Genomic DNA, 112,526 nt, shown 5'->3' on the forward strand with positions numbered 1-112,526 from the left:
ACTAGTGATATTGGCTATGAGGCGAGAACATTGGCAGATACGTGGAGAAAGGGGAGGGGGATGTTCCTCCCTTCTGCCTCTACCTGATTCGAGGACTACGCTAACCCCCACCGCCCGCGCTTCGCGCTCCTCCCGTCCCCAAGGGGGCGGGCAGTTCATGGCGATTTCACCTTGAAAGCCGTGTCAGGGTGATGAGGTCATCTCAAAAAGTTCTATGAACTTTCCGACGTTTCTATCCTCTGTTCTATATCCTGGACATGGGGGTGAAACGGCTTTCCATCGGGTATCGCCTCTCGGGGGAGGGTTCGGGAGGAGGTGTCCCCCTCCCGGCAAAGGGGTTTTGGAACAACCTCAATGAGCCGTCACAAGTCGCACCTGTAGTGCTCCCACTTCTATCCATCGGGTCGTCGCGCCCCGATTTCGCAAAAAAAGAATTAAATAAACCGGGGCTTCCGTGAGAGAAGCTTCGGCGTATAGAGCTGCCGGAAGGGCTTTCCGGCGGTCTCCAGCTTCACCGCCTGGATGAGTTCGCTCTCGGTCATCGACTCCTTGTAGGGTTTCTTCTTCGCCGAAAGTCTCCGGATGGTGACCATGAGCCGGCCGGTCTCGGCCTCCTGGTCGCCGATCACCGCGACGTAGGGCACCCAGTCCATCCCGGCCTCGCGGACCTTCTTGTTCACGCTCTCGTCCCGGTCGTCGACATCCGCCCGGATGCCGGTCGCGTTCAGGCGGGCGCCGATCTCTTCCGCGAAACAGACGTGCCGCTCCGCCACCGGCACCAGCCTGACCTGGGTCGGGGCGAGCCAGGTCGGGAACGAGGGGACCTCCTGGGTCGCGGTGTTCTCGAGCATCGCGCAGATCACCCGCTCGATCGAGCCCGTCGGCGAGCAGTGGAGGATCGGCGGGTGAACCTCCGTCCCGTCAGGGGCGTAGTATTTGATGTCGAACCGGTCGGCGCTCTCCACATCGATCTGGACGGTCGGGTTCTCGATCGGCCTGCCCTGCGCATCGATCGCTGCGAGATCGGCTTTAGCGATCCAGTAGTGAGTCCGCTCCGAGAGGACCTCGACCAGCATCGGGACGCCCGACTTCGCGACGATCCCCTTCACCCAGAGTTCGTACTGCTCAAAGAAGTCCCGGGTGCACCGGAATATCCCGACGAGCGGTGTCTCGAGATCCTCGCCGCTCTTCCAGCCTATCGCAAGCTGCTCCTCGAACGCCGTGAGCGCGCCGTCCACGTCCCGGCAGAGGGTGTGCATATCGGGCATCGTGAAGGCGCGGAGGCGCTTTAATCCGATAACCTCGCCCTTCTGCTCGTGGCGGAACGAGTAGGTCGAGAGTTCGTAGAGTTTCATCGGGAGGGTGTTCGGGGATATGTGCATATCGTGCATGATCGAGAACATCCCGAAACACGCCGCAAACCGGAGCATCATGTCGCGGTTGCCGCTCTTGAACCGGTACTGCCGTTCCCCGAACTTGGCGGCGTGCTCCGAGATTGCCCGGTCGCCGAGGTCGTACATCACCGGGGTCTCGACCGGCATCCCGCCGTACTCGAGCACCTGGGAGAGGACGTAGTCGGAGAGGAGGTCCCGGATCAGTTTCCCCCGGGGCATCCAGCGGTGATGCCCGACGTCGGAGCGCGGCTCATACTCCACGAGTTCCTTCGCGCGCATCAGATCGACGTGCGCCGGCTCGCCCCCTTCCGGCCCTGGATATCCGAGTTCTTTGCGGATCAGCGAGGCAAAAGGAGTGTTCTCCTTAGCGTAATCGGCCGCGTCTTTGCGGTCCCCCTCAGGGGTGACGACGAAGAACTCGTGCTCGATCTCCTTCTTCGGTGCGGCCGCTCCTTCGCCGGGCACAATCGTCCGGGAGAGTTCCGAGAGCGGGTGGCCCTTGCAGGAGAGCGAGAAGGCCTTGTACCAGCCGAACGGCGCCCGCTTCACGACAACGTCGTCTATACCGGCGAGAGTTTCCTGGATGCCCTTAAGAACGCTCACCGCCGCATCCGGCGATGCAAGGTCGGAGGAGAGGTGGGCATAGGGGTAGATCATGATATTGGTAGTGCCGAGCTGCCGGGCGGTAGTGATGATCTCGTCCGCCGCCTGCCTGACGGCATCCTCGATGTTCTCCTCGTCGACAGACTCAACCGCGCAGAAGACGGCAAGCGCCTCGTCGAGTGCGTCCTTTGGGACCGCGTCCTCTTCGGCGACCTTCGTCTTCTTCCGGGCCTCGTATTCGATATGATCAGAGTGGATCAGAAGAAGTCGCATTGGTATCCCCAGTTGAATCGTTCAATATCTGTTTTCCTGCTATATAGTGCATGACGCTCGGCGGGCGGGGGGCACGTCCCCCGGGCCGCCGCTCTTGCCGGATTCCCGGCATCACTCCTGTGCGCGGCGCGCGTTCTCGTGGTAGCGGGAGAGGGTCGCCTGCCGCTGGTCCATGTATTTCGCGTCCTGCTTCATGTTGTACGGGCGCGCAGCGCGATCAGTCCGGTAGAAGACCAGTTGCCCGATCGGCATCCCCGCGTAGACCTTGACCGGCCGGGAGTTCACGTTGCACATCTCGAGCGTTATCGTCCCCCGGAACCCCGCGTCGATCCAGCCCCCTGTCTGGTGGAGCTCGACCCCGAGGCGCGCGATGCTGCTCTTCCCCTCGATGCTCGCCACGACGTCGTCGGGGAGCTCGATCGACTCGAGCGTCTCGGCGAGGAGGAACCGGCCCGGTGTAAGGACGATCGAGTCGGCCACCGTCTCCTCGGTCTCTCTGCAGACGGTCTCTCTGTCGTAGGGGTCGATCACGGTCTCTCCCGGGACGTACCAGACAAAGTGCGAACCGAGCCTGATATCCAGGGAATTTGGCTGGATCAGGGAAGGTTCGAAGGGGTCTACCCGGATATGCCCGCGCCTGATCCGATCCTCTATCTGCCAGTCGACAAGAATCATTCTAGTAGATCTCTCCCGCAACCTATTCTTTGTTTTCGAGATGCCACTCCGTCCGGCGCATCAACCCGTGAAGGGTGCTCGCCTCGCGGATGGTCAGTTTCGTCCGGCCGAGTATGCGGCGGATGAGCGTCATCGTATTCTCCTGCTTGAAGTCCGGGTGGTCGATCCGGTCGAGGAAGGCGCTGATGTGCCGGTAGAGCGAATCCATCTCGACCTGCCCCGCGAGCGGGTAGGTCCCGCGCGGCAGGTTCGCAAGCTCGTAGCAGAGGATGCCCACCGCGTGGGAGAGGTTGAGGATGGGATAGATCTCCGAGGTCGGGATGGTGCAGATGAGGTTCGCCCGCTTCAGTTCGGTGTTCGCGAGCCCCCAGTTCTCCCGCCCGAAGAGGATCGCGACCGTCCCGTCGATATCGCCGACGATCTCCCTGACCTCCGCCGGCGCGTAGTAAGGCATCCGCATCGGGGTGCAGACCGATTTGCTCACCTCGCCGGTCGTCGCGACGACGAAGTCGAACTCCCGGTAGACCTCCTCGACCGTCATCCGCCGGGCGCCGTCGAGAACGTCGCGGGCGTGGGAGGCGCGCATGGTCGCGTCGTCGCCGAGCGTGCAGGGGTTGACGAGAACCAGCCGGGTGAACCCGAAGTTCTTCATCACCCGGGCGGTAAACCCGACGTTTCCCTCGTAGAGGGGTTCGACCAGGACGATCGAGATCTCAGGCATGCCTCATTGTACCGCCCGGACCGTCGCCCGGAGTACGTCGATCCCTTCCTCGTAGACCGCGTTCCCCACGACGATCGTGTCGGCATAGCGGCCCATCTCCGTCGCCTGCTCGGCCGAACGGATCCCGCCGCCGTAGTAGAGGACGGCGTGCTCGATCGCCTCGGACGCCGCCTGCACGATTGCGGGATCCCCGTAGGTTCCGCTGTACTCGATGTAGACGATGGGGAACCGGAAGTAGCGGTCCGCGACCTGTGCGAACGCGGCTACGTCCTCCCCCGAGAGGCTGCAGTCCGCCCCCGTCACCCGACCGACGGCCGAGTTCGGGTTGAGGACGATGTAGGCCTCGGGCACCACCATCTCCCAGTCGATACTGCTCGCCTGGCGCAGCCAGGCGTAGTGCTTCCCGACGACCCAGCGGACGTCGTTCGTGTTCAACACGCTCGGCACGAAGAGGTGGTCGATCCCGTTATCAAAGATGGCGCAGTCGGGGCTCGCCGGTTCCACCACCAGCGGCAGCCCGTAGGAGGAGACCAGATCCAGGAGTTCATGAAGATTCTCCCGCGTCACGTTCAGCGTGCCCGAGAGCATCAGGGCGTCGGTTCCGCTCGTCGCGATCTCCTCGACGGCTCCCTCAGGGAGGCGTTTATCAGGGTCAAGTTTCGTTACGTGTGCCCAGGTCTTCCAGTTCGCGTGCATGGTGTCACTTCAGGTGGCCGATGTAGTCGCGGAGTCTGGCCTTCGGGATGCCGGTGATGGTAGCGATCTCATCGGGATTGGCATCACGGAGCGTAGCGGCGTCATAGATGCCTGCAAGGTAGAGCCTGTCCACGGTCGCCTCGCCGAGCCCGGGGATCTCAAGGAGTTCTTTGCGCCCGCGCTCGAAGACTGCCTTTGAGATCTTCTGGGGGGCAGGGCGACCGAGGTGCCTGCAGACCAGATCCACATGTTTATGTACGGTTTCCGGGTTAATGCCGGTTTTGCTTGCAAGGTAGGGGATGGGGAGGTAGCAGAGGTCGTCGGGACTCGAGACGCCGCCTGCCTGGTACTTCTTCAGGCTGACCGCGGGAACCCCGGCCTCCCGGAGGGCGCGCTCGTTGCAGAGCCCGCGGGCCGCGTCCAGGAGTTCGGTTCCGGTGGTCTCCGGTATCCCGGCCTTCTTGATCGCCGCAACGTCGGCGAGCGAGAGCGCGTGGATATCGCCGATCCCCTGTTCGAGGAGGTTCTTGATGATCTTCGCGTGGCTCCGGCCCTTCCTCGGGGGCACGATCTTGCGGACGAACTTCCTGAGTTCCGAACGGCGGCGGAGAACCTCGAGCGCATCTTCTGCCTCTCTCGCGAGTTGTGCTGCCTCTTTCGTCTCGGTGTCGACGGTTTTCGCGAGTTCTTCAGGCTGCATGCCCGCGATCTCGGAGACCGTGTAGATGTGATGCGCGTGCAGGCGGTGCATGAGGTCGTCGGTCATCGAGGGCATCATCCGGAGCGCCTCGACGTTCGAGGCGATATGGCTGCAGAGCGGGCAGCCGATGTCCCACGGGCGGGAGCCTTTCCGGATCAGGCGGACGTGGGAGAGGTTGTGCTCTCCGCAGGTCGCTTCGACCCGGATTGCCTTGCCCCAGGTGCTGCCGGGCAGGCTGATGTTGAACCTGCACTCGGGGTAGCCGGTGCAGCCGATGAACTGGGAGACGCCGATGTGCCGGATCCGGAGATCGTGGCCGCAGGCCGGGCAGGGGCCGACGGTATGCTCCTCGGCGGTCTGCTCCATGATCTCGGTGCCGATCTCCGACTTATGCGCCTCGAGTTTGTCGAAGACCCGATGAAGCATCTCGCGGGACTCGGTGACGACGTCGTCGCGGGAGCGCCGGCTCTGCTTGATGAGCTGCATGTGCTCCTCGAGCGTCCGGGTCATCTCCGGCTCCGTGATCGTCTCGGCGTGGTTGTCGAGCGCGTCGATGACCGCCCGGCCGACGAGGGTCGGGCGAAGCGGGTTGCCTTCCACGTAGCGGCGGGAGACGAGTTTGCCGATCACCTCGTGCCGGGTACTCTTCGTGCCGAGGCCGAGTTCCTCCATCACCTGGATGAGCCGGCTCTGGGAGTAGCGCGCCGGCGGCTGCGTCTCCTTCTCCTCGAGGCTCACCTCCCTGATCGGCAGCCTCTCACCCGGGGCGAGCACCGGGAGGATGTTCTCCTTCGCCTCCGAGTAGGGGTAGACCCGGCGCCACCCGGCGTAGAGGAGCCTGCCGCCCGTGGCCTTGTAGGACTCGCCGGACGCGTCGAAGGTGCATCGCGTGGTCGTCCAGTTCGCGTCGGGGGAGAGGGTCGCGAGGAACCTCCGCACGACGAGTTCGTAGACCTTCCACCGGTCCTGCCCGAGAGCCTCCCGGGTCGCGGAGCCCGTCGGGTGGATCGGCGGGTGGTCGGTGCTCTCCTTCTTGCCCCGGGTCGGGACGGGCCGCCGGTTCTGCTGCACCCAGGCGACGTCCTTATCAAAGATTCCTCCTTTGAGGGTGTTGAGGATCGCGTCCAGGTTCAGCGATTTCGGGTAGACCGTGTTGTCGGTCCTCGGGTAGGAGATGTACCCGTTCATGTAGAGGTCTTCGGCGATCCGCATCGCGTTCGCCGCCGAAAGGCCCAGGCGGCTCGCCGCGACGATGAACGTCGTGGTGTCGAACGGCGTCGGTGCCCGGTCGACTTTCTGCCCCTCTTTCACGTCCGTGACGATGAGCGGCTCCTTCGTCCCCGCCTCCGCGGCGAGGGCCGTATCGTGGTCGGTGAACCGCCCGGCGGTGTGCCGCGCCTCGATCGCTACACCGTCCTTCTCGGTTTCGAGTGAGAGCATCCAGTAGGTCTGGGGGACGAAACTCTCGATCTCGCGCTCCCGGTCAACGATCATGGCGAGTGTCGGGCTCTGGACGCGGCCGACGGAGAGGATATTCGTGCCGCCCCGGCGTGCCGCGAGGCTGATGAACCGGGTCAGCGACGCCCCCCACATAAGGTCGACCGCCTGGCGGGCCTCGCCGGCAGCCGCGAGGTCGAAGTCGAGGTCGGTCAGGTTCTCGAACGCGGAGCGGATCTCCGCCGGGGTTATCGCGGAGAACCGGGCCCGGTTGATCCTGACGCCGGGGTTCACCGCACGGACGAGTTCGTAGGCCTCCTTCCCGATCAGTTCTCCTTCCGTATCGTAATCGGTCGCAATGGTGACGAGGTCCGCCTTCTTCGAGAGTTTCTGGATGAGGTTTACGATCTTCTTCTCGGTCGGCTTCTTGACGATACCCGCGTCGATGAGGCTTCGCGGTGTATGGGTCTCGCTTCGCCAGTTCGTGTAGCCCGGCTCGAAATCCACCTCCACCACGTGCCCTTTGAGGCCGACCACCGTCTTTGTGTCGAAGGAGTAGGTGGATACGCTTCCGTCCTTCGTCGCTCTCACCTTCTCGCTGCCGGCGAGGATCTGCGCGATCCGGTTTGCCGAGATGTTCTTCTCTGCGATGATCAGATGCACTGCGGATTACACCCCGCCTGTATCAATGTACCCGGATACGATGCGGCCGAGTTCCCGCGGGTCTGCCCGTCCGCGGGTCTCTTTCATCACCTGCCCCACGAGGAAGTTCAGGGCTCCCTTCTTGCCGGCCCGGTAGTCCTCCACGGCCTGGGGGTTCGCGGCGACCACTTTCTCAACGACCTGCGTGAACTCGTCTCCCGCGGCCCTGGCGAGCCCCTCGCGCTCCACGATTGCGGCGGGAGGCTCGCAGGGCTTGCCGGCGGCGCAGGCATCGAGCATCTCCCGCAGAACCTTGACGCCGGCCGCATCGGTGATCGTCTCCGACCGCAGAAGCGCGAGGAGTTCCGCGATGCGTTCGGCCGGGACGGCGGCGATGCTCATCTCGCGGTAGTTGAGTTCTCCAAGGAGCGTGTCGGCCACCCATGTGGCGGCGAGGGCGGGGTCGACGTGAGCGACCTCCTCGTAGAAGTCGGCGAGCTTCGGGTCGCCGGTCAGCGTCCGGGCATGGTTGAGCGATATGCCGTACTGCGCCGTGAACCGGTTCTTCCGGGCGACAGGCAGTTCAGGAAGGTCGATTGCCGCGACCCAGTCTGCGACCCGGAGCGGCGGGAGATCCGGGTCGGGGAAGTAGCGGTAGTCGTGCGCCTCCTCCTTGCTGCGGGCGGAGGTGGTGATCCCGCGCCCTTCCATGAAGTGCCGGGTCTCTCGCGCCACTTTCTGGCCGCGCCGGAGCAGGTTCTTCTGCCGGGTCATCTCGAAGGTGAGGGCTTTCTCGACGCCCTTGTAGGAGGAGATGTTCTTGACCTCGACCCGTTCGGAGCCCTCAATCGATATGTTTGCATCCACGCGGAGGCCGCCCTCCCGCTCGCCGTCGAAGACGCCGAGATACTCGAGGATCGTCCGGAGTTTGTTGAGGAACCGGCGCGCCTCCTGTGGTGAGCGCATGTCCGGTTCGGTGACGATCTCAAGGAGGGGGATACCCGATCGGTTGTAGTCGACGAGCGAGTACTTCGACCCGCCCGCGACGTGGATGAGCCTTCCGGGGTCTTCTTCGAGGTGCGCCCGGGTGATCCGGACGATCTTCTCGTGTCCCTCGTCGTCCTCGATCTCGATCGTCCCCTCTACCGCGAGCGGTTTATCGCTCTGGGTGATCTGGTAGGCCTTTGCAAGATCGGGGTAGAAGTAGTTCTTCCGGGCGAACTCCGACTCTTCCGGGACCTTCATATCGAGGGCTTTTGCCACCTTCAGGCCGTACTCGACCGCTCTTCGGTTCAGGCGCGGGAGCGCGCCGGGAAGGCCGAGACAGACCGGACAGCAGTGGGTGTTCGGCTCGTCGTCGCGGTAGTCGGTCGAGCACCCGCAGAAGAGTTTTGTCGCGGTCGAGAGCTGGACGTGGATCTCGAGCCCGACGATCGTCTTCATGCCCTCACCTCCTGCTCGTAGGCAAACGCGACATCGACGACGCGCTCGTCCTCGAACTGTCTTCCCATGATCTGGAGGCCCACGGGGAGTCCGTCCACCCTGCCGCACGGGACGGATATCGCCGGGATCCCGGCGAGGTTCGCAGGCGCCGTGAGGATGTCCGAGAGGTACATCGAGATCGGGTCGGTCTTCTCGCCGAGACGGAAGGCGACCGTCGGCATCGTCGGACCGGCGATGATGTCTACCTCGCGGAGCGCCCGCTCGAAGTCCTCCCGGATCTTCCGGCGGGCTACCTGCGCCTTCGCGTAGTACCGGCCGGCGTAACCGGCCGAGAGGGCGAAGGTCCCGAGCATGATCCGGCGCCGGACCTCGGCGCCGAACAACTCCAGCCGCAGGTCCTGGTAGGCTTCGTGCCAGGATTTCCTGGTATCGACCGCCGGGCCGTAGCGGACGCCGTCGAACCTCGCGAGGTTTGAGGAGGCTTCGCTCGTGCAGATGACGTAGTAGGCCGCGAGCGCGTGCCGCATTCCGGGGATGCTCACCGGGACGGTCTCGGCCCCGAGCCCTTCGAGGACTCCGATGGCGTCGCGGACCCTCTCTCCAACACGGGGGTCGACGCCTTCGCCGAAGTACTCCTCCGGTATCCCGACCCGGAGCCCTTTGACCTCGGCTACAGGCCGGTGGTCGTACGGGCGGTCGAGCATCGTCGAGTCGCGGGGGTCGTAGTGCGCGATCACCGACATCAGCCTTGAGGCGTCCTCGACCGTCCGCGCCATCGACCCGACCTGTTCGAGGGAGTTTGCGTAGGCGATGAGACCGTAGCGGGAGACGCGGCCGTAGGTAGGTTTGAGCCCCACGATCCCGCAGAACGCCGCGGGGCAGCGGATCGAGCCGCCGGTATCGGTGCCGAGCGCCATCGGGACGAGGCCCGCGGCGACGGCGGCGGCGCTCCCGCCGGACGAACCGCCGGGCACCCGCTCCGGGTCTGCCGGGTTTCTGGTGGGGCCGAACGCGCTCGTCTCGGTGGTGGAGCCCATCCCGAACTCATCCATGTTGGTCTTGCCGACGATCGCGGCTCCTGCCTGCCGGAGGAGTTCCACGACGTGGGCGTCGTACGGCGGGACGTAGCCCTCGAGGATCTTCGATCCGCAGGTGGTCCGTATCCCCGCCGTGGAGATGTTGTCCTTGACCGCGACGGCGGTGCCGGCGAGCGTCCCGTCAGAGAACGGCGCCTGGCGGCAGGTGGTGATGAAGGCGTTGTACCGGTCGTCCGGCGAGAAGTCGAGGGTTCCCGCCACTCACATCACCCTCGGTGCCTTGATAAATCCGTTCTCGGTCGACCCCGCGTTCGCGAGTGCCTCTTCCTGCGAGAGGCCTGGCCGGGGCTCATCTTCCCGGAAGACGTTGGTGATCCCGACGACCGGGGCGCTCTCGCCCTCGACGGTGTCGAGGACCTCGAAGTACTCGATAATCGCGTTGAACTGTTTGGTGAACTCCGGCACCTCGTCTCTCGATATGCCGATATCCGCAAGTTCTGCTATATGCTCAATATCGCTCTCAGTAATCATGTTCCGCCCTACTGATCTCCGTTAAGTACCCTTGTACCGACTTTTTATAACCATTGTCACGTGTGAGCCGTTGCATCGCTCTCCAGATCCCGCTCCCGTATTGCATCGCTTTCTTCTCTGCCCGGGCGATTTCGGCGGGAATGTGCCGCTCCGCGATCTCGCGCAGGGGGTGTTTTCTCACCCCGCCGCGCACCTTCTCCCCGGCCGGGATCGCTCGAGCGGCGCGCACCACCCTGACGTCGAGGTAGGGCATCGAGAAGTATGCCCCGTGAAGCGCCGCCACCGCCTGGTCCCGCGTTCTCTGGCGTCCATGGTCCGCGAGGTCCCGTTCGAGTTCCGCTACGAGGTCGGGGGAGGAGAGGTAGCGGGCGTAACCGCCGAAGAGCTCGTCCGCCCCCTGCCCGGCAAGGATCCGGGTATGGCCGCGCTCTTCCGCCCACGCGGCGACGAAGGAGAGGGTCGTCGCGATCGAAGCCTCGAGGGGGTTCGTCGGGTCGGGGATGACCCGGACGACCCGGGCGAGCGCCTCCGCGACCTCGTCCTCTGTCGGCGTGACGATCTCGAGGTCGAGCCCCATCGTCCGGGCGGCTGCGGCGGCCCGCCTGACGTCGTGCGACCCTTCGAGTCCCACGGCCACGCAGGGGAGGCGGGCGAGGTGGGCGATGAGGGCTGAATCCACGCCGCCGGAGAACGCAACGACGCCCTCGTCGCTCCGGAGACTGACCGCGGTGACGATCGCCTCCTCAAGCGTGCAGGGCGCCGGGTCGGGGGCTACCCGGGCAACCTCCCGCCCGTCGCAGCATATGGTTCCCGGCGGAACCGGGCCGGGCATGATCCCGAAGGTGTCGCGTGCGGTGCAGTCGCCGCAGGTGAGCAGGAACTCGCCGCCGCACCGGGTGAGGGTCTCCGGTCCCTCCGAGAGCATCCGCTCTACGTCGGTCGGCATAAGCCGCACCCCGTCGTGTTCGATCCAGCCCGTCAGGTTCATGGTCGGCATATTCCGTAATCCGGCAGTTGTCGCCGTGAGGCTCACGCGGTACGCGATCGCCTCAAAAAACGGATCCGTGTCAGTGTTTGCACTGTTGAACTATAAATGTGCGTACATTGGTCGGAGCGAAATGCGGGCGGTTTGGGGGGTTTCAGCCTGAATATCACCCCCGGGCGGATACGGCGACCCTGACCAGGCGCAGCGTCACCTCGGGCACGTGGCCTTGCCGCCTCGCTACGTGCTATCTATTGGGGTGGCAATACATTTGGTGTTATTTACTGTAGATATAATCACATATAGTTATATTTTTATTGTTGTTCGTATTATTCCCTCGTAGTCAGCCGTGGAGAGACTCGCCCGGCTGAAGAGGCGATGATGCATGTTGCATGGGAGAGGGAGCAATGAGAACACTGTCTCGCCGGTTATCGGCGTGATGCTGATGCTGGTCGTGACGTCAGGATCACGTTGCGGTATCGCTACGGGGAAGAGGCCGGTGCGTTCTGCGCCGGCCGCAGACCTTGAACCAGAAAACAATGGGGGCTGCGCATCCTTCCCGGTTGAAATCCGGGATTCCTGCGCGACGATATTATGAAGAATGCTATTAAGTTGCTATCCGGCATCCTGCTGGTATGCCTGCTCTGTGTCCCGGCAATGGCGGCATTGCCGGACGCGGACCGTATGGACGAACTGGGACAGCGCGCGGCACTGACCGCGATGGATCAGTTGAAATTCAGTAAAGGCGACCCGAACGTCCTCGTGTTGACCAACGCCGGTCGCGCCGTCGTGGACGGCCAGACGACCGAGCGAGCGATATCGGGGATCACGAAGGTGAGCGGCCTGCAGAACGGGGACAACACGCTCTGGCAGGTGAACCGGGCCGACTGGAAACCGCTCTGGTTCTACTTCTATAACAAAAAGTCCGGAAAGGCCGTCTACCTGGAACCGGATGTAGCCAGTTACACCAAAAGTCCGGCCGAACTGAAGGCGACGCCCATCCGCAAGACATTCTCGAAGGTCGTTGTCGTCACCGGCGACCTGGATAAGATGCTCGCCGACACCGGGGTAGGAAATGAAACCATGAAAAACCTGGGCGGGGACGCCTTCTCCCTGATCTCGATCGCCAACGCATGGGCGCACGGGGCGCCGTATGATCTCATGTCATGCGTCATGCTCCACAACCACTTCTGTCCCGGTGTATCCAGCGGATATCTGCTCGCAAAGTACGTCGAGCAGGAGATGCCGATCACCAACGATACTTCCTATGTGGTCATCTCCTGTCCCATGTGGTGCAAAGACGACGTATTCCCGATCCTCTGGGACCTTACCCCCGGAAAAGGCGGTCACTACATCTTCCCGCTCTCCGGGGAAGACGAGAAAGAACTGACGGAGGCGTACGGCACCCGCCCGGCAGGAATCTTCGTCCGCTGGGATAGTAAACAGAAGACCGGTCATGCGCTTGCCCTTGGCTTCCAGTTTGATTCGACGGCCTGGACCGGTCCTTCGTGGGGAGAGAAGCCCACACGGACCGTCGAGATGGTTGAGAATATCGGGAACCCCGGGGACTACGTCACGGTGATGGAGGAGTTCGAGGTGAACGAGCAGATGCTTGCCGACCTGAAGAATCCGGCCAACAATCCTTATGAGGTGGTCGGGATGCTGGGCGCGACCTGCGCATAGCCTCCCTCTTTTGTGAACAATGCGCCGGGCAGGGGTTCAGCCCCTGCTCGGGTTTAGATCTCCGAATGAGGCCTGGAAGTTGAAGATTTCGGCGGGTACATGTAGCGCGCCCTTAGAGCGGCCGTGGCATGCCCTTCAGGCCCTTTGTTACAAAAATATATCAGATATATTATTTTATGTTACTATTCAAAAGATATATGTTACCTGCCGTTCTATCCCCAACCGGCGGGCGGTGGCAAAACCTCCTGTTCGGCCCGGGCCGCGGAAGGGCCATGGCCACCTCACCGGGCTCCCGGAGCTCATCGTCGCCGCCTGCCGAACTGCCCTGCACGGCCGGCGGGGCAGAGGTGACTGAACATGAAGAGATGTATTCAATCCGAGAAAGGCGAGATCCTCCTCGACACCGACCGCGACGCCTGGCTCTACCTCGCGCCGCGGGGCGGTGACGCAGGCGGGGCATTCGGGCGCGGAAGGGATCTCTACCTGCACGAAGAGGAGGGGCTGCCGGACATCTACTACATCCATACCTGGTCGATGGAGCCCGGTGAAGACGAGCAGCTTCAGCCCATCTCCATCGTCTCCGCCGAGGAGTTTCTGGAGTCGCGGGGGCTCGTGCTTGCCGCATACCCGGAGCAGAGGGGGAGTTGGATACTGCGGTCGTACGGCTACGGCATCGCGGAAGAGTTCTGAACATGCCGGCGGGGGCACTACCCGATCGCCGACCTTTCGGGCTCCTGCGGGAGATCGCGGCGGCCGAACGGGATGCGATGGTGCATCCCGCCTGAATCGCCGCCAGCCTCTTTCTCCGGCGGGTGCCGTGCTCTGCTCTGATCCGACTCCTGTTTCGTTATTCTATTTTGGGCAAGGGGTCGGCCGGTATCGGCTGTTCGTGTTGGATATGCCTGCGAAACACCGATACGTATCTTAGTTTCATTCTCTTTATTTGCAGAACGCGAATAGATAGATAGACCGGTGAAAACCTCCATGCACGAATCAGCACTCGTCCGGTTCAGAAGCGAGATCCGGCACTTCTATATTGTTACTGTCGCGAACATCATCTTTGCCGCAGTTGTGATGGCGTTCGGCATCAGCGTGATCGTCGGAGAGGCGGTCTCGATGTACGAGACCTTCTCTACCGCGCTGTACGTACTCTATTCCCCGGTCGTCCTGTTTATCGCACTTGTTGCCGCCCTTACGGGCATTCGCTGGCTTCTCACCAGCGTCCGGGTCTTCGAAGGGGTCGAGGCGATCAAGGACGACCTGAACGGGATGGGAGGCGAGGTCCCGGACGAGGCTCTCACCCGTCTCATCGTAAGGATGCTCTCCCACTACCGCGATAACCGCGCAACCATCCGTACCATGATCCTGGTCTGCACGCTCGGCGGCGTCTGCTCGTTTCTCCTCGGGGTTGCCGTCAGCCTGGAGCACCTCTCTATCTCAGCGGACGGTATCTCCTTCACCATCAACAACTACCTGGTCATCCCGTTCATGCTCCTCACGCTCGGGGTCGCCCTCGTCAGCCTTGCCTCCTCGTACTACTTCTCCCGGTTCGCAAACGTCTGGGACGAGCGGCTCGACGAGATCGAGGAGTCCGAGGCCCTCCTGAAAGAAACGCTGGAGATGGATCGGCGATGAGCGGGCGCAGGACGGCGTTCGAGATCTACTGGGAGATCCTGGTCTTCTGCAGAACGCCGCAGTCGTTTACCGGCATCATCAACCGGTGCGACCTGAACTCGAAGACCGGGCAGGAGTATCTCCGGTTCCTCGTGGAAAAAGGGTATATCGTTGAAGTGGCCGAGGGGGATAAGACCCGGTACCTCGCCACCGAGAGGGCCGGGGAGTACACCGCGCTCTTCAGTTCGCTCTACCGCAAACTCTTCGATGCCCCTCCCCGGTTCAAACTATGAGGGCCGCCCGGGATCCCTTCACCGGCAGAGCGGCGTGAGTTTCTCGATCAGCCGCTCCACCTGCCGGACGGCCGTCCCGATGTAGGCGTCGGGGTCGAGGAGCGCATCGAGTTCCTCGCGGGTGACGAACGCCGTGACCTCCGGCCGCTCGCCGAGCACCTCGGCGAGGTCGCGGTCCTCGGCGAGGGCCTGCATGCTCGCCGTCCGCATCACCTCGTGGGCCTCCTGCCGGTTCATGCCCCGCCTCGTGAGGTCGATCATCACCGACTCGGCGAGATTCACGCCCCGGAGCATCATCAGGTTCTTCCGGATGTTTGCCTTGTTGAACTCGAGCCCTTCCATCACGCCGATCATCACGTTCAGGATGTGGTCGGCGAGCACCGACGCCTCGGGGAAGAGCACCCGCTCGGGGGAGGAGTTCGTCAGGTCGCGCTCGTCCCAGAGGACGTTGTTCTGCAGGGCGGGTTCGACCGCGGAGCGGACGATCCGCGCAAGGCCGCAGACCTGCTCGCTCTTGATCGGGTTTCTCTTGTGGGGCATCGTGCTCGAACCCACCTGCTTCTTCCCGAACGCCTCCGCGAGCTCCCCGATCTCGGAACGCTGCATCAGCCGGAGTTCAAGGCCGATCTTATCGAGCGTCGTCGCGATGTTTGCGAGGAGCATGAAGTACTCCGCGTAGCGGTCCCGTGCGATGATCTGGTTAGAGACGTCCACGGCCTGGATCCCGAGGAACTCCATCATCGTCTCCTGTATCTCGATACCGGCATCTCCGAGGGCCGCCTGGGTGCCTACGGCGCCGGTGAGCTGCCCAACGACGACCCGCGGGCGCATCTGGCGGAGCCGCTCGATGTGGCGGGAGACCTCGCTCGCCCAGATCGCGAACCGGAGGCCGTAGGTCGTCGGGACGCCGATCTGCCCGTGGGTGCGGCCGGCGCAGACCAGAGTCTTCGTCTCGGCGCTCCGGGCGAGAAGCACGCAGAGGAGTCTCCCGAGTTTCTCCTCGATGAGTGCGAGGCTATCCCGGACCTGCAGGGCGGTCGCCGTATCCAGGATGTCGTTCGAGGTCGCGCCGTAGTGGATCCACCGCCCGGCGTCGCCGCAGACCTCGGTGACGGCCTTGACGATCGCCATCATATCGTGGTTGATCTCGGCCTCGATCTCCTTCGCCCGCTCGAGGCGGGCCTCGGGTGCGGAGGCTGCGATCATCTCCGCATCCTCGCGGGGGATCATCCCGTGCGCCGCCTCGGCACGGGCCAGCGCCACTTCGGCCGTGACGATCGCCCGGAAGCGGTTCTCCTCACTCCAGACGGCACGCATCTCCGGGGTGCCGTACCGGTAGTCGATGGGATGGATTGCCATAATGGAGAAGTGTTGGTATTCTCGCTACAAAAAGGGGGTTGCCGCCCCTCTCCCCGCGGCGCGGGGCCCGGCGTCATATCCACTCTTTCTTCCTGAAGTAGAGGAGCATCGCGACCGCGACACCCAGCATGAGGATGAGGACAAGAGGATATCCAAGCGGCGAGTCTTCGAGCGGTATGTTCCTGAGATTCATCCCGTAAAACCCGGTGATGAAACTCAGGGGGATGAAGATGCTCGCGACGATGGTGAGGATCGTCGTGATCTCGGCGAGTCTGTTGTTCTGGTTCGAGGTATGGAGGTCCATCACGCCGGAGAGCGTATCCCGGGTATACTCCGCAACCTCTGCTGCCTGGATGCACCGTTCGTATATATCCCGGAAATACGGGATCGTCTCCTTCCGAACAAGGCTCAACTCCCGGCTCGCGAGCGACCCGAGAACCTCGCGTGCCGGCACGGCCGCTCTCCGGATGGTCAGGAGATCCTCTTTGAGTTCGTAGATCTGCTTTAAGGCAAGCGGGTCCGCGGAAGCCAGAACCCTGCCCTGGAGGTCTTCCACCCGGTCGTCGACCGCGTCGAGGATGGCGAGGTAGGCGCTCACGATGGCGTCGAGGAGCGTGTACGCGAGGAAATCCGGTCCCGCTCCCCGGATGACGCTCAGCTCGTTCCTGAGCCGTTCCCTGACCTGTTCGAAGACCCGGAATGGCTGCTCCCGGAACGTTATGACGTAGTTCTCCCCGAAGATCAGGCTGACCTGCTCGCTTGCAACCCTGCCGCCTATCTCCGAGAGCATCCTCGCGATGACGGCGACGTAGCTCCCGAACTCCTCCACCTTCGGCCGCTGGTCCGGGGCCGTGATATCTCCCATCGTGAGGGGGTGGATCCCCGCCTGTCTGCCGAGGATCACGAGTTCGTCGCGCTCCGGCACCCCGACGACGTCGATCCAGGTGACCGTCTCCCGGCCGATCCACGACCAGGCCTCGGTGAGTTCGATGCACTCGTGCTCCTCGATGCGGTCCTGCGTGTAGTCGATCACCCGGATCGAGAGTATCCCACAGGTTTTTTCCGGCTGCATCACCACCTCCGGCCTGCCCGCTCCCCGGGGAAGAGGCGGGTACACCTCGCCGGTCCCGGGGAATCGCCCGGCGAGCCGCCCGGCAGGAGTCGTGGACACCATCCCGGGGAAGGGGCATTCATCCCAAGGTATAAAACATCACTGCCGGGCCGATCATGCGTCTTTTACCGGCCCGCCGCCGTAGGAGATGGATCTACTCGGTCGCGACGGCGGTTCCCGCGCCGACGATCCCGTAGGCGACCAGGATGCAGTTGGCGTCGATCCGGACTCGAAGGGGAATGACGCCGATAACGACGACCATTAAGGTGGATGCCGTTCTCCGAAACGAGTAGCGTTCCCGCTCGCCCCTGCTGTCGCCGGCGCCCACGGGCTTCGACGCAACGGGAGATACTGGTATCCGGCTATGAGCGGGGGTGCCGGCCGAGGTTCAGATCCACCCTTTCTTCCTGAAGTAGAGGAGCATCGCGGCCGCGACGGCCGCCATGGAGGCGAGGGCGGCCGGATAGCCCCAGGGATGGCTGATCTCCGGCATGTAGGCGAAGTTCATGCCGTAGACCCCGGCGATGAAGGTGAGCGGGATGAAGATGGTGGCGATGACGGTGAGGACCTTCATGATCTCGTTCATCCGGCTGCTCTGGCTCGAGAGATAGACGTCGAGCGTCCCGGATACCATATCCCGGTAGGTCTCCACCGTCTCGGCGACCTCTATGGTGTGGTCGTAGACGTCCCGGAAGTAGACGAGCGTCGCTTCATCGATCAGGGGCGATTCGCCCCGTTCGAGTTGTGCAACCGCTTCGCGGAGCGGCCATACCGAGCGCCGGAGCGCGATTAAGGAGCGTTTTAACGCATATATCACCTGCAGCGTCCCGCGGTCGGGGTCCGCCACCACCTCCTCCTCGACAATCTCGATACGCTCCCCGAGTTCCTCGATCCTGGCAAAGTAGCCGTCGACGATCGCGTCCAGAAGAGCGTGGAAGAGGTAGTCCGGCCCGACGCTTCGGAGCCGGCCGGCTCCCGCACGCAGGCGCTCCCGGATACGCTCGAAGACGTCGCCCGGCTGCTCCTGGAAGGATACGACGTAACCCCTCCCGAGCACCAGGCTGACCTGCTCGCTCTTGGACTCGCCGTCGCCGGGAGCGAGCATCCGGACCGCGACGTAGAGGTAATCGCCGTAATCCTCGATCTTCGGCCGCTGGCGGGCGTTTGCGATGTCCTCCAGGGTCAGGGGGTGAATCCCGACGGCATCCCCGACCGCCTGGATCACCCCGGCATCGTGGACGCCGTCGACGTCGATCCAGGTGACTCCCTGGGGGAGGATGGCGATCTGGATCTCCCCCGGCAGGGTGTACGTTCGCTCATCGAAGCGGACCTCATCGTAGTCGATGACCGTGGCGGTGACCGGTCGTGAGCGGGAAACGTCCGTCTCGGTAATGCTTCCGCTCGATCCCCGGCTCTGGTCGTCGCGCGGGCTCATGGAAGGTAGGATTAATTCCGGTTCAGATGAATCTGCCGAAAAAGAGTGGGTTTGTGTTTCACCTTTTTGCTGCCGCCAGCTCATCCTCTCTCTTCGCCTTCGCGGCGGCGCGGCCGATCAGGATCACCACGATCACCGCGATGATCGTCACGACGATGGCATACACTAACATGGCAACGAGCGTGCTCTGTTCCCCGAATATGAGGGCAAAAAGTTCCTGAATGGCGCCGTTCCATGCGAGAGCGGCGACCAGACCAAATGCGGCCGTGACGAGGGCCGCTATCTTGTCGATGACCTCTGTTTTGAAAGACATATGGTTCCTCAGTCGGGAGGTGTACGGTAAATGATATAATACTTTCGCCGTGCGGGATTCTCCGGCCTCCGTCAGGCTTTTGAGTCTCCCTTAGGGGCTCTTATGGGAAACAGGGCCGGATATGCGCGCCGCGAAACGTTCCCGGCAGGGTCGCCGTAGATCCGGCATCACCCTCTCCCCGGCCTTCCTCGCCTTCACTTTCGCCCCGGGCACCCAAACTACATTGACGTACGACGTCGAACTGTATGCAATGGATAGCCTCGACGACTGGTTCCCGTACCGGGAGTACCGGCCTCATCAGCGGGAGATGCTTGAATTGGCCGCATCCATCGCCCGCGACGGCGGCATCGCCATGATCGATGCGCCGACCGGGAGCGGCAAGTCGAGCGTGGCCTCCGCGCTCCTCGCGGAGAGCCGGGGCCGGAAAGTGCTCGTCGCCGTCCGGACCATCAGCCAGCTTGCGACGTTCATGCGCGAGCTCGAGCTCATCCGGAAGAAGCGCGGCAATCTCAAGTTCGCCTACCTCATCGGCAAGTCCAGCATGTGCCCGCTCGGCGGCGAAGGTGACATCTACCGGCGGTGCGAGGGCGTCAAGTCCTTCTCGACGGCCCTGATGCGGGAGCGGGCGCAGAAGGGGTCGCTTGTCCCGGCGAACGATCGCCAGATCAAACAGCAGATCCGGAAGATGGACCCGGAACACCCGCTCATCTGCCCCTACTTCATCCACGGCAAATCCTTCGTGGAGCCCGAGGACGGGGGATTGAAGATGATCCCGTCGGCGGCCCTGCGCGTCAGGGCCGAGCGGGTGAGCACCGAACTGATCTGGCCCGACCAACTCGCCGGGTTCTGCGGCGACATCTGCCCTTACGATACGATGATGCACGCCGCCCGGGACGCCGACGTGGTGCTCGTGAACTTCTACCACCTCTTCGACGATATCATCCGGGAACAGATCTACCAGTCGCTCGGGATCGAGGGGCACGACGCCATGCTGCTCATCGACGAGGCCCATAACTGCGGCGACGTCGTCCAGAGCATCGAGAGCGTGACGATCGAGGAGCGCGATATCGTGCAGGCCGGCCATGAACTCTCCGGACGCCGCCGGTCGCCGCAGGCGGACGCCATCGTCCAGATCCTGCCGCAGATCACCCGGTTCATGGAGGCGCTCAAAGGTTCGCACGAGGTCGAGGACTGGTTCGACCCCGCGATCTTCCAGCGAATGATCCTCTCCGGGACGCTCTACCGGAACGTGGAGGAGATCGTGGACGACCTCCTCAAGATCAGCGAGGGGATCCGCGAGAAGAACATGCAGGCGGGCGAGTTCCGGGAGAGCGCGATCGAGCGGCTGACCGAGTTCTTCTACCGGATCTTCCGATCCGCCGCCGACCCGGCCTACCTCACGGTCTACCGCAAAGAGGAGGACGGGGCGGTGGCGCTCGAGGTCCGAAACATCGACCCGAGCACCAAACTCCAGGAGATCGCCCGGGCGCACGCCTGCTGCGTCCTGATCTCGGGGACGCTCTCGCCGATCGAGAGTTACCGCCGCTACTACTTCGGCGACCTTCCCGTCACGACGATCTCGCTCCCGAACTCCTTCCCCCCGGAGAACCGCCGCATCTTTTGCGCAACCGACATCACCACCGCCTACTCGATGCGCCGGGACAGAGAGAACCTCGCACGGACCGAGGACTACATCACGACGTTTGCCCGCCTCCCCGGGAACCTCGCGATCTATTTCCCCTCCTACGACCTCCTGAACACCTTCGCGGATCGCTGCGCTCCCCGGATCAGAAAGAAGCAGATCTACATCGAGTCCAAGGATACCGCGGCCTCGGCCGCGATGCTCCGGGAGTTCATGGCCCTCCCCGGAACCGGCCGCTCGGGCATCCTCTTTGCGGTCTGCGGCGGCAAGTGGAGCGAGGGCCTGGACTACCGCGGCGAGATGCTCTCGGGTGCGCTCGTCATCGGCCTCCCGCTCGCGCCGTTCAACCGCGTCAGGAGGATGGTCATCGACTACTTCCGGATGAAGTTCGGCGAGGAGGGGGAGTTCATCAGTTACACTCTCCCGGCGGTCAACCGCGCCCTGCAGGCGCTCGGCCGGGTGCTCCGGACGCCCGAGGACAGGGGTATGCTCGTCCTCGGCGAGAAAAGGTTCCTGGAACGCCGGGTTCATGCGGGGCTGCCGCCGTGGATGCAGGAGGAGATGACGACATGCACCGTCGAAGCGTTCCGAAAGGAGGCCGAGAGATGGCGATCCTGAACGGGTCGTGCCGGCTGGACCTCTGGTACGTCCACGTCGCATGGCAGGACGATCTCGTCTACCGGGTGCGGTTCGCGCGTGAAGGCATTGCAGGATCGGTGCCGGAAGAGATCCTGCGCTACTGTGCCGGGCGACCGGCGGACCTCTCCTCGCTCAGGAGCATCGCGACCGAGGGTGAAACGACGTTTGCGAAGATCTACCGTGCCGTCCGGGCAATCCCCTGCGGGGAGACCGTCACCTACGGCGAGGTCGCCCGGATGGTCGGGACCGCGCCCCGGGCGGTCGGGGCGGCGATGGCGCGGAACCCGACCCCGATCGTGGTGCCCTGCCACCGGGTCGTCGCGAAAGCCGGCATAGGCGGATTTTCCCCCGATCTCGCCATCAAAGAGACCCTGCTTGCCCTGGAACGCAGGGGAGATGTCTGCACCCTGGAAAAGAGAGGAGTTAACAGGTAACTCCGTCATAATATAGTGAAATGAAGATCGTGGTCCTGGGTGCCGGGGCGGTCGGGCTGACCGTTGCCGCAAAGTTGTCCCGCGTCGCGGACGTTCATGCCGTAGCGAGGACGCGGCACGCGGATGCAGTGCAGGAGCGGGGCTTTCTGATGACCGGCATATGGGGAGAGGGCGCATACCGGTTCAGCTGCTCCGAGGAACTCCCCGACGCATGGCGGGATGCCGACTACTACATCGTCGCCGCAAAGTCCACCGACACGGAGGCGATCTGCCGTCAGTTCGCCGACGCCATCGGGGGACACGAGGTGGTGAGCCTCCAGAACGGCATCGGAAACGAGGAGATCATCGCGCGGTTCACCGACCGGGTCATCGGGGCCATGATCATCACCGGGTTCGAGTGGCGAGGCGATGCCTCAGTCCACGTCTCCGTGGAGGCGGCGCCCATGAAACTCGGGCGGTTCCCGTCCGGTACGGACGCCGCGGTCGAAGACCTCGCCGCCCTCATCCGGGAAGCCGGTATCCGGGCGGAGGTGACCGCCGGCATCAGGACGGATGTCTGGAGCAAGACCCTCTACAACTGCGCGCTAAACCCGCTCGGCGCCCTCATGAACGTCCCTTACGGCGCGCTCGTCGATCCGCACGCATGGGCGGTCGTCACCGCGATTGTGGAGGAGGCTTACCGGGTGGCGGAAGCAGAAGGTGTCTCCCTCCCCTGGGAGACGGCGGAGGCGTACCTCGAGTATCTCCGGACGGCGCAGCTCCCCGCGACGGCCGCCCACCACTCGTCGATGCTCCAGGATATCGCCGGCGGGAGGAAGACCGAGATCGACTTCATGAACGGTGCGGTGGCGGCACTCGCCGAAAGGCACGGCATCGGGGCGCCTTACAACACCTGCATCGCCGAACTGATCCGCTTCCGGGAGCGGCTCTGACGGCCGGGAGAGAGGAGCATGCGATCTGCGATAGTCCTTGTCGGCGGAGCGGCACGCCGTGCCGGGGGACGGGAGAAGTACTTCTTCACGTTCCGGGGCAAGACCTTCATCGACCGCCTTATCGACGCCCTGGAGGAGGCGGTCGACGAGATCGTGGTCGTTGCGCGGGATCCCGGGCAGTGCGAGCGGTTCGGCCATATCGGGAATATCAGGTGCATAGCGGACGTCCGGCAAGGTCTCGGCCCCATCGGCGGCCTGCACGCGGGGGCGCTCGCGGTGCACGGCGAGTACGTCTTCGTTGCCGCCTGCGACATGCCCTGCATCAATCCGGGAGTGGTTCGGCTGCTATTCGACACCGCAGTCGGCTGCGATGCCGCCATCCCCAGCTGGAACGCCGATATGCTCGAACCGCTCCACGCGGTCTACCGGAGGAGCGCACTGCTCGATTACCTGGAGGAGCACGAGTCGCTCTCGCTCCGGGCGATGATCTGGAGTCTCGATACCCGCTACGTGCCTGTAGAAAAGATTCGCGAGATCGATCCCAACCTGCTGACGTTTACGAATATCAACAATCTTGAAGACCTGGAGTCGATCGATCCCGCGGCAGGACGCGACACCGACGACCTGCGTGGCCCTTGCTGAACGTCGTCACGCCGATCTTCGCACGGAACCCCGACCCGTAACCGGACGGGAGACCGCCCGGCTTGCCGTATCTCTGCGAGCATTCCCCGTTCAAGAACCTCCTTTTCTCGTGCCCGAGCGGTGAGTTCCCGAATCCGGCTCAGTACTTTGCTAACATGGTTGGAGCAGTCCACCCGGAGGATCAACCATCGAGGCTTCTCAAACTCCATTCTTGATGGAACGTCGCGGCTCGAAACTTGATGGCTTCTCATGCTCGCTACACTCGCACTTCGCACCTAACGGTGCTCAAGCACCTGTCCTACGGGCAGTCGCACTTCGCGGCTTCGCGCTCTTCGCGTGAGATTTCGGTACTGCTCCCGCCGTCACCTCACGCGAAGGCGCGAAGAACGCGAAGTCCGGTGTCGGGTGCCGAAATTAGTGAAGTACTGAGACTCTCCCGGTTCCTCAAAAAGTTCTACCGGCCCTCCCGAAACCGTGGCAACCTCCGGCCGTCCCTGATCGGGGTCGTTCAGGACCCGCCGAACCGTCCCGGGAGCCGGAGGCGGTACATCGCCCGAAAGAATTATATACTATCTCCGAGAAGTCAGGCCGTGATGTCATCGGGGGAAGTGACTTCATCCAGTTCTACCGCCAGGGTTCCGGCCGGTTCCGGAATAATGCGTTCCGGGCGTGCGATCCGGGGAAATCGAGCCGGACGTATAGCGACACCGCTCCTTCTCTTCTGCTGTCTTGTTGCAGCCCTGTGCGGGGTTGTCTCCGCCGACGAAGGGGAGTATGTTCCCGTCTGGAGCCTGGGGGCAAGCGGCCCGGTCAGTTCCGTGGCGGTCACGCACGACGGTTCCACGATCGTTGCCTCTGCGGGTTCGATGGTATACCTTCTCGACCGGCAGGGCAACGTCCTCTGGCAGAACTCCGCCGGCTCCCGTGTGAACGGCGTTGGGATATCGCCCGAAGGATCGTGGATCGGCGTTGCTGCGGACAAACTTTACCTCTACAACCGGGACGGAGACCTGCTCTGGACGGTGAAGACCTCTTTTGTCTACCGGAGCGTGGATCTCTCGTCGAACGGGATGTATGTCGCCGCCGGCTGCGACAACGGCGCGGTCTACATCTTTGATCGGAACAAGAAGCAGCTCTGGGACTACGATATGGGAACCGACAGTTACGGTCTCGCGATATCGGAGAACGGCCGCAGGATCGCGATCGGCTGCGATAACCAGGGGGTCTACCTCCTCAACAGCAGGGAAGGAGAGTCCTGGAGTTACGGAACCGGCAGACTGGTGAGGGGGATTGACCTCACCCCCGACGGGCGGTTCGTGGCGGCCGGGTCGGTCGACCGGTGCCTCTATCTCTCCACGGGGGAGGGCGAACACCTCTGGAAATACCCCGTGGGCGATGCCGTTTCCTCGACGGCCCTGACGAACGAGGCTGACAGGATCTTCGCTGCAGCCGGCAAGACGATCCACGTCATCGACCGCACGGGAGCCGAGGTCCAGAAGATCGGCCTTGGCGGCCGCGCGGAGTCCGTCGCGGTGACCCCCGAAGGTTCGTTCCTCGTCGTCGGGGGCGGCGAGGGCGATCGCTCAATCCGTCTCTTCGCAAACGATCCGGACCTGGTCGAGGCCTGGAATCCGCCGGAGGCCGTTATCAACGAGACCGAACAGCCGGAAGAGGGGACGGCCGGCGTGACCGTCTCCCCGGCACCCGGGAACACCAGCACGGATACGGGGGCGGAAGTGGGCGCCGCGGCCCGGGAAGAAGTCCCGATAACGTCAAGGGTATCCGGGTGGGTGGAGAACATCATCTCCCTCCTCTTTAAACCCCAGGAAGACTTCCTGGCCTGACCCACTCTTTTCGGGCAGGATGGGCGGACTAGATCCGGCGCCTGCTTCCGCTCGCGTCGCGCGCGTAATGCCCGAACTCGCTATCGAGCAGGGTGTCGCCGGAGAAGACGGGACCGTCCCTGCAGACCCGCAGGCCGTGCGGGTCGGTGCAGCACGAACCGCAGAGGCCGACGCCGCACTTCATGTAGCGGTGGAGGGAGAAGAGTCCCCGCTCGGCACACCCTTCCCGGTCGAGGACGGCGAGCACCGCCGCCATCATCACCTCGGGACCGCAGACGCAGATGCGGTCGAAGTCGGCGAGATCCACCCTTGAGATGAGCTCCGTCACGAACCCGTGGTGGCCGGCGGTGCCGTCGTCGGTCGCGACCATCATCAGCGTCACCGCATCGCGTATACGGTCGGCGAAGAGGAGTTCGGAGGCCGTCCTGGCGCCGAGGAGGAAGGTGTCGACCAGCCCGGCCGTGACAAGCGGCAGGAGCGGAGAGGCCCCGACGCCGCCGCCGACGGCAAGCGTTCTTCCGGAGACGGCAAAACCGTTTCCGTAAGGGCCCCTGACACCGATTCGGTCGCCCTCGTGCATCGCAAAGAGAGCGGCGGTCGCGTCGCCGACCTTCTGGACGGTGATCGAGGATGGGGAGGAGAGGGCCATCGGCACCTCGTCCACGCCCGGCACCCAGACCATCACGAACTGACCCGGCCGCGCTGCAATCTCGCGGTCGAAGACGAACGTCCTGATTGACGGCGTCTCCTCGACGATCTCCGTTATCGTGACCCCGGCGGGCATCTGCTCATGCATGGGCGCACCCCACGATCTCGCCCGCATCGATGCCGTCAGGGCTATAGAGGTCGTCTGCAATCGCGGCAAAGATACCGACGTCGTCGATGACCGCGCTCCCGATCTCGACGGCGCTCGCACCCGCCATCATCATCTCGACGACGTTGTCGGCGGTGGAGACCCCGCCGCACCCGACGATCGGGATGGAGCACGCCTCGTAGAGGTCGTAGACACACCGGACCGCGACGGGGAAGATGGCTTTCCCCGAGAGCCCGCCGAACCGGTTCCCGAGCACCGGCCGGCGGAGCGCCGTCGATATCCGCATCGCTTTCACGGTGTTGACCGCGACGATCGCGTCCGCCCCGCCGCGCTCCGCCGCCGCTCCGATCTCGGCGATATCGGCGACGTTCGGGGTGAGTTTCACCCAGGTCGGAACCCCGAGGGAGGCTACCGCCCGGGTACACTCCTCCACGAGAGCCGGGTCGCTCCCGATGGCCGCCCCGTAGCCCTCTGCGTGGGGGCAGGAGAGGTTCAGTTCGAGCCCGGAGGCCGTCCCGGCGAACCACCCGGCGACCGTCCGGAACTCCTCCGGCGTCCCGCCGAAGATGCTCACGATCACCGGATCGCCCGTGAGAGCGGTCAGCTCGTCCACAAACGCGGCCGAGGGGTTCGGCAGGCCCATGGCGTTGATGATGCCGCCGTCGACCACGACCAGACAGGGGCCGGGATGCCCTTCTTTCGGGCTCGGGCCGATGGATTTCGTGACCACACCGCCCGCTCCGTTCGCGAGGATACGTGCGAGCGACGCCCCGGTGGTACCGAGGATGCCGGCCGCGAGCAGCAGGTGGTTCCTCAACCGGATGCCGCCGACCTCGATGGGGCCTGGATAAAGCGCAACCATTGAAAAAAGGTGGGAGCGGGGTATTATTATACTCTCGCGCCAAGTGTACTGACAGGAAAGTATGTGCTCCGCTCTCCGGAGCCCGGGTACCGGCACGGGAAGCGGTAAGGAGGCTTTTTCCCCGCCGGATTGTTATTTTCCGTGCAGTCCGGGGCTTCTTTGCGCGCATACCTTATACCATTACTCTGATTAGGACCGATACTATGACCTCGCTTGCAATCTTGGGCGTCGGAAAGGTGGGGGGCGAGACGGCGTTCCTCTCCGCCGCGCTCGGTCTCGTAGACGAGATCGTCGTCTACGACGTATACGAGCCCCTCCTCCGGGCGCAGGTGCTCGACCTGCAGCACACGGGTATCGACGTTGCGATCTCCACCGAAACGGCGGCGATACGGGATGCCGATATATTCGTCTTTGCGGCAGGCACCCCGAGGACACCGGATATCAAGACCCGGGCAGACCTCCTCGACGCCAATATACCGGTGGCGAAGCGGTGCAGCGAGTTCCTGCAGGGATTCCCCGGAATCGTCATCTCCGTCACGAACCCGATGGACGCGAACAACTACGGCCTCTGGAAGATGATGGGCATCGACCGGCACCGGTGCATCGGTTTCGGCGGCCAGCTCGACAGCGCCCGGTTTGCCCGCTACCTCGATGAAGCGGGGAAACCGGGACCCGCATGGGTGCTCGGCGAGCATGGTGAGCACCAGGTGCCGCTCTTCTCGAAGACCGGGGCTGATCTCGGTATCGAGGAGCGGGAAGCAATCCTCTCCCGGATGCGTGGGGCGAGCATGGAGGTGATCCGCGGCAAAGGGGGGACGGTCTTCGGGCCCGCGTACCACGTCACCATGCTGATCCGGGCGATCCTCGACGACCGGCGCGAGGTGCTCCCCTGCTCGTGCGTGCTCGACGGCGAATACGGTCTTTCCGGCTGCTCCCTCGGCGTTCCCGCCCGGATAGGCCGCGAGGGCATCCTCGGCATCGAGGAGTGGGATCTCGATACCTGGGAGTCCGCAAGGATGGCGGAGGCGGGGGCGTTTGTCAGGGACCTCTGCAGGAGATTCGATGGCTGACCGGGTGCTTGAGTCCGGCATGAGCGTTGCGACCGTCCTCGACGACTTCGGGAAGATGCGTGTCGGTATTCATCAGGTGGAGTACAGCGTCGGTGCCGATACCCCGGTCGTTCACATCTTCGGACGGGACGCATCCGGGAAGGCCACCCAGGTCCGGGTGACCGGTTTTCGGCCTTACTTCTACGTGCCTGCCGATCAGGTGGACGGCAGATCCCTCCCCCGGGAGATCGTCGACGTTGACCCGAATACAGACTACCGCTCTATCCAGGACGTTCCCCTCCGGCGGCTCTACACCCGGCGTCCCGGCGACGTCCGTGCCGTCCGCGATGACTTTAAGCAGCACTATGAGGCTGATATCCCGTTTACCACCCGTTTCATGATAGACCGCGGCCTTACCGGCGGTGTCGAACTGCCGGCCGATGCTGTTGCATTACCCGATGGTGCCTTTGAGGTCGAGTACTCCGACCTCGCGCCGGCCGAGATCAAGGCTCCCGCCCGGACGTGCATCATGGATATCGAGTGCGTGGACGAGGAGGGGTTCCCCGAGCCCGAGCGCGACCCGATCATCTGCGTCACCTGCTGGGACTCGTTCGACGGCGACTACCTGACCCTCCTCTGGCAGCCCGGCGCGGCGGCGGGCGACGTGCCCGACCTCTCTGTCAACGAGCGGCACCGGGTCGTCCGGTACCCGGACGAGGCCTCGATGCTCCGCGGGCTCGTCGCCTACACGAGGGAGCGCGACCCGGATATCCTCTCGGGCTGGAACTTCGTGGAGTTCGATATCCCCTACATCGTGAAGCGGATGGCAGCGCTTGGTCTCCCGGCCGAGGATCTTGCCCGTATCCCCGGGCAGACCGAGCGAAACGCCGTCCGTGGGCGTTCGATCTTCGATCTCCTCGGTGCCTACCGGAAGATGCACCAGGCGCAGAAGGAGTCTTATCGGCTCGACGCGGTCGCCGAAGAGGAACTCGGGGTGACGAAGGTCCGCTACACCGGGACGATCACCGAGCTCTGGCGGTCGGACCCGAAGCGGCTCGTGGAGTACAACTGCCGCGACGTCGAACTCTGCGTCGGGATCGATCAAAAGAACAACATCATCGAGTTCTACCGGGAGATCGCCAGGTACGTCGGGTGCCCGCTCGACCGGACGCTGAACTCCTCGAACGTCATCGACATCTACGTCCTGCGGAAGGCATCGGGAAGGTTTGTCCTCCCCTCCAAGGGCCTCGCCGCCGGGGACGAGTTCGAGGGGGCGACCGTCTTTGAGCCCGCGACGGGCCTCCGGGAGAACGTGGTGGTCCTCGACTTAAAGTCCCTCTATCCGATGGCGATGATGACGATCAACGCCTCGCCCGAGACGAAGAACCCGGACGGCGAACTGCGGGCGCCGAACGGCGTCCGGTTCTCCCGGGAACCGGACGGGTTGACGCGGAGCATCATCGCCGAACTCCTCGAGGAACGGGACGAGCGAAAGCGCCTCCGAAACCTTTACCCCTTCGGGTCGCCGGAGTACGTCCTCTACGACCTCCAGCAGAACGTCCTGAAGGTGATCATGAACTCCTACTACGGGGTCTCGGGCTACACCCGGTTCAGGCTCTACGACCGCGAGATCGGGTCGGCCGTCACGTCGGTCGGCCGGGCGATCATCAGGCACACCCGGGACATCATCACCGGTCTCGGCTACACCGTCCTCTATGGCGATACCGACTCCTGTATGGTGCAGGTTCCGCCGGGGAACCTCGAAGAGACGATCGCCCGTGCGAGGGCAATCGAGGCGAAGCTGAACGCGAGTTACGGCGGCTTCGCGAAGACCGAGCTGAACGCCGATACGCACTACTTCTCCATCAAGTTCGAGAAGGTCTACCGCCGCTTCTTCCAGGCAGGCAAGAAGAAGCGCTACGCCGGGCACCTGGTCTGGAAGGAGGGCAAGGACGTCGACGAGGTGGACGTCGTCGGCTTTGAGATCCGGCGGAGCGACTCCCCGCAGATCACGCGGGGGGTGCAACGTGCCGTCATCGAGATGATCCTTCGCGGGGACGCGTTCAGCGACGTGCAAGCCTACCTGCGCGACGTTATCAGGAAGTACCGCCGGGGGGAGTACTCCCTCGACGAGGCCGGTATCCCCGGCGGTATCGGGAAGAACCTCGACAGTTACGAGAACGACGACGCCCACATCCGGGGCGCCAAGTACTCGAACGAGCATCTCGGAACCGACTTCAAGCGGGGCAGCAAGCCCAAACGGGTCTACATCAAGAACGTGACGGAGAAGTACCCGCGCACAGACGTGGTCTGTTTCGAGTACGCCGACCAGGTGCCGCCGGAGTTCGTCGTCGACTGGGAGACGATGCTCGAGAAGACGCTCAAAGGCCCCATCTCACGGATCATCGAGCCGCTCGGGTGGGACTGGCACGACGTCGATCCCTCGCGGACGACGCTCTTTGATTTCGGGATGTGACCTTCCCCGAACCGGCGATAGCGCGGCCCAGTCGGCCGGGGTTCTGCACCCCCGGTTCGTGCCGGCTCTCTCTACGCACGGAAAACGGCGTGAACACCCCGGTCCCGTGGCCCGGAGTTACCCTGCTTCTTCCCCCCTTTATACAAGTTCGAACTCCCTGGTGAGGTTGCGCCCATACCATATCCGGTACTTCCCGGGAGTAAGGGGGTCGTCGTGAATCCGAATCTCATATGGGTGTACAGGACTTCCGCTCGCCTCTGCAGTATCCCACCAGTCTGTAGTGTTCCATCGCACCCGTTCCTCCGTCCAGCTGTATTTGAGATCTCCGGTTGCTCTTTCCTGAGCTGAGGTTCGATAGAGCGTCCAGTTTTGTCCTGGATTGAGGTAGCACCTTGCACATGGAGTACACCCGGCATCGCCGATGATCTCCCATGTGCCTATATTGTTCCCCGGCGTGCCCTCGGATGCGTTCGTGACCCACTTATCGATCCGCCACGGGGACGGGTTGCTGAATTCCATCTGCTCATCGCCGCAGTTGACGATGCCGAACTCCACCACGTCCCCGATCCGGTAGACGTTCCTGTCCGTGAAGACGTAGACGCCGTCCACCGGCTCCCCCGGGCAGACCCCGGGCGGTCCGCAGAAGTCCTCGGGTACGGTGCAGGTCTCGCAGGGTTCCGGTGTCGGTTCCGGGGTGGCATTTACGGCGGTATCGGCCGGTCCCAGACACCCGGTGGTCGCGAGGACGGCGATGAGAACCACAACCCGGATGCACGGTCCGGCGTACATGGTTGAAAATCAATGTTCCGCTATATACCTTTTCTGTGACATCCGTCTACACATCGGAGGTATCAGATCGACTCTTTCCCTGAAAACAGCCGTTACGAGACGGGAAGCGGAGCCGCGCGAATGATTGAAGAACCCGCCTGGCAGATGAGATCCCGATTCCCGGGCGGATCGTGGGCAAACACACTCACCCATGCGTATGAGCGTCATCTACCCCGCCTCGGGGTGCCGGGGCTCGCCGGAGCTGGACTGACCGCGAATGGGTGTTAAAATCCCAAAAATGCAACGCTCCCCCCTCCTGAGTAGAGGAACTGCCCAAACGTCGTTGTAAAATTGTAGTGAAGGGCCGCTTTACGCGAGACCCCTTCTCGCGCGCTCCTCTTCAAGGAACGCGCTTCTCTCGATGTTCTTCGCCCAGGCGATGCGGCCGCCGACGATCTGCCAGTTGCCCATCTCCAGGACGTCGACCCCCTCGGGAACATCCGGGACGGCCGCCCCGCCGGGCACGACGAGGACAGCCCTGTCTGCTTTTCCGGCGCTTGCGGCAGCCTCGAGTGCCTGGACGGTGCCTGCCGGGACACTGGGGGTCATCTTCACGTTCACGAGCACCCGCTCCGTCCTGCCGGCGACCCGGCGGGAGAGCAGACCCTCAGGCTGCGCACTGCCGGCCGGAGACCATGCGAACTGCCACCCGTCCTGGGGAGAGAACCGCCGGGCGAGGGCTTTCTGGACATCAAGATACGTAGAATCCTTTATGCCACCCATATCAATATCCTCTGCTTTACTCTATGGTCACGTTCGAATATAAGCATTATAGTTCTTCCTTCCCCTCATGTATTCGATGGCGGTGCCGGCGGTTTCCCTTCTCCGGGACCGGTACGGGGCCGGGAACATACGTCTATCCGGGCGGCGTACCTGGAAAACACGGAGGAACACTTTTATCCTACCACCGGTATTATGCAGCGGGGTTTGTTAGCATGGCAGAGGCAACGCAGAGAGAGGCCGGGGTTGTGGAAGCGTACGAGAATCTGGCCCGCCAGGTGCTGGATCGGCCGGAGAGCATTCCAAGTGCCATCCATTACCTCCTCCTGAAACTGGCGGAGACGCACCCGGGAGCGGTCTACTGGATCATCCGCAAGTTCTACCAGGAGTATCTCCGGCTCTACGTCTCCGATACCGGCTACATCGGGATCGCAGATCGGTATGAACCCGATCTGATGTACCCGGGCGACATCGTCCTCTACGTGGTGCCCGAGAGCCCGCAGCCGGACGACATCGTCCAGATCTCCTTCACCGACAAAGACGAGGTGAGCGTCTACGTCATCCACGCCCGGGTCGTCAGGTGCAACGACGACCGGTCGATACAGGTGGCGGACACCAGCACCGGAGAGGAGTACCGGGTCGTCGACTGGAACATCCTCGGTAAACTGGTCAAAGTCATCCCGTTCGGCTCCGGAGAGTGGCAGGAGCTCTTCACGGCGTCCGGCGTCCCGAAGGAGTGGGTGGCCACGTCGATCGAGGAGAACATTCGATCCGTCCAGGATTCGGAAGTCCCCGGGAAGGACGAGGCGCTCGCCGAGCTCAAGCGCCGCCTCGGGGATCTGGTGTAGCAGGAACGGTTCCAGGACGCGCTTTCTCCGGATTGCGGGCTTATCGGCCTTAATCTCGGCCGTGAGCACCACCGATCCGGTATCACCTTCCCTTTCGCGCGAAGATTTTTGAGGGGAGCACTCTATTCCTGGTGTATGAAGCATCTGGCAGTGCTGATTATCGGCCTGCTGCTCATCCCGTCCGGAGTTCAGGCGCTCACCTTCCTCGGCGGGGATCAGCAGGTGATCGATACCCCCATCCCCGACGACGTGGTCGCCTCGGGCGGATCCGTGACCGTCAACGCCCCCGTAGACAGCCTGACGGTCGCCGGGGGTATGGTGACGGTGGATGCGCCGGTCGCCGGCGACGTCATCGCCGCGGGAGGAACCCTGGTCATCAACGGCGATGTCGGCGGAAAGGTGCTTGCCGCCGGGGGCGATATCGAACTGAACGGGAACGCGACGAACGCCCTCATAACCGGAGGCACGGTCAGGATCGGGGAGAATGCCGTCATAGAGCGCGACGCGTTCATCTCGGCGGGAGAGGTCACCAACGCAGGATCGGTTCTCCGCAACCTGACGGTATCGGGCGAGACGTTCAACAATCCCGGCACGGCCGGGAACGTGACGTTCGAAGAGTCGCCGGAGCCCGGAATGCTGCCCGACCTCTTCTCGGTGTTCTTTGCCGTCGGGTTCCTTATCCTCGGGCTTCTCCTCATCCGGGGGTTCCCCGACCTCTTTGCGGCGGTGGTCGGGCAGGTCGAGAAGAGCCCGGTTCTCCTGACGGTTCTCGGGTTCGTCGCGATCGTCGTATCGGCGATCATCCTCGTCATCATCGCGATCACGATCGTCGGCCTCCCCATCGCGCTCGTCGCAGGAATGCTCTTCATCATCGCCCTGATGCTCTCGTCGCTCTTTGTTGCATACGCCCTCGGGGACGTCATCGCCTCCCGGGCAGGATGGAGCCCGGGGCGTTCGTGGATCTTTGTCCTCGGGTTCGTGATCCTGCAGATCCTCATCTTCATCCCGCTGCTCGGGGCGATCGTTCAGATTATCGCGGTCAGTCTCGGTTACGGCGGGCTGCTCTACGCGCTCAGGGGCGCCTGTCCGTTCCGTGCCGGTGGTGGCGGGGCGTAGTCTCTTTTTCGGCGGGGTTGCGGGGGCGCTCCCTTGCGCCCCGGCAGGGGATGTGTGGCCGTTAGCGACAAAGTTCTTGGTCTGTGGAAAGAACACGCATTCTCCTTCTCTAGGTTAGGAGCATCTCAATTGTGTGAATAACTAGAACAGTGAAAAGACGAGAGCAAAGCCCCATGCAGTGGACCGTGGGAATATCGCCATGGGGGAGGGGCTGACGGGGAGGGGGCGTGCCCCCTCCCCCGTCTCTACCTTGTACACGGACACCTGTGACTCCACCTCGCCCGGCCTCCGGCCTCCCCCCGCCGCCCCTCAGGGGCGGGGCAGTGCGTGGCGATAAGCGATGTTCCGATAGGAATGGAGTTCGAGCACCGCTGGGTGCGCAGTCCCTCGAAACCCGTACATGGGAGTTGTAACTGACCATGCGGCTCTCCCCCCTGAACAGGATTGCAAGACCCTTTTACCAAAACTCCGGCAGAAGCCTCTTCAGTGGATCTACGCTATCTCCGTCCCCTCTCCCCCCGGACGCCCGACCGGCTCGATCCGCGTCCCCGGCAGGACGACCAGATTATAGGCGTCATGGTCGCGGTTGAACCGGACGAGAACCCCGTAGAGCCGGACGATATCGCCGTAGGGGAGACCTTCGAGCGCGTCGCGGTTCGCGCCGCGGAGGGTTGCCGGGACGACGGCGTAGGTGGGGTCTGCCGGCGTCCCGTCGCAGACCTTGTAGACCTTCGTCCGGTTATCGCCGAGATTCCCGGACATCAGCGCGGTGACGACGTTGATCTTTTTGTCGCGATGCCGGCGGAGGTGGGAGAGGCGGGCGAACTTCGCTCCCGGCGGGACGCGGTAAGCGTGCTGCTTTTTTGCATCTTTCCGCAGGAGCGCTGACGAATATTTGATATCGACGTTGATGAACCGGTAGCCGTCTTTCCGCGCTGCAAGGCGCTCCATCAGCCGGGTCGGCCGGATATCGCCCTTCTGCTCGAACGTCCAGCACCGGACGGGATTGCAGGCGGTTCCCCGGATGAACGAGCAGGGGCTGTAGATCGCAAGGCCGCGCTCAGCGATCGCCCGCACGGTCTGCCGCATGGCGGTGGAGTTGGCGAGGTCGGCCGGCTCCACGACGACGATCGTCCCGTCGGGCGCGAGCCGGTCGGCGAGACCGGCGACGAGGTCGGCGCGCCGGTCGATATCGAGATGGCGGAATTCGTTCAGGACGTTCGAGAAGACCATGAGGTCAATCCGGTCGGGCAGGTCCGCGGCCTCGAGCGCCCCGATGTCGGCACGGATGGGTTTTTCCACCCGCACGGCGTTGCCTCGCGCCGCGGCGGCGGCCGGGACGAGGGCGTTGTAGGCCTCGAAGTGCTCCTCCGATTGCTCGACGGCATAGACCTCTGCGGAGCCGCTCCCGAGCCGCCCGAGGAGATCGATGACGGCGAGCGGCACCACTCCCGGCCCGGTGCCGAGATCGAGGATGCGCATATGAGGTTTTGCGAGCCCCTGATTGATGATCTGCCAGAGGATGTGCTCGAACTGCACCAGATAGACCGGCGCGTGGTAGGCCAGGTAGCCGAGAACCTGGTAGGCCTTCCGGTAACTCACCCGTTTCTCTTTCCAGTACCGGCTCTTCTGGGCAAGGATGGCGTTACGCATCCGGTCGAGCACGACCGGGTCGTCCCACGCTTTCCCGGTCTTCTTCTCGATGTAGGACTCGACCAGACGCTGGATGTAGTCCGGTATCGCCGGCTCCTCAAAGAACGCAAGTTGCCACTCGCGTCCGGCATCGTCGACCGCTAACGGCCTTTCAACGCTACCCCGCTCGCTCATGGCATACCAGCTCGGCAGGATGGGTTATACAGGTTGCGGGCGCCAATTGGTGCTCCAAGCCTTCCAGATTTTTTACACATTCCATACCGTTATTTCGCGATCTTCGCGTGAGACCCACTCCCGGTCTCAAAATCCTTGGCTCACGCGAAGCCGCGAAGGGGCATGCGAAATACCGGGGTGCAGTTGTCCGATTGTGGTGGGGATGAGCGGGGTTCCTCCGCCCCCCTCACCGTTCAGGGCGTGCCGGCGCCCTTCTCCCGCCCGAGCCGGAAGGCCGCGGTGTTGACCTCGACGGTTTTTGGCGGCACGCACCGCCGCACCGCCTCCTCGAGGGTCGCGGGCCGGAGCGGGATATCGCCCGACGCCGCGCCGAGCATCACGATGTTCTGCGAGAGGATGCTTCCCGCCTCCTCTGCGAGGGCCGCGGCGTCGATGCAGGTGACGTCGAGGTCGGCGAGCGCGGCGAGGATGCTCTCCTCGTCGGGGACGTCGATGCCCTGCTGGTAGACCGACGTCGGGACGACCAGGTTCCGGTTCACGACAAGCCTCCCACCTGCCGGGAGGTAATGCCGGTAGCGGAGCGCTTCGAGGAGGTCGAAGGCGACGAGGAGATCGGCCGTCCCCGGCACGATCAGGGAGCCGTGCTTCCCGTCGATGCGGATGTGGCTCTCCACCGACCCGCCGCGCTGCGCCATCCCGTGGGTCTCGGCACTCCGGACGGTCCGGTTCTCGATGATGCAGGCCTCGCCGAGGACGTTCGAGGCGAGAACGGTTCCCTGGCCGCCGATACCGACTATCAGGACGTCGAACGAGGTTTTCATCGCCGTCCCTCCATGATGATCGCGCCCGACGGACAGATATCGGCGCAGACGCCGCAACCGGCGCAGAGTTCGGTTATCGTAGCGTTCTTATCGACGAACGCGATCGCCGGGCAGCCGAACGACCGGCAGGCGCCGCAGCCCGTGCACCGCCCGGGGTCGACCGTGTAGGGTTTGCGCTTGATCCCGCTCCGCCGTGCGGTGATGACGCAGGGCTGCTTTGCGATGACGACCCGGACACCCTTGCGCTCCTTTGCCCTGCGGAGGGTGTCGAGGAGCACCGGAAGGTCGTAGGGGTCGACCGTCTCGACCCAGGAGACCCCGCACGACCGGCAGATTGCGTCGAGCGATATCGGGGTGCTCTCCTCGCCCGTGGCCGTCATGCCGGTGTTGGGGTTCGGCTGGTGGCCGGTCATGGCGGTGATCCGGTTGTCCAGGATGACGACGACCATATCGGCGCCGTTGTAGACGGCGTTTAAGAGTCCCGGTATTCCCGTGTGCAGGAACGTCGAGTCGCCGATGGTCGAGACCACGGGGCGCTCCTCCCCTGACCGGGCGATCCCGCTCCCGACGGTGATCGAGGCGCCCATGCAGATGGTGGTGTCCACCGCGCCGAGCTGGAGCCCGAGGGTGTAGCACCCGATGTCGCTCGGGAAGATGCCGTCGCGGAAGACCTTCCGCATCGCGTAGAACGTCGGCCGGTGCATGCACCCGGCGCAGAGGATCGGCGGACGGGGCGGGACTCCCGGGACCGGGGCGGCCGCCGGGAAGGTCGTCGTGGAGGTTATGCCCGCCTTCTCCAGGGCGGCGGCGACGATCGCCGGGGTGAACTCCCCTTCATACGGGACCGTGCCGTCGATCTTGCCGAAGACCTCGGTCTTCGTCGCCACCTGCCGGACAACCTCCTCGACGACCGGATCGAGTTCTTCGACGACGAGAATCTTCTCGTGCCGGTCGACGAAGTCCCGGAGCCACTCCTCGTCGATCGGGTAGGCGCCGACGATCGCGAGCGAGACGTCGTCGCCGAGCACTTCCCGGACGTAGGCGGCCGAGACGCCGCTCGCGACGACGGCGGTCCTGCCCCGGACGGTGTGGCGGTTGTAGCCGAGTTCGACCAGCCGCCGTTTGAGGTCCGGCTGTTTTTCGTTCAGTTTCTTGTGCAGCACCCGGGTATGCGCGGGGATGACCACGTACTGCTTCGGGTCGCGCCGGAACTCGGCGGCCCGGTGCTCGGTGCCGATCTCACCGAGATCGACGTCGCCCTTCGAGTGGCAGATCCGGGTGGTGGGGCGGAAGATCACCGGCAGACCGAACTCCTCGGAGAGGGCGAAGGCGTCTCGCATCATGTCGTGCGCCTCCTGGACCGATGCCGGGTCGAGGCAGGGGAGCCGGGAGAAGTGCGCGTAGCGCCGGGTATCCTGCTCGTTCTGCGAGCTGTGTGCGAAGGGGTCGTCGGCGGTGAGGATGACGAACCCGCCGGTCACCCCGGTGTATGCGCTCGTCATCAGGGGATCGGCCGCCACGTTCAGCCCGACATGCTTCATGGTGCAGAGCGCGCGGACCCCGCACCAGGCGGCGGCGAGCGCGTTCTCGAAGGCGACCTTCTCGTTCGTGGACCACTCCACGGTGAAGGGCCGCTCCTTCTGCACCCGGAGGACGTCGATCACTTCGGAGGACGGCGTTCCGGGATAGCCGCTGGCAAAATCGATGTTTGCCTCCAGGCACGCGTGAGCGATGCCCTCGTTTCCGAGTAGGTACCGTATTGCCATTGTTCCACTCAACTGTACTTCTATTGTTGGGTTTCAACATAGCGCTTTGGATGCCTGTCCGGAACAATCCGGTGCCGAAATGCCGGGTATTGCGGGGCAGTCGCGACGGGCCGTAACCGTTGCATACCATCGTTCTCCGGGGGATGAAGGTGTTCTCTCCCGGAGTTTGATCACGGACGCCTCTTCCTCAGGATATGCGCATTGCCCGCGGCAGGGGCGGCGATGATCGCAACGCCTCTGCTCGCCCCGATGCAGCCATGCGCGACGGCTTTCGTCCCGGGAGGGCACTCACTCCTGGACTGTTGCCCCTGTCGGTTCTTCAGCGATGTCACACTCAGGCGATTCCAGGGCAGGGTCCTTGCACAACCTTTAAATTGAAGATTATACAACATTTATAGGCACTACTACAAGTGCGTCGGGCCCGTAGCATAGCCGGTGGTGCACCCGGCTGATAACCGGGAGGTCGTGCGTTCGAATCGCACCGGGCCCATCGTTTCTCATTCTAGCTTGTTTTCAGGAGTTGTTCGAACAGGTGGTGCACCCGGCTGATAACCGGGTGGTCGTGCGCTCAAATCTCACGGCCTCGCTGTCCTCTGTACTGTATATCTACTTGGTCTCCTATTCAAAATTCATGCTGTATCCGAGGTTCTCCGGCAATATTCTCTCGTTTAAAATCGCGGGAAACGGGAGGCGATGCACGAGCGCACCCGTTCAGCTCGAAGCCTGTAGCCGCCGGTAGACGATGTGCTCGAGCAGTAAGACCGTGACGATACCCACAACGAAACCATTCGTGATCAGCGGGCGGATCATTGCCGGAAATCCTGCGGCGACCTCCGGGGGCAGGAAGGCCACCAGCGTCCCGAGAAGGAGAGGGATGCCGACGATCAGCCCCCCGTCGAACGTCCCGACCGCCCCGCTCTCCTGCCCGAGCATCAGCCCCGCCGCGATCTGGGCGGCCATGACGTAAGTGAGGACGACGCCGATGACGGGTGCCGGGATGCTCTCCAGGTAGCCGATGGCAAGCGGCGATGCGGCCACGAGCCCGAGCCCGACTGCGGCCGGGACGAGGGCGAACCGTGACGCGCACCCGGTGGCGGCGATGATGCCCGGGGAGAGCGAGAAGTTCACCGGGCCGATAACTCCGGTAACGCCCGCGAGGACGTTCCCGAGGCCGGTGACGGCCACCCCGCGGTTCACCCGCTCGCCCATTCCGTCGGCTTTGAGCAAACTGCCCACCGACTGGATCGACCCGAGGTCGTTCGTGGCGAGCGCGAGGTAGCAGATCAGGAACGCTGCGAGCATCCCGGCGTCGGGCACGGCGAGCGGCGCGAGCAGGTTTTCAGGCAGTGCGACGAGGGCGGTATCTGCGGGAGGAGGAGCAACTGCCCCGAAGAGAGCGATGTAGAGCGGGGTGCCGAGGAGGATCGCCCAGAGCGGCAGGGTTGACTTCCATACCCCTTTGAGAAATCCGTGTGCGGCGAAGAGGGCGAGCGCAAACGCGACGGCAAAGAGGAAGGTCTGCGTCGCCGGAACCGTGCCGCCGCCGTCCGTGATGAGATCGAGGATGGTGGGTGCGAGGGTGAACGCGATGAGCATGAGGACGACCGCGATCACCCGGGGCGTGAAGAGCCTCTGGAGGTGTCCGATGAGGCCGGTCGCCGCAAGTCCGGTGAGGAGGAGCCCGCCGATCACCAGCGACGCGTTGATGGCCGGAAACCCTGCATCGAGGCTTGCAAGGATGCCGACCAGGAGCACCGTCGCCGGGCCGAGCACCAGGGGGAGCCTGTGCCCGAGATACACCTGCGTGAGCAGCACCAGGGCAACGAGGAGGAAGAGTCTCTGGAGGTACGGGACGGCCGATCCCCCGGCTTCGAGACCGGCAACCACCCTGCCGGTGATGAGGACGAGGGGAACGCTCACTGCGAGCCACTGCAGGCCGAAGATGAGGAGCGATGCCGGCCGCGGCCGGTCGTCGATGCCGTAAGAGAACTCCATTGTAGTGGCTCCCGGCGAAACGACCGGCCCGGGGTAGAGCACGGGGCGTTCCTGCCTATAATGATGATAATCTCCTCTCCGCCTCTATAATTGTTCCCATTTCGGTGAGAGAAGGTCTGGGCCGGATGGAGGATATGGGCGCGGTTCATCCGGGTGTTTGGCGGTACCTCTTTGCAGCCCTTGCCCCTGCTTCTACCCTGTAAAACTCTCCCGTAGTCACCACCAATTCAGTATATCTGTTGTAACCCCACCCCACCCGGCCTTCGGCCTCCTCACTCACACCTGCGGTGCTTTAACTCCTGCCGTTCCGGCAGTCGTTCCCCGCCCACGAGGGGCGGGGGCAGTCATGGCGATACCCCCATGAAAGCCGTACCAGGGGAGGTGAGTCATACATTCCCCCTCTCCGGAGCATATCCCCGGGCAGTGGACCGTGAGGGCATCGCACTTGGGGGGGCCGACGGGGAGGGGGAGCATCCCCCCCTCCCCTGTCTCTGTCGCGTAAGAGGGATGCCTGTCACTCTCCCTCCTACCCTACAGGATAAGGCTCCGGCGCCATCTCATGGTCGTTTCCGCACAAACCGATGGTTTGATGCCCCGTGGCCGGGAATTGATCGGTATGCTTTCACCCGGTCATGCGGCTGGATCCCGTATTCGTCCCGGCATCGAGCGGAGGGGGCGGGCGTGAACGCCGTCGAGGTCCGGGGCCTCTCGCGGTCGTTCGACGACCGCGATATCCTCCGCGACGTCTCGTTCACCGTCGGGCACGGCGAGATCTTCGGCTACCTCGGCCCGAACGGCGCCGGAAAGACCACGACAATCCGGATCCTGCTCGGCCTGCTCGCCCCCGGCGCGGGGAATGTCCGGGTTCTCGGCCGCGACCTCGCCGCCGACGACGATGCGCGGGCACGAGTCGGGGTGCTCTTCGAGAACAACGGTCTTTCCGATCGGATGAGCGCCGCGGACAACCTGGCCTACTACGCCGGACTCTACGGCGTCGAAGACCCTGCGGCGAGGATCGACGAACTCCTCGCGCTCGTCGGTCTCGCCGACCGGCGGGACGATCCGGTCGGGACGTTCTCGACCGGCATGAAGCGAAAGCTCGGGATCGCCCGGGCGATCCTCCACCGTCCCGAGGTCGTCTTCCTCGACGAACCCTCCTCCGGTCTCGACCCCGGCGCGCAGAGGATGGTCCGCGACCTCATCGTCGAACTCTCCCGCCGGGAGGAGATGACCGTCTTCCTGAACTCCCACCACCTCGACGAGGTCCAGCGCATCTGCTCCACGGTCGCGATCCTCGCCGAGGGCAGGATCCGCGCCTTCGACTCGGTGGAGAACCTCACCGCGGCATCCGGTCGCCCGGCCGTGACGGTCGCCCTCACCGACCCCGGCGACCGCGCCCGCGCGTGCGAGACCGTCGGGAGCCTCCCGTTCGTTGCCGGGTGCGACGCAGACGACGACGCCCTCCGATGCACCCTCGCCGATCCGGCTGCGATACCCGACCTCGTTGCGGCCCTTGTCGGGGCAGGGTTCCGTATCGAGGAGGTCCGCCGGTCGTCGCGGTCGCTTGAGGAGATCTACCTCGAACACGTCGGCCGGGTGGAGGGTGGGGCATGAGCACGCTCTCCGTCATCGCCCGCCGGGAGGTAAGGCTCGCCCTCCGGAACCGGGGCGTCCTCATCACCGCGTTCATCTTCGCTATCTGGTTCCCGGTCATGACCGCCCTCGGCATCGCCGCGGCAGCCGGTGGAGACGCCGCGGCTGTTGCCGGCGGCATCGCAGCGATCACCCTCCCGGTCGGGGTCTTCATGGGCTATATCTTCTGCTCCGACGCCTTCCTCCGCGAGAAGCGGGACGGCACCATCGAGACCCTCCTCTGCGCCCCGGTCTCGCTCCAGCGCCTCTGGGAGGGGAAAGCCCTCGGGGTCGTCGTCCCGGCGTACCTGACGACCCTCCTCGCGGCCGCGGTGAGCATGGGGGCAGCCTCTGCTCTGGCGGACGCTCCCATCGCCGCCGAACCCCTGCTCCTCCTCCACCTCGCGGCCGTCGTCCCGGTCTGGATCGCCGCCGCGGCCGGGCTCATCGGCGCGGCCCAGCTCGCGCTCGGGATGCGGGAGAACCAGATCCTCGGGTTCGCCTTCATATTCGGGTTCATCTTCCTGATCGGCGGGATCCAGGCCGTCGTATCCGGCGGGTCGGGAATCTCGGCGACGGCGGAGGCGGTCCTCGCGGTCGTGGGCCTGGCGCTCCTCGCCCTCGCCCGCTTCATCGCCGGAAAGGTGACAAAGGAGCGGATCGTCAGGACGATCCCGTGAGGTGTGAGAGTGGAAGAGCGGCGGTTGCCGAATCCGGGCAGGCAGCGCTCGATCGGCGATCGCGCTGCTCCGGATGGGGAAACAGGAAGATATACCTGGGGATGCACCTCCCCGCTCTCGCCCCGACAGAAGTATGATGTATCGGTGCAGCAAGGATGCACCTGTTATGCAGGAGGAACACGATCTCCCGAACCGCATCCTTCGTGCTCTCCGGTTCCGGCCGAAGGGCATGACCATCACCGACGTGGCGAAACAGCTCGGTGTCACCCGGAACTCGGTCTCGAAGCACCTCGAGATCCTCCAGATCGCCGGCAAAGTCGACGTCCGCAGCATCGGCAACGCAAAACTCTACTCCCTCGCCCAGCGCGTCCCGATCTCCGCCTTCCTCTGCTTCACGAAGAACCTGATCATCATCCTGGATAACGAGCAGCGGATCGTCCAGGTCAACGACCAGTGCCAGAAAGCCCTCAAACGCTCGAAGGACGAGCTTATTGGCCTGACGCTGGAGGAGGCCGCTCTTCCGGTCGTCTCTTCGCCGGAGGCGATCGCCGTCATCGAAGGCCTGGAACGCGAGCAGGTGATGACCGATCTCCGGTACCAGCGGGACGAGGGGGGAGACCTCTTCTACCAGATGCAGGCGATCCCGACGACGTTTGAGGACGGGGAGAAGGGGTGCACCCTCGTCCTCGAGGATATCACCGAGCGAAAGCGGTATACCCGGAACATGGAGTTCCTCGCCAGGACGGCGATGGAACTCGTCGATATGCCGGCGGAGGCGGATATCTACCAGTACATCGCCGAGACAATTGTGAGAGTTGTTCCAAACCCACGATGTTACGTGCATTCCTATGACGAGGCCAAACAGGAGTTCTTTATACGTGCGATGACTCCCGATAGCATTCGGAACGGGGTGAAGGAGATCATAGGAAAGGATCCCGTCGGCATGACCTTTCCCGTCCGCGGGGTCTTTTACTCTGCCCCATTCAATGAGTCCCCGTCGACGTTCTTCGCCATGAGGGAGATGCACTTTTGTCCCTATTTTGAGGATGAAGAGTTGTCGTTTGCCGATGCGTGCCTGCATGTATTTCCCGAAGATACCTATGAGACGCTCCAGCAGAGGTTTGAGATCGCGAAGATATACCTCACCGGGCTGGTGTGGCAGGAACAACTCTTCGGTCTGGTCGGGATCTGTATGGGGCCCGAAGAAGTGCTCGAAGATAAGCCTGCAATCGAGTCCTTCCTCCGCCAGGCTTCGATCGCCCTCGCCCGGCGTCAGACCGAGGATCGCCTCCGCCGGAGCGAAGCACGGTTCCGGGACCTGGTCGACTCGTCACCGATTCCATCGGCCGTCATCGAGAGCGACGGGCACTATGCCTACATCAATCGGGCATTCACCAACCTCTTCGGGTATACGCTCGTGGATATCCCCACCGGGAGAGACTGGTTCCGGCTCGCGTTCCCCGATCCCGCGCGCCGGCGGGAGGCGATCGCCGCCTGGAAGGCGGACCGGGAACTGGCCGGCCCCTGCCGGCCCCGTCCGCGGACGTTCTCCGTCCGGTGCCTGGACGGGACTGAAAAGGTGATCCTCTTTCGGCCGGTCGAACTCTCGGACGGGACGGAGTATGTCACCTACGAGGACGTCACCGAGGAGCGCCGGGCGTATGGTATGCTGCTTGGCGAGATAGCGGGACTGCGAAAGAAGTAGTTATCCGGCGCCCTGCATCCGCCGGAAAGATTGGTTGCCGGTTTCCCTACAGCGTCTCGCTGCCGTAGAGGTAGGGCCTGAGAGCCTCGGGGATCGTGACCGAACCGTCCTCGTTCTGATAGTTCTCGAGGATCGCCCGGATCGCGCGGGAGGTCGCTATCGCGGTGCTGTTCAGGGTATGCAGGTAGCGTTTCTCGGTGAACTCGGTCGGGTCGCGCACCTTGATGTTCAGCCTGACCGACTGGTAGGCCGTGCAGTTCGAGCAGGAGACCGCTTCGCGGTAACGCTCCTCGCGCGGCATCCAGACCTCGAGGTCGTACTTCTTCGCGGCGACCGTCCCGATATCCCCCGTGCAGATCGAGACGACCCGGTAGGGGAGGCCGAGACGCTGGAAGACCTCCTCGGCGTTCGCGAGCAGTTCCTCGTGGAGGTCCCAGGACTGTTCGGGCGTCGCGTAGATGAACTGCTCCACCTTGTGGAACTGGTGGACGCGGAAGAGCCCCTTCGTGTCGAGCCCGTGCGCCCCGATCTCGCGCCGGAAACACGGGCTCAGCCCCGCCAGCCGGAGGGGGAGATCCTTCTCCTCGAAGATCTCGTCGCTGTACATCGCGGCCATCGGGTGCTCGCTCGTCGCGATCAGGTACTCGTCCTCGTCCTCGATCTTGTACATGACGTTCTCGAAGTCGGCGAGATCGGTCACGCCCTCGTATGCGGCCCGGTTCATCATGTAGGGAGGGATGATCGGGGTGTATCCGCGCTCGACGAGGATGTCCATCGCAAACCGCTGGAGCGCCATATCGAGCAGGGCGAGCCTGCCTTTCAGGAAGTAGAACCCGGCCCCGGCTATCTTCGCCGCGCGTTCGAAGTCCGCCCAGTCGTGTTCGACGGCGAGAGCGCCGTGGTTCTCCAGGTCGAACGCGGGAAGTTTCGGTTCGCCCCATCGGCGGATCTCGACGTTCTCGGTATCGTCCTTGCCGACGGGCACGCTCTCGTGGAGGATGTTCGGGAGCCGCATCAGGCGGTACCGTACCGCTTCGGTGAGCGTCTCGCGCTCCGCCTCCGCCTCCTTGATCCGTTCCGGGAGGCCTGCGGCTTCGGCGAGGAGTTCAGTGATATCGTTCCCTGCCTTCCTCGCCTGGCTGATCTCGCGGGATATGACGTTTCTCCGGTTGCGCAGGTCGCCGGTCGCCACGGTGAGTTCCCGGGCCCTCCGGTCCATCTCCAGCACCTCGTCGACCCAGGCCAGTTTCTCGGTATCTCCTCTCTTCGTGAGGTCTGCCCGGACGATCTCGGGGTGTGCACGAACGAATTTCAACTCAAGCATGCTGCCTCTCTGTAATACTTTCGTGACGACGGTATATGATTCATGTTGCCCCTCATGTAGGATGAGTGCCGGGGACTCCGGGGCCGAGCGCCCGGACTGCATCCTGCCGCCCCCCGTCCGAAGCCTACTCTTATAATTTCCGGCGAACCAACTCATCTGGTATGGAAAAGAACCAGAAGATCATCCTGGCGACGGCTGCCCTCATCACGCTGGGACTGCTCTTCATCGAGCCCTTCTTCGCCCTCATCGCACTCGTCTTCGTGCTTGTTCTCCTGATGAGCTTCCATATCATGGAAGATACGATGAGTTATCCGCTCGTCACCGCGGAGCTCTCGGAGGATGCGCGGGAGATCATCGTCATCAATACCGGGACCGCGAGGGCGCAGAAGATCCACGTTGCTCTCGTCCCGCTCGACATCGAGTTCGAGGTCGCCTCGCTCGACCCGGACGAGGAGTCCGGGTTCAGCCTGCCGTCGATGGTCCTGGAGGCAAAAGCGGTCGTCACCTACGAAAACGCCGAGGGGCAGCGGTTCCAGCGCTCATATTCCCTCACGGCGCTCGGGGCCGGGCGCGATCCCACCGAGCCGCTCTTTCCCATCTTTGGGCGCAGGTGAAAGGGTCAGGTGGTGCATAATAGAACGAGCAGGACTCGATCAAAAGCCCAGTGCAGCGAATCGTGGGGCTGCGCACCTCGAAGCCTCACGGCTTCTCGTGCTCCGCTCCTCCGGAGCATCGCATTTTGCACCTCCTGTGCTCAAACTCCATTCCCGAAACCCTTCTGGTTTCTCCAGCTCCGATTTTGACGAACCGTCGCATCCTGAAGGAACGTCGTTCTTCTGTGCTCGATCTCCTGCCCCCGCACCTTGGGGCGGAGGAGGAGCGCGAAGCGCGGGTGGGGTGGGGGTTACACGAACTCATTAATAAGCGGAGACAGGGGAGGGGGGCAAGCCCCCCGCCCCGTCAGCCCCTCCCCCTGGGGGCGATATTCAGTGGAAATCCGTGCATGGTGAGTCCCACCCATTGCTCTTCGGGACACCCGAGGCTCGGAAGCTGCTGGCCTCCCCTCACCACACGCATGCAGCGATCAAAACCCCCAGGGCGGCCCGCTAAACCCGGCCCTCCCTCGATATCCGGGGGCGCTTTCGAAAAAAATGTTTTCAGGAGCCGATATACTCGAGCGTCCGCGCGAGCGCGGCCGTCAGCTCCTCGTCCATCTCTGCGTACTCGTAGAGCGCCCGGTAGAGCATGAAGACGAGTTCGTAGCCGTAGATGTCGAACGCCTCCTCCGGCGCGAGTGCGGCGAGGTAGGAATCCGTCCGGATATCGGTGTTGGTGTACATCAGTTCGTGGAAGGCCCCGTCCTCGTCGAGGACGCAGATCTGCGCATCGACGGGTTTTGTCGGGTCGTCGGGGCGGTAGGGGAGCGGGTCGCCTTTCCCGAGAACGATCATCTTCTTCTCGTAGAACACCTGGTCGTAGAGTTCCCCTGACGCCTCCCTCTTTGCGCGCCGGAGCATCTCGAGCCCGATCTGCTTCACGACCGGCGCCGTATCGGCAGCCATCCGCGCAAGGAGGGTTCCCATGTTGCCCCGGAGTTCCGAGGCCGATTCTTCCTTCTTCGCCTGCAGGTCCTCAAGGGTTTCGAGGAGGCGGGCGTATCCCTCTTCGATGATCGGATCCATTGCTCACTCACCTCTCGCGTACGCCGGCATAAGCGCACCGGTTTGTCCCGCTAGTCGCCCTGCCGGAGGCGCTCTATCCCGAGGGCGCCCGCATACGCGAGCGTGCTCACGAGGATGATCGTCGCGCCCGAGGGGACGTCGAGGAGGTAGGAGAGCCCTATCCCCGTCAGGGTGAAGACGATGCCGAGGACGACGGCGAGTATCATCATGCTCCGGATCCGGGTGGTGTAGAGGCGGCTGATCGCCGCCGGGAGCGTCAGGAGCGCGATCACCAGGATGATCCCCACCACCCGGATCAGCATCACCACCGTGAGCGCAATCAGCACGAGGAGGAGGAGCGAGAGCCGCTCGACCGGGAGGTTCATGACCTTCGCGTAGTCCGGGTCGAACGTGACCGCCTGGAGTTCCCGGTAGAGGAGGGCCACGACGGCGACGATGATGGCGACGAGCACCCCCATCAGGAGGATGTCTCCCCTTGGGACGAGGAGGATGTTCCCGAAGAGGTAGGAGAAGAGGTCGGGGGCGAATCCCGGTGTTAAGTAGACGAAGAGGATCCCGATGGCCATCCCCGCCGCCCAGACCGCACCGATGATGGTGTCCATCTGCTGCCGGGCTCGGAGCTGGAGCGCACCCATCCCGAGCGCCGTCGCCACGGTGAATCCGGTTGCCCCGAGGAGCGGGTCTATCCCGAAGAAGTAGCCGAGGCCGATCCCGCCGAAGGCCGCGTGGGATATACCGCCGCTGACCGAGACCATCCGCCGCACCACGACGTAGGTGCCGATGATGCCGCAGGCCACGCTCGCGAGCACCCCGGCGATGAGGGCGTTCCTGAAGAACTCGAACCCGAGAATCTCGAACACGCTCAATCCTCCTCCCGGTGCTCTGAAAAGACCCGGTGCGGAACCCCGTGGGCGATGAGATCGACCGGACAGTGGTATGCGGCTTCGAGCATATCCGGCGTGATCTCGTTCGTGTCGTGCGTATAGAGGCGCCTGTTCAGGCAGGCGACCCGGGTCACGTGCTCCGGGATCACCCCGATGTCGTGGGTCACGAGGACGATCGCCATCCGTTCGCGGAGCGCGTCAAGGATGCTGTAGAACTGCGCCGCCGTCGGCGCGTCCACGTAGACCGTCGGTTCATCGAGGAGCAGCACCTTCGGGTCGCCGACGAGCGCCCGGGCGATGATCGCCCGCTGCTGCTCTCCGCCGGAGAGGTTCCGGATCTGCCGGTCGGCGAGACCGGCGATGCCCATCGTCTCGAGCGCCTCCTCAGTCCGGGCATGGTCATCGGCCCCGTAACGCCGCGGGATTCGGGTGATGTGACCGAGGCGACCGGAGAGAACCATCTCCCGCACGGTGATGGGATACTCGAAGTCGAACGTCCGGAACTGTGGGACGTAGCCGAGATCCCTCCTCGCCGCCGCCCCCGTCCCGCCGAGGATCCTGACCGTGCCGCTGGAGGGTTGGAGGAGGCCGAGGATCACCTTGAGAAGCGTCGTCTTCCCGCCGCCGTTCGGCCCGATGATCGCGTAGAAGTCGTCCGGGTAGACGGCGAGGCTCACGTCTTCGAGGACGGTATGACCGCGCAGCCTGACCCGGACGTCCTCGACCTCGATCACGGGTGCGGTCATGGCCTGCCGCTCTCCGCAAACGTCGAGGCCACGTGCCGCATGTTCGCGAGGTAGTCCTTCGCGAGCGGGCTCACCGTCACCACGGTGCCCCCGATCGCGTCCGCGATCACCTCGGCGCTCCGGGTGGAGTGCTCGGGCGACGCGAATATCACCCGAATCTTCTCCTCCTTTGCCTGCTTGATGAGGTGCTCTATCCTCTGCGGCGAGGGTTCCTTTCCCTCGTTCTCGATCGGCACCTCGACAAAGCCGTAGTCCCGGGCGAGGTAGGCCCACGATGAGTGGTAGACCATGACCTTTTTCACCCCCGATGCGGCGAGCGCACCGGCGATCTCCGCGTCGAGGGCGTCGAGTTCCCCGAGATAGGCATCGGCGTTCCGGCGGTAGTCTTCAGCGTTTGCCGGGTCGACCGCAATGAGCCCGTCGCGGATGTTTTCGACCATGATCTTCGCGTTCTTCGGGGATGTCCAGATGTGGGGGTCGGCCCCCGCGTGTTCGCCGTCACCGGCCGCGATCAGGTCGACGCCGCGCGAACAGTCGACGACCCGCATCCCGGGGTTCAGGGCGGCGATCTTCTCCCGCCAGGCGAGTTCGAACTCGATCCCCGAACCGACCACGGCATACATATCCGCCCCCGCGACGTCGGCGAGAACACCCGGCGGGGGTTCGTAGGTGTGCGGGTCGGCTCCCGGCGGCACCAGCAGGATCACCCGGACGTGATCGCCGCCCACCCGCTCTACAAACTCCTGTTCGGGCGGTATGGTTACCGCGACGGCGACTTCCCCGGTGTCCTGCCGGTCGGTGCCGGTGCACCCCGCCGTGGCTGCTGCCAGCAGAATGACCGTGATTACGGCTGCGGCGAGAGATAAACGGCCGATATTGTTGTTATTCTGCGACCTCATCGATCTCCACTCCTGGTTTGGTGTCTGTCTAAATTTTCCCGTACAAAAGACAAAGGCGTTTCGCCGTCACCCGCGGTACCCGCCAAAAGACCCGCAGCATCGGTGATCGTGCTCGATCTCCCCGCAGACGCTCATCATCGGGTGCCCGAGCGACGTGCACATCCTGTCGGTGAGGTCTTTCGAGAAACACTGCTCGATCTTCTTTGCCTCCCTGCAGGCTTCTTCGGGCTCGAGCCCGTGGCGGCTGAGCACCAGGGCGACGATCCGGTGGCGGCGAACCAGGAACCGGGCGTATTCGGTGCCGCGAGAGGTGACCCTCACCCCGTGGTAGGGCGTATGCTCGATATATCCCGCTTTTGCAATCTCCGTGAGCGCTTTCGTCACCGTCGAGGGCGCGACGGAGAAGTGGGCGGCGATCTCGGTCGTCTTTACGACGTCGTCCTGCATGTGAATGTATTTGAGGTATTCCGCCTTCTTCGAGGAGAGTTCTTGCCCGGTGATCCCCTGCATGGAGAGGAGATATGCCCTGTCGGGAGAAAAAGTTTCGCCGCGGCTAAACTTTCTCGTCGTCGGACGGGATCAGTTCGGCGGTGACGTAGTGCCGGCGGTTTTTGGTTATCACCGCCTTCCCGGTGAACCCGAACGGCAGATCCTCTTCTACGACGACGTTGAGGTAGCAGGGATTCCGGCAGACGGTCGATCCCGGCGCGTTCTTCTCGGTCGCGACGATCGGCGTCTCCCGCCCGATCCAGCGCTCGTTGTAGGAGTCGTAGATCCGGTTTGCTTCGGCAAGCAGTATGCGGGAGCGGTCTTTGCGTATCCGCTCGGGGAGGTCTTTCAAGGCCGCCGCAGGCGTTCCGGGCCGCCGGGAGTAGCGGGTGATGTTCACCTTCACGAACGCCGCCCTCCGGAGGAGTTCGAGCGTCTGTGAAAACTCCTCGTCCGTCTCCCCGGGAAACCCGGTGATGAAGTCGGAGGAGATCATCATATCCGGGTAGCGTTCCCGGAACGTGTCGACGATCCGGACGACGTCGGCCGCAGCGTAGCCGCGCCGCATCCGTTCAAGGACGGTATCGGAGCCCGACTGGACGGGGAGGTGGAGGAACCGGAAGACTTTGTCGCTCTCGTAAGCCCTGACGAGCGGTTCAAGGATTCCGAGCACCGTAGCCGGGTTCATCATCCCCGGCCTGACGGCGAACCTCCCGGGGATCTCCGCTATCTCCCGCAGCAGATCGGGGAGCGACTCACCCCGATCAAGCCCCCATGCGGCCACGTCCTGCCCGGTCAGCTGGATCTCGTAGGCACCCGACGCGACGAGAGCCCGGACGGCGTCGAGTATCTCCTCTGCAGGCGCACTCGCGAGCCGTCCCCGGGCGAACCGGGTGATGCAGTAACTGCACCGGCCGACGCACCCGCTCGCCACCTGCACCACGCCGGTCGCCCCCGGTCCCCGGGTGCCGACGCCGGCGGATCGCTTGCGGATCTCGTCGGGGTAGATGACGTGCGGCGTGCAGACCGAACGGATCTTATCCATCTGGACGACCGGCATGCACCCGGTCACGTAGAGGTCGCGGTCGGCGAATAGGGCGAGGCGCCGGAGCATCTTACGTTCGGTCGCACCGATCACCGTGCAGGTGTTGACGATGACGGCATCCGCCTCCTCCGGCCGTTCGGTCAGCGTGCAGCCGAAACCTTCCAGTATCGCCGCGAGCCTCTGTGTGTCGGCATGGTTGTAGGTGCACCCGTAGGTCTCGATGTAGACCCGTCTTTCCCGCAGTTCCTCAAACGTGATGGCGATCGACTCTCCCTGCGCGCGGTCGGCGGCCGGCCCGGCTCCCGGCGGTCCGGTTGCCTCTATCGGTCGGAGGATAGTTTGCTCCTCTTTCGACCGGTTTCGGCCTGAGCACAATACTTAACCGCTGACATTACAACTTCTTTATTCGATGATTAAAATAGGGTTGCTGGGATGCGGCAACGTCGGGCATATCATCGCCACACACGCCGAGAGCATCCAGGTCGCCGCCGTCTTCGATATCATCCCCGGACGAGCGGAGAAATTGGCGGCGCTCTGCCATGCGCGGCCATATACGGACTTCGACGCCTTCATGCGGGAAGACTTCTCGATCGTCGTGGAGGCCGCCTCGGTCGACGCCGTCAGGATATACGGCGAAGCGGTCCTCCGGTCGGGGCGGGATATCATCGTCCTCTCCGGGGGAGCTCTTGCGGACGACGAGTTCCGCGAGCACCTCGTCGAGGTCGCACGGGAGGTGGGAAAGAAGATCCGCATTCCGAGCGGCGCCATCATCGGACTCGACAACCTCAAGATCGGGCAGGTCTCGCCGCCGAGCCGCCTCCTCCTGCGGACGACGAAACCTCCAGCCTCGCTCGGGATAACCGCCGAAGCCCGGACAGAGATATTTAAGGGGCTGGCGCACGACTGTATAAAGCAATACCCTAAAAATATCAACGTCGCGGTAGCGTTGGGACTCGCCGCGGGCAGGGATGCCGACGTGGAACTCTGGGTCGACCCTGCGGCGGAGAGGAACATCCACGAGATATTCGTCGAGGGGGACTTCGGGGAGATCTACGTCCGGGTCAGGAACGTCCCGAGCCCCGATAACCCTGCAACGAGCTATATGGCGGCCCTCTCCATCCTGACGCTCTTAAAGAACCTCGAGAACCCTCTGGTGGTGGGTACGTAACAATGGAAAAGGAGATTCGTGCGCTCAAGGCCGAGAAGAACGCAGTAATCATGGCGCATAACTACCAGCCTCCTGAGATCCAGGGGCTCGCCGACGTGGTGGGCGACAGCCTCGAGCTCGCGGTGAAGGCGAAGGAGACCGCGGCGGACCTGATCGTCGTCTGTGGTGTCCGGTTTATGGCCGAGACGGCAAAGATCCTCAACCCCGATCGCAAGGTGGTCATCCCCGTAGAGGACGCAGGATGCCCGCTTGCCGATTTCCTGACCCCGGATATGATCCGGGAGGCACGCCGGCGGCACCCCGATGCGGCCGTTGTGGTCTACGTCAACAGCACGGCGGAGAGCAAGGCGCTCGCCGACATCACCTGCACCTCGGCAAACGCGGTCCGGGTCGTGGCGTCCCTGCCGAACGACACGATTCTCTTCGGGCCGGACGCAAACCTCGCGGCATACGTCCAGCGGGAACTCCCCGAAAAGACAATTATTCCGTTGCCTCCCGGCGGCCACTGCTACGTTCATGCGGGGTTCACCCTTGCCGACGTCGAGGCTGCCCGGAAGAAAGGCGGCACAATCGTCTGCCACCCCGAATGCCAGCCGGAGGTTCAGGAGCAGGCCGACCGGATAGCCTCCACGGGGGGCATGGTCCGGGACGCCGCGGCCGGCGGGAACGAGCCCTGGTGGGTCTTCACCGAGCGGGAGATGGCCTCCCGTCTGCGGGTGCTCTATCCCGGAAGGATCTTTTACGAGAAGCCCGAGGCCGTCTGCGCGGATATGAAGAAGATCTCCCTTGAAGACCTCCGCCGGGCGCTCGAGTCCGGGGAGCACGAAGTTGTCCTCCCCGGAGAGGTCATGGGCCGGGCACGGCGGGCGATCGAGCGGATGATCGCCGTCGGAGCGTGAGTACGGATGATCCCGATCGAGGACCTGCTCCGTTTTGTCCGGGAGGATGCGCCGTGGGGCGACGCCACCTCCGAAGCGGTCGTTCCCGACGTCGCCTGCCGGGCGGTGATCCGGGCGAAGGATGCGGGAATCGTCGCCGGCCTCGAGGAGGCACGGGTGCTCTTCGAGCATTTCGGGGTCGAGGTGCGTCAGCGTATCCCTGACGGCAGATCGGTTGCTCCCGGAACGGTTCTCCTCGAACTCGAGGGCCGGGCGAGGGCGATCCTTCTCCTGGAACGGACGGCGCTCAACATCATCGGGCGGATGAGCGGGATTTCGACCCGGACCCGGGAGGCGGTCGAGGCCGTCCGGGCGGTCTCTCCCGACGTGCGGATTGCCGCGACCCGGAAAACCGCTCCGGGTCTGCGGATGCTCGATAAGAAGGCGGTAGTTCTCGGCGGGGGCGACCCGCACCGCTACTGCCTCTCGGATATGGTCCTGATCAAGGATAACCACCTCGCGCTGGTGCCGCTCACCGAGGCGATTCGGAAGGCAAAGGAGCGGAGTCGCTACCGGGCGGTCGAGGTTGAGGTCGAGACGGCACAGGACGCCGTCGAGGCGGCACTTGCCGGTGCCGATATCGTCCTTCTCGACAACATGGCGCCGGACGCCGTCCGGGAGGCGGTCGGGGCGCTGGCCGCCCGCGGTCTCCGGGAGCGGGTCACCCTCGAGGTCTCGGGAGGCGTCGCCGGCGACGATCTTGCCGGGTATGCCGCGACCGGGATCGACATCATCAGCATGGGTGCCCTCACCCATACGGTCAGGAACTTCGACGTGAGCCTGGATATCCTGAAAGGCGCGGGCACCGTCAGGCTTCCATAAAAAGAGAGGGTTCAGGATGCGGTCCCGGATTCCTCCATCGTGAGTTCGTCCAGAAACGGCATAAGCCCTTTGACGTACGGCACGAGTTTGCCCTCCTCTGTCCTGAGTTCCCCGTAGGCCGTGACTTCGATGACCAGCGGGAGCTCGTCCAGTCGCCGGGTGAAGAGGGGGTCCTGCTCGGCGGCGAACCGGAGGAACGCATTCAGGTTGACGAACGGGCGGTCCAGGTCGGGAACGTCGCGGTATTCCTGCAGGTCTTCCCGGAGCGTGGAGTCTTTAGCCAGGTCTTCCTCGAAGTAGAGGTAGACGCGGAAGTTGTGGCGGCGACCCATCGCATCGAGGTCTCTGATATCGATCTTCGCTCCGGCAACGATGCCGAGACGTTCCATATCCGGGGGAAACGCTGTACCCTCCGGTGTAACCGTCGGACTCTCCATACTATGGTGAAGGCAGGGAGAGGAGAAAAATGCACCCCCTGTGCGTATCTTCCGGGCAAAACCTTATACCCGGCCGACCCCAGATGGGCGTGAGGTGGCCCATGGCAGGGAGGGATCCGCCGGTGCCGGAGAGAGAGACCGAAGGCCTTGAGGGGGAGGAGAAACTCCATAGGTACCTCTCGATGCTTGCGTCCGGGAATCTCAACGAGCGGTGGCGGGCTGCCGACGCGCTCGGGGAACTCGGCGACAGTCGCGCGGTAAGGCCGCTCATCGAGGCGCTGGAGGACGAATACGTCGATGTCCGGTGGAAAGCGGCGAAGGCGCTCGGGCTCCTCGATGGGCGCGAACCCGTCCTCCCGCTGATACGGAGCCTGGAAGACGACAGCCCCTGGGTTCGGATGGGGGCGGCCTGGGCGCTCGGGGAGATCGGCGATCCCCGGGCGGTCGAGCCGTTGATCCGGCTGCTTGACGACACGAAACCCCGGGTCAGGAGGATGGCGGCCTGGGCGCTCGGCCGGATAGGCAACCCGCGGGCCCGGGAACCCCTTTTGCGCCTCCTCGGGGATGCCGACCGCGACGTCAGGATTGCCGGCCGGCTGGCGCTCGACGAGATCGGAACCGAGCGGGAGATCCCGAGCGTCTGAAGGCGGCGGCTCTCTGTCCCGATACTTCGCCGTCGGTTCCCCAGGTTGCCGTTCTCGTCCCGTATGCGTTTATAATCCAGAAACGTCTTCTTATATCTGATAGGGTGTTGCAATCAGTTTATATGCCTGGCTGTGCGCCCGGGAAGAGATGGATATGGACATATTCATGAAATGCGCCGTCGAAGAAGCGGAAGCGGGCCTGCGGGAAGGCGGAATACCTATCGGCTCGGTGCTGGTGCGCGACGGCCGGATCATCGGGCGCGGCCGGAACCGCCGGGTCCAGGCTGACGATCCCGTGCTCCATGCCGAGATTGACTGCCTGAGGGACGCCGGGAGGATCGGTAACTACGCGGATTGCACGCTCTACTCCACGCTGATGCCCTGCTACCTCTGTGCGGGAGCGGCCGTCCAGTTCGGGATCGGGAAGGTCGTGGCCGGAGAATCGGTAAATTTCACGGGAGCACGGGAGTTCCTCGAGTCGCACGGGGTCGAGGTGCTCGATCTGGATCTCGACGTCTGCAAGGAGATGATGGGCGCGTTCATCGAGCAGCATCCCGATCTCTGGGACGAAGATATCGGGGAGTTGTGAGGCGGCTCTTATGGGTGGGGACAGATTGCTCCGTTACACGGTCGTTGCCGTCGCCTTCCTCCTTGCCGGGGTCTGGATCGGCCTTGCGGCCGCTCCTCTCCCGGCTGTCCCCGCGTTCGAAGATAGGGATACGCTCTTTCAGGTTTCGACCATCGATGCCCTCCTCCAGGGCACCTACGACGGCAGCATGGCGTTTGACGAGCTCGCGAGGCACGGTGACTTCGGTATCGGGTGCGGCGACCGGCTCGACGGAGAACTGATCGGCATCGACGGCGAGTGGTACCTGATCCGGGTCGACGGACGGGCCTACCCGGTTTCCGGAAGTGCGACGACGCCGTTTGCGGCCGCGACCTTCTTCGATCCGGACATCACGGTCGCGGTCGACGAGCCGATGAACCTGACCGCTCTCCAGAGCCGCGTGGAGGCGGAGTTCCCTTCAGAGAACCTCTTCTACGCGATCAAGGTGGACGGCACCTTCCCGCACGTGGTGACCCGGAGCGTGCCCGCTCAGGAGAAGCCCTACCCGCGGCTCGTCGACGTGACGGCAAACCAGACGGTCTTTATGTTCGAGAACGTCACCGGAACCGCCGTCGGGTTCTGGACCCCGGCACTGGCAGAAGGGGTCAACGTTCCCGGCTACCACCTTCACTTCATCACCGGCGACCGCGCCGCTGGCGGTCACGTGCTTGAGATGACGGTGGCGGAGGGCACCGTGCAGGTCGACACCACAATGAACTTCACCATGGCGCTCCCGTCCGGCGGCGACTTCTTAACGGTTGATCTCTCGGGAGACCTCTCGGAAGATCTTGAAAAAGTCGAGTAGGTTCGGGACGAACTCCTTATTTTTTCGGTGCGCTTTTGCGAGCTTCCGCGGCCTCGCGTGGGTATTGATGGCGGGGCCCGCCTGAGGTATCCCGGCGGGAGCAGGACACCCCTTCTCCTACCTCTCCGGGGTATCTGGAACCCCCACCCCGCCCGGCCTTCGGCCTCCTCCCCCGCCCGCGAGGGGCGGGGGCAGTGCGTGGCGATAGCCGGTGGGAAGCCGTGTATGGTTCTTCTCCCGGCTCTCCCCATGTAGTGGACCGTGGGGGTATCGCCATTGGGGGAGGGGCTGACGGGGAGGGGGGCAGGGCCCCCCTCTCCTGTCTCTACCCATCCTGGATATCTGTAGCCCCCACCCCGCCCGGCCTTCGGCCTCCTCCCCCGCCCACGAGGGGCGGGGGCAGTGCGTGGCGATACCTGGTTGAAAGCCGTGCACGGTTCTTCTCCGGCATCTCCCCATGCAGTGGACCGTGGGAGTATCGCCATTGGGGGAGGCGGCCCGCGGGGAGGGGGGCCCTCACGATACAACGAGAGGCAACCGTCAGTAAACCGCCCCGGCTGTCCCGGCTGCCCGGGCTGAAAAAGAGGACGGTTCAGCGGACGACGAGCAGCGGCGGTCTGACCGCGCCGCCGATCTGTTCGAGCAGGGCGCCGATCCGGGACTTTCCGCTCCTGCCGAAAGCGCCCATGACGATCAGCCCGTATTCGCCGGAGTTTGCCTCCTCAAGGATCTCCTCCCTGATTGCCCCCTCGACGATCTTTGTCGAACACCGGATCCTCTCGCCCTGGTAGCGGGTGAGGATGCTGTTCTGGTCGTCCTCGATGCTCTTCCGCATATCCTTCCAGATCCGGCCCTCGTAGTCCTTCAGCTGGTCGCAGATCCCGCTCTGGGCGCAGAAGTTGAACGCCATCGCCTTGGCCTCCGCGATATCCAGCACCGAGAAGAGGACTACCTCGGCATTCTTCCGCTTTGCCAGTCCAATCGCATGCAGAGCCGCTTTCTGGCTCCACTTCGAACCATCGATAAGCACGAGAATCTTCATGTCGTTCACATCGCAAATTTCAGCCAGAGCATTCCGAATCCTACCGCCACCGTCACGAAGAGCACGAGCATCCCCACCTTCAGGAAGTCGATGAAGGTGATGCCGATCCCCTCGCGCTCGGCGATACCGATGACGACCACGTTTGCCGACGCACCGATGGCGGTTCCGTTCCCGCCGAGGCACGCACCCAGAGCGAGCGACCACCAGAGCGGGTAAACGTCCATCGTCGCCCCCAGGTCATGGATGAGCGGGATCATCGCCGCGGTGAGGGGGATGTTGTCCACGATCGCCGAGGCGATTGCGGCGAACCACGTCACGATGAACATCGCTTCACCTGTCGATCCCACGTTCTCGATCATCACCGCGGCGATGCTCGAGATGATGCCGGTCTCGACGAGGGCGCCCACGATGACGAAGAGCCCGCCGAAGAAGAAGAGGGCCGGCCACTCGATCTTCTCGAATATCTCTTCGGGCGACTGCCTGCTCCAGAAGAGGAGGATCGCCGCCCCGATGAGAGCCACCTGGGCGGGTTCGAGCCCCATCGCCGGGTCGACGAACGGCAGGACGACGTGCAGGATCTCTCCGATCCGGTCGTGGACAAAGAAGAGGAGGACCACGAAGGCGATGACGGCCACCGACTTGTTGAAGAGCGATCTGTCGGTGATCGCCGCCCGCTCGTCGAGACCGTTGAGCGTCCGAACCATCTCCTGCCGCTCGTCGGGGCTCACCCTCATCGACCTGCCGTAGATGACGTACATCATCAGGAGGAGGATCGCCATGTCGACGATCATGATGGGGCCGAGATGGATGATGAACTCGTTGAACGTCAGTCCTGCCGACGATGCGATCATGATGTTCGGGGGGTCGCCGATGAGCGTCGCCGCCCCGCCGATGTTGGAGGCGAAGATCTCCGTGACCAGGAACGGGATGGGGTTGAGGTTCATCACCCTCGCGACGTAGAGGAGCATCGGGGTGAGCAGGAGGACGGTGGTGACGTTGTCGAGGAACGCGCTCACGATCGCCGTTACGATCGCAAAGAGGACGAGAACCCGGATCGGGCTTCCCCCCGCGAGTTTTGCGGTCCGTATCGCGATATACTCGAAGAGACCGCTGCCGCGGGCGGTATTGACGATGATCATCATCCCGATGAGCAGGAAGATCGTCCCGAAGTCGACGTGTTCGAGGAGTGCCTCCCAGGGGACGATCCCGACGAAGACCACGATCGCCGCACCGAGCATGGCGGCGACCGCCCGGTGGATCCGCTCGTCGATGATGAGCGCATAGGTGAAGAGGAAGACCGCTACCGCGATCAGCGCCACTGCTTCCATCATACACCCGTCAGTAGATGAGCGCGGGGGTCTCCACCCGCTGGCAGATGCGCAGAACGATCGGGCTTACCGAGGCGTCGGTCGACTCCCCGTCGGCGTAGCGGCGGCAGAGCGCGACCATGTCGTGGTTCTTCGCCATCCGGACGACGTCGTCGCCCTTATGTCCGACAAACATCCGTGTCTGGGTCGAAAAGCCGTGTTCTTCGAGTCTCGCTGCGGTCCGTTCGAGGAGTTTCCGGCCGTACTCTTCCTTCTTTGTCCGGAACTCCTCCGTCGATTCACGGTCGAGCGCCTGTTCGAGGAGCTCGATCACCTCGGCGTCGGTGATGTAGGCGAGCGAGATTGTGGCGTCGTAGGCGGAGAGTACGTCGATTGCTTCGTCGGTGATGTCGTGAACGAAGAGGTCGAGCGGCACCAGGATCGTTCTGACCTCGGGGACGAGCATCTCCTCGTCGGTCAGCAGGAACTCGCTGTAATCCTTCAAGACCGAGTCATACCGTCTCCCGACGATATCTTTGAACTTTCGCTGGATCAAGGAAGAAGAGTATCCCATTGTGATCTAGGTTTCCCGGCACGTTCGTTTAATACTTTTGTTTGCCCGGTTCCTGTCGAAAAGCCGGAAGAGGCTCGCCCGGCGGGGATTATCGGCAGCAGGGATCGGGTTTGCCGTCAACGCCCGCCTGACGACGCGAGCGCCTCCCGGCAGGCCGGACAGAGCCTCTTCCTCTTCCGGTCCAGTTCGTCCAGGGTCTTCGGCCGGAACATGACGCACTCGGGGTCGGGGCAGTGGTCGAGCCCGAGGAGGTGCCCGAGTTCGTGCGCGCCTTCTTTTGCCGTCCGGTCGATGAGGTCGGTATCGTCCGGCACCCTGTCGTAGTAGTCGTTTCCGAGACGGGCGGTCGAGACGACGGCGACGCCGCATGCCGGTCTCGCGAGGCCGAAGACGAAGTCGCACCCGTTGACGTAGAGGTCGCGGGAGGTGACGAGCAGCAGGGGGCCGTCGATATCGTATCTGCGCGTGAGGGTGTCCTGCAGGCGGTCCAGGATCTTTTGAGCATCGTGCTGGTCGCGGTTCCGGTCGTACCCGTCGATGAGGAACGGGTATTCGACGAGCGCGGGTTCTTTCCCGAGGATCATCGCGATCATCCTGGCGACCGGGAGTTCGATACCTCCCGGTGCCTGTGGGTCCCAAAGAATATTGATGCCCATTACCTAATCTCTGGGTAATGTGTCACTATAAACGTATTGAACGGAGTATCGGGGAGTATATCGCCGCCCGGTATCGTCGGGCTGTCGAGGTGGGTATCGGCAACAACCCCGAGGCCGCAAGGCTGATCCAGGCCGCCGGCGCCCTGATGCTCTGCACCGACATCAGGTCGGGCATCCGGCACGACGGGCTTACTGTGGTGACCGACGACGTCTTTGAACCGGATATCCGGTTGTATGAGGGTGCGGACCTGATCTACGCCGTGCGGCCCGGCGTGGAGATGGTCCCGCCGCTGATCGCGCTTGCCGACCGGATCGACAGCGATCTCCTGGTCTACCACCTGGGATGCGAGATCTACGGGGACGGCGGCGAGTTCGTGGACTGCGGCCCGGTTCTCCTCCATTGCTACCGCTGCCGGGGTATGTAGGGGATGATCTCACGTTATTTTGCGGATGCGTTGTAAAGTTCTCCCCTCGGAGCCCCATCTCTCTACCCTGTAAGGCTCTTCCGATAGCCCCCACCCCGCCCGCGCTTCGCGCTCCTCCCCCGCCCCTCCGGGGGGGCAGTGCGTGGCGATAGCCACGGGAAATCCGTACACGGGCCTTTTCCAGGGTCACCCCATGCAGTGGACCGTGGGGATATCGCCATTTGGGATGGGGGCCGCCCCCTCTACCTCCTGATCGGGCAACCCGGGTTCTTCCCGGCAATGCGGGAGAACATGGCGCCCGCCCCGGCACGCGCCAAAAACTTCAAAAATATGATGATATGGTGTTCTAGAAGAGCGTCGCCTGGCCCGGGGGAGGATCCCGCCGCGATTCGCCGGTATCGACGGGAGGGTCGTCTTCCCGGGACTTCCTGGTCTTTCGGGCCGCCTTTTCTCCGGCGGCGGCCTTCTTTGCCCTCTCCTTCTCCTCCTTTGCCACGTCTTTGACGATCTTCGTCGCCCGGGCTTTGTCGTGGATGAAGAGGGTCAGTTCATCGGCGTCGAGCTCGAACTCGCGGACGTATTTTTCCGGGTCCTGCTCGACGAGGATGCTGATCGCGGTGAAGAAGTCTTCCCGAAGCGCATCTTCGGGAATATGCGCCATCTCGCTGAGCTTCCGGGAGAGGCCGGCCCGGACCGCCTTCTGCTTCTTCGACGCCCCCATCTTCTGCCAGCGCGACGGCGGCATGATGCGGCCGCGGACGCCGTGTCCGCCGGCGGCGTCGGCGACGCCGAGGAGCATGACCGCGCTCGCGTAGCGCCAGAGGGTGTAATACTGCCGCCGGTAGGTCCTGCCGATATACTCGTCCGCCCTCGCGAGAGAGGCGTAGCCTTTCGCCCGGGAGGCGAGATCCGGCATGTGGTCGAGGTTCCCCTCGAGCCACTGTTCGACGGTGTCGGGGGTATCCTCGACCTCCACCGCCATGCGGAGCAGGTCGGCGTCTCTGCGCCCTTTGAAGGTCGCTCCGACGAGTTCGAAGATCGTCGAGCGCTCGTCCTTTGCGGAGGTGTGGACGTCGCCCGCCGCGAGGTGCTCCTTCCCGATGGCCGCGGCGTAGAGCATGTTCACCGCGGCCCGCATATCGCCGTCGGCGCGGCTCGCGATCTCGTCGAGCGCGGCGGGATCGCATGTCACTCCTTCCGCGGCGCAGATCTGGCGGAGGCGGGGGACGATCGAGCGGGCCTGGAGCGCCCGGAACTGCACCGGCTCCGTGACCGCCTTGAGCTCTCTCGTGAGGGAGTAGTAGTCGTTCGCGATCAGGATGATCGGCTGTTGCGCCGCCGCGATGATCTCCACGATCGCCTTCGCCCCGCCCCGGTCGGCCTGCCCGTGCAGGTTGTCGGCCTCGTCCAGCAGGATGAGTTTGCGGCTCGCGCCGGAGAGGCTCGCCGTGGTGGATCCCGAGCCCGCCACCTTATCGAGGGCCGCTTTCGTCCGCTGGTCGGAGGCGTTCAGTTCCACGACCTCCCAGTTCATGTCGTTTGCGAGGGCATACGCGCTCGAGGTCTTGCCGGTGCCGGGTTTTCCGTACAGGATGAGCGGCTTCTTCTGCCGCGACCAGTCCCGCGCCCACTCGTATATCTGCCTGACGGCGCCGGAGTTCCCCACGACATCCTGAAGATGCTGCGGCCTGTACTTCTCCACCCAGTCCATACAGACTATTCGACGCGGGGTATCAAAAATGCCACCCCGGTGCGGATGCAGAAGGATCCGGGGGTGCGCTGCAAGGAAGTCATACCTGTTCCGGCCGGATTCCTGCCGGCGGTTCCCTTCCCGATCGGTGCCCGGGACAGAGTGCATAATACCGGTGAATCAAATACATTATCTTTGATGAGGCAGAATACCATAAAGAAACGCGGAGTGTTGGTGTTCTTGTGGTGAAGGATTGCTCCACCGATACGGTAGCACGGGCCGTCAGGGAATACGAAGGCGTCACCCGGAAGAGGGAGATCGGGGATATGATCCGGTCTCTCCGGATAGAGAGCCCCGATATTGTCGCTTCCTTCGGTGAGGATGCCGCGGTCATCCGGCATAATGCAGAGGACGCGTTGCTTCTTGCGGCGGACGGTATCTGGAGCAGGTTGATGGAGGCGGACCCGTTCTGGGCGGGGTACTGCGCTGTGCTCGTGAACGTTCACGACATCGCCGCCATGGGCGGAAGGCCGGTTGCGATGGTCGATATCCTCTCCGTTACGGACGACCGGATCCGCGATGAGGTGACCCGGGGTATGGTCGCAGCATCCGCACAGTTCGGCGTCCCGATCGTGGGGGGGCACCTCCACCCGGAGACGCCCTACAGCGTTGTGGACGTGGCGATCCTCGGGACGGCCAGGATGGATCAGCTCATCTTCTCGAACACGGCAGAGGAGGGGGATGTGGCCGTCGCGGCGATTGACCTCGACGGCCGGGTGCACCCGGCGTGCTGCTTCAACTGGGACTCGGTCACGATGAAGTCGGCGGAGACGGTGCGGGCCCAGATCCGGGTGATGGAGGATCTCGGAAAAGAGCGCCTGGTGACGGCCGGCAAGGACATCAGCAACCCGGGCGTCATCGGAACCCTCGGTATGCTCCTTGAGGTGAGCGGGAAGGGCGCGGTGATCGACCTCGAAGCGATACCCCGGCCGGATCTCTCGGCGATCGACCTCTCCTTCGAGCAGTGGGTGCGCATGTATCCCGGCATGGGGTTCATCCTGACCGTCAATCCGGCGAACGTGGAGGAGGTCCGCCGCCGGTTTGCCGACGTCGGAATCACCGCCGCTGCCATCGGGGAGGTTAACGGGACCGGGAGGCTCTCCGTCAGGTACCTGGGCCGGGAGACGCAGGTCTTCGATCTCGACCGGAACGGTATCATGGGGATCTTTTCGGACGGAGGGGCATGCCGGTAACGGTCGGTCTTGGTGCGGCGTCTCCCGACGCGAAGATCCTCTCGACCGTCCGGGCGGTCGGCCGGGAGGTCGATCTCATCCTTTTTTCCCCGCCGGGAACCACCGGAACGTTCGGTGATGCGGTTACGGTCGTCGAGGCCGCGGAACCACAGATTGCCCTCATCGAAGCCCTCTATGCCGGCAGGATCGATGCCGCCGTCAGGGGCACTCTCCCTGCATCATCCACCCTGAAAGCCCTCAAGCAGGCTGCAGGCGTCGATCACCTGGAACGGATTGCCCTCCTCGAGACCGCCGACGGGCATCTCTTCCTCCTCGCCCCGGTCGGGGTCGACGAGGGCTGGACGGTCGAGGAGAAGGTGCGGTTCGCCAGAATCGGTCGGGATATCGCCCGGAGTTTCGGGCTCCCCGAGGGGGTGGCGGTCCTCTCGGGAGGGCGGTTCGGGGATCTCGGCCGGCACCCGTCCGTCGACCGGACGATGGCGGATGCCGAGCTCGTCGCACGCCTGACCGGGGCGGAGCACACCGAGATCCTGATCGAGGAGGCGGCGGGAAGGCACGGGATGGTCGTGGCTCCCGACGGGATCTCCGGGAACCTGATCTTCCGCACGCTCACGTTCCTCGGAGCCGGGGCGGGGCATGGAGCTCCGGTGGTAAATATCGATAGAATTTTCGTGGATACGTCGCGCGCCTCTGCAGATTATACCAATGCAATAATTCTGGCGAAATCTCTGGTGCAATCGAAAAGTCCCCGATTATGCCTCTGATTATCAATTGGGGTTATCACGTCAGTTTTTTCAATCGGCACCGTTACCTGCCGGTTATCGGGATGCACTGTCCGGACATACCCTCAATGGTAAAGAGAAACGCAAATTCCCGAGATTAACCCGAAACGTTTAAATATTAACTGATACACCTCTTTTTAGAGGTGGAATGAGATTATGGCAGATCTACCTATTGCTGCGGTTGTACGTATCGCAAAGAAGAATGGTGCTGAGAGAGTCGGCAGCGACGCCGCTGCCGCACTGGTTACCAAGGCTGAGGCGTACATCGCCGAGCTGACCAAGGAAGCCAACAGGCTTGCCCAGCACGCGGGACGCAAGACGATCAAGGCGGAAGATGTCGACCTCGCGGTTAAGTCCGCGTAAATCGACCTTTTCTTTCCTTCTCTTTACCGGGGTTCTTATGGGCCCCTTTTCATATCCTGTTCCGGCAGCGTACATGCCGAACGCCTGGACGGTCTATCTTTCTCTCCGGGAGCGTGCCGGGTACTGCGTTTCGCTCCTGTGAATCCGGCAGACAGATCGCGGATGCCTGTCAGACGTTCATATCCGTGATTCCAGCCGGGTTGTCCCGGCATCCCGTGGGTTTTCACGTCTGCTCCGCCGGGCAGGTTTTACGGGCCGTTACAGCGCTCCCGGGCGAGGCGCTCCACTTTGAGACGCCGGGGTTTACCATCCTATCCTGCATCTATAGGTGTGGGCCGTCAGTTCGGGACCGCAGTTCACCGACCGGCACGACGCACCCCGTCTCCATCGCGTAAGGCCCTATCGATGGCCCCCCCTCTCCTGTCTCTACCCCACACGGATCTTCTCGTAGCCCCCGCCCCCCTTCCTGACAGAGCAAAACCGCGACCCTCACAGCCCCGCGAGAGCCAACAATCGGGTGCAACGCACCACTGACAAAAAATTACCGTTTCCGGGGCTCACAGCGTCCCCTTGGTGCTCGGAACGTCGCCTATCGAGGGATCGACCGCCACGGCCGCCCGGAGCGCCCGGGCGAACGCCTTGAACGCCGCCTCACAGACGTGATGGTCGTTCCTGCCCGAGACCGTGATGTGGGCGGTGATCCCGGCACGGTTGCAGAGGCTGTAGAAGAAGTGCTCGATGAGGTCACCGGGGATGCCGCCCGGGCCCACCGGGGAGAAGCCGCCCTCGAAGACGAGGTAGCCCCGGCCGCCGAGATCCAGCGCCACCCGGGCGAGCGCCTCGTCCATCGGGACGGCGGCGTCGGCGAACCGGGTGATCCCCTTTCCATCCCCGACCGCTTCGGCAAGAGCCGTCCCGAGGACGATCCCGATATCCTCGATGGTATGGTGAGCGTCCACGGCGAGGTCGCCGGTCGCGCGGATAGAGAGATCGAGCCGGCCGTGCCGGGCAAACGATGTCAGCATGTGGTCGAAGAACGGTATCCCGGTCTCGACGGTTCCTGCCCCGGTCCCGTCGAGGTCGAGGGAGAGCCTGATATCGGTCTCCCGTGTCGTGCGGTGGATCTCACTCGTTCGCATGCGCTGCCTCCATGGCCTCCGAGAGCCGTACCTTCCCGGCGTAGAGGGCGGACCCGAGGACCGCTCCTGCCGCTCCTGCCTCCCGGAGCGCCGCGACGTCCCCGGGACTCGATATCCCGCCCGAGACGACGACCGGAACCTTCACCCGGCGGAGGAGTTCCGTCACGGGTTCGATGGCGATCCCCTGCTGGAGCCCCTCTACGTCCACGTTCGTGTAGAGGAGGGACCCCGCGCCGAGGCTCTCGAACCGCTCCGCCCAGGCAAGGTAACTCCCGGCAGGGCGCTCCCATCCCTCGATCATCACCTCGCCGGCCCGGGCGTCGATGCCCGCCATCACCCGTTCGCCGCCGAACTCATCGGCAAGCGTCCGGACGATCTCCGGCTCCCGGACGGCCTGGGTCGAGACGATCACCCGGTCGACGCCGGCCTCAAGCCACCCCGCGGCATCCTCCACGCTCCTGATACCGCCGCCGAGTTCGACGAACGTCTCCGTCTCGCGGGTGAGCGCCCGGATCAGGTCGGCGTTTTTGCGCGCCCGGCCGAACGCCCCGTCGAGGTTGACGACGTGAAGGCCGTCCGCTCCCTGGTCAAGCCACCGGTGCGCCCAGGCGGCCGGATCGCCGTAGACCGTCGCCGCCTCCGGCCGCCCCTGCACCAGCTGCACGCACCGCCCGTCCAGGATATCGACTGCAGGATAGATCTCCATGTTCTCAGCGTATGATCCGTTCGATGGGCATGACTAATATGTCTTTTGCGCCGGCGCGCTTTAACTGATTGATCAACTGATAGACCCGTTCTTCTTTCACGACAGCGTGAACGGCAACCAGATTCTCGTCGGATGCCACGTCCATCACCGTCGGGCCGGAGAGGCCGGGCAGCACCTCCCGCACGTCCGCAAGAGCGTTCCGGTGGACGTTCATCATCAGGTAGCACTGTCCCTTCGCCCGGATGACGCTCTCGAGGGCGAGGACAATCTCGTCGATCTTCTCGCGCTTGGCCGTGAGCGAAGCGGGGTTCGCCACCAGAATGGTCGTGGAGGCGAGCACCTCGTCGACGACGCGGAGGTGGTTTGTCCGCAGCGTCGTCCCCGAGGAGGAGAGGTCGACGATGGCGTCGGCGATCCCGAGGTGCGGCGTCGCCTCGCATGCCCCGCCGACGGTCACGACCGTCACGGCAACCCCGTGCCCGGCGAAGAACGCGCGGGTGATCGCCGGGAACTCGGTCGCCACCTTTGCGCCTGCAAGGTCGGCGACGGTCTCGACGTCCGACTCCTCAGGCACGGCGACGACGAGCGTGGCCTTCCCGGTCTGCAGGTCGAGAACCTGTTCGACCGCGGAACCCCGCTCCATCACCATATCCTTCCCGGTAATCCCGAGATCGGCGACGCCGCTCGCCACGTACTCCGGTATGTCGATCGGGCGGGCGAAGAGGATCTCCACGTTCGGGTCGCGGGTCCGGGTGATGAGCCTCCGATCGCTCCCGCCTTCGGCCAGGTGGAGGCCGCTCTTCTCGATCAGTTCGTTGATGGGCCCGGCAATCCTTCCTTTGTTCGGGATGGCGAGACGAACGAGCCCGGGTCCGGGCACGGGCTGCCGGGGTGACGGTTTACTCATGGGTTAGAACAACTCCAAAAATGTTAGAAGGGTTAGAAGGTAGAGAGTTCTCCCCTGATAACCTTCTCGGTGATGGCGGGGGTCTTCTCCAGCCATTCGTCGATGATGCCCTCGACGTCGGGCTTTATGGACTTGATGTCGTAGCCGGGTTTCGTGAGGATCTGGGCGCTCGCCACGTGCGGCTGGTCGATTGGGTAGCCGATCTGGGAGAGCATGCGGACGTACATCTCCTCGATCCCGTCGACCTTCGCGACGCAGTCCTGCGCGACCTGGGTCGCGAGGAGGTTGTAGATCTTGCCGATGTGGTTGATCGGGTTCTTGCCGCTCGTCGCCTCCATGCTCATCGGGCGGTTCGGGGTGATCAGCCCGTTCGCGCGGTTGCCGCGGCCGACCGAGCCGTCGTCGCCCATCTCGGCGGAGGTGCCCGAGACCGTCAGGAAGACGCTGGCGGCCTCGAGGTCGTCGGCGGTGTTGATGGCGACGTTGACCGATCTTGCGGTGAACTGCTTTGCGACCGCCGCGATCTGCTCCGTCAGGAAGTTCTTCTGCTCGACGTACTCGGCGATGCTCGAGCAGTAGCGGTCCACGAACGCCATCGCGATCGTGAGAGTGATGGCGTCGCCGTCACGCAGGCACATGATCTTGCAGTCCTGGCCGATGACGGGATACTTCGGGCGGAGGGTGTCGTCGATGTATGCGGCGACGCCCCTGACAATGCTCTCCGCCTCGCTGAACGGTGCGTGCCCGACACCGAACGAGGTGTCGTTCGCCCGCGGGACTTTCCCCTCGCATGACCGGAAGACGTCCTGCAGGTCGGTCGAGCCCTTCCCCATCCGGCAGTCGACGATGATGTCGCGCTCCATGTTGAGGGTGGGGAGGATACTCTTGATGTAATCCCGTGCAGCCTCGACGGCGATCGCGTCCGCGGGGATGTTTATGCCGTTGAAGGTCTTTGTGGCCCGGCCCGATATGAGGAAGTAGATCGGCCTCGTGATCCGGCCGCCGCCGAACTTCGGGATCGACTCTCCCGCAACGACCTCGCCCTGGTCGGTGTTGTGGTGCAGGACGCTGCCGCACTCTTCCAGGTACGACCTGCTGAGCGCTCTGCTGATCGACTCCGCGATACCGTCCGCGAGACTGTCCGGGTGGCCGAGGCACTTCCTCTCCACCAGTTCTATCCGCTGCTTCTCGATCGGGATCTGGTCAAGCCCTTCTACGCTGATGTTTCTGGTCATCAAATCCACCGTAGTTCTAAAGTATGATAAGAGAAATGATTGCAATTCATATAACCATTTCTAACCGTCACTACGGAGGCGGATATCGGAACGGATGCTGATCTTGCATTGCCCGTCCCTGAAGATGCGCACCATGCCTCCGCTCTCGGAGACCGTGATGCCGATGACCGGGATCTCGTGGGTGATGGATGCGGTCGCGCGGTGCCGCCCCCCGAGACCCCCGGGGAGAGAGATGCCCCGCCCGGTGACGTCCAGGTAGCGGCCCGCCGCCCGCACCTCGCCGGTCTTATCGATGACGAAGACGCCGTCGAGCTGGGCGAACTCTTTGACGCTCTCCCAGTTGTCCCGGTTCTTGAGGTCCCGGAGTGTTCCGGGCTGCCCCTGGTAGGGGTTGAGGATCGCCTGGTGGGAGTGCCGGAAGATCTCCTCCGGGTCTCCTATGATGAACGCGGTGCCGATGGCTCTCCCTTCCCTCCCCTCGACCGCGATCTCGAGGGCGAGCGAGAGAGCCGCGTGGAGCACCTCGCGGGGGACGATGTCGGAGAAGTCTTTGAGGTTGATGAAGTTCTTCCCTTCCTCGATGTCGTAGAGGATGACGGCGTAGGGGAAGACGCCGACGACGAGGCCGGTCTCCAGGTTGCGCCGGAGGTAGAGGTGGACGGCGGCGTCGAGCATGTGCCGCTCGCTCACCTCCAGGATATCGTGCATGGTGAGGTCTTTCAAGACGTCGAGCTGGAGTTCCTGCACCCGGATGATCGGAATATCGGGCACCTTTGCGAGAACCGGGGCCGGTTCGATGAACGAGACGACCGCCCGCGCCCCGATCTTCTCCGCCACGTCGCAGGCGGTTGCGAGCATCAGGTCGCCGTTCATAAGACCTCGCGGATCAGCCCCGGTATCTCAGATGGACGGGATGCGACGGGGATGTTCTGGTCGCGGAGCCGCCTGACCTTGGATCGGGCGTCGCCCTCGCCTCCCTCGATGATCGCGCCCGCGTGCCCCATCCGTTTCTCGGGCGGGGCGCTCACGCCGGCGATGTAGGTGACGACGGGGAGATCGGTCGACCGGACGCCTTCCTCTTCGAGGTTGCCGCCCACCTCGCCGATGACGACGACGGCCTTCGTCTGCGGGTCTTCCTCGAACCGCGCGAGGACGTCCACGAACGTCTGGCCGATAACCGGGTCGCCGCCGATCCCGACGACCGTGCTCTGGCCGATGCCGGCGCGGGTGAGTTCGTCGACCACCTCGTAGGTGAGGGTGCCGCTCCGGGAGACGACACCGACGTTGCCGCGGGTGGCGAGGTGGGCCGGCATGATCCCGAGTTTGCACTCTCCCGGCGAGAGGAGGCCCGGGCAGTTCGGGCCGATGACCGTGCAGTCGTGGAGTTTCGCGTAGGCGATCGCCTTCATCGCGTCATGGACCGGGATGTGCTCGGTGATGACGACGGCAAGTTCGATCCCCGCGTGCGCCGCCTCCATGATTGCGTCGCCTGCAGCGCCGCCCGGCACGAAGATGACGCTCGCGGTCGCGTCGTGCTCGCGGAGCGCCTCGCGGACCGTGTTATAGACCGGGACGCCGTGAACCTCCCTCCCGGCCTTCCCGGGCGCAACCCCCGCGACGACGCCCCGTCCCCCGACTTCGCGGGCGTAGGCGTTCATCAGTTCCGTGTGAAACGTGCCCTGCTTGCCGGTGATGTTCTGGACGATCACGCCGAGATTTTTGTCTCCGTAGATCATTCTGCGACCTCCATCGCCGCTTTCACGGCAGCATCCATGCTCTCGAGCATCCGGTAGCCGCATCCGGCGAGCAGCCGCCGGCCTTCCTCCTCGTTCGTCCCGGCCATCCGGACGATGACCGTCGGTGCGACGCCGGCGGCGATGATCCCCTTCGCCACCTCGTCGCACCGGGTGATGCCCCCGAGGAGGTTGACGACGATCACGTTCACCCCGGGCATGCTCGCGACGAGTTTGACGGCGTGCATCACGCGTTCCTGGTCGGCGCCGCCCCCGACGTCGAGGAAGTTCGCCGCCCGGCCGTTGTAAAACTCGATCAGGTCGAGCGTCGACATCGTGAGCCCGGCGCCGTTGCCGATGACCCCGATGGTTCCGTCCAGTTCCACGTAGGAGAAGCCGTGCTTCTCGGCCTCGCGTTCGCGCTCCGAGAGATCGCGGTTGACGGTTATCCCCTGGCGGGCGAGGGCGTTGTCGTCGACGATCAGCTTCGCGTCCGCCGCGTAGACCCCCCGTGCCGTCGTCACGAGCGGGTTTATCTCTGCGAGCATGGCATCCTTCCCCTGGAATACGTGGTAGAGACTGTTGATGACGGGCGCGAGTTCCTTCGGCGCGCCGCCGAGGAGTTCCCGCATTAAAAACGGCGGGATGTCCGTAAGAAGCGGAGATACGAAGACTCTCCGCACGGCGGACTCGTCCTCTTCTGCCATCCTCTCGATCTCCACGCCGCCGGCGTCGGCGAAGAGCACCACCGGCTGTCTGCTCGACCGGTCGACGGCGATGCTCACGTAGTACTCGTGCTCGATGGGGAGCCGCTCCTCTGCGAGGATCTCCCTGACCGGGACGCCCTTGATCTCCCGGGAGAAGAGATCCCGGGCGGTCTCTACCGCCGTCTTTGTGTCAGCAAAAAGGACGCCGCCGGCCTTGCCGCGCCCGCCGACGTCCACCTGGGCTTTCAGGACCACGCCGTCGCCGAGGTCCGGCAGGTGTGCCGCGACCTCCGCCGGCGCCCGTATGACGACCCCTTTCGGGACCGGTATCCCGTACTCTGCAAAGACCCGTTTTGCTTCGTATTCCAGTAGTTTCATAGGTTCACGCTCGTTCTCCGAGTTCGAATCCCCGTTTTAGCGCTTTCAAGTTCAGTTCCTCGGTGCCTTTCGGGACGCTGTCGAGCACCGCACGCTCGATCGCCTCCCTGCTCACGACCCCGGTTGCGGTCACGAGAGCGCCCATCATCACGATGTTCGCGACGATCTCCCGGCCGAGGGTGCCTTTCGCCTCCGATGTCGCCGGGATCTCGTAGTAACGGCAGGTCGGCCGCGACCGGACGAGGTCGGCATCGATGAGCATGACCGCGTCCTCTCCGGCACGAATCCCGTACTTCTCGAACCCCTGCTGGGACATGATGACGTAGATGTCCGGCTCGGTCACTTCGGGGTAGAGGATCGGCGTATCATCGATCACCACCTGCCCCATCGAGGCCCCGCCCCGCGCCTCCGGGCCGTAGACCTGCGTCTGGACGGCGTATTTGTCGTCGTAGAGCGCCGCCGCCCGCCCGAGGATGACCGCGGAGAGGATGATCCCCTGTCCTCCGTATCCCGAGAACCGGATCTCGTGCCTCATCTCTGCACCCCCATCGCCGGCCGGTTCCGCCTGACCAGTTCCCCGACGGTGAAGGCCCCTTCGGGGATCGGCTTTCCTTCCGCGACCAGCCGATCACGCTTCGCGACGAGTATCGCGTGGCTCCGGAGATGCTCGATCATGGCCGAGACGCTCCGGAGCTTGTTATGGCGGCCGTAGTTGGTCGGGCACTGGGTTCTCGCCTCGATGAAGGAGAGCCCGGGTGTCTGCATCCCGGCGGCGACGGCCTTTGTGAGTTCCTTGACGTGGTAGGACGTCCATCGGGCGACGTAGTTCGCGCCGGCGGCGACCGCGAGTTCCGCGAGGTCGAAGGCCGGTTCGCTCGCCCCGTACGGCGTTGTCGACGATATGGCTCCCGGCGGGGTCGTCGGGCTCCCCTGCCCGCCGGTCATGCCGTAGATGTGGTTGTTCATGCAGATCACGGTCATGTCCACGTTCCGGCGGCAGGCGTGGATGAAGTGGTTCCCGCCGATGGCGGCAAGGTCGCCGTCTCCCGTGAAGACGACGACGTGCAGGTCCGGCCGCGCCATCTTCACGCCTGTCGCGAACGCGAGCGCCCGGCCGTGGGTGGTGTGGAGTGAGTCGGTGAGGATGTAGCCGGGAGCCCGGGAGGAGCACCCGATCCCGGAGACGAAGACCGTCTCATCCCGTTTCCAGCCCATCTCCTCGACCGCCGCGAGGGTGCAGTTGATGATCGTCCCGTTCCCGCACCCGGTGCAGTAGATGTGCGGCAGGCGGTCTTCCCGGAACCAGTCGGGCGCGATCATCGGTACACCTCCAGCACCCGCACGAGTTCGGCGGGGGTATGCAGTTCGCCGCCGATCTTCGGGATGGAGACGACCGGCTGGTCGACGTGGCGCTGGACTTCCCGCACCACCTGGCCCATGTTCAGTTCCGGCATCAGGAAGGTCTTGGCGTTCGGGAAGACCTTGAGGGCGAACTCCGGGAACGGCCAGACGATCCTGAGCCGGAGGTGCCCGATCGAGTCGTCGGGACGATCGCGCATCACCTGCTCCACCGTCCGCGACGGCGGGCCGTAGGTGACGAAGACCGTCTCGGCGTCGGGGTTTACAACCTCGTAGTCGGCGATCTCGCGGCGTGCCGACTCGACCTTCGCGACCAGCCGCCGCACAAGTTTATCGTGCGCCTCGGGATCGGTCGTGTCCGGGTAACCCCGCTCGTCGTGGGTGAGGCCGGTCACGTGGACGGCCCTCCCCGAGCCGAAGGGTGCGAACCCCGGGACGCCGTCGTCCCCTGCCTCGAAGGGGAGGCTCCCCTCCGCGAGGGGGCGGGGGCGTTCGACCTCGACCGCGTCGGGGATGGTCACCCGCTCGCGCATGTGGCCGACGATCTCGTCGGACATCAGGAATGTGGGGACCCGGTACCGGTCCGCGAGATCGAACGCTTTTGCGGTCAGGTCGAACATCTCCTGGACGGAGTTCGGGGTGAGCGCGATGGTGCTGTAGTCGCCGTGCGACCCGAACCGGCACTGGAGCATATCCCCCTGCGCCGCCCGCGTCGGCTGCCCGGTGCTCGGGCCGCCGCGCTGGATGTTGACGACGACGCACGGCGTCTCGGTCATGGCCGCGTAGCCGATGTTCTCCATCATCAGCGAGAACCCGGGCCCGCTCGTCGCGGTCATGGCCCTCGCCCCCGTCCAGGCGGCGCCGATGACCGCGGCGATGCTCGCGAGTTCGTCCTCCATGGAGATGAAGACCCCGCCGGCTTTCGGGAGTCTCCGGGCCATCGTCTCGGCGATCTCGGTCGACGGCGTGATCGGGTAGCCGCCGAAGAACCTGCACCCGGCGGCGAGCGCCCCCTCGGCGCACGCGGCGTTCCCCTGCATGAACTCGGTTCTGCTCAAAACTCCACCTCCACTTTGTGCGGTTCGAACGGCTTCTCTTCGACCCAGGAGATGGCCTGGTCGGGGCAGATCATGTGGCAGACCCCGCAGAGCATCCTGCCGTAGAGGGCCTGCAGCCTGCAGTTCGTACATCGTTCGGGGCGGTCGAGGACCGGGGCGACGATTCCCCGGCTGTTGAGTTCCGTTCCCTCCCGAAATATACCGTAGGGGCAGACCAGCACGCAGAGATTGCATCCTTTGCAGCGGCTTTCATCGATGACGAGTTTCATGAGACGGTATCCTGGTTAATATTGAATCGCTGGTGAAATTGTGTTTTCGCTTTCTCCCGTACTGCGCGAAAGAGATCGCCGCCGTGGGCGTCGATCCCGACCGTCAGCGGCAGGTTATCGGCCTCGATTATCCAGACAGCCTCGGCCATGCCGAGGTCTTCGAAATAGACGCCGGACAGGCGCATGCGGGCGGCGGCGAGCGCGGCGCACCCGCCCGTGAGCGCGAGGTAGACTCCGCGCCCCCGGAGTTGCTCGACCACCTCAGGCCCCATGCCGCCTTTGCCGACGAGGGCGCGGACGCCCGCGTCGATGAGGAATCCCGTGAGCCTGTTCATCCGGGCGGATGTCGTGGGGCCGGCGACGACGAGCCGGCCGTCCTGCACCACCGGGCCGCAGTGGTAGACCGCGGCGCCCTCCGGATCGAAGGGGATACCCTCCTCCATCATCCGCAGGTGAGCCTCGTCCCGGGCGGTGTAGATCGTCCCCGAGAGCATGACCGTATCGCCCGCCCGGAGGTCGAGCACCTCGTCGCCGAGCGGTGTCGTGAGGTTCACCGCTTCACCTCCACGGTCGCCCGGCGGCAGGCCCAGCACTGCACGTTCACCGCCACCGGGAGGGACGCGGTGTGGCAGCCGGCGCGCTTCACCTTCACCGCGAGCGCCGTCGTGTCGCCGCCGAGCCCCATTGGCCCGATCCCGAGGGCGTTGACTGCGTCGCAGAGTTCCTGCTCGTAGTCGTCCATGGTGTCGACCGGGAGGAGGAGCGCTTCCTTTGCAAGCGCGGCCGCCATATCGAACGTCCCGCCGATCCCGACGCCGAGGATCACGGGCGGGCAGGGTTTCCCTCCCGCAAGGAGCATCGTCTCGGCGACGAACCGGGGAATCTCCCCTGCCTGCGAGGGGAGGAGCATCCCGATCCTCGAGACGTTCTCCGAACCCGCGCCTTTCGGGAGAACCGTCACCGTGAGCCTCTCCCCGGGCGTCACGTGAACTGCGGGCATCCCCACACCGGTGTTGTCGTTGGTGTTCTCCCGGGTAAGGGGGTCGACGACGTTCGGACGGAGGGGGATCGCGGCCGTCGCTCTCTGCACCCCTTCCCTGACTCCCTCAAAGAGGGCGGGTGAGAACGGGACGTCGGGCGGAAGGGTGAGGTAGACCACCGGCACGCCGGTATCCTGGCAGATCGGCACCTGCCGCTCCTCTGCAAGCGCGATATTCTCGAGGATGTTGCCGAGTTCCCGGCGTGCGATCTCGTCCTTCTCGGCCGCGGCAGCCCTCCGGAGCGCCGCGAGCACATCGGGGGGCAGCCGGATCTCGGCCTCGGCGAGGCCTCTCTCTGTGGCGTCTGCCAGTGCGCTCGAAAGCGCCGGATCTGCCGGATTAACCATCATGTATACTGGTGGGAAGAGACTATAAATACCTATATTTCTCCCGGTAACGGATACGCCGCCTGCGGGGAGTTCCCCGGAAAAAAGATGGGAAGTGATGCGGGTTTATGCTACCGGTGCCCGCTCTTCGACGATCCTTGCGGGAGTCGGAAGTTTGTAGGTGCCGCGCTTGAGCGAGACCTTGGCCTTCTCGGCGTACTGGGGGGTCGTCCAGACGGAGAAGACCTTCTGGCCCTTCGCCACCCGCGCCGCGGTGCCGACGGCCTTCCCGAAGGCGAGTCGCATGCCTTCCGAGACACGGTCCGCACCTGCGCCGGTCGCCTGCTTGTTCTCGCGGAGAACGTGGTGCGGGAAGGTCCGGATCTTTAAGTGGTAGTTCCCTCTCCCGATCTCTTTCTGGAGTTGCCGGTTGATGCCGATACGAGCGGCCTCAAGGGCCGTGTGGCGTATCTGGCAGGTCTCCTCGGCGACGATGGAGAGCTCGACCGGGTAACTCTCGGTGAGGTTGCCCATATCGAACTGCACGATCTTGCTGCCCGGCACGCCGCCCATGTATTCCCTGCGTGTATATGCTTTCTTTGCGAGATTCCTGTACATCTTCGCTGGTTTTCGTACCATCGTTAAAAACTCCTGCCGATCTTTGAGTGCTTTATAAAATGGAGATGTCCTCTAATAAACCTTACTGGGTGTTTTCAGTCTCGTCGATCATCCGGAGCACCCTTCGCCGGACTTCCGCGAACTCTGCACTGGTGCGATCCCGCGGGTGCGGCCAGGGGATCTCGATGACCTCCCGGACGGAACCCGGCCTTGGGGAGAGGACGACGATCCTGGTGGCGAGGTAGACCGCTTCGTCGACGCTGTGGGTGACGAAGACGATCGCCTTCTTCGTCTGTTCCCAGAGGGAGAGGAGCTCTTTCTGCATCCTGTTCCGGGTCTGGGCGTCCAGCGCCCCGAACGGTTCGTCCATGAGGAGGACGTCGGGGTCGTTTGCGAGCGCTCGTGCAATCGCCACCCGCTGCCGCATCCCCCCGGAGAGTTCGTAGGGGTAGGCGTCCCGGAACTGGGAGAGGCCGACCATCTCGATGTAGTGGTCGGCCGTCCGCTGCCGCTCCTCTTTTGCGACGCCTTTCATCTCCAGGCCGAAGGCGACGTTGTCGATCACCCTCCGCCAGGGGAAGAGGGAGTACTCCTGAAAGACCATCCCGCGTTTCGGGTCCGGGCCGGTGACCGGGCGGCCGTCGACGGTCACGCTTCCGGTGGTCGCGGTCTCGAGTCCGGCGATGATCCGGAGAAGTGTCGTCTTCCCGCACCCCGACGGCCCGACCAGGCAGATGAACTCCGTATCGCCGATCTCCAGGTTGACGCCCTCGAGCGCCTGTGTCGCGGTGCCGTCCTCCTTCGGGAAGGCCTTGCCGAGGCTCGCGATCGAAACTCCGCCCATTCTAGGCCACCTCGCCCGCCCGCCACCGGAGGAGTTGTTTGTCCACGTAGTTCCTGAAGATGCGGTCGATGATGAGCCCCGTAAAGCCGAGGATCAGCATGTAGACGACGACATTGGGCATCTGGTGGAGGTAGTAGTTATGCCAGAGCTGGTACCCCAGGCCGTTGTTTGAGACGCCGAACATCTCGGCGGCCACGAGACACATCCATCCGACGCCCATGGCGATCCTGATTCCGGAGGCTATCCCCGGGATGGCGGCGGGAAGGGCGACATGGCGGATCAGTTCAAAGGAGGTGTCGCAGCCGAGCACCTTACCCGCCTCGACGAAGACCTTCGGGACGTCCCGGAACGCGGCGTAGGTCGCGGTCAGGATCGGGAAGAAGGCTCCCGCAAAGATGACGAAGCCCGCCGCCTGAGTGGTGAGCCCGAACCAGATGATGGCGAACGGGATCCACGCGAGCGGTGGGATGGGGCGGAGGATCTCGATGATCGGGTCGAGCAGGAAGTCCGCGACCCGGAACCATCCCATCAGGATCCCGATGGGGACGCCGAGGAGGAACGCCGCGATGAGCCCGATCCCGAAATGTTCGAGGCTGACCATGGCGTCGGCAAGGAGGGTGCCTGAGCCGAGGAGATTGACGAAAGCGGCGGCGACGTCGGTGACGCTCGGGAGGATGAAGGACCGCCCTACTATGTACTCGGCGATGATCTGCCAGATCACCGCCGCGATGACGAGCGCTGCGGCGCCGAGTAATCGTTTCTGTGTCTGTCGGTTCATGTCTATATTCCACTGCTCATGACGGGTGCCGGAGGGATCGTTAGCCGATCATCTCCGGAACCTTTTCTATTACTTCATCGGCATCGCCGTAAAAGATACTTTTGGAGAAGAAATGGAGAGGTCCCGGGTTATGCCCGGGCCTTCTCGTAGAACGAGAGGTCGAAGAGGTCGTCCTGGGTCAGGGGCTTGCTGATGTAGCCGAGCTCGTACTGGAGGTTCGTATACTCGACCACCGAGGTCGTGATGACGTTCGGGTCGGCGGTCCAGGTGCCGTCCCAGTCCCGGAAGGATGCCTTCACGGTCTCGACGTTCTGTCCGGTCTTTGCTGCATAGAGAGATGCAGCCTCGTCCTGGTGTTCGAGGTTGTACTCCGTCGCTCTGATGTGCGTCTTCACGATCTGCTCGACGATCTCGGGGTGCTCGCGGATCAGCGACCCGCTGGCAACGAGGACACAGCAGGCATGGTCCTTCATCATCTCGCCCGACTGCACCACGGTCCTCCCCGTGCCCTCCGCTGCGATGACGGACGGGGACGGGTGGGGCAGGAAGACGCCGTCGACCTGGCCGGCGGAGATGGCGGTGGTTGCGGCGCCGGGGTCCATGGCGACGATGGTGACGCTTGCGGGGTCGACGCCGTTCTCTTCAAGCCAGGATCGCAGGATAGTGTCCTGGATCGTTCCCGGTGGGAAGGTGGCGATCTTCTTGCCGACGAGGTCTGCAGGGCCCGTATAGGGAACTTCGTTCCTGAGCACCAGATCGGATCCTTGAGTCTGCACCGCTGCGATGATCTTCGCGTCGAGCCCGGTGCTCACGGCCGCGATGAACGGGGCGGCGCCGACGTAGGCGATATCAAGGTCCCCGGAGAGCATCGCCTGCATCTCGGGCGCGCCGGTGGGGAAGTTATAGTCGGTCACCTGTGTGATGCCGAAGGGTGCGAGGTCCTCCTGCCACCATCCCTTCTCCATCGCGGTCACGTGGGCGACCTGATGGGTGCTCGGTTGGTAGCCGATCCGCAGATGCGTCACGTCGCCGGTATTTGTTCCGGTGCATCCGCTTACAAATGTGAACGCCGCGACCAGGGCCACGGCCAGAAGAATTGCGGTTAGTGATCTCATGTCTCTCTCCATCCAATGGATATGTAGTCTTTACGCTATCGGTATATAGTATTGTCGAAAATCTAGGGATTTGTTATACTTTAGTATTAATTTTTGCTTTAGGTTTGTTCTTATGGGGGTGATCGGCTGCGGGGCGGAAGGGCGGTTGGGGATGGATTTCTTCTAGAGTGATTAGATGTGGGCGCCAGGGCGGCGGGGGGGATGTGTGAGCATCACGGCCTGACTATCAGAGTCCACTGTGGCGCTCGTTCTGATTGCAACTGCTCGAACATAGGAGTTGCCAACAATTCCGATGCACTGGACCGTGGGGGTATCGCATTGGGGGGAACGACTGCCGGAACGGCAGGAGTTCGAGATACCCGAAGGGTTTCGCTGTGGGGACAGGGGAGGGGGGATGCTCCCCCCTTCCCACCTGACGGTGGTCGAGCTCCGGTTCTACGAACCATCGCACTCCCCGTCAGCCCCACCCCCAGTGGCGATATCCGATGGAAAGCCGTGACCGGGGATGTGTAGTCGAAGGAAGGGTCAATGTCGATTAACTGTTCGAAGTGCGGTATGTCTCTGTGAAGCGAACTGGCATTGTGTTGATAGAAGCACGCCACTCCCACATCATCGTCTCCGTAACTTGCGGGCATGGGGAGCGTGGTTTTAATCTCTCCCCCGGTCAAACGGTACAGACAGGACTGTTGATATAATGCGTTCGGATCAGATTCGGCAGGGCCGTCTTGCCGGCGAGCGGTCGGGGGATCTCGAGCACTTTCTTGCATCGATGGACGCCGACCGCTGGATTGCAAGAGCGGATCTCCTCGTGGATATGGCGCACCTCCTCGGCCTCTCGCAGCAGGGGATCATCGACGAGGCTCCGGCACGGGCCCTGATGGCGGCGCTCCTCGATCTCTACGACAACGGCCTCCCGGAGGAGGCGTTCGACGAGCGGTTCGAGGACGTCCACGCGGGCAAGGAGGCCTACCTCATCGACCGGGTGGGCGAGGACTTCGGCGGCCGCCTCCACATGGGCCGGTCGCGGAACGACGAGGTTGCGACCTGCATCAGGATTCGGTTAAAAGAGGAGATCGCCGCCCTCGTACGGTCGCTCACCGATCTCAGGGCGACCCTGCTCGACGTCGCCGCCGGCCATACGGAGACAGTGATGCCGGGCTTCACCCACCTCCAGCACGCCCAGCCCACGACGCTGGCCCACTACCTCCTCGCCTACGAGCAGGCCTTCTCCCGCGATACCGCCCGGCTCCGTGAGGCGTATGCACGGGTGGACGTATCGCCGCTCGGTTCGGCGGCGTTCGCCTCGACCGGCTTCCCCCTCGACCGCGACTACACCGCCCGGCTCCTCGGGTTTGCCCGCCCGGCGCCGAACAGCATGGACGCGGTCGCAGCACGGGACTTTGCCGTCGAGGTGCTTGCCGATGCCTCTATCTGCATGGCGACGGCGAGCCGCCTCTGCGAGGAACTCGTCCTCTGGAGCACCGCGTTCGTCGGGTTTGTCCGGCTCGACGACGCCTACTGCTCCTCCTCCTCGATCATGCCCCAGAAGAAGAACCCGGACGTGGCGGAGATCATGCGGGCGAAGGCCGGATCGGTTGCCGGAGAACTTACAGCGGCGATCACGATCACGAAGGGTCTTCCCATGAGTTACAACCGCGACCTCCAGGAACTGACCCCGCACCTCTGGCGCGGCGTCGAAGCCGCCCGGCAGAGCATCCCGCTTCTCGCCGGGATGCTCGGGTCAGCGGCCTTCGATACCGGGCGGATGGCCGCCGAGGCGGACAGGGGCTTCTCCACCGCGACGGAACTCGCCGACGTCCTCGTCCGGGAGTACGGGCTCCCCTTCCGCACCGCCCACCGGATCGTCGGGCGGGCGGTCCGGCACGGATCGCTCGACCTCGCGACACTTGAGGGCGCCGCCCGTGAAGCGGCCGATCTCTCGGTCGTGGAACTCGGGCTGACCCAGGAGAAGATCGACGCCGTCCTCGACCCGCGTCACGCCGTCGCCGTGCGAAACATCGTCGGCGGCCCGGCGCCCGCGGCGGTTGCCGTTCAGATCGACGAGCAGAAAGAACTCCTCGCCCGGGACGCAGGCTGGGTGGAGGAGACGGAATCAGCACTAACGAACGCATTCGAAGACCTTATCCTTGAAGCACGGAGGTTTGCAGCATAATGGAGAGACTCGAGACCGGAGATCTGGTGCGGTACACAAACGGCGGTACCGCGCTCACCGGCACCTATATCGCCGAACGGGACGGGATGGCCGTCGTCAAACTGGAGAGCGGCTACAACATCGGGACGCCGTTTGAGAAGATCGCGTTCGTCGAGCGCCCGGCCCCGCAGCCGCCGGCAGGCGCGGGGGTCGTCGTCCAGAATCCCGACCTCCCGGAACTCGCCATCATCTCCACCGGCGGGACGATCGCGAGCAGGGTGGACTACCGGAGCGGCGCGGTGATGAGCCAGTTCTCGGCGAGCGATATCCTGCGGGCGATCCCGGAACTCGGGGATGTCGCCCGCTACCGCGACCGTCAGATTGCCAGCATTCTCTCCGAGAACATGCAGCCGGCGCTCTGGCGGGAACTTGCCCGTGCAGTCTACGACGAGATCCGGGCCGGCGTTGCCGGGGTGATCGTCACCCACGGCACCGACACGATGGCCTACTCGGCTGCAGCGGTCAGGTTCATGCTCAAGACGCCGGTACCGGTCGTCTTTGTCGGGTCGCAGCGGTCCGCCGATCGCCCGAGTTCCGACAACGCGATGAACACCCTCTGCAGCGCCGCCGTTGCCGCCGGCAACCTCGGCGAGGTGGCGGTGGTGATGCACGCGACGACGAACGACGACCGGTGTGCAATCCACCGGGCGACGAGAGTCCGTAAGATGCACACCTCCCGGCGCGATGCGTTCCAGAGCACAGGCATGGATCCGCTCGGTTACGTCGACTACCCCTCGCTCTCCGTCACCCTCTCGGACGAGGCGGTCCGGCGGGGCGCGGAGGAGCCCGAACTCCGCGATACGCTCGAGGAGCGGTGCGCCCTCATCCCCTTCTACCCCGGGATGCCTCCCGCGGTCCTCGACGTCTTCGAGGGTTACGCCGGCCTGGTTATATCGGGGACGGGGCTCGGGCACGTGGCGACCGGGTGGGTCCCGAAGCTCCGGGAGATGATCGAGGACGGAACGACTGTCGTCATGACGTCGCAGTGCCTGCACGGCCGGGTCTGCGACCGGGTCTACAACACGGGGAGAGATCTCCTCGCCGCCGGCGTCGTCGAGGGCGAGGATATGCTGCCTGAGGCGGCGCTCGTCAAACTGATGTGGGTGCTCGGAAACGAACCCGACCCCGAACGGGCGAGGACGCTGATAGAGACCGATCTCGCGGGCGAGATCCGGCGGAGGTCGGTATGATGGACTACGAGAAACTCGGCCTCAAAGCCGGCATCGAGATCCACCAGCAGCTCGACACCGCCGAGAAGCTCTTCTGCCGTTGCCCCACCTGCCTCCGGGAGACCGCGGAGCGAACCGGGGAGTTCCACCGCTATCTCCGGGCGACGGAGAGCGAGCTTGGCGAGATCGACCGGGCGGCGCGCGAGGAGATGAAACTCGTCCGGAAGTTCTGCTACTACACCTACGACACGGTCTGCCTGGTGGAGCACGACGAGGAGCCCCCGACCCCGATGAACCCCGAGGCGCTCGAGGTCTGCCTCACGATTGCAAAGATGCTCGGCATGACCCCGGCCGAGCAGGTCCACACGATGAGGAAACTCGTCATCGACGGCTCGAACACCAGCGGGTTCCAGCGGACGGCGCTCGTCGCGCTCTCCGGCGCCCTCCCCGGCGGGTGCCGCATCGAGACGATCTGCCTCGAGGAGGAGGCGGCGCAGCGGGTGGAGGACGAGACCTTCTCCCTCGACCGCCTTGGGATCCCGCTCGTCGAGATCACCACCGCCCCCTGCATGCACACCCCCGAAGCCGTCCAGCGGGTTGCCGGGCACATCGGGATGGTGCTCCGCTCCACCGGGAGGGTGAAGCGGGGCCTCGGGACGATCCGGCAGGACATCAACGTCTCCATCGCCGACGGCGCCCGGGTAGAGATCAAGGGCGTCCAGGAACTCGACCTGATCGCCGAGGTGGTGCGCCGCGAGGTCGAGCGGCAGGTCAATCTTCTTGCGATCCGTGACGCCCTCCGGGAGAGGGGCGCCCGGGTCGATCACACCGTCGTCGACGTCACTGCCCTCTTTGCCGGGACGAAATCCTCGATCCTGAAGAAGGCGAAAGCCGTCCTCGCCGTCCGGCTCTGCGGGTTCGCGGGCCTCGTCGGCCGGGAGATCCAGCCCGGCAGGCGTCTCGGGAGCGAGATGTCGGACTACGCGAAGAAGTGCGGGGTCGGCGGGATCTTCCACACCGACGAACTCCCCGCCTACGGCGTCACGGCAGAAGAGGTGGCGCGCCTGCGCGAGTTCGTCGGCGCCGCGGAGGAGGACTGCGTCGTCATCGTCGCGGCGGGAAGAGAGCGTGCCGGGTGTGCCGCCGAGCAGGTGATGATCCGCGCCGAGATGGCCCTCACGGGCGTCCCCGAGGAGACCCGGAAGATGCTCGAGGAGGGGAGTTCCGCCTATATGCGCCCGCTCCCGGGAGCCGCCCGGATGTACCCCGAGACCGACGTCTTTACGGTCACGATCGACGGGGACCTCTGGGAGAGGATCGAGATTCCCGAACTCCTCACCGACCGGGCTGAACGGTTCGTCCGGGAGTTCGAGCTCGACGAAGGGCTGGCACGGCAGGTCGCGTTCTCAGAACGGCTGCCGCTCTTCGAGAAAGCGGTCGCCGCCGGTGTCCGCCCCACCCTTGCTGCACGGACGCTGCTTGCCACCTGCCGGGAGCTCGCCCGCGACGGCGTCGAGGTCGCCCGGGTGAGCGAGGAGGAGATCCTTGCCCTTCTCTCGGCGGTCGAGGGCGGCCGGGCGGCGAAGGAGGCGATCCCCGACCTCCTCACCGAACTCGCGCGGACTGCCGGAGGTGCCGGGACTCCCGGCGAGCGGGTGGACGCGGCGATCGAGAAGATGGGGCCCGCCGTCTCGCAGGCGGACGTGGAGGAGATCGTGCGCCGTATCGTGGCCGAGCGCGAGGCGTTCGCCCGGGAGAAGGGTATGGGCGCGCTCGGCCCCCTGATGGGCGTCGTCATGCAGGAACTCCGCGGGAGCGTCGACGGGAAGGTCATCAGCGAGACCCTCCGACGCGAGATCCAGCGGTTACTCTCCTGATCCCCGGCCCGGGTCCGTCCCGGCCGGGTTACTTTTATCACCGGTTCCGTACATAAATATAAAGGAGTTTTATCATGGGAAAGACAGGCAGTGTCCAGTGGGCCCAGGTCAAGGGCGTTAAGGGGCAGATTCGGCTCGTCCCTGCAAGTGAAGGCGAAGTGAAGAAACCCGGCCCGAACCAGCGGTTCAAGCCTGCAGCGGCCATCCAGAAGCGGGCGAGCAGGGAAGGCCAGGACCAGCGCCGTGGCGGTCGCGGTGGACGCGGGGGACGCGGTGGCCGGGGCCGGGGAGCAGGCGGCCCGACGGTGGATGTGCGGGTGCGCCGCGGCATACGCCGCGCGAAGGTTTCGGCTCTCGGGACAAAGCAGAAATCGAGATAAGCCGTCTCCCTCTTCTCCTTCAATACTTTTTATACTTGAGAGTTCCAGTATGTGGTATGGATCTCAAATCCGCCATCAGGACCTATCAGTTTGCCGAACGGGCGAAGTCCGAACTGATTGTGGGGTCGCACCTGACGACAGCCCTGATCCAGTTTCCGCTCGCGGAAAAGCCCGGCGGAAAACGGATGCTTGTGATGGTGCTCCAGTCGATCCGCTCGGAACTCGATTTTGCGTATGGCGATACGGGACTTTCCGAGTTTAAGAAGGCCATCGATCACCTCAACGAGGCGATCAGCCTGACGGAGAGTATGGATCTCGGCGCCGCGTCGGAGCGGATAGGGAGGGCCGTCAGCGCCGCCACGACCGCAGCCCAGATGGCATGGGAGACGCTCAACGAGCATGAACTCCTCTGATCTCCTCCGCTTCCTGAGAGCACGGTCTTCTGTCCGGGAATACTCCGGGGAGCCGCTCGATCCGGAGGATATCGACTACATCCTCGCCTGCGCGAGTACGGCGCCGAGCGCCGGCAACCGCGAGGCATGGGACGTCGTCGTCGTCACCGACGACGATGTCAGGCTGGAACTCGCGTCGGCGGCCCTGGAGCAGGTGCACATCCGGGAGGCCCCGGCGGTCTTCGTGGTCTGTGCGAACTACGTCCGGTCGATGTCGCACTACGGGGAGCGGGGGATCCTCTATGCGCTCGAGGACGCGACGATCGCCTGCACCTACATGATGCTCGCCGCCCACGCCCGGGACCTGCACTCGTGCTGGACGGGGGCGTTCGAGGAGAGCGAGGTTCGCGATCTTCTCGGCCTTCCGCAGCATATCCGTCCCGTCGCGCTTCTCGCGGTCGGGAAGGGGAGGCCGCCGCTCGAACCTATGAAGCGGATGCCGGTGGACGAGCACGTGCACCGCGAGACCTGGTAGGATTACCATTCTTGGAGAGAATATGTCGGATTATTTGGTTACGCTCGAATCAGCGTGGATAATTAAAGACGTCAAGTCTATGGACGACGCCGTGAGCATCGCGATCAGCGAGGCCGGGAAGCGGCTCAACCCCTCGGCGAAGTTCGTGGAGATCGAGGCGGGGATGATCGCCTGCCCCTTCTGCGAGGGGGAGTTGAACACCGCGCTCGTGGTCGCCGGCACCGCCCTCGTCGGGCTCGTGCTGCAGATGAAGGTCTTCCGTGCGGAGTCCGAAGAGCATGCAGCCCGGATAGCGAAGTCGGTCGTCGGGAAGGCGCTGCACGACGTGCCGCTGAAGGTCCAGGAAGTGCAGGAGTTATGATCTCCGTCGTCGGGCATACCGCCATCGACCACCTCTTCCGGGTGCCGAAACTCCCCGGGCGGCACAACTCGACCTACATCACCGGTCACGAGATCTATTTCGGCGGCGGGGCGGCGAACATCGCGGCCGGGATTGCGATGCTCGGGGAGCGGTGCCGGCTGGTCTCCACGGTCGGCGGCGACTTCCCGGGCAGCGACTACGACCGGTGGCTGCACAGCCTCGAGATCGTGCAGGACTTCACCCAGGTGAAGGATGCCCGGACCGCAACCGCGTACGTCTTCACGGACGACGACGGCGACCAGGAGACCTTCTTTGAGTGGGGCGCTTCCGCCGCGTTCTCCCGTGCGGAGGCTCCCGCTCTCGACTTCGTCCACATGGCGACGGCCGACCCCGACTTCAACGTCCGGGTGGCCCAGAAGAGCAGGTTCGCCTCCTTCGACCCGGGGCAGGATCTCCTCTGCTACACCCCCGATCAGCTCGAGATCATCCTTGCGAACATCGATATCCTCTTCTCGAACAACCATGAGATGGACCGGATGTGCGATATGCTGGGGCTGGAGCGGACCGCACTCGTCGCGTCGATCCCGATGACGGTCACGACCCGGGGAGCGGAGGGGAGCATCCTCTGCATGGACGGCGAGGAGTACCACGTTCCGGCCGTCACGGTCGAGGCCGTCGACCCCACCGGTGCCGGTGACGGCTACCGTGCCGGGTTCCTCACGGCGTTCCGGAAGGGCTACGCTCCGCTCGACTGCTGCCGCGCGGGGGCGGTGGTCTCTTCCTTCGTCGTCGAGCGGCCGGGCACCCAGACGAACCTCCCCGACTGGGAGCGGATGCTTGCGCGGTACCGGAAGGTCTTTGGCGAGCCCGGCGAAATTATCATCTGAATTATGGGAAATACAGCGCTGATGGCCGGCATCTCTCTGCCGGCCGCCGTTTCCGGCCCGAGGATACCCGGAGGCGCCTGATGGAGTCCGGCCCCGACGTGCGTGTCGAGCGGCTCACCCGCTACATCTTCTCCGCTCCATCCTGGCCGCGGTCGCTTGCACTCATCGTCGTGCTCGGTTTCGTCATCGATGCTGCCACCTACCGGGTGGGGGACGAGTTGTTCCTGGTCGGCACCCTCGGGTTCTCGGTCCCGGCACTGGTCGCTTTCCTGCTGACGGTGCCGCTGGTGCGGGTCTTCGGCGGCTACATCACCTGGAACCGGTCGGCGCTCCTCGCCCTGGCCTGCACGGTTCTTGCAGTGATCCTGAGCCTTTCCCCGGTGCTTGTCTTTGGTCGTGCTCTCTTTCCCACGCTTTATGCGGTCGCGTTCGGCCTGGCCTTCGGCCTCCGGCTGCTGGTTCTCGCGGCCGTTGCCGACTACCGGATCAGCCGGATGGTCCTCCCCGCGTTCACCCAGAGCGTAGCCGCCATAGCGGTCGGGGCCTGGTTCTTCACCCCCGGTTTCGTCCCCTACGCCCTCCTGCTCCAGGCGGTCTTCGGGCTGGTCTTCGTCTTTCTGATCTGGCTGATCGAGCGGCCGCTGAAGCGGGCGTTCCAGATCAGCGGGCTCAACTTCCTCAACACCTTCATCGCCCACCTGACCGACGGGTCGAAGAACATGGAGGACTTCTTCCGCGAGATCGGCGAGGAGGTCTATGTGCCCCAGGTCTCGCTCTTCTTCTCCCGCGACGCCGGAAAAGACGTCCTCTTCACCGTCCCGAACGTCCACCCCGGCCCGATGGGGGACGTCGGCGGCGGGAACCTCCCCCGGATTCTCCACGACACGTTCCCCGAGGAGACGCTCGTCGCCCACGGCTGCGCCACCCACGACTTCAACCTGGTCTCGGAGAGCGAGATCGAGAAGATCGCCCGCGCCGTCGAGGCGTCCCGGGAAGGGCTCGCCTTCTCCGCCGTCGCGAGCCGCCCTGTCCGGGTCGAATCGGGCTCGGTCTCGATCCTCTGCCAGCGGTTCGGGGACGCCCTCCTGATGGTAAGCACCCGGTCGCCGGAGCGGACGGAGGATCTCGACTACTCGGTCGGGATGGCGATCATGGCCGAAGGACGGTGCGCCTTCTCTGAGGTCGCGTTCGTGGACGCTCACAACTGCATGACCAGCGTGGGCTCCCCGGTCCTCCCGGCGACGCGGATCGCGACGGAGTACATCGCCGCCGCACGCGAGGGGTTCCGGGTCGCGCGGGACCTGCCTCTTGAGTCCCTCGCGGTCGGGGTCTCGCACGTCCGGGTTCCGTTCACTCGCGAGCAGGGGTTCGGGTCGCTCGGGGTGCAGGCGCTGGTGACGGAGGTCGAGGGGAGGCGGGCGGCCTACGTCCTCGTGGACGGGAACAACGTGGCCCCGGGCGTCCGGGATCAACTGCGCGCGGTGGCGCTCGCCCACGTCGACGAGGCGGAGATCATGACGACCGATACGCACACGGTAAACACGATCACCGGGAAGAACCCGGTCGGCTACGTGGTGCCGGCGAAGGCGATCATCCCCTACATCGAGCAGGCAGTCCGCGAAGCGGTCGCCGATCTCGCGCCGGCCCGCGTGGGGGCGGCGACGGCATCGTGCGAGGGGGTCGTCGTCTTCGGGTCGCAGCGGGTCTCACAGCTCGCGAGCACCGTGAACGCAATGCTCGCGTTCATCGCCCCGCTGAGTTTCATGATCCTGATGCTCGCGTTCCTGCTCTCGATCTTTGCCTACATCATGCTGCAGTAAGATACCCGCCATCTTTTCTTTTGAAGCGCTCAATACTGGTTATATGGAGTACCGGTTTTCTTCCCGGATGGGGCGGGTTCCGGAGTCGTTCCTCGAAGAACTCTTCCGGGTCTCGGGCGTCCCCGGGGTGATATCGTTTGCAGGAGGGCTGCCGGGCTCGGCATACATCGACGTCGAGGGGATCCGGGAGGCGGCCCGCGAGGTCTTTGCCGAGGAGGGGCGGACGGCGCTGCAGTACACGACGACGGACGGCTACCTGCCGCTCCGGAAGTTCATCGCCGACCGTTATCGGAGACGCCTCGGTCTCCCGGCGACGCCTGAGGAGATCCAGATCGTGAACGGTTCCCAGCAGTGCCTGGATCTGGTCGCGAAGATCTTCCTTGACCCCGGCGACGCCGTCGGGATGGAGCGGCCCGGCTACCTCGGTGCTATCGAGGCCTTCTCCCTCTACGAGCCGGACTTTTATTCGGTTCCCCTGGAGGAGGAGGGGCCGGATCTCGCGGCGTTCGAATCGCTCGTCCACGATCACGCGCCGAAGTTCTTCTACGGCATCCCGAACTCGCAGAATCCGTCGGGGACGACCTACTCGGAAGGGAAGCGTCGGGCGGTCGCGGAGATCCTCGAAGGAACGGATACGGTCTTCTACGAGGACGACGCTTTCGGAGAACTCTTCTTCGACGGGAAGCCGCGGCCGCCGGTGAAGCGCTACCTTCCGGAGCAGACGGTGATCTCGGGATCGTTTTCGAAGATCGTCGCACCCGGGATGCGGATCGGCTGGATGTACGCACCGGCGCCGGTCCTTTTGGAGTTCAACGTCGCAAAGCAGGCGGCCGACCTCCACTCAAACTTCCTCTGCCAGGTGATCCTCCACCGCTACCTATCGACCCACGATCTCGACGCCCACGTTGCCCGCGTCGCGGCGGTCTACGGAGAGCACTGCCGGCTGATGTGCGATCTCCTCGACGACCTGATGCCGCAGGGTGTGACCCACACCAATCCCGAGGGCGGGATGTTCATGACGGCGGCCCTGCCGGATGGGATCTCGTCGATGGAGGTCTTCCGTGAGGGCGTCAGAGAAGGCGTCGCGGTCCTCCCCGGGGTTCCGTTCTATGTCGACGGCGGCGGGGAGGATACGATCCGCCTGAACTTCTCTGCGGCTGGCGAGGAGGATATCGCGGAGGGGATCCACCGGCTGGCGAGGGTGGTGCGGCGGCTCGCGTGAGGGCAGTTACGGGCTGTTCGTCATGCTCCACGCCACGAGCCAGCACCCGATCATGACGAGCAGCCCGTGGGCGATCCGGACTGCCGGGGGCGCGAAAAACTGCGGGAGGAAGAGCGCGAAGCCGAGCGCGAGCGGGATGCCGCTCCAACGGGCGAGGATGCCTGAGCGCCAGATCGCGGCCCCGAAGAGGATGCTGCCTGCCGCAAGAGCGAGGAGGCCCGCACCGAAGAGCCAGACGCCTGCCCCGAACCGGATAGCGTCCGTGAGCGCGAGGAGGAGATCGACGCTGTTCTGCTCGATCGCCTCCCGGCCCACGGCGGCGAGCGCAAACGTCTCGGCCCCGTAATAGGGGAGAACCAGCCCGATGCCGACCCAGGTCAGGACGAGCGCCGCGCCGGCCCGGGGTTCGGCCTTCGTCTCGCAGAGACGGCCATAGAGGCCGAGCAGCCCGAGCACGAGCAGGATGAACCCCACCATGGCGAGCGTGTGCGAGAGGGTCCAGGCGGGGGAGGCGAATGCCCCGGCGCCGGCGAGCGACGCCTCATCGGTGTACGGCCGGATCGCGGGATACGCGAAGAAGCAGGCGCCCGCAACCGCGAGCGAGAGCGCCGCAAGGAGTGTTCTGGTCATCGGTCCCTCTCCGGGTCTGTATCGGTATCCGGTTACCCGGGCAGGCAGGGCCGGCCTGAGTCGGGACCCCGCTCCACCTGCACGAGCATCAGCACCGCGGGCTGGTCACCTACGGTTCCCGAGCGGTACCCCCGGCGCCCCAGTTCGTCGGGCCGGGTGTTCTGGTCGTTTCCGAACGAGAGTTCCCCCGGCCCCATCTCCACGCGGGTGCCGTCCATGGTCTCGACGAACCACCGGCCCGAGAGGGGCACGATCCACTGCGGCTCCGGGTTTTCGTGCCACTCCCCCACCCAGCCTGCGGGGAGGACGAGGACGAGGACGCGGCGAGCCGGGCCGCCGGGTCTCCCGATCCACGACGGGGCGGCACCGCTCGATATGCTTGCAAACTCAAAGTTGCTCATCCGGCAGCGGTCCTGCCGGCTCACGCCGTTCTCGTCGGTCCGGACGTGCCAGTAGGGAACTTCGGGCGTGTCTGGGTTCTGGTCTCGCTTCATGCTTCCCACCTTCGGGGCCGGCATCAAATACCTTTGGCCCCCGGGTTGCAGCGGAGAACGGTTGCCGGCTCGGGTTTTTCCCCGGCGGCATGCGGGCGCTGGACTTAATACATGCGATGAAGAATAGGTAATGGCACTTTTTGAGCGAGGGTAGCCAAGCCCGGCCAAAGGCGGTGGACTTAAGATCCACTCCCGCAGGGGTCCGTGGGTTCGAATCCCACCCCTCGCATTCTGAACTCAGTGAGAATCGAAAATATCTTATATTATTGGGCAGAATGTGTACCTGTTATACGCGCTACCGTTCCATTGTGGGACGGTAGTTTCTTCTTCTAAATCGCCCTTTAATGATTTATGATACATCGGGCTGCTGTTTTCATCGATAACGGATATTTGTCCAAAGTGGTCCCCAACGGTATAAGAGTTGATTTTGAACGGTTTTGTGCGACGGTCTATGGCGATAGGGAGAGATTACGTACTTACTTCTACGACTGCATGCCTTACCAGAGTGAACCTCCTACCGAGGATGAGAGAATTCGTTATGGAAACTACTGTAAGTTCCGAGAGATCGTCGAGAACCTGCCCCGGTTTCAGATGAGGTTTGGTAAACTCAGCAAGAGCCGTGACGGTTCGTTTGAACAGAAGAGGGTCGATATTCTCATGGCTGTAGAACTGGTGCGGTTAAGCTGGTCTCACCAGATCGGTCACGCTATCATTGTTTCGGGAGACAGCGACTTTGTTCCGGCGATCGAAGCAGCAAAAGACGCCGGGGTGATCACGACTCTCTATTACTCGAAAAAATCTGTCCATAATGAGCTGCTTTCAGCGGTCGATGAAAGGTATGAGATGAGCCAGTCATTCTTCGAGAGTGTTCGACGGAATTAATTTATCCCTTCTCATCCGGCGTAGCGGTTTTCTCTTTCTTTTACCCGCACTACGGCGGCAAATCGGTCCCGCACACGGTACCGATAAATCCGATGAGACTAACGCGATGCATCCGAAATTTATTATACTCCATTTATACATGAGGCCCCATGGCACCTACATACCGTGATGCAACCATCAACTCCGTCGAAGCGACTGCCACGGTCAGCGGCAGCACGGGCGGCGGCCGCGACGAGAAGGGCAACGTGTACTTCTTCCCGAACATCTCGGTGAGCATCGGCTACTGGTTCGACAACGAAGGAGTTCCGTCTTCGGACTGGGATACGCACTTCAAGGCGCAGTTGTGGATCAACGGCGAGCAGGTCGGCAAGAAGCAGGATCTCTCCGCCGGCGGCCCGCAGACCTACACGTTCTTCGCGCACAAGTTCGCGGCAGCGGGGACCTACAAGGTGGAGGTTCGCGGGAAGAATTCGAAGTCGGTCGACGTTACGATCAAGAATCCCCCGGTGCAGGAGAAGAAGGCGGCGCAGTGATGGGGGAGATAAACTCACATTTTTCACCTAACTGATATCTCGCACAGGTTGTGCGAGTTTTCAGGGCCGGCGTATGCCCCAAAGACAACACGGCAGATCCCGGAGTCGGTGCGTTTCCGGCCGGGTCTGCTGGATCCACCGGGTCAAACGAGAGATTGTGCAACGATCCATTGCACTAATCTGATGGTGTAATGGTATTAGGGGCCGACGATACCCGGGAATGCGCCAATCCTCCAACCACCGGTTGGAGGTCTGCAGGAGGAGTTTCTGGCATCGACGATCTCCGGCGTATGGGGTACCGGCACCACTTTCTGCAGGGGATACCGTGATGACAGGGGCTGATGATCCCACGAAGAACAATAGATTAAAGCAATCCGCGAGCGTAAGAGGACATACAGCAGGAGCGTTGCGCACATGAAAACCCGCACCGAAGTCCTCGAGGTCCTTCGCTCCCTGAAGGCCGAACTCAGAGAGCGATATCACGTCGAGAGCATCGCCCTCTTCGGGTCGTATGCCCGTGAAGAACAGGGGGAGGGCAGCGATATCGACGTACTCGTCGAGTTCGGTTCCGGTGCGGATCTCTTCGATTTTGTCGGGCTGTCACAGTACCTCGAAGAAAAACTCGGGTCCAGCGTGGACGTCGTGCCGGAGGCGGCACTTCGCCCGGAGATCCGCAGGCAGGTTACCCGGGACCTCCTTGTTGCATGAGATCGCATACTCTCTATCTCTCGGACCTTGCTGCTGCGCTTGAGAGGATTGAGGAGTTTACCGCAGGCATGACCTATGATCAGTTCCTGCACGACGATAGGACTCAGAGCGCCGTCATCAGGAAGTTCGAGATCATCGGCGAGGCGGCAAAAAAGATTCCTCTGCCCGTCCGGGAGAAGTATCCCGCCGTTCCCTGGCGTGAGATGGCGGGGATGCGGGATAAACTGATCCACACGTATTTCGGCGTCGACACGCAGCTTGTCTGGCGGACCGTCGTCAATCGCGTTCCGAAAATCCAACAGGAGATCCGCCGCATCCTCGAGCAGGAGCGCGGGCGGTAACTTCGGGATGGCGCTGCCTGACACGCAATACTCGTTCAACGCCGCATTCCGAACCCGCGGCACTCCTATTGATAAACATCTATCAACCTCCCCCTCCATATTCGCTATGGAGATTCGATGCCCGCGATACGGATAGGCGAAGGGAGCGAGCTCGCCCAGCAGCCGGAGCCCTTCAGGAACGAGTACGAACTGCAGGAGATCCTTGCCGGGCACCCGGTGCTCCTCGTCGACCGTGGCGATTCCGCGCTCGTCACGATCTGCCGGGAGTTTCCGCTTGGAAACAGGTTCGCCGATATCTTTCTTATGGATAACAACGGACTGCCGGTCATCGTCGAGGTGAAACTGGCCCGGAACGCGGAGTCGCGGCACGAGATTATCGGTCAGTTATGCGACTCTCTCTCAGCAATGCGTAACCTTACGCCTGATGAGGCGAACGCGAGGTCGGGAGGCCTTCTCGAAGAGACATTTCAGTCTATGGCCGGTGCCGAGGGGGAAGAGAATCCCGAGACCCGGCTCGCCCTGGTGAAGAGTACCTTTGCCTCGTATTTGAGAGCCGGGCAGATCAGGGGCATCATCGTCCTCGACGCTGCCCCGGACGACCTTATCCGGGAGTTCAGCTACCTCAACGAACACAGCGATCTCGATCTGCGGCTGCTGGTGGTCGAGCGTTACCGGCTCGGCAGGAACGAGTACTTCTATCATTCTCGCTTCCTGGTATCGGGAGAGGCTGATCCGGAGCTCAAGGGGCAGAGGTTGCGGCTTCGATTGATCGTCGAGAAGTTCTCGAAGATGAAGCCGCCCATATTCTCGACGTGCGCGATCGGAAAGGAGAGCGTCCGGGTATACCGCGAGGGGTGGCCGGCAGCGGTGCACTACAAGTTCGGCGACCGGGGGGATTCGATCAGCATCGGGATACAGGTCAGGCACAGAGAGTACCCGAAGGTTGCGGACTTCCTCTCCAGACTCCGCGAGCACCTTTCCACGGCCATCACAAAGACCCAACGGGTCGAACTGGTTGCCGACCCGTCCGGGTGGACGAGGCTTCAGTTCTTCTTCGGGGAAGAGATCGACCCGTACCAGATTGCGCAATCGATGGTGCGCCTCTGCAGGACCGAGAAAGACATCTCCACCCTGCTGCAGGAAGGGAACGGATAGAGGCCGAACATCATCCGTCGACCCATAAATGTCCATGAGGCGCCCGCCTGATGCCGGAGATAGCCCCGGAACGGCACCCGCACCCCCGCCCTCCTCCAAAGGTATACGTCCCGGTGCATCGAACACCACATATAGACGCTCCGATCTCGACGGGCAGGGATAGAGCATGGACGGCGGCGTGAAGATCCTGGCTCTCGTTTTCGCATGCGTGCTCCTTGCGGGATTCGGCGTATACGCGGTTCTATCCTCCGCCCCGGGAAAGACTGCTCTCTACACAGAGAACGCGCCGGAGCCCATCGGACCGTATAGCCAGGCCGTGCGGTGCGGAGACTACCTCTTTACATCGGGGCAGATCGGTCTCGACCCGGCCGCCGGCAACCTCTCCGGCACCACCGCCGGTGAAGCGAGGCAGGCGATGGAGAACCTGAGGGCCATACTCGCCGAAGCAGGCCTCGACTTCTCCGACGTCGTCCAGACCCGGATCTACGTAACAGCCCTCGCAGACTTCGATACGGTCAACGCCGTCTACGCCGAATACGTCGACGAGCCTTATCCTGCACGGGCGACGGTGCAGGTCGCCCGCCTCCCGAAAGGCGCGAGGGTCGAGATCGAGATGATCGCAAGCGTGCGGTGATCCGGGCGACCTGAAGGAGGCGCCATGCTTACGCGGGAGAGATCCCATTCTCCCTCTGTGGGCTTACAGACCCCCTTTAGATCTAAATCTTTCTTAAATTTCTCACAATGCGATAAAATGTCCTGATATTGTCCTGGCAATTGGAAATGTTTTTTATACTCGTTCCCTCTCATTTAGATATAGTGCATCCCCTCACGAACCCGGATCATATCCTCTACGTGGACGACGAAGAGGCGCTGCTTGAGATTGGCCGTGCCTTCCTCGAGCGAACGGGCGACATCACCGTCGATATAACCTCAAGCCCGCTGGAGGCATGCGAAACGATCATAACCGGCCGGTACGACGCGGTCGTCTCGGACTACATGATGCCGGAGATGGATGGGATTGCTCTCTTACAGCATGTCCGGGAGGCAGGGTCCCGGGTGCCCTTCATCATCTTCACCGGCAGGGGACGCGAGGAAGTGGCAATCGAGGCGCTGAACAGCGGTGCCGACTTCTACCTCCAGAAAGGCGGCGACCCGAGGGCTCAGTTTGCCGATCTTGCCAATGCGATCCGGCAACTGACCGGGAGGCGGCGGGCGGAAGCGGCACTGCGCAAGAGTGAAGAGATGCTGCACAGAGCGGAGAGCATCTTCCGTGCCGCCCCCGCCGGTATCGGAATGGCTGTTGACGGGGTCGTCATGGAGGTCAACGAACGGCTCTGCGATATTCTCGGCTACACCCGCGATGAACTTGTTGGTCAGTCCATGCGGCTGCTGTATCCGGGCGACGCGGAGCATGAATCCACACTGCGGCAGATGGACGTCCAGATCCGGAAGGCCGGAACGTGCACGCTTGAGACCCGCTGTATGCGCAAGGACGGAGCGACTCTCGACGTGCAGTTCTCCAGCACACCCCTCGATCCGACGGATCATTCGCGCGGCATGACGTTTACGATTCTGGATATCAGCGAGCACACGGCGCTGGAGCGCGAGATCGCGTATCACGCCGAGGAGCTTGTCCGGCAGACGAACAGCCTCGCCGTCGCGAACAGGAAACTCAACCTGATGAGCAGCATCACCCGACACGATATCCTGAACCAGCTGACGATCCTTCTCGGGAACCTCTGGATTGCAGAGGAGGCCGGGCCCGGCCAGGACATCTCGGAGTATCTTGCCCGGGTGCAGAGCGCAGCCGACAGGATACACCGTCAGATCGAGTTCACCCGGGACTACACGGATCTCGGCGTCCGGTCACCGGAGTGGCAGCGGGTCTCCGACGCGCTCGGGACCGGGACGCTTCAAGGGCTGCCGGTCGAGAACGAAGCCGGAGACCTTGTCGTCTACGCGGATCCGATGCTTGCGACGGTCTTTTCCAACCTGATGGACAACACGCTCCGGCACGGTGAGTCGGCGACCCGGGTCCGCGTCCGGTATCGTTCGGAGGAGAACGGAGATCTCATCCTCATCTGGGAGGACGACGGCGCCGGTGTTCCTGCCGGGGAGAAGGAGCGGATCTTTCACCGGGGCGTCGGGAAGAACACGGGGCTCGGCCTCTTCCTGATCCGGGAGATCCTCGCGATCACCGGGATCGGCATCGCCGAAACGGGCGAGCCCGGGAAGGGAGCACGGTTCGAGATGCGGGTGCCCCCCGGGGCATACCGGGTTCCGGAGTGAAGAGATTGCGTCTCAGATCGCCCGTACTTATCCGGGTTTGATCTCCCTCCCTGACATCACCTGTCGTACCGGGGTATTGACCTGCAGCGCCCCTCGATTGTCGGCGCCGGCGGCAGGGACAGTCCGCTCAATCTACCTCTTCCAGGGCCAGGGCCCCCAGGTATGCCATCGTCTGGAGGACATCCTTATTCTCCGGTGTAAGCACCTCCTCCGGGTCCCTGAATGCGAACGCCAGGACGCCGAACGTAACCGCAAACGCCTTCATCGGAACGTAGTGCCCTATCCCCATCGGGAGCGTTTCGGTGCCTCTCCCCGCTGTCCGGCCATTCTCGAAGGCCCACTGGGCGATAGTCCGCTCTTTTTGGGTGAGCGGATAATCGGGATCCCCGACGTTCACGAAGAGCCCCCCCGCACCCGGCGTGAGAACGGCAAATGCACCTTCGCCGAACTGCTTCATGTGACGATAGAGCGTATCGAAGATCTCCCGGCGGTGCGCGACGTTCACCAGATCGCGGGAGAGGACGGCGACGGCCTCAACCTTTGCCTCGCTCCTCCGTATCTGCGGGAGCAGGTAGCGGAGTCTTGTTGCGAGACCGCTGATGATGAACGCAATGACCACGTATCCCACAAACGAGATGAAGTAATCCCAGTCGTCGATCGTAAGCGTGTAGTAGGGAACGACAAAAGCGAAGTCGAAGATCAGGATGCTTGCGATAGCGGTGATGATCGCCGTTCTCCGGCGGAATAAGAGCGCTGCCGCCACCACCGGAACCAACTGGATGATGAGCAGGTTTGACGAACTGATGACATTTCGCAGGAAGTAATTTACGATCGTCACAAGCGCGATGAGTATTGCGCTGATGATGAGGTTTAGACTCACAAATTGCGGCAGTTGCCTGTGGATAGGGATACTTACCGCCGCTTTCGGTTCGTAGAGGAAGATGTCGATCCCCTTTGACCGGACCATGGTGCGGTACACGGGAGAGTAGAAGATGTCCAGTCCGCGGGGTTTACCGAGCATGATCATGGTGACGTTGTGCTGCCGGGCATACCTGATCAGTTCCCCCGGAACGTCCCCTCCGCGGTAACGGACGATCCGCCCTCCGAGGCTCCTTGCCGTCTCCATTGCATCGTTGAGCCACCGTCGCTCCTGGTCCGTGAGGTTCTGCTCAGTCTCGGTCCCGATGGAGATCACGATCCAGTCCGCATGGAACCTGTCTGCAAGGCGGTACGCCGCACGGACCATCTGGTCCGCCGTCGGGCCGGGGCGTATCCCCACGAGGAGCCGTTCCCCGGCAGGCCATGGCCCCGGGATGGCCCTGGCCCGCATGCGGGTGAGCATCTGCCGGTCGGTGACCTGCGCCATGAACCGGAGAGCGATCTGCCGGAGTGCCAGGAGATTTTCGACGCTGAAGAACCGCTGGGCGGCCTGCTCGGCCATATCCCGCACATAGACCTTTCCGGCGCGGAGGCGGAGTTGGAGTTCCTCCGGCGGGATGTCTATCAGGCAGATCTCGTCGGCATCGTAGAAGAACGTGTCCGGCACCGTCTCCGCGACGCGGATGCCCGTGATCTGGGCGACGATGTCGTTCTGGCTCTCGATGTGCTGGATATTGACGGTGGTGTAGACCGATATCCCCGCGTGAAGGATCTCCTCGATGTCCTGGTAGCGTTTGGCGTGCCGGCTCCCCGGAGCATCGGTGTGCGCAAGCTCGTCGATGAGGACGATCTGCGGGCGTCGCCTGAGGATCGCGTCGATATCCGGCTCCCGCAATGCGAGTCCCTGGTAATCGACGTGAATCGGGGGGATTGCCTCGAGCCTTGCGGCGAGTGCATCCGTCTCTGCCCTGCCGTGCGTCTCCACATACCCGATCACGGTATCGAGCCCGTCGCTCCGGTGGCTGAGCGCATCCTCCAGCATCGTGTAGGTCTTCCCGACGCCGGCGGCGTATCCCAGGTAGATCGTCAGCTGCCCTTTCCCGACCCTCTGTTCCGCCTGCTCTGCAACGGCGAGCAGGTCTTCGGGCAGGGGGCGGCCTTCCTCGGCGGTCCTTTCAGCCGTGTTCAGCCCCTCCTGTCCAGGCGATCCAGCTCACGGTTGAGCGAGAGGACATTGACGTAGGGTTCTACGAACGGAACCGGGAGGCTCTCCGCCCGGGCGAGAACGAGTGCACGGACCTCGTCCTCCGGAAGACCGCGCGCCTCTGCGACGGCGGGGACCTGCACCAGTGCGGCATCCAGGCTGATGTCGGGGTCCAGACCGCTTCCCGAAGCCATGACGAGATCGGACGGGAGCGGCCCCTGCACGCCGGTGTTCCGGAGAGCCCTCACCCGTTCCGCGATACGTTCGAGGAGCAGGGGATTTCCGGGTGCAAGGTTCGACCCTCCGGAGGAGGAGGCGTTGTAGGCGGTGATCGGCGTCTCTGAGGGGCGGCCCTGAAAGTAGAACGGTGCGCTGAAGTTCTGGCCGATCAGGCTCGAGCCGATCACCTGGCCCTGGCCGTCGATTATCAGGCTCCCGTGGGCCTGGTACGGAAATGCCGCCCCGGCGATGAGCGTCACTGCCAGGGGGTAGGCGAACCCCGTGATGATGAAGAGGACGAGGAAGAGGAGGAGACCGCTTTTTACTGCCTGTCGTATCTCCGTCATGGGTGGTATACCTCTACAGGACTCCGGCGATCAGGAGGTCGAGTGCTTTGATGCCGATGAACGGAGCGACGAGGCCCCCGAGGCCGAAGATGATCAGGTTGTAGGCAAAGAGCCTCGATGCCGGCATCGGTTTGAACCTCACCCCGGCAAGCGCGATCGGTATCAGGAGCGGGATGACCAGGGCATTGAAGATGACCGCAGAGAGGATGGCTGACTGCGGGGTGGCGAGGTCCATGATGTTCAGGATGACAAGCTGGGGGTAGATCCCGACCAGCGCTGCCGGGATGATGGCGAAGTACTTGGCGATGTCGTTTGCTATGGAGAACGTGGTGAGGGCTCCGCGGGTCATCAGGATCTCTTTGCCGATCTCGACGATATCCAGCAGTTTGGTGGGATCGCTGTCAAGATCGATGATATTGGCCGCCTCCCGCGCCGGCTGGGTCCCGTTGTTCATGGCCACCGCCACATCGGCCTGGGCAAGGGCGGGCGCATCGTTGGTCCCGTCGCCGGTCATGGCGACCATGTAGCCTTCATCCTGCGTCTCGCGGATCAGCCTCAACTTGTCGTCCGGCTTCGCCTCGGCAAGGTAGTCGTCCACACCTGCTTCCGCTGCGATTGCGGCCGCGGTGAGGGGGTTGTCGCCCGTGATCATGACCGTCCGTATTCCGATCCGGCGAAGGTCGGCAAACCGTTCCCGGATCCCGATCTTCAAGATATCCTTGAGGAAGATCACGCCGAGGATCGTCCTGTCGCGCGCCACCACGAGCGGCGTGCCTCCTGCCGACGCAATTCCGTTCACTTTCGTCGCCAGGTCAGGGGGCACCGCTCCTCCACGCTCGGGGACGAGCCTCGTGATCGCGTCGGCGGCTCCCTTCAGGTACGACGTCCCGTTGCACTCGGCGCCGCTCACGCGGGTGGCGGCCGAGAACGGGATGAACCGTGCATCCGGGGGGCAGGCCGGCGCGACGCCGGTCTTCTCCCGGACAAGGGCAAGGATGCTCCTCCCCTCCGGCGTCTCGTCGGCGTACGAGGAGAGAAGGGAGGCCTGCATCAGTTCGTCCCGGGACTGCCCCTCCACCGGGACGAACTCGGCCGCCTGACGGTTTCCGAGGGTTATCGTCCCGGTCTTGTCGAGGAGCAGGACGTTGACGTCGCCTGCAGCCTCGATCGCCCGGCCGGAGAGCGCGACGATGTTGCGCTGGAAGAGCCGGTCCATGCCGGCGATCCCGATCGCCGGGAGGAGGGCCGCGATGGTCGTGGGGGCCAGGCAGACGAAGAGCGCGACCAGCACCGTGAGGCTCGCAGGAGCGCCCGAACCGGTGAACGAGGCGCTGTAGGCGGATACCGGGTATATGTTGCCGACGACCGCCAGGAAGACGGCGGTCAGCGCCAGGAGCAGGATCTCGAGCGCGACCTCGTTGGGCGTCTTGCGCCGTTCGGCTCCCTCGACCATGGCGATCATGCGGTCGAGGAAGGTCCGGCCGGGCTCCGTGGTGACCCGGACGATGATCTCGTTCGCGAGCACCGTTGTTCCCCCCGTCACCGCGCTCCGGTCCCCGCCTGCCTCGCGCACGACCGGCGCGGACTCTCCGGTGATGGCGGCTTCGTTGACGAGGGCGGCTCCCCTGACCACCTCCCCGTCGCCGGGAATGATCTCGCTCTCCCTCACCAGAACGAGGTCGCCCGGCCGGAGGTCGGAGGAGGCGACCTCGTTCGCCGGTGCATCAAATGCCTCCCTCTCGATGCGGCGTGCGGGCACGCTGGTGCGGGACTGCCGGAGAGACGCTGCCCGCGCCTTTCCCCTCCCTTCGGAGAGGGATTCTGCGAAATTGGAGAAGAGCACCGTCAGCCAGAGCCAGAGGGAGACGAGGCCGGTGAATAACGACTGTTCTCCGGTGACAGTCGAGAGGCCGACGAAGAACCCTGCCGTCGTGACGATCCCCCCGATCTCCACCGCCAGCATCACGGGGTTCTCGATCTGCCTGCGCGGGTCAAGTTTGAGGACGCTCCCAAGGAGCGCTTCGCGGACGAGACCCGGTTCGAGGGCGCCGAACCGGGGATACCGTTTCCTGGCCATCGGGCTACCCGCCTCCGGACAACAACAGGTGGTCGACGATCGGCCCCATGGCGAAGAGGGGGAAGAACGTGAGCGCCCCGACGATCAGGATCACCAGGATCGTCCAGACGGTGAACGTTGCCGATGCTGTGGGCAGGGTCCCCGGTCCCGGTGGGACCGTCTTTTTCTGCGCTATCGACCCGGCGAGGGCAAGCATCGCAACCGCCGGGACGAACCGCCCGATGGTCATTGCCGCGGCGCCGGCAAGCGCATAAAAGATCCCTGAAGCGTCGAATCCGGCAAACGCGCTCCCGTTGTTGTTGGACATGGAGGCAAACGTGTAGACGAGTTCGGAGAGGCCGTGCGGACCGGGGTTGTGCATCGCTCCGGCCGTCCCGGGAAGGAACAGCGCGACCCCCGTGAGGATGAGGACGAGGACGCCCGGCACCAGAACCGTGAGAACGGCCATGCGCATCTCCTGGACCTCGATCTTCTTTCCGAGGTACTCGGGAGTTCTTCCGATCATCAGCCCGGCGATGAAGACGGCGACCACGATAAACCCGATAACGGTGTAGAACCCCGATCCCACCCCGCCGAAGGCGACCTCGCCGAGCAGGATCAGGAGCATCGGCACCATGCCTGCAATCGGCATGAAGGAATCGAACATGGCGTTGACCGCCCCGCAGGACGTTGCGGTGGTGGAGGCGGCAAAGAGGGCGGTGCCGCCGAGCCCGAAGCGGACTTCTTTTCCTTCCATCGAGATCCCGGTCACGTCGAGCTGCCCCATGAGCGGGTTGCCGTCCAGCTCGGCAACGTAGAGGGTGCCGAGGGCGGGGAGGTAGATCGCGAGCATGACTATGTAGATGGCCCATCCCTGCCGCATGGACCCGGCCATCCGCCCGAAGACAAAGGGTAGCGAGACCGGGATCAGGAGGATCAGAAAGATCTCCACGAGGTTGGTGAACGGTGTCGGGTTCTCGTAGGGGTGGGCGGAGTTGGCGTTGAAGAACCCGCCCCCGTTCGTGCCGAACTCCTTGACGGCTTCCTGGGAGGCGACAGGCCCCATGGCGATCGTCTGCGGTCCGGCCGGACCGTACCCTGCGGCATGCACGTAGGGGTCGACGTTCTGGATGACCCCCTGCGAGACGAGCAGGAGGGCGGCGAGAAATGCAACCGGGATGAGGATGTAGAGGACGCACCGGGTCACGTCCACCCGGAAGTTGCCGATCCGGTCGGTCGACCGGCGGGTGACTCCCCGCATCACCGCGATAGCGATGCAGATCCCGGTGGCGGGCGAGAGGAAATTCTGGACCGTAAAGCCGGCCATCTGGGTCAGGTAACTCGCGGAGGCTTCCCCTGCATATATCTGGTAGTTGGTGTTGGTGACGAAGCTCGCCGCCGTATGGAGTGCCGTGCCGGGGTCGAATGCGCCGAAGCCTTCCGGGTTCAGCGGCAGGTAACCCTGCAGCAGGAGAAGCGCGAGGAGTGCGATAAACCCGATGCCGTTGAAGATGAGCATCTCCCGTGCGTATCCCATCCAGTCTTCCTCCTCGCCGGCAGACGTGCCGATGAAGCGAAAGAGCCGGGCCTCCAGCGTCCCGGGGATGCCGCGGGAGTAGTCCCCGGAGAACACGTGCCCCATGTACCGGCCAAAGAGCACCCCTGCGATGGTGACTGCTATGAAGAACGCGATGAAGAGTAACCCGTCGAGGAGCGGTGCAGGTTGTGCCATTGTGGATCGCCGATTTCTATCGATCCTGAAAGATAATTTATGCCGCTATAAAACTAACTCATTCGTGCAACGGCATTCTCCGTGGGTGACTGCTTCTGTGGCTAAATGGCTGGAGATGCTGGAGAGCAACACCGGGATCCGGAGATCTCGCCCTTCCCCTGCTTGGATCTGGAACATCCGGTGAAGTGGCCGAGATCTGCGCCCTGCCCCGCTCGAATCGGTGGAAGATCCCGAACAGATCCCCTGTCGACAGCCTCTGCACCGCTCCGATAGCCGTTACAGTTCTTCCTCCCGGCAGTCCGATCCCTACATTCATCACCTGCCGGTTCGACATTCTATCATGAGTCGTTCTCAGATTCCGCTCCTTGCCGTCCTCGTGGTCCTTGCCGCGGTCCTGGCATGCGGCTGCATGAGCCAGGAGATCGTGGTCTCGGGCGAGGAGGCGGCAGAGGTGCTTGTATACGCGGACCCGATCGCCGAGAATGTCATGCAGGGCTTCAATGAAGGCAACTATACGGTATACTCCCGCGACTTCAGCCCGGAGATGAAGCAGGCCCTTGACGAGGCCGCGTTCGAGCAGAACCGCGAAGAAGTCACATCGCGGATCGGGCTCTATGAGTCCAGAAGCGATCCTGTCGTCACCGAGACCGGCGACTACATCGCCGTGACCTACCGGGCAGCGTTCGAGGGGGAGGACGGCGTTGCTCTCCGGTTCGTCTTCCGGAAGGGTGACGCATCGCACCAGCTCCACGGGCTCTGGTTCAACTCCCCGAAACTGCGCAGTTGATGCACGCCCTGGAACGCCGGCGGCAGGTGTTCTCATAGGGCGGCGAACCGGTCCCGATGGCTGATACGCGGGCATGGGATCGACATCCTCCAGGGCGCAGGCGAGGAACACCTCCCGGCGAGCCGGCCTTTCCCCGGCGATCCTGTTCTTTTTATAGTACCCGATCCCCACTGCCCGGCGCAAGGAGACAGGGATCATGAAAGGACTGGCAATGCTGAGGATCGGGGAGATCGGATGGATCGAGAAAGAGCGGCCTGCCTGCGGCCCGCGGGACGCCATCGTCAGACCGCTGGCGCTCGCGCCGTGCACGTCCGACGTCCACACTGTCTGGGAAGGAGCGATCGGGGACCGGCACAACCTCATCTTGGGGCACGAAGCGCTCGGTATCGTCGACGAGGTGGGCAGCGAGGTGAAAGACTTCAAGCCCGGCGATCGGGTCATCGTCCCGGCCATCACGCCCGACTGGGAGGCCGATGCCGCACAGCGCGGGTTCCCGTCGCAGACCGGCGGCCCGCTCGGGGGCTGGAAGTTCTCGAACTTCAAGGACGGCGTCTTCGGCGAGTTCTTCCACGTGAACCTGGCGGACTACAACCTTGCGCATCTGCCGGAGGGGATGTCGCTTGAGGCCGGGGTCATGCTCCCGGATATGCTCAGCACCGGGTTTATGGGCGCCGAGAACGCCAACATCCAGATCGGGTCGACAGTCGCGGTCCTGGGGATCGGGCCGGTCGGGCTGTGCGGTGTCGCCGGCGCACGACTGCGGGGCGCCGGGAGGATATTCGCCGTCGGAACCCGGCCTGCTTCCGTCAGGGTAGCGAAAGAGTACGGTGCAACGGAGATCATCAGTTACAAGGACGGGAACACCGCCGACCAGATCCTTGACAGGACCGGCGGGGCGGGCGTCGACGCCGTGATCGTCGCCGGCGGCGGCCCTGATATCATGATGGACGCGATCAACGTGGCGAAACCCGGATCGGTCATCTCAAACATCAACTACTTCGGTTCGGGCCTGGGCGACCAGGACATCATACCCCTTCCCCGCGTGGGCTGGGGGTTCGGGATGGCGGACAAGAACATCATGACCGGACTCTGCCCCGGCGGGAGGGTGCGGATGGAGCGGCTGGCCGAAGTGGTGATGCACGGGCGTATGGACCCCGCGCTCATGGCGACGCATGTCTTCAAGGGGTTCGATAAACTCGAGGAGGCTCTCCTCCTGATGAAAGATAAGCCGAAGGATCTGATCAAACCGGTCGTTATTGTGGAGGAGTAGAGACTCGAAGATCTTTTTTGGCTCTGTTAAAGCCTCTCCCTGAGACCGAGTCCACTGCAGGATTATCCATACATCTTGACTCGCATAAGGTCACACCGGTACCCTCTCCAGGTGACTGGGTGTTCTCCAGACGGGTATGAAGCATTTCAACAGAGCACCTTTTTTGCCCGCCGGCCGAGCCGTTGCGGTTCCGGAGGGCGCCATTCACGCGCCGGCGCAACAGTTAACAATCGCATCGATATATGCTCCCCGGCGACTGCGAGGGCCACGGATGCCGTCTCCGGCAGTTGCAGGCATGAGGGGAGATCCGGATGACGAAAATGACGCCCCGCGGTGCGACCGCGGAGAGCAGGCTCTCGCGAAGGCTGACGACGGGAGACGCCGTCGTCATCGGGCTTGGCTCCATGATCGGCGCCGGCATCTTCACGGCTCTTGCGCCGGCGGCGGCCGCGGCCGGGGCGGGGCTGGTCGTCGGCCTCGCGATTGCGGCTGCGGTCGCATACTGCAACGCCTCCTCGTCCGCCGAGCTTGCCCGCCTGTACCCGGCGTCGGGCGGCACCTACGTCTACGCACGGGAACGGCTGAGCGGGTTCTGGGCCTGGGTGGCAGGCTGGGGGTTCGTGGTGGGGAAACTCGCCAGTTGTTCTGCGGTTGCGCTCACCTTCGGCTACTACCTGATCCCCGGGTATGCACGCCACCTCGCCGTGGGGGCGGTGATCGCGTTCACCGTGTTGAACTACTACGGGATCGAAAAGACCGCCCGTGCGACGAAATTCATCGTTGCGGTGGTCCTGCTCTCCCTTGCCGCGATCGTTGCTCTCGTGTTCGCCGGTGAGGCGGATCCCGGCAATCTACGCCCGCTCATAGGATCGAACGGTGTATACGGGATCTTACAGTCGGCAGGTATCTGGTTCTTCGCGTTTGCAGGGTATTCGAGGATTGCTACCCTTGCAGAAGAGGTCAGAGACCCGGAGACGGCCATCCCCCGGGCGATCGTGCTCGGCCTTGGTATCACACTCTTCGTCTACGCTGCCGTCGTCGTCTCGGCGCTCCTCCTCGTCGGGCCCGTTCTGCTCGCAGAGTCCGACGCGCCCCTGGTGACGGCGCTCGCCGGGGCGGGTTTTCTTCAGTGGCAGTGGCTCGTCAGGGCCGGCGCGACCGCCGCAACGCTGGGAGTGCTGCTCTCCCTCATGGCGGGCATCAGCCGGATGCTCTTTGCCATGGCGCGGGACCGGAGAATGCCCTCGTATCTCGCCCGGGTCCACCCGGTGCACCGGGTTCCTCACCTCGCCGGACTGACGGTCGGCGCCATTCTGGTCGCGGTGGTGCTGCTCGTGGATCTTCGTGCGGCGATCGGGTTCAGCTCCTTCACCGTGCTGCTGTATTACGCGGTCACGAACGCGTCCGCGTACACCCCGGCGGAGCAGGAGAGGCTGTACAGCCGGAAGATCGCGGTGCTTGGCCTTCTCGGCTGCCTCGTGCTCGCGCTCACGCTCCCGGCCGCTTCCGTCGCTGTCGGGAGTGCGGTCATGCTGGCGGGGATACCGGTCTACATCCTCGCGAAGCGGCGCAATCCCTGATGGGGGGGCGGGCCCTTACCCCCAGATCGGGTCGTCGCCGAACCGGTCCATCCAGTAGTCGGCGGGGCTCTGCTCCAGGTCTCGTTCGAGATCCTCGAGTCTGAACGAGACGTGACGGTTCGTGCAGTAGTCGACCAGGAGGTCGTAGGCCGCTTTCAGGCGTATCGTCATCTCGTGGGACTCCGCCGGGTCTTTCTGCGACACGTCCAGGTGCCACTCCTTGATCCGCTCCGAGTAGCGGGCGCGGATCTCGCTCTGGCTGGCCCGGTCACGGATGCCGAGCAGTTCTGCCCCCTCCCTCAGCCGCCCGGCGGTGATTGTGGCCATCAACGGTTGCTATGCGGTGCCTGCAGGATAAGCGTTGTGAACTGCACAGAGCGATCTCTTTTTGGCCGCAGAGGACAGACCCATTCAAATCGAGTCTTATGAGTGAGAATCCGCCGATCATCTACCTGAACAACGCCGCCACGACATGGCCGAAACCCCCGGAGGTGCTCGAGGCCGCGAGACAATCCCTTGCCCTCCCGGTCTTCGGGTCGGGAAGGACCACCGGGAGCCAGGGCGAGGATTATATCACGCTCGCCCGGGAGGCGCTCGCGGGCCTCCTCAGCGCAGATCCTCCGGAGCACGTGGTCTTCACCCAGAACGCGACCGATTCCCTGAACATCCTCATCCAGGGGTTTCTTGCCGCAAACGGGGATGGCTGCCACGTCCTCACCACCGCGCTCGACCACAACTCGGTCCTGCGGCCGCTTCACGAGCTCGAGCGGCAGGGTCGCATCCGGCTGACTGTCCTTCCCTTCGAGGACGGTTCCGTTCGCCCCGATGCCGTTGAAGCGGCCATAACACCCGATACCCGGCTGATGGTCACGGCCCACGGGAGCAACGTGCTCGGGTCGGTGCAGGACGTCGCCGGCATCGGGGAGGTCCTGCACGATCGCGGGGTCTACTTCATCGTCGACGGGGCGCAGACCGCCGGCCATATCCCCGTCGACCTCGGGGACCTCCCGGTCGACGCCTACGTCTTCACCGGCCATAAGGGGCTTTTCGGTATTCCCGGCACCGGCGGGTTCTACCTGCGGAACCCGGACTCGATCGCTCCCGTCCGCTACGGGGGGACCGGGACGGACTCCTTCTCGCTCTACCAGCCCCGGGAGATGCCGGAACGGTTCGAGACCGGGACGCATAACTACCCCGGGCTTGCGGCGCTCGCCGCCGGGGTGAACTACATTGCGTCGATAGGGGTGAACGCCATCGCGGAGAAAGCGGAGCGCCAGACGGCGTTTCTCATCCGTGAGTTGAAGGAAGAGCCGAACGTCACGGTCTACAACGAGTCACCTACTCTTCCCATCGTCTCGTTCAACATCCGGGGGTTGGAGAACGACGACGTGGGCTTCATCCTCGCCCGTGTCTACGGGATCGTCGCCCGCACGGGACTCCACTGTGCGCCTCTCGTGCATCGGGCGATCGACGGCGGAAGAGGCTCCGTGCGGCTCAGCCTCTCCCGGTTCACCACGGACGAAGAGTGCCGGATCGCCGCACAGGCGATAAAGGAGATTGCACGAAATGCGGATTCTTCGGTCGGTTCGCCATAAATCCTGTGCCGACGGCACATTCATGAAGGAGTTCCTCTTGAGTGCCCCGGTACCGGCGGGGCTCTTCTCCTACCTGGAGAACTTCGGGGAGGTTGAATCGCTCCCCAATCTCGGCGAGGGCTTCTATAAGTTCGAAAAGCCCGACTGGTTCTCCATCAAAGGCCTTGCCGGGGACACCACCGTCGAGGTCAGGTTCAAGAAAGAGGTCATGGACCTGACGGTGAACTTCCTCTACCTCCTCTTCTCCTCCTACCGGGAAGGATCGGTGGATCTCCCGGTGCTGAAGCAGAGGGAGGAGGCGGTCGGGAAACGGGTGAGAGAACACCTGTATGGGCGTGATTGACGGAAGCAGAATGCCCTGGAACGTATTCGAGCAATTTGCGGAGGAGTACGATCGCTGGTTCGAGGAGCATCGCGCCGAGTACCACGCGGAACTCGCCCGGTTCCGGCGTCTCCTCCCGCACCCCGACTCCCGTGCCGTCGAGATCGGGGTCGGGTCCGGGCGGTTTGCCGCACCCCTCCGTATCCCGTTCGGGATAGAGCCCTCGCTCGCTCTCGGCCGGATGGCGCGGGAGCGGGGAGTCGAGGTGATCCGCGGGCGGGCGGAATCGCTCCCGCTCAGGGACGGGTCATGTTCGTCCGTCCTGATGGTGACGGTCGTCTGTTTCCTGGACGACCCTGTCCGGGCGTTTCACGAGATCCACCGGATCCTCGTCCCCGGAGGAACGCTCGTCATCGGGTTCCTCGAGCGGGATGGAGAGGTTGCCCGGAAATACCTGCACGATGAGGGAAAACACCGGTTCCTCTCACGCGCCCGGTTTTACTCGCAGAATGATATCCTGGAGTTCCTCCGGTGCACCGGGTTTTATGTGGTGGACGTTGAGTCCGGGGCCGGGTTCTCGGTCGTTGCCGCAGAGAGAGACTGACAAGCAGCAGGGAGACTATTTTTCCCTGCTGGTCGTTATCGGGTATCTCTGTCCTCCGGTTTCCGGAAGCAGAAGAAGCGGTGGCTGCAGGAGATGATCCCGCGGTCGTCCAGGAAGTGCATCACCCTTGCCGTCAGGTCGTCGCTCGCGATACTTGCGGAGACGATCGAGGGGGCTAACTTCGATAGCAGGTCCGGCAGGTTCCAGCGCCTTACGGTGTCGCGGACGACAACATACGACCAGTAAAGAGGGGATGCGCTTGAGACTTCGCTCTCCTTCATCACCATGCCGCACTCCTCAAAGAGCGATCGGTACTGCTCCCCCCTCCGGAATACTGCGGCTCCGCTGAAGTCACCCTCATGTTCCTTGAATTCCGGTTGTCTCCGTGCGACCTTCTCGATGAACGTGACATGCCCCCCGGGCCGGACCACACGGCAGATCTCGTTGACGGTGCGTGCAAGCTCGCCTTCGTCGGTGAGGTACCGCAGGACCCAGACGACGTTGACGAGGTCGAACGCACCGCTCTCGAAGGGAAGCGGCAGTTCCCTGACGGTGTGGTGCTCGACGTTGCGGATGCCCGCCGTATCCGCCTCCTGCCGTGCCGTCTCCACCATCTTCGGCGAGATGTCCACCCCGACAACGCGATGCACCTGCCGGGCGAACCAGAGTGTCCACCGGCCGACGCCGCACCCGTAATCGAGCACCGTAAAGTATGGCTCCAGGCCGACCGCTCTGGAGATGAGGCGTTTCTGGCTGCCGTCGATATAGATGTTGTTCAGATCGTCGACGCCAATCACCGCCCTGAGCGGGTGGTGGGGGTGGCGGATATTTACCTCGTCCCACGCATCGCGTTGATGCTTCAATTCCTGCGTGAACTCACCCCGTTGAGGTCCTCTCTGAGCAGAAGCAGATATTAATCTTTTCTCCATGACGGAACAATAGGCTCGCCCACGGACTTCCGGCGTCTGCCTGCCGCCACCGGGGATGGTGCTTCGGGAAGAAGGGTTCAGGGGGGTCAGTACACCCCTTCGCCCGTCACGAGGATGCCCTTCACCGGGTAGGTGCTGTTGCAGGGGCCCCTGAACGTGTGGCGCACACTCTCGTGGTACGAGTTCGACTGCCACCCCATGACCCACCACTGGTTCACTCCCTGGAAGTCGGCCGAGAAAGTGAGGACGTTCTCGCCCTCGGCGTCGAACGAGAGGATGAACGGCACCTCGACGAAATAGCCTGACGATCCCGGGCTCACGTAGTAATCGTCGACGGGTCCGCCGGAACTGTTGAGGGTGCCGACGATCCGGTAGGGCGCAAACAGGGGCTCGGTCCCTATCGGCGTTCTGGTATCTATCTCGCCGGGACTGGTGCTGGTCACATGAAGTTCCATCTCTACGAGCACCGGTGTCTCCTCCGAATACCTGTCGGAGTAAACGTGGGTCGGTTTCGGGAGTTCCGACTCGTTCTGCCCCGGCATAATCGCGATCGGAACGATCCGGTTTTTATAGATGGGGTCGATCCGGTCGGCCGAGATGTTCAGCATGGGGATTCCCTCGACATACTCGATCCTTACCGATATGTTGTCCCGGTCGAAGTTACTGAAACCTGCCCGGGAGGGATCGATGGGGGTAACGTTCGCTCCGGTCTCCGGGTCGTAGCACGAGGGAATGGGGATCAGGAGGATCGCATCTTCGATAGGCCCCGATGTGGATATCGTCAGGTCGTAGTGATACGACGACCTGAAACTCTCCGCTGAGGATTGGCCAAGTATCACTGCGGTCAGCGCTATAAATACGAAGAGAATTGCCGCGAGAATACCTGCCACGATGAGCACGTTCCTGAGAATCTTCGAGCGATCCACCATTGTCGGTCAACGGATCTGGGATCCGGCGGTATTTATGTGGATCCTTTTTCCGGTGCCCCGGTCTCTCACCCCGACCGCGCAGTTCCCCTGAGCCCGGGCAGGTCAACCGGGTGCTGCTGGACGGTATCCGGCAGAGCGTTCAGGCGCCGCAGACCCCGCGCAGGAAGGGTGGCGGAACCACCCCTCAATATACCGGGACGAGGCCGGCGTTCGCCCCGGTGATGCACCGGCCGCCCCCGCGGGAGACCACGAAGGTGTTCTCGATCCCGACCATCCCGACGCCTGCAATCCCCTTCTTGGGTTCGAGGGCGATCACCATCCCCTCTTCGAGCGGCTCGTCGAAACCGCGGGCAATCACCGGAACCTCATCGACGGTGAGGCCGACGCCGTGACCCAGGAACTGCACCCGCCGGTCCCCGAACCCCATGAAGTTCTCGCGGAACCCGGGGTCCAGGCCGCCGAGTATCGTCTCATAGATCTCTGCCGGAACCATCCCCGGCCGCAGCATCGAGGCCGTCTCGTCCTGGACGTCCACGCACCGGTGATGGGCTTCGATCGCCTCCTCGGGGAGCGGTCGCCCGAACATATACGTCACCGTCTTATCGGTGTGGTAGCCCTGCACCCCGCACCCGCAGTCGACGAAGACTAAATCTCCCACCCTGAGCCTCCGGTCATGGTTGCCGAGCACCGGGGCGCCCGGAGCCGCCCCGCGACACCCGCCCGGCCCGTCGAAACCGGTCGGGTAGAGGGAACTCTCTCCAAAGCCGAGCTGTCCGAGCACCATCTCCGTCCCGAACCTCCCGAACCGGGTTATCCCGTGGTGCCCCTCCCGGACCATGAGCGAGAAGACCTCGCCGCCGAGTTCGGCCTCGCTCATCCCTTCGGTGAGCATACCAGGAACAGCATCTTCGAGCACGTGGCGGTGAATCCTCCCCGCCCGCTCCATGATTGCGAGTTCGTAGGCGCTTTTGACCGACCTGACCTTCGCTGCCTGCACGTCGAGCGGTTCTGTCGCCGTGAAGGGGAAGTACTTCCGGAAGCGTTCGAGCAGCGCGAGGGGCGCCGTCTCCGCTTCCACGTGAACCGTCTCCGGGCATGCTCCCATCCCGGCTGCGGCGTCCCGGTAACTCTTCATCGGCCGGATCTCGGGGAAGAACGACTCGTCGAGCGCCCTCTCG

General features: G+C 63.7%; 112 protein-coding genes and 2 tRNA genes (1 of these 114 running past the window's edge). 52 read left to right on the forward strand and 62 right to left on the reverse strand.

Features of this window, described 5'->3' with window-relative positions; genetic code table 11:
• Window positions 1-434: 434 nt before the first annotated feature.
• From L21_RS04570 to L21_RS04610, 9 genes are all read right to left on the reverse strand, one after another.
• Complete coding sequence (locus L21_RS04570; RefSeq protein ID WP_074369320.1) at window positions 435-2,270, reverse strand: threonine--tRNA ligase; 1,836 nt, start codon at window positions 2,268-2,270, stop codon at window positions 435-437.
• Between the two features lie 111 nt (window positions 2,271-2,381).
• A complete protein-coding gene (gene dcd, locus L21_RS04575; RefSeq protein WP_074369321.1) occupies window positions 2,382-2,945 on the reverse strand; it encodes a dCTP deaminase in 564 nt (187 codons plus the stop codon).
• Window positions 2,946-2,967: 22 nt separating this feature from the next.
• Window positions 2,968-3,666, reverse strand: a complete 699-nt coding sequence (locus tag L21_RS04580; RefSeq protein ID WP_074369322.1) for an RNA methyltransferase — start codon at window positions 3,664-3,666, stop codon at window positions 2,968-2,970.
• A gap of 3 nt (window positions 3,667-3,669) precedes the next feature.
• Window positions 3,670-4,362 carry a phosphoglycerol geranylgeranyltransferase gene (locus L21_RS04585; RefSeq protein ID WP_074369323.1) on the reverse strand — a complete coding sequence of 231 codons (693 nt, stop codon included), beginning with the start codon at window positions 4,360-4,362 and terminating at the stop codon, window positions 3,670-3,672.
• Between the two features lie 4 nt (window positions 4,363-4,366).
• A complete protein-coding gene (locus L21_RS04590) occupies window positions 4,367-7,162 on the reverse strand; it encodes a DNA topoisomerase I (protein WP_074369324.1) in 2,796 nt (931 codons plus the stop codon).
• A 6-nt stretch (window positions 7,163-7,168) separates the two neighbouring features.
• Complete coding sequence (gene gatB / locus L21_RS04595) at window positions 7,169-8,584, reverse strand: Asp-tRNA(Asn)/Glu-tRNA(Gln) amidotransferase subunit GatB (protein ID WP_074369325.1); 1,416 nt, start codon at window positions 8,582-8,584, stop codon at window positions 7,169-7,171.
• Window positions 8,581-9,882, reverse strand: a complete 1,302-nt coding sequence (gene gatA / locus L21_RS04600) for an Asp-tRNA(Asn)/Glu-tRNA(Gln) amidotransferase subunit GatA (RefSeq protein ID WP_074369326.1) — start codon at window positions 9,880-9,882, stop codon at window positions 8,581-8,583. The genes gatB and gatA overlap by 4 nt, the downstream gene beginning before the upstream one ends.
• On the reverse strand, window positions 9,883-10,152 hold the full coding sequence (gene gatC / locus L21_RS04605) for an Asp-tRNA(Asn)/Glu-tRNA(Gln) amidotransferase subunit GatC (RefSeq protein ID WP_074369327.1): 270 nt from the start codon (window positions 10,150-10,152) through the stop codon (window positions 9,883-9,885).
• A complete protein-coding gene (locus L21_RS04610; protein ID WP_074369328.1) occupies window positions 10,142-11,149 on the reverse strand; it encodes an asparagine synthase C-terminal domain-containing protein in 1,008 nt (335 codons plus the stop codon). The genes gatC and L21_RS04610 overlap by 11 nt, the downstream gene beginning before the upstream one ends.
• 579 nt (window positions 11,150-11,728) lie before the next feature.
• On the opposite strand from L21_RS04610, the gene L21_RS04615 reads away from it, so the two are divergent.
• From L21_RS04615 to L21_RS04630, 4 genes are all read left to right on the forward strand, one after another.
• Entirely contained in the window at window positions 11,729-12,817 is a 1,089-nt protein-coding gene (locus L21_RS04615) for an FmdE family protein (RefSeq protein ID WP_074369329.1), read from the forward strand.
• Between the two features lie 357 nt (window positions 12,818-13,174).
• On the forward strand, window positions 13,175-13,507 hold the full coding sequence (locus L21_RS04620; protein ID WP_074369330.1) for a hypothetical protein: 333 nt from the start codon (window positions 13,175-13,177) through the stop codon (window positions 13,505-13,507).
• 294 nt (window positions 13,508-13,801) lie between these two features.
• On the forward strand, window positions 13,802-14,452 hold the full coding sequence (locus L21_RS04625; RefSeq protein WP_143727210.1) for a hypothetical protein: 651 nt from the start codon (window positions 13,802-13,804) through the stop codon (window positions 14,450-14,452).
• A complete protein-coding gene (locus L21_RS04630; RefSeq protein ID WP_074369332.1) occupies window positions 14,449-14,724 on the forward strand; it encodes a winged helix-turn-helix domain-containing protein in 276 nt (91 codons plus the stop codon). Before L21_RS04625 ends, L21_RS04630 begins: the two co-directional genes overlap by 4 nt.
• 18 nt (window positions 14,725-14,742) lie before the next feature.
• Here L21_RS04630 and purB read toward each other — a convergent pair whose 3' ends face one another.
• The 5 genes from purB to L21_RS04650 form a co-directional block, all read right to left on the reverse strand.
• Window positions 14,743-16,083 carry an adenylosuccinate lyase gene (gene purB, locus L21_RS04635; protein ID WP_074369333.1) on the reverse strand — a complete coding sequence of 447 codons (1,341 nt, stop codon included), beginning with the start codon at window positions 16,081-16,083 and terminating at the stop codon, window positions 14,743-14,745.
• Window positions 16,084-16,156: 73 nt separating this feature from the next.
• The gene (gene corA / locus L21_RS04640; RefSeq protein WP_256712317.1) at window positions 16,157-17,257 is read right to left on the reverse strand and encodes a magnesium/cobalt transporter CorA; all 1,101 of its coding nucleotides are present in this window, start codon (window positions 17,255-17,257) and stop codon (window positions 16,157-16,159) included.
• A gap of 91 nt (window positions 17,258-17,348) precedes the next feature.
• On the reverse strand, window positions 17,349-17,522 hold the full coding sequence (locus L21_RS14070; RefSeq protein WP_178377683.1) for a hypothetical protein: 174 nt from the start codon (window positions 17,520-17,522) through the stop codon (window positions 17,349-17,351).
• Window positions 17,523-17,582: 60 nt separating this feature from the next.
• Window positions 17,583-18,629, reverse strand: a complete 1,047-nt coding sequence (gene corA, locus L21_RS04645; RefSeq protein WP_074369334.1) for a magnesium/cobalt transporter CorA — start codon at window positions 18,627-18,629, stop codon at window positions 17,583-17,585.
• 58 nt (window positions 18,630-18,687) lie between these two features.
• A complete protein-coding gene (locus L21_RS04650) occupies window positions 18,688-18,942 on the reverse strand; it encodes a DUF5654 family protein (protein ID WP_074369335.1) in 255 nt (84 codons plus the stop codon).
• A gap of 250 nt (window positions 18,943-19,192) precedes the next feature.
• Here L21_RS04650 and L21_RS04655 point away from each other — a divergent pair, with 250 nt between their 5' ends.
• The 5 genes from L21_RS04655 (at window position 19,193) to L21_RS04675 (ending at window position 25,075) form a co-directional block, all read left to right on the forward strand.
• Entirely contained in the window at window positions 19,193-21,202 is a 2,010-nt protein-coding gene (locus L21_RS04655; protein ID WP_074369336.1) for an ATP-dependent DNA helicase, read from the forward strand.
• Window positions 21,190-21,657, forward strand: coding sequence for a methylated-DNA--[protein]-cysteine S-methyltransferase (locus tag L21_RS04660; RefSeq protein WP_074369337.1), 468 nt, complete (start codon window positions 21,190-21,192; stop codon window positions 21,655-21,657). The genes L21_RS04655 and L21_RS04660 overlap by 13 nt, the downstream gene beginning before the upstream one ends.
• Window positions 21,658-21,677: 20 nt before the next feature.
• A complete protein-coding gene (locus L21_RS04665) occupies window positions 21,678-22,589 on the forward strand; it encodes a ketopantoate reductase family protein (RefSeq protein WP_074369338.1) in 912 nt (303 codons plus the stop codon).
• A gap of 18 nt (window positions 22,590-22,607) precedes the next feature.
• Window positions 22,608-23,231 carry a molybdenum cofactor guanylyltransferase gene (gene mobA, locus L21_RS04670; protein ID WP_074369339.1) on the forward strand — a complete coding sequence of 208 codons (624 nt, stop codon included), beginning with the start codon at window positions 22,608-22,610 and terminating at the stop codon, window positions 23,229-23,231.
• A gap of 593 nt (window positions 23,232-23,824) precedes the next feature.
• Window positions 23,825-25,075: a WD40 repeat domain-containing protein gene (locus L21_RS04675; RefSeq protein WP_074369340.1), complete on the forward strand. Its 1,251-nt coding sequence runs from the start codon at window positions 23,825-23,827 to the stop codon at window positions 25,073-25,075.
• Between the two features lie 28 nt (window positions 25,076-25,103).
• On the opposite strand, the gene L21_RS04680 is transcribed toward L21_RS04675, so the two are convergent.
• Together L21_RS04680 and L21_RS04685 are read right to left on the reverse strand one after the other, a co-directional pair.
• The gene (locus tag L21_RS04680; protein WP_074369341.1) at window positions 25,104-25,871 is read right to left on the reverse strand and encodes a dihydroorotate dehydrogenase electron transfer subunit; all 768 of its coding nucleotides are present in this window, start codon (window positions 25,869-25,871) and stop codon (window positions 25,104-25,106) included.
• Window positions 25,864-26,751, reverse strand: coding sequence for a dihydroorotate dehydrogenase (locus tag L21_RS04685; protein WP_074369342.1), 888 nt, complete (start codon window positions 26,749-26,751; stop codon window positions 25,864-25,866). Before L21_RS04685 ends, L21_RS04680 begins: the two co-directional genes overlap by 8 nt.
• 203 nt (window positions 26,752-26,954) lie before the next feature.
• On the opposite strand from L21_RS04685, the gene L21_RS04690 reads away from it, so the two are divergent.
• Window positions 26,955-27,821 carry a malate dehydrogenase gene (locus L21_RS04690; protein ID WP_074369343.1) on the forward strand — a complete coding sequence of 289 codons (867 nt, stop codon included), beginning with the start codon at window positions 26,955-26,957 and terminating at the stop codon, window positions 27,819-27,821.
• A gap of 19 nt (window positions 27,822-27,840) precedes the next feature.
• Window positions 27,841-30,276, forward strand: coding sequence for a DNA-directed DNA polymerase (locus L21_RS04695; RefSeq protein WP_074369435.1), 2,436 nt, complete (start codon window positions 27,841-27,843; stop codon window positions 30,274-30,276).
• A gap of 138 nt (window positions 30,277-30,414) precedes the next feature.
• Here the strand turns inward: L21_RS04695 and L21_RS04700 are convergent, their stop codons facing one another.
• Both L21_RS04700 and L21_RS04705 read right to left on the reverse strand, forming a co-directional pair.
• Window positions 30,415-31,065, reverse strand: coding sequence for a hypothetical protein (locus tag L21_RS04700; protein ID WP_074369344.1), 651 nt, complete (start codon window positions 31,063-31,065; stop codon window positions 30,415-30,417).
• 348 nt (window positions 31,066-31,413) lie between these two features.
• Entirely contained in the window at window positions 31,414-31,827 is a 414-nt protein-coding gene (locus L21_RS04705) for a hypothetical protein (RefSeq protein ID WP_074369345.1), read from the reverse strand.
• A gap of 212 nt (window positions 31,828-32,039) precedes the next feature.
• Between L21_RS04705 and L21_RS04710 the strand changes: the two genes are divergently transcribed.
• On the forward strand, window positions 32,040-32,672 hold the full coding sequence (locus L21_RS04710; RefSeq protein ID WP_074369346.1) for a hypothetical protein: 633 nt from the start codon (window positions 32,040-32,042) through the stop codon (window positions 32,670-32,672).
• Window positions 32,673-32,807: 135 nt separating this feature from the next.
• Window positions 32,808-33,788 (forward strand): DUF8173 domain-containing protein, encoded by a 981-nt coding sequence (locus L21_RS04715; RefSeq protein ID WP_074369347.1) that lies wholly within the window; start codon window positions 32,808-32,810, stop codon window positions 33,786-33,788.
• A 492-nt stretch (window positions 33,789-34,280) separates the two neighbouring features.
• Here L21_RS04715 and L21_RS04720 read toward each other — a convergent pair whose 3' ends face one another.
• The 3 genes from L21_RS04720 to iorA form a co-directional block, all read right to left on the reverse strand.
• Window positions 34,281-35,615 carry a DUF8157 domain-containing protein gene (locus L21_RS04720; protein WP_074369348.1) on the reverse strand — a complete coding sequence of 445 codons (1,335 nt, stop codon included), beginning with the start codon at window positions 35,613-35,615 and terminating at the stop codon, window positions 34,281-34,283.
• Window positions 35,616-35,848: 233 nt separating this feature from the next.
• Window positions 35,849-36,436, reverse strand: coding sequence for an indolepyruvate oxidoreductase subunit beta (locus tag L21_RS04725; protein ID WP_074369349.1), 588 nt, complete (start codon window positions 36,434-36,436; stop codon window positions 35,849-35,851).
• Window positions 36,433-38,202, reverse strand: a complete 1,770-nt coding sequence (gene iorA, locus L21_RS04730) for an indolepyruvate ferredoxin oxidoreductase subunit alpha (RefSeq protein WP_074369350.1) — start codon at window positions 38,200-38,202, stop codon at window positions 36,433-36,435. The genes L21_RS04725 and iorA overlap by 4 nt, the downstream gene beginning before the upstream one ends.
• 417 nt (window positions 38,203-38,619) lie before the next feature.
• Here iorA and L21_RS04735 point away from each other — a divergent pair.
• Window positions 38,620-38,692, forward strand: a tRNA-Ile gene (locus tag L21_RS04735).
• A gap of 221 nt (window positions 38,693-38,913) precedes the next feature.
• Here L21_RS04735 and L21_RS04740 read toward each other — a convergent pair.
• Window positions 38,914-40,197, reverse strand: a complete 1,284-nt coding sequence (locus L21_RS04740) for a uracil-xanthine permease family protein (protein ID WP_074369351.1) — start codon at window positions 40,195-40,197, stop codon at window positions 38,914-38,916.
• Between the two features lie 681 nt (window positions 40,198-40,878).
• Between L21_RS04740 and L21_RS04745 the strand changes: the two genes are divergently transcribed.
• The 3 genes from L21_RS04745 to L21_RS04755 all read left to right on the forward strand — a co-directional run bounded on the left by L21_RS04745 (window position 40,879) and on the right by L21_RS04755 (window position 44,214).
• Window positions 40,879-41,811, forward strand: coding sequence for an ABC transporter ATP-binding protein (locus tag L21_RS04745; RefSeq protein ID WP_074369352.1), 933 nt, complete (start codon window positions 40,879-40,881; stop codon window positions 41,809-41,811).
• Complete coding sequence (locus L21_RS04750; RefSeq protein WP_074369353.1) at window positions 41,808-42,509, forward strand: heme exporter protein CcmB; 702 nt, start codon at window positions 41,808-41,810, stop codon at window positions 42,507-42,509. The genes L21_RS04745 and L21_RS04750 overlap by 4 nt, the downstream gene beginning before the upstream one ends.
• A 166-nt stretch (window positions 42,510-42,675) precedes the next feature.
• Window positions 42,676-44,214: a PAS domain S-box protein gene (locus L21_RS04755; protein WP_074369354.1), complete on the forward strand. Its 1,539-nt coding sequence runs from the start codon at window positions 42,676-42,678 to the stop codon at window positions 44,212-44,214.
• A 46-nt stretch (window positions 44,215-44,260) separates the two neighbouring features.
• Here L21_RS04755 and serS read toward each other — a convergent pair whose 3' ends face one another.
• Window positions 44,261-45,538, reverse strand: coding sequence for a serine--tRNA ligase (gene serS, locus L21_RS04760; protein WP_074369355.1), 1,278 nt, complete (start codon window positions 45,536-45,538; stop codon window positions 44,261-44,263).
• 161 nt (window positions 45,539-45,699) lie between these two features.
• Between serS and L21_RS04765 the strand changes: the two genes are divergently transcribed.
• Window positions 45,700-46,152, forward strand: a complete 453-nt coding sequence (locus tag L21_RS04765) for a hypothetical protein (protein WP_074369356.1) — start codon at window positions 45,700-45,702, stop codon at window positions 46,150-46,152.
• A 543-nt stretch (window positions 46,153-46,695) separates the two neighbouring features.
• Here the strand turns inward: L21_RS04765 and L21_RS04770 are convergent.
• The 6 genes from L21_RS04770 to L21_RS04795 form a co-directional block, all read right to left on the reverse strand.
• Window positions 46,696-47,220 (reverse strand): hypothetical protein, encoded by a 525-nt coding sequence (locus L21_RS04770; RefSeq protein ID WP_074369357.1) that lies wholly within the window; start codon window positions 47,218-47,220, stop codon window positions 46,696-46,698.
• Window positions 47,221-47,270: 50 nt separating this feature from the next.
• The gene (locus L21_RS04775) at window positions 47,271-48,080 is read right to left on the reverse strand and encodes a metal ABC transporter permease (RefSeq protein WP_074369358.1); all 810 of its coding nucleotides are present in this window, start codon (window positions 48,078-48,080) and stop codon (window positions 47,271-47,273) included.
• Window positions 48,081-48,082: 2 nt separating this feature from the next.
• Complete coding sequence (locus tag L21_RS04780) at window positions 48,083-48,850, reverse strand: metal ABC transporter ATP-binding protein (protein ID WP_074369359.1); 768 nt, start codon at window positions 48,848-48,850, stop codon at window positions 48,083-48,085.
• Window positions 48,847-49,749 carry a metal ABC transporter solute-binding protein, Zn/Mn family gene (locus L21_RS04785; protein WP_074369360.1) on the reverse strand — a complete coding sequence of 301 codons (903 nt, stop codon included), beginning with the start codon at window positions 49,747-49,749 and terminating at the stop codon, window positions 48,847-48,849. Before L21_RS04785 ends, L21_RS04780 begins: the two co-directional genes overlap by 4 nt.
• Before the next feature lie 66 nt (window positions 49,750-49,815).
• The gene (locus L21_RS04790; RefSeq protein ID WP_074369361.1) at window positions 49,816-50,259 is read right to left on the reverse strand and encodes a metal-dependent transcriptional regulator; all 444 of its coding nucleotides are present in this window, start codon (window positions 50,257-50,259) and stop codon (window positions 49,816-49,818) included.
• Between the two features lie 43 nt (window positions 50,260-50,302).
• Complete coding sequence (locus L21_RS04795) at window positions 50,303-51,658, reverse strand: tRNA (N(6)-L-threonylcarbamoyladenosine(37)-C(2))-methylthiotransferase (protein ID WP_256712335.1); 1,356 nt, start codon at window positions 51,656-51,658, stop codon at window positions 50,303-50,305.
• A 34-nt stretch (window positions 51,659-51,692) separates the two neighbouring features.
• On the opposite strand from L21_RS04795, the gene nadX reads away from it, so the two are divergent.
• The 3 genes from nadX to nadC are packed head-to-tail and all read left to right on the forward strand — an operon-like array spanning window position 51,693 to window position 54,211.
• A complete protein-coding gene (gene nadX, locus L21_RS04800; protein WP_074369362.1) occupies window positions 51,693-52,451 on the forward strand; it encodes an aspartate dehydrogenase in 759 nt (252 codons plus the stop codon).
• A gap of 2 nt (window positions 52,452-52,453) precedes the next feature.
• Entirely contained in the window at window positions 52,454-53,350 is an 897-nt protein-coding gene (gene nadA / locus L21_RS04805) for a quinolinate synthase NadA (protein WP_074369363.1), read from the forward strand.
• 6 nt (window positions 53,351-53,356) lie between these two features.
• Window positions 53,357-54,211 carry a carboxylating nicotinate-nucleotide diphosphorylase gene (gene nadC, locus L21_RS04810; protein WP_074369364.1) on the forward strand — a complete coding sequence of 285 codons (855 nt, stop codon included), beginning with the start codon at window positions 53,357-53,359 and terminating at the stop codon, window positions 54,209-54,211.
• A gap of 11 nt (window positions 54,212-54,222) precedes the next feature.
• On the opposite strand, the gene L21_RS04815 is transcribed toward nadC, so the two are convergent.
• A complete protein-coding gene (locus L21_RS04815; RefSeq protein WP_074369365.1) occupies window positions 54,223-54,648 on the reverse strand; it encodes a hypothetical protein in 426 nt (141 codons plus the stop codon).
• Between the two features lie 101 nt (window positions 54,649-54,749).
• Here L21_RS04815 and L21_RS04820 point away from each other — a divergent pair, with 101 nt between their 5' ends.
• The 3 genes from L21_RS04820 to budA all read left to right on the forward strand — a co-directional run bounded on the left by L21_RS04820 (window position 54,750) and on the right by budA (window position 56,704).
• Window positions 54,750-55,292, forward strand: a complete 543-nt coding sequence (locus L21_RS04820) for a HEAT repeat domain-containing protein (RefSeq protein WP_074369366.1) — start codon at window positions 54,750-54,752, stop codon at window positions 55,290-55,292.
• Window positions 55,293-55,440: 148 nt separating this feature from the next.
• A complete protein-coding gene (locus tag L21_RS04825; RefSeq protein ID WP_305954473.1) occupies window positions 55,441-55,881 on the forward strand; it encodes a nucleoside deaminase in 441 nt (146 codons plus the stop codon).
• 10 nt (window positions 55,882-55,891) lie between these two features.
• Window positions 55,892-56,704, forward strand: coding sequence for an acetolactate decarboxylase (gene budA / locus L21_RS04830; protein ID WP_074369367.1), 813 nt, complete (start codon window positions 55,892-55,894; stop codon window positions 56,702-56,704).
• A 592-nt stretch (window positions 56,705-57,296) separates the two neighbouring features.
• Here budA and L21_RS04835 read toward each other — a convergent pair.
• The 4 genes from L21_RS04835 to L21_RS04850 form a co-directional block, all read right to left on the reverse strand.
• Window positions 57,297-57,746, reverse strand: a complete 450-nt coding sequence (locus L21_RS04835; RefSeq protein WP_074369438.1) for a universal stress protein — start codon at window positions 57,744-57,746, stop codon at window positions 57,297-57,299.
• Between the two features lie 5 nt (window positions 57,747-57,751).
• Window positions 57,752-59,074, reverse strand: coding sequence for an ArsB/NhaD family transporter (locus tag L21_RS04840; RefSeq protein WP_074369439.1), 1,323 nt, complete (start codon window positions 59,072-59,074; stop codon window positions 57,752-57,754).
• 10 nt (window positions 59,075-59,084) lie between these two features.
• Window positions 59,085-59,627 (reverse strand): universal stress protein, encoded by a 543-nt coding sequence (locus L21_RS04845; protein WP_074369368.1) that lies wholly within the window; start codon window positions 59,625-59,627, stop codon window positions 59,085-59,087.
• A gap of 116 nt (window positions 59,628-59,743) precedes the next feature.
• Window positions 59,744-60,283, reverse strand: a complete 540-nt coding sequence (locus L21_RS04850; protein WP_074369369.1) for an archaemetzincin family Zn-dependent metalloprotease — start codon at window positions 60,281-60,283, stop codon at window positions 59,744-59,746.
• A 17-nt stretch (window positions 60,284-60,300) separates the two neighbouring features.
• Here L21_RS04850 and L21_RS04855 point away from each other — a divergent pair, with 17 nt between their 5' ends.
• Window positions 60,301-60,708, forward strand: a complete 408-nt coding sequence (locus L21_RS04855) for a UPF0146 family protein (protein WP_074369370.1) — start codon at window positions 60,301-60,303, stop codon at window positions 60,706-60,708.
• 346 nt (window positions 60,709-61,054) lie between these two features.
• On the opposite strand, the gene L21_RS04860 is transcribed toward L21_RS04855, so the two are convergent.
• Entirely contained in the window at window positions 61,055-62,419 is a 1,365-nt protein-coding gene (locus L21_RS04860) for a replication factor C large subunit (RefSeq protein WP_074369371.1), read from the reverse strand.
• Window positions 62,420-62,640: 221 nt separating this feature from the next.
• On the opposite strand from L21_RS04860, the gene L21_RS04865 reads away from it, so the two are divergent.
• The 3 genes from L21_RS04865 to L21_RS04875 all read left to right on the forward strand — a co-directional run bounded on the left by L21_RS04865 (window position 62,641) and on the right by L21_RS04875 (window position 64,796).
• Window positions 62,641-63,651 (forward strand): methanogenesis marker 2 protein, encoded by a 1,011-nt coding sequence (locus tag L21_RS04865; RefSeq protein WP_074369372.1) that lies wholly within the window; start codon window positions 62,641-62,643, stop codon window positions 63,649-63,651.
• Complete coding sequence (mtxX, locus tag L21_RS04870; RefSeq protein WP_074369373.1) at window positions 63,642-64,415, forward strand: methanogenesis marker protein Mmp4/MtxX; 774 nt, start codon at window positions 63,642-63,644, stop codon at window positions 64,413-64,415. The genes L21_RS04865 and mtxX overlap by 10 nt, the downstream gene beginning before the upstream one ends.
• Window positions 64,416-64,589: 174 nt before the next feature.
• On the forward strand, window positions 64,590-64,796 hold the full coding sequence (locus L21_RS04875) for a histone family protein (RefSeq protein WP_011843678.1): 207 nt from the start codon (window positions 64,590-64,592) through the stop codon (window positions 64,794-64,796).
• A 557-nt stretch (window positions 64,797-65,353) separates the two neighbouring features.
• On the opposite strand, the gene hisB is transcribed toward L21_RS04875, so the two are convergent.
• From hisB to L21_RS04960, 17 genes are all read right to left on the reverse strand, one after another.
• Window positions 65,354-65,935 carry an imidazoleglycerol-phosphate dehydratase HisB gene (hisB, locus tag L21_RS04880; protein ID WP_074369374.1) on the reverse strand — a complete coding sequence of 194 codons (582 nt, stop codon included), beginning with the start codon at window positions 65,933-65,935 and terminating at the stop codon, window positions 65,354-65,356.
• Window positions 65,922-66,641: a 1-(5-phosphoribosyl)-5-[(5-phosphoribosylamino)methylideneamino]imidazole-4-carboxamide isomerase gene (gene hisA / locus L21_RS04885; RefSeq protein WP_074369375.1), complete on the reverse strand. Its 720-nt coding sequence runs from the start codon at window positions 66,639-66,641 to the stop codon at window positions 65,922-65,924. Before hisA ends, hisB begins: the two co-directional genes overlap by 14 nt.
• Window positions 66,642-66,645: 4 nt before the next feature.
• On the reverse strand, window positions 66,646-67,548 hold the full coding sequence (gene hisG, locus L21_RS04890; protein ID WP_074369376.1) for an ATP phosphoribosyltransferase: 903 nt from the start codon (window positions 67,546-67,548) through the stop codon (window positions 66,646-66,648).
• 32 nt (window positions 67,549-67,580) lie between these two features.
• The gene (locus tag L21_RS04895; RefSeq protein WP_074369377.1) at window positions 67,581-68,783 is read right to left on the reverse strand and encodes a methionine adenosyltransferase; all 1,203 of its coding nucleotides are present in this window, start codon (window positions 68,781-68,783) and stop codon (window positions 67,581-67,583) included.
• 60 nt (window positions 68,784-68,843) lie between these two features.
• Window positions 68,844-69,656 carry a DNA integrity scanning protein DisA nucleotide-binding domain protein gene (locus tag L21_RS04900; RefSeq protein WP_074369378.1) on the reverse strand — a complete coding sequence of 271 codons (813 nt, stop codon included), beginning with the start codon at window positions 69,654-69,656 and terminating at the stop codon, window positions 68,844-68,846.
• Entirely contained in the window at window positions 69,653-70,519 is an 867-nt protein-coding gene (gene sucD / locus L21_RS04905) for a succinate--CoA ligase subunit alpha (protein ID WP_074369379.1), read from the reverse strand. The genes L21_RS04900 and sucD overlap by 4 nt, the downstream gene beginning before the upstream one ends.
• Complete coding sequence (locus L21_RS04910) at window positions 70,516-71,601, reverse strand: succinate--CoA ligase subunit beta (protein ID WP_074369380.1); 1,086 nt, start codon at window positions 71,599-71,601, stop codon at window positions 70,516-70,518. The genes sucD and L21_RS04910 overlap by 4 nt, the downstream gene beginning before the upstream one ends.
• Before the next feature lie 4 nt (window positions 71,602-71,605).
• Window positions 71,606-72,136, reverse strand: coding sequence for a 2-oxoacid:ferredoxin oxidoreductase subunit gamma (locus tag L21_RS04915; protein ID WP_074369381.1), 531 nt, complete (start codon window positions 72,134-72,136; stop codon window positions 71,606-71,608).
• Complete coding sequence (locus tag L21_RS04920; RefSeq protein ID WP_074369382.1) at window positions 72,133-72,921, reverse strand: thiamine pyrophosphate-dependent enzyme; 789 nt, start codon at window positions 72,919-72,921, stop codon at window positions 72,133-72,135. Before L21_RS04920 ends, L21_RS04915 begins: the two co-directional genes overlap by 4 nt.
• Window positions 72,918-74,018 carry a 2-oxoacid:acceptor oxidoreductase subunit alpha gene (locus L21_RS04925; protein WP_256712354.1) on the reverse strand — a complete coding sequence of 367 codons (1,101 nt, stop codon included), beginning with the start codon at window positions 74,016-74,018 and terminating at the stop codon, window positions 72,918-72,920. Before L21_RS04925 ends, L21_RS04920 begins: the two co-directional genes overlap by 4 nt.
• The gene (locus tag L21_RS04930) at window positions 74,015-74,287 is read right to left on the reverse strand and encodes a 4Fe-4S dicluster domain-containing protein (protein ID WP_048185666.1); all 273 of its coding nucleotides are present in this window, start codon (window positions 74,285-74,287) and stop codon (window positions 74,015-74,017) included. The genes L21_RS04925 and L21_RS04930 overlap by 4 nt, the downstream gene beginning before the upstream one ends.
• Window positions 74,284-74,841 (reverse strand): FumA C-terminus/TtdB family hydratase beta subunit, encoded by a 558-nt coding sequence (locus L21_RS04935; protein ID WP_074369384.1) that lies wholly within the window; start codon window positions 74,839-74,841, stop codon window positions 74,284-74,286. The genes L21_RS04930 and L21_RS04935 overlap by 4 nt, the downstream gene beginning before the upstream one ends.
• Window positions 74,838-75,677 carry a fumarate hydratase gene (locus L21_RS04940; RefSeq protein ID WP_074369385.1) on the reverse strand — a complete coding sequence of 280 codons (840 nt, stop codon included), beginning with the start codon at window positions 75,675-75,677 and terminating at the stop codon, window positions 74,838-74,840. The genes L21_RS04935 and L21_RS04940 overlap by 4 nt, the downstream gene beginning before the upstream one ends.
• Before the next feature lie 102 nt (window positions 75,678-75,779).
• Window positions 75,780-76,292: a 50S ribosomal protein L16 gene (locus L21_RS04945; protein ID WP_074369386.1), complete on the reverse strand. Its 513-nt coding sequence runs from the start codon at window positions 76,290-76,292 to the stop codon at window positions 75,780-75,782.
• 61 nt (window positions 76,293-76,353) lie between these two features.
• Entirely contained in the window at window positions 76,354-77,115 is a 762-nt protein-coding gene (locus L21_RS04950; RefSeq protein WP_074369387.1) for an ABC transporter ATP-binding protein, read from the reverse strand.
• Window position 77,116: 1 nt separating this feature from the next.
• Window positions 77,117-77,893, reverse strand: coding sequence for an ABC transporter permease (locus L21_RS04955; RefSeq protein WP_074369388.1), 777 nt, complete (start codon window positions 77,891-77,893; stop codon window positions 77,117-77,119).
• A gap of 128 nt (window positions 77,894-78,021) precedes the next feature.
• Entirely contained in the window at window positions 78,022-79,008 is a 987-nt protein-coding gene (locus tag L21_RS04960; RefSeq protein WP_074369440.1) for an ABC transporter substrate-binding protein, read from the reverse strand.
• 694 nt (window positions 79,009-79,702) lie between these two features.
• On the opposite strand from L21_RS04960, the gene argH reads away from it, so the two are divergent.
• From argH to L21_RS05010, 10 genes are all read left to right on the forward strand, one after another.
• Complete coding sequence (argH, locus tag L21_RS04965; protein WP_074369389.1) at window positions 79,703-81,181, forward strand: argininosuccinate lyase; 1,479 nt, start codon at window positions 79,703-79,705, stop codon at window positions 81,179-81,181.
• Window positions 81,181-82,410 (forward strand): Glu-tRNA(Gln) amidotransferase subunit GatD, encoded by a 1,230-nt coding sequence (gene gatD, locus L21_RS04970; protein WP_074369390.1) that lies wholly within the window; start codon window positions 81,181-81,183, stop codon window positions 82,408-82,410. The genes argH and gatD overlap by 1 nt, the downstream gene beginning before the upstream one ends.
• Entirely contained in the window at window positions 82,410-84,266 is a 1,857-nt protein-coding gene (gatE, locus tag L21_RS04975) for a Glu-tRNA(Gln) amidotransferase subunit GatE (protein ID WP_074369441.1), read from the forward strand. The genes gatD and gatE overlap by 1 nt, the downstream gene beginning before the upstream one ends.
• A gap of 74 nt (window positions 84,267-84,340) precedes the next feature.
• Complete coding sequence (locus L21_RS04980) at window positions 84,341-84,646, forward strand: DUF5350 domain-containing protein (RefSeq protein ID WP_074369391.1); 306 nt, start codon at window positions 84,341-84,343, stop codon at window positions 84,644-84,646.
• 56 nt (window positions 84,647-84,702) lie between these two features.
• Window positions 84,703-85,059, forward strand: a complete 357-nt coding sequence (locus tag L21_RS04985) for a hypothetical protein (RefSeq protein WP_074369392.1) — start codon at window positions 84,703-84,705, stop codon at window positions 85,057-85,059.
• Window positions 85,046-85,573, forward strand: a complete 528-nt coding sequence (locus L21_RS04990) for a nitroreductase family protein (RefSeq protein WP_074369393.1) — start codon at window positions 85,046-85,048, stop codon at window positions 85,571-85,573. The genes L21_RS04985 and L21_RS04990 overlap by 14 nt, the downstream gene beginning before the upstream one ends.
• 22 nt (window positions 85,574-85,595) lie before the next feature.
• Entirely contained in the window at window positions 85,596-85,934 is a 339-nt protein-coding gene (locus tag L21_RS04995; protein ID WP_074369394.1) for a DUF555 domain-containing protein, read from the forward strand.
• A complete protein-coding gene (locus L21_RS05000) occupies window positions 85,931-86,821 on the forward strand; it encodes a carbohydrate kinase family protein (RefSeq protein WP_074369395.1) in 891 nt (296 codons plus the stop codon). Before L21_RS04995 ends, L21_RS05000 begins: the two co-directional genes overlap by 4 nt.
• An 80-nt stretch (window positions 86,822-86,901) precedes the next feature.
• Window positions 86,902-88,641: a DUF2070 family protein gene (locus L21_RS05005; protein WP_074369396.1), complete on the forward strand. Its 1,740-nt coding sequence runs from the start codon at window positions 86,902-86,904 to the stop codon at window positions 88,639-88,641.
• A gap of 43 nt (window positions 88,642-88,684) precedes the next feature.
• Window positions 88,685-89,863 (forward strand): aminotransferase-like domain-containing protein, encoded by a 1,179-nt coding sequence (locus tag L21_RS05010; protein ID WP_074369397.1) that lies wholly within the window; start codon window positions 88,685-88,687, stop codon window positions 89,861-89,863.
• Between the two features lie 6 nt (window positions 89,864-89,869).
• Here the strand turns inward: L21_RS05010 and L21_RS05015 are convergent, their stop codons facing one another.
• Window positions 89,870-90,493 carry a hypothetical protein gene (locus L21_RS05015; protein WP_074369398.1) on the reverse strand — a complete coding sequence of 208 codons (624 nt, stop codon included), beginning with the start codon at window positions 90,491-90,493 and terminating at the stop codon, window positions 89,870-89,872.
• 32 nt (window positions 90,494-90,525) lie between these two features.
• Window positions 90,526-90,987, reverse strand: coding sequence for a cupin domain-containing protein (locus L21_RS05020; RefSeq protein ID WP_074369442.1), 462 nt, complete (start codon window positions 90,985-90,987; stop codon window positions 90,526-90,528).
• A gap of 144 nt (window positions 90,988-91,131) precedes the next feature.
• Between L21_RS05020 and L21_RS05025 the strand changes: the two genes are divergently transcribed.
• The 8 genes from L21_RS05025 to L21_RS05060 all read left to right on the forward strand — a co-directional run bounded on the left by L21_RS05025 (window position 91,132) and on the right by L21_RS05060 (window position 96,895).
• Window positions 91,132-91,216 (forward strand) — tRNA-Leu (locus L21_RS05025).
• A 122-nt stretch (window positions 91,217-91,338) separates the two neighbouring features.
• Window positions 91,339-91,869 carry an NYN domain-containing protein gene (locus L21_RS05030; protein WP_074369399.1) on the forward strand — a complete coding sequence of 177 codons (531 nt, stop codon included), beginning with the start codon at window positions 91,339-91,341 and terminating at the stop codon, window positions 91,867-91,869.
• Window positions 91,870-92,018: 149 nt separating this feature from the next.
• Window positions 92,019-92,402 carry a hypothetical protein gene (locus L21_RS05035; RefSeq protein WP_074369400.1) on the forward strand — a complete coding sequence of 128 codons (384 nt, stop codon included), beginning with the start codon at window positions 92,019-92,021 and terminating at the stop codon, window positions 92,400-92,402.
• A gap of 414 nt (window positions 92,403-92,816) precedes the next feature.
• Window positions 92,817-93,110 (forward strand): nucleotidyltransferase family protein, encoded by a 294-nt coding sequence (locus tag L21_RS05040; protein ID WP_074369401.1) that lies wholly within the window; start codon window positions 92,817-92,819, stop codon window positions 93,108-93,110.
• Window positions 93,107-93,451 (forward strand): HepT-like ribonuclease domain-containing protein, encoded by a 345-nt coding sequence (locus L21_RS05045; RefSeq protein WP_074369402.1) that lies wholly within the window; start codon window positions 93,107-93,109, stop codon window positions 93,449-93,451. The genes L21_RS05040 and L21_RS05045 overlap by 4 nt, the downstream gene beginning before the upstream one ends.
• A 117-nt stretch (window positions 93,452-93,568) precedes the next feature.
• The gene (locus tag L21_RS05050; RefSeq protein ID WP_074369403.1) at window positions 93,569-94,606 is read left to right on the forward strand and encodes a PDDEXK family nuclease; all 1,038 of its coding nucleotides are present in this window, start codon (window positions 93,569-93,571) and stop codon (window positions 94,604-94,606) included.
• Between the two features lie 166 nt (window positions 94,607-94,772).
• Window positions 94,773-95,240, forward strand: a complete 468-nt coding sequence (locus L21_RS05055; protein ID WP_083608786.1) for a RidA family protein — start codon at window positions 94,773-94,775, stop codon at window positions 95,238-95,240.
• Window positions 95,241-95,422: 182 nt separating this feature from the next.
• Entirely contained in the window at window positions 95,423-96,895 is a 1,473-nt protein-coding gene (locus tag L21_RS05060) for an ATP-binding response regulator (RefSeq protein ID WP_074369404.1), read from the forward strand.
• A 127-nt stretch (window positions 96,896-97,022) separates the two neighbouring features.
• Here L21_RS05060 and L21_RS05065 read toward each other — a convergent pair whose 3' ends face one another.
• Genes L21_RS05065 through kdpA form a run of 4 tightly spaced genes read right to left on the reverse strand, consistent with a single transcriptional unit; the run spans window position 97,023 to window position 103,332 of the window.
• Window positions 97,023-98,963, reverse strand: coding sequence for a DUF4118 domain-containing protein (locus L21_RS05065; protein WP_074369405.1), 1,941 nt, complete (start codon window positions 98,961-98,963; stop codon window positions 97,023-97,025).
• On the reverse strand, window positions 98,960-99,544 hold the full coding sequence (gene kdpC / locus L21_RS05070; protein WP_074369406.1) for a potassium-transporting ATPase subunit KdpC: 585 nt from the start codon (window positions 99,542-99,544) through the stop codon (window positions 98,960-98,962). The genes L21_RS05065 and kdpC overlap by 4 nt, the downstream gene beginning before the upstream one ends.
• A gap of 13 nt (window positions 99,545-99,557) precedes the next feature.
• Window positions 99,558-101,621, reverse strand: coding sequence for a potassium-transporting ATPase subunit KdpB (gene kdpB / locus L21_RS05075; protein WP_074369407.1), 2,064 nt, complete (start codon window positions 101,619-101,621; stop codon window positions 99,558-99,560).
• 4 nt (window positions 101,622-101,625) lie between these two features.
• Window positions 101,626-103,332 carry a potassium-transporting ATPase subunit KdpA gene (gene kdpA, locus L21_RS05080; RefSeq protein ID WP_074369408.1) on the reverse strand — a complete coding sequence of 569 codons (1,707 nt, stop codon included), beginning with the start codon at window positions 103,330-103,332 and terminating at the stop codon, window positions 101,626-101,628.
• Between the two features lie 340 nt (window positions 103,333-103,672).
• On the opposite strand from kdpA, the gene L21_RS05085 reads away from it, so the two are divergent.
• The 3 genes from L21_RS05085 (at window position 103,673) to L21_RS05095 (ending at window position 106,969) form a co-directional block, all read left to right on the forward strand.
• Window positions 103,673-104,119, forward strand: coding sequence for a DUF3887 domain-containing protein (locus L21_RS05085; RefSeq protein ID WP_178377684.1), 447 nt, complete (start codon window positions 103,673-103,675; stop codon window positions 104,117-104,119).
• 196 nt (window positions 104,120-104,315) lie between these two features.
• Window positions 104,316-105,389, forward strand: coding sequence for an NAD(P)-dependent alcohol dehydrogenase (locus tag L21_RS05090; protein ID WP_074369409.1), 1,074 nt, complete (start codon window positions 104,316-104,318; stop codon window positions 105,387-105,389).
• Between the two features lie 311 nt (window positions 105,390-105,700).
• On the forward strand, window positions 105,701-106,969 hold the full coding sequence (locus tag L21_RS05095) for an APC family permease (protein ID WP_143727211.1): 1,269 nt from the start codon (window positions 105,701-105,703) through the stop codon (window positions 106,967-106,969).
• A gap of 15 nt (window positions 106,970-106,984) precedes the next feature.
• On the opposite strand, the gene L21_RS05100 is transcribed toward L21_RS05095, so the two are convergent.
• Entirely contained in the window at window positions 106,985-107,296 is a 312-nt protein-coding gene (locus L21_RS05100; RefSeq protein WP_074369410.1) for a J domain-containing protein, read from the reverse strand.
• Between the two features lie 98 nt (window positions 107,297-107,394).
• Between L21_RS05100 and L21_RS05105 the strand changes: the two genes are divergently transcribed.
• The 3 genes from L21_RS05105 to L21_RS05115 are packed head-to-tail and all read left to right on the forward strand — an operon-like array spanning window position 107,395 to window position 109,490.
• A complete protein-coding gene (locus tag L21_RS05105) occupies window positions 107,395-108,564 on the forward strand; it encodes an aminotransferase class V-fold PLP-dependent enzyme (protein ID WP_074369411.1) in 1,170 nt (389 codons plus the stop codon).
• A complete protein-coding gene (locus L21_RS05110) occupies window positions 108,536-108,907 on the forward strand; it encodes a hypothetical protein (RefSeq protein ID WP_074369412.1) in 372 nt (123 codons plus the stop codon). The genes L21_RS05105 and L21_RS05110 overlap by 29 nt, the downstream gene beginning before the upstream one ends.
• 10 nt (window positions 108,908-108,917) lie before the next feature.
• Window positions 108,918-109,490 (forward strand): class I SAM-dependent methyltransferase, encoded by a 573-nt coding sequence (locus L21_RS05115; protein WP_074369413.1) that lies wholly within the window; start codon window positions 108,918-108,920, stop codon window positions 109,488-109,490.
• Window positions 109,491-109,525: 35 nt separating this feature from the next.
• On the opposite strand, the gene L21_RS05120 is transcribed toward L21_RS05115, so the two are convergent.
• The 3 genes from L21_RS05120 to L21_RS05130 all read right to left on the reverse strand — a co-directional run.
• Window positions 109,526-110,353, reverse strand: a complete 828-nt coding sequence (locus tag L21_RS05120) for a class I SAM-dependent methyltransferase (protein WP_178377685.1) — start codon at window positions 110,351-110,353, stop codon at window positions 109,526-109,528.
• Window positions 110,354-110,505: 152 nt separating this feature from the next.
• Window positions 110,506-111,348 (reverse strand): hypothetical protein, encoded by an 843-nt coding sequence (locus L21_RS05125; protein ID WP_074369415.1) that lies wholly within the window; start codon window positions 111,346-111,348, stop codon window positions 110,506-110,508.
• Between the two features lie 184 nt (window positions 111,349-111,532).
• On the reverse strand, window positions 111,533-112,526 hold the 3' portion of the coding sequence (locus L21_RS05130; RefSeq protein ID WP_074369416.1) for a M24 family metallopeptidase. It continues 200 nt past the right edge of the window; the window shows 994 of its 1,194 coding nt (coding positions 201-1,194); its start codon lies off the right edge, out of view; it ends in the stop codon at window positions 111,533-111,535.

Source organism: Methanoculleus chikugoensis (genome assembly GCF_900095385.1).
GTDB classification, from domain to species: domain Archaea; phylum Halobacteriota; class Methanomicrobia; order Methanomicrobiales; family Methanoculleaceae; genus Methanoculleus; species Methanoculleus chikugoensis_A.

Coding starts and splice junctions, on each gene's coding strand:
- L21_RS05000 (WP_074369395.1), top strand. CDS start 85,931: ATGATCTCCGTCGTCGGGCATACCGCCATCGACCACCTCTTCCGGGTG.
- L21_RS04580 (WP_074369322.1), bottom strand. CDS start 3,666: ATGCCTGAGATCTCGATCGTCCTGGTCGAACCCCTCTACGAGGGAAAC.
- hisB (WP_074369374.1), bottom strand. CDS start 65,935: ATGCGAACGAGTGAGATCCACCGCACGACACGGGAGACCGATATCAGG.
- L21_RS04990 (WP_074369393.1), top strand. CDS start 85,046: ATGAACTCCTCTGATCTCCTCCGCTTCCTGAGAGCACGGTCTTCTGTC.
- L21_RS04750 (WP_074369353.1), top strand. CDS start 41,808: ATGAGCACGCTCTCCGTCATCGCCCGCCGGGAGGTAAGGCTCGCCCTC.
- L21_RS04895 (WP_074369377.1), bottom strand. CDS start 68,783: ATGACCAGAAACATCAGCGTAGAAGGGCTTGACCAGATCCCGATCGAG.
- L21_RS04820 (WP_074369366.1), top strand. CDS start 54,750: ATGGCAGGGAGGGATCCGCCGGTGCCGGAGAGAGAGACCGAAGGCCTT.
- L21_RS04915 (WP_074369381.1), bottom strand. CDS start 72,136: ATGAGGCACGAGATCCGGTTCTCGGGATACGGAGGACAGGGGATCATC.
- L21_RS04725 (WP_074369349.1), bottom strand. CDS start 36,436: ATGAAAACCTCGTTCGACGTCCTGATAGTCGGTATCGGCGGCCAGGGA.
- L21_RS04950 (WP_074369387.1), bottom strand. CDS start 77,115: ATGGGCGGAGTTTCGATCGCGAGCCTCGGCAAGGCCTTCCCGAAGGAG.
- L21_RS04650 (WP_074369335.1), bottom strand. CDS start 18,942: ATGTCTTTCAAAACAGAGGTCATCGACAAGATAGCGGCCCTCGTCACG.
- L21_RS05055 (WP_083608786.1), top strand. CDS start 94,773: ATGGACGGCGGCGTGAAGATCCTGGCTCTCGTTTTCGCATGCGTGCTC.
- hisG (WP_074369376.1), bottom strand. CDS start 67,548: ATGAGTAAACCGTCACCCCGGCAGCCCGTGCCCGGACCCGGGCTCGTT.
- L21_RS04850 (WP_074369369.1), bottom strand. CDS start 60,283: ATGGGCATCAATATTCTTTGGGACCCACAGGCACCGGGAGGTATCGAA.
- L21_RS04785 (WP_074369360.1), bottom strand. CDS start 49,749: ATGAGGTCGCAGAATAACAACAATATCGGCCGTTTATCTCTCGCCGCA.
- mtxX (WP_074369373.1), top strand. CDS start 63,642: ATGCCGGTAACGGTCGGTCTTGGTGCGGCGTCTCCCGACGCGAAGATC.
- L21_RS04610 (WP_074369328.1), bottom strand. CDS start 11,149: ATGCCGACCATGAACCTGACGGGCTGGATCGAACACGACGGGGTGCGG.
- gatE (WP_074369441.1), top strand. CDS start 82,410: ATGGACTACGAGAAACTCGGCCTCAAAGCCGGCATCGAGATCCACCAG.
- L21_RS04700 (WP_074369344.1), bottom strand. CDS start 31,065: ATGTACGCCGGACCGTGCATCCGGGTTGTGGTTCTCATCGCCGTCCTC.
- L21_RS04680 (WP_074369341.1), bottom strand. CDS start 25,871: ATGCATGAGCAGATGCCCGCCGGGGTCACGATAACGGAGATCGTCGAG.
- gatB (WP_074369325.1), bottom strand. CDS start 8,584: ATGAAGACGATCGTCGGGCTCGAGATCCACGTCCAGCTCTCGACCGCG.
- L21_RS04690 (WP_074369343.1), top strand. CDS start 26,955: ATGACCTCGCTTGCAATCTTGGGCGTCGGAAAGGTGGGGGGCGAGACG.
- L21_RS05030 (WP_074369399.1), top strand. CDS start 91,339: ATGATACATCGGGCTGCTGTTTTCATCGATAACGGATATTTGTCCAAA.
- L21_RS04825 (WP_305954473.1), top strand. CDS start 55,441: ATGGATATGGACATATTCATGAAATGCGCCGTCGAAGAAGCGGAAGCG.
- kdpC (WP_074369406.1), bottom strand. CDS start 99,544: ATGACGGAGATACGACAGGCAGTAAAAAGCGGTCTCCTCCTCTTCCTC.
- hisA (WP_074369375.1), bottom strand. CDS start 66,641: ATGGAGATCTATCCTGCAGTCGATATCCTGGACGGGCGGTGCGTGCAG.
- L21_RS04910 (WP_074369380.1), bottom strand. CDS start 71,601: ATGAAACTACTGGAATACGAAGCAAAACGGGTCTTTGCAGAGTACGGG.
- L21_RS04625 (WP_143727210.1), top strand. CDS start 13,802: ATGCACGAATCAGCACTCGTCCGGTTCAGAAGCGAGATCCGGCACTTC.
- L21_RS04780 (WP_074369359.1), bottom strand. CDS start 48,850: ATGACCGCACCCGTGATCGAGGTCGAGGACGTCCGGGTCAGGCTGCGC.
- L21_RS05090 (WP_074369409.1), top strand. CDS start 104,316: ATGAAAGGACTGGCAATGCTGAGGATCGGGGAGATCGGATGGATCGAG.
- L21_RS04720 (WP_074369348.1), bottom strand. CDS start 35,615: ATGAGCGAGCGGGGTAGCGTTGAAAGGCCGTTAGCGGTCGACGATGCC.
- L21_RS05085 (WP_178377684.1), top strand. CDS start 103,673: ATGAGTCGTTCTCAGATTCCGCTCCTTGCCGTCCTCGTGGTCCTTGCC.
- L21_RS04900 (WP_074369378.1), bottom strand. CDS start 69,656: ATGAACGGCGACCTGATGCTCGCAACCGCCTGCGACGTGGCGGAGAAG.
- nadA (WP_074369363.1), top strand. CDS start 52,454: ATGGAAAAGGAGATTCGTGCGCTCAAGGCCGAGAAGAACGCAGTAATC.
- L21_RS04920 (WP_074369382.1), bottom strand. CDS start 72,921: ATGATCGCGCCCGACTGGTTCCGGGAAGACCGCCTGCCGCACATCTAC.
- L21_RS04770 (WP_074369357.1), bottom strand. CDS start 47,220: ATGGATCCGATCATCGAAGAGGGATACGCCCGCCTCCTCGAAACCCTT.
- L21_RS04955 (WP_074369388.1), bottom strand. CDS start 77,893: ATGAACCGACAGACACAGAAACGATTACTCGGCGCCGCAGCGCTCGTC.
- L21_RS05050 (WP_074369403.1), top strand. CDS start 93,569: ATGCCCGCGATACGGATAGGCGAAGGGAGCGAGCTCGCCCAGCAGCCG.
- kdpB (WP_074369407.1), bottom strand. CDS start 101,621: ATGGCCAGGAAACGGTATCCCCGGTTCGGCGCCCTCGAACCGGGTCTC.
- L21_RS05005 (WP_074369396.1), top strand. CDS start 86,902: ATGGAGTCCGGCCCCGACGTGCGTGTCGAGCGGCTCACCCGCTACATC.
- L21_RS04815 (WP_074369365.1), bottom strand. CDS start 54,648: ATGGAGAGTCCGACGGTTACACCGGAGGGTACAGCGTTTCCCCCGGAT.
- L21_RS04765 (WP_074369356.1), top strand. CDS start 45,700: ATGGAAAAGAACCAGAAGATCATCCTGGCGACGGCTGCCCTCATCACG.
- L21_RS05020 (WP_074369442.1), bottom strand. CDS start 90,987: ATGAAGCGAGACCAGAACCCAGACACGCCCGAAGTTCCCTACTGGCAC.
- L21_RS04620 (WP_074369330.1), top strand. CDS start 13,175: ATGAAGAGATGTATTCAATCCGAGAAAGGCGAGATCCTCCTCGACACC.
- L21_RS04835 (WP_074369438.1), bottom strand. CDS start 57,746: ATGAAGATTCTCGTGCTTATCGATGGTTCGAAGTGGAGCCAGAAAGCG.
- L21_RS05040 (WP_074369401.1), top strand. CDS start 92,817: ATGAAAACCCGCACCGAAGTCCTCGAGGTCCTTCGCTCCCTGAAGGCC.
- nadX (WP_074369362.1), top strand. CDS start 51,693: ATGATTAAAATAGGGTTGCTGGGATGCGGCAACGTCGGGCATATCATC.
- L21_RS04665 (WP_074369338.1), top strand. CDS start 21,678: ATGAAGATCGTGGTCCTGGGTGCCGGGGCGGTCGGGCTGACCGTTGCC.
- L21_RS04710 (WP_074369346.1), top strand. CDS start 32,040: ATGGCAGAGGCAACGCAGAGAGAGGCCGGGGTTGTGGAAGCGTACGAG.
- L21_RS04705 (WP_074369345.1), bottom strand. CDS start 31,827: ATGGGTGGCATAAAGGATTCTACGTATCTTGATGTCCAGAAAGCCCTC.
- L21_RS04585 (WP_074369323.1), bottom strand. CDS start 4,362: ATGCACGCGAACTGGAAGACCTGGGCACACGTAACGAAACTTGACCCT.
- L21_RS05115 (WP_074369413.1), top strand. CDS start 108,918: ATGCCCTGGAACGTATTCGAGCAATTTGCGGAGGAGTACGATCGCTGG.
- L21_RS04740 (WP_074369351.1), bottom strand. CDS start 40,197: ATGGAGTTCTCTTACGGCATCGACGACCGGCCGCGGCCGGCATCGCTC.
- L21_RS04945 (WP_074369386.1), bottom strand. CDS start 76,292: ATGGTACGAAAACCAGCGAAGATGTACAGGAATCTCGCAAAGAAAGCA.
- L21_RS05125 (WP_074369415.1), bottom strand. CDS start 111,348: ATGGTGGATCGCTCGAAGATTCTCAGGAACGTGCTCATCGTGGCAGGT.
- gatC (WP_074369327.1), bottom strand. CDS start 10,152: ATGATTACTGAGAGCGATATTGAGCATATAGCAGAACTTGCGGATATC.
- L21_RS04840 (WP_074369439.1), bottom strand. CDS start 59,074: ATGGAAGCAGTGGCGCTGATCGCGGTAGCGGTCTTCCTCTTCACCTAT.
- iorA (WP_074369350.1), bottom strand. CDS start 38,202: ATGGCAATACGGTACCTACTCGGAAACGAGGGCATCGCTCACGCGTGC.
- L21_RS04685 (WP_074369342.1), bottom strand. CDS start 26,751: ATGGTTGCGCTTTATCCAGGCCCCATCGAGGTCGGCGGCATCCGGTTG.
- L21_RS04790 (WP_074369361.1), bottom strand. CDS start 50,259: ATGCAGGGGATCACCGGGCAAGAACTCTCCTCGAAGAAGGCGGAATAC.
- argH (WP_074369389.1), top strand. CDS start 79,703: ATGCGTTCGGATCAGATTCGGCAGGGCCGTCTTGCCGGCGAGCGGTCG.
- L21_RS04615 (WP_074369329.1), top strand. CDS start 11,729: ATGAAGAATGCTATTAAGTTGCTATCCGGCATCCTGCTGGTATGCCTG.
- L21_RS05045 (WP_074369402.1), top strand. CDS start 93,107: ATGAGATCGCATACTCTCTATCTCTCGGACCTTGCTGCTGCGCTTGAG.
- corA (WP_074369334.1), bottom strand. CDS start 18,629: ATGAGCCCGCGCGACGACCAGAGCCGGGGATCGAGCGGAAGCATTACC.
- L21_RS04715 (WP_074369347.1), top strand. CDS start 32,808: ATGAAGCATCTGGCAGTGCTGATTATCGGCCTGCTGCTCATCCCGTCC.
- L21_RS04695 (WP_074369435.1), top strand. CDS start 27,841: ATGAGCGTTGCGACCGTCCTCGACGACTTCGGGAAGATGCGTGTCGGT.
- gatD (WP_074369390.1), top strand. CDS start 81,181: ATGGAGAGACTCGAGACCGGAGATCTGGTGCGGTACACAAACGGCGGT.
- serS (WP_074369355.1), bottom strand. CDS start 45,538: ATGCTTGAGTTGAAATTCGTTCGTGCACACCCCGAGATCGTCCGGGCA.
- L21_RS04940 (WP_074369385.1), bottom strand. CDS start 75,677: ATGATGGTTAATCCGGCAGATCCGGCGCTTTCGAGCGCACTGGCAGAC.
- L21_RS05015 (WP_074369398.1), bottom strand. CDS start 90,493: ATGACCAGAACACTCCTTGCGGCGCTCTCGCTCGCGGTTGCGGGCGCC.
- L21_RS04660 (WP_074369337.1), top strand. CDS start 21,190: ATGGCGATCCTGAACGGGTCGTGCCGGCTGGACCTCTGGTACGTCCAC.
- L21_RS05035 (WP_074369400.1), top strand. CDS start 92,019: ATGGCACCTACATACCGTGATGCAACCATCAACTCCGTCGAAGCGACT.
- L21_RS04960 (WP_074369440.1), bottom strand. CDS start 79,008: ATGAGATCACTAACCGCAATTCTTCTGGCCGTGGCCCTGGTCGCGGCG.
- kdpA (WP_074369408.1), bottom strand. CDS start 103,332: ATGGCACAACCTGCACCGCTCCTCGACGGGTTACTCTTCATCGCGTTC.
- budA (WP_074369367.1), top strand. CDS start 55,892: ATGGGTGGGGACAGATTGCTCCGTTACACGGTCGTTGCCGTCGCCTTC.
- L21_RS04985 (WP_074369392.1), top strand. CDS start 84,703: ATGGATCTCAAATCCGCCATCAGGACCTATCAGTTTGCCGAACGGGCG.
- nadC (WP_074369364.1), top strand. CDS start 53,357: ATGATCCCGATCGAGGACCTGCTCCGTTTTGTCCGGGAGGATGCGCCG.
- L21_RS04630 (WP_074369332.1), top strand. CDS start 14,449: ATGAGCGGGCGCAGGACGGCGTTCGAGATCTACTGGGAGATCCTGGTC.
- L21_RS04570 (WP_074369320.1), bottom strand. CDS start 2,270: ATGCGACTTCTTCTGATCCACTCTGATCATATCGAATACGAGGCCCGG.
- L21_RS04995 (WP_074369394.1), top strand. CDS start 85,596: ATGTCGGATTATTTGGTTACGCTCGAATCAGCGTGGATAATTAAAGAC.
- purB (WP_074369333.1), bottom strand. CDS start 16,083: ATGGCAATCCATCCCATCGACTACCGGTACGGCACCCCGGAGATGCGT.
- L21_RS04655 (WP_074369336.1), top strand. CDS start 19,193: ATGGATAGCCTCGACGACTGGTTCCCGTACCGGGAGTACCGGCCTCAT.
- L21_RS04675 (WP_074369340.1), top strand. CDS start 23,825: ATGTCATCGGGGGAAGTGACTTCATCCAGTTCTACCGCCAGGGTTCCG.
- L21_RS05100 (WP_074369410.1), bottom strand. CDS start 107,296: ATGGCCACAATCACCGCCGGGCGGCTGAGGGAGGGGGCAGAACTGCTC.
- dcd (WP_074369321.1), bottom strand. CDS start 2,945: ATGATTCTTGTCGACTGGCAGATAGAGGATCGGATCAGGCGCGGGCAT.
- L21_RS04845 (WP_074369368.1), bottom strand. CDS start 59,627: ATGGGATACTCTTCTTCCTTGATCCAGCGAAAGTTCAAAGATATCGTC.
- L21_RS04855 (WP_074369370.1), top strand. CDS start 60,301: ATGTGTCACTATAAACGTATTGAACGGAGTATCGGGGAGTATATCGCC.
- L21_RS04875 (WP_011843678.1), top strand. CDS start 64,590: ATGGCAGATCTACCTATTGCTGCGGTTGTACGTATCGCAAAGAAGAAT.
- L21_RS05095 (WP_143727211.1), top strand. CDS start 105,701: ATGACGAAAATGACGCCCCGCGGTGCGACCGCGGAGAGCAGGCTCTCG.
- L21_RS05010 (WP_074369397.1), top strand. CDS start 88,685: ATGGAGTACCGGTTTTCTTCCCGGATGGGGCGGGTTCCGGAGTCGTTC.
- corA (WP_256712317.1), bottom strand. CDS start 17,257: ATGGTGTCCACGACTCCTGCCGGGCGGCTCGCCGGGCGATTCCCCGGG.
- L21_RS04860 (WP_074369371.1), bottom strand. CDS start 62,419: ATGGACTGGGTGGAGAAGTACAGGCCGCAGCATCTTCAGGATGTCGTG.
- sucD (WP_074369379.1), bottom strand. CDS start 70,519: ATGATCTACGGAGACAAAAATCTCGGCGTGATCGTCCAGAACATCACC.
- L21_RS05110 (WP_074369412.1), top strand. CDS start 108,536: ATGCGGATTCTTCGGTCGGTTCGCCATAAATCCTGTGCCGACGGCACA.
- L21_RS05105 (WP_074369411.1), top strand. CDS start 107,395: ATGAGTGAGAATCCGCCGATCATCTACCTGAACAACGCCGCCACGACA.
- L21_RS04930 (WP_048185666.1), bottom strand. CDS start 74,287: ATGAAACTCGTCATCGATGAAAGCCGCTGCAAAGGATGCAATCTCTGC.
- mobA (WP_074369339.1), top strand. CDS start 22,608: ATGCGATCTGCGATAGTCCTTGTCGGCGGAGCGGCACGCCGTGCCGGG.
- L21_RS04755 (WP_074369354.1), top strand. CDS start 42,676: ATGCAGGAGGAACACGATCTCCCGAACCGCATCCTTCGTGCTCTCCGG.
- L21_RS04980 (WP_074369391.1), top strand. CDS start 84,341: ATGGGAAAGACAGGCAGTGTCCAGTGGGCCCAGGTCAAGGGCGTTAAG.